The sequence below is a fragment of the Streptococcus sanguinis genome (genome assembly GCF_050225395.1).
Classification (GTDB): Bacteria; Bacillota; Bacilli; order Lactobacillales; family Streptococcaceae; genus Streptococcus.
On sequence record NZ_CP071431.1, the window covers coordinates 1,554,314 to 1,669,656 of the forward strand.

Annotated in this window: 104 protein-coding genes, 1 tRNA gene, 1 other RNA gene and 5 pseudogenes (2 of these 111 running past the window's edge); 14 read left to right on the plus strand and 97 right to left on the minus strand. The window is 44.2% G+C overall.

Going from position 1 to position 115,343, the window contains the following annotated elements:
* Nucleotides 1–144 carry the end of a cation diffusion facilitator family transporter gene (locus tag J1C81_RS07550; RefSeq protein ID WP_002915513.1) on the plus strand. The gene continues 1,044 nt to the left of window position 1, outside the view, so 144 of the gene's 1,188 nt are visible here — the last part of the coding sequence; its start codon lies beyond the left edge, outside the window; its stop codon occupies nt 142–144.
* Nucleotides 145–170: 26 nt separating this feature from the next.
* Here J1C81_RS07550 and J1C81_RS07555 read toward each other — a convergent pair whose 3' ends face one another.
* Genes J1C81_RS07555 through J1C81_RS07570 form a run of 4 tightly spaced genes read right to left on the minus strand, consistent with a single transcriptional unit; the run spans nt 171 to nt 2,721 of the window.
* A complete protein-coding gene (locus J1C81_RS07555) occupies nt 171–485 on the minus strand; it encodes a hypothetical protein (protein WP_002915514.1) in 315 nt (104 codons plus the stop codon).
* 17 nt (nt 486–502) lie between these two features.
* Nucleotides 503–916 (minus strand): hypothetical protein, encoded by a 414-nt coding sequence (locus tag J1C81_RS07560; RefSeq protein ID WP_002915515.1) that lies wholly within the window; start codon nt 914–916, stop codon nt 503–505.
* Nucleotides 898–2,304, minus strand: a complete 1,407-nt coding sequence (locus J1C81_RS07565; protein WP_002915516.1) for a hypothetical protein — start codon at nt 2,302–2,304, stop codon at nt 898–900. Before J1C81_RS07565 ends, J1C81_RS07560 begins: the two co-directional genes overlap by 19 nt.
* A complete protein-coding gene (locus J1C81_RS07570; protein WP_002915517.1) occupies nt 2,305–2,721 on the minus strand; it encodes a hypothetical protein in 417 nt (138 codons plus the stop codon).
* Between the two features lie 141 nt (nt 2,722–2,862).
* Between J1C81_RS07570 and J1C81_RS07575 the strand changes: the two are divergent.
* Nucleotides 2,863–3,006, plus strand: a pseudogene (locus J1C81_RS07575) (cation-efflux pump); the annotation flags it as partial.
* Nucleotides 3,007–3,085: 79 nt separating this feature from the next.
* Here J1C81_RS07575 and lepB read toward each other — a convergent pair.
* The 4 genes from lepB to J1C81_RS07595 form a co-directional block, all read right to left on the minus strand.
* Nucleotides 3,086–3,643 (minus strand): signal peptidase I, encoded by a 558-nt coding sequence (gene lepB / locus J1C81_RS07580; RefSeq protein ID WP_002915519.1) that lies wholly within the window; start codon nt 3,641–3,643, stop codon nt 3,086–3,088.
* 181 nt (nt 3,644–3,824) lie between these two features.
* Entirely contained in the window at nt 3,825–5,330 is a 1,506-nt protein-coding gene (gene pyk, locus J1C81_RS07585) for a pyruvate kinase (RefSeq protein ID WP_002897851.1), read from the minus strand.
* A gap of 56 nt (nt 5,331–5,386) precedes the next feature.
* On the minus strand, nt 5,387–6,397 hold the full coding sequence (pfkA, locus tag J1C81_RS07590) for a 6-phosphofructokinase (protein WP_002915520.1): 1,011 nt from the start codon (nt 6,395–6,397) through the stop codon (nt 5,387–5,389).
* A gap of 84 nt (nt 6,398–6,481) precedes the next feature.
* A complete protein-coding gene (locus J1C81_RS07595; RefSeq protein ID WP_032909742.1) occupies nt 6,482–9,592 on the minus strand; it encodes a DNA polymerase III subunit alpha in 3,111 nt (1,036 codons plus the stop codon).
* 180 nt (nt 9,593–9,772) lie between these two features.
* Between J1C81_RS07595 and J1C81_RS07600 the strand changes: the two genes are divergently transcribed.
* Together J1C81_RS07600 and J1C81_RS07605 are read left to right on the plus strand one after the other, a co-directional pair.
* Nucleotides 9,773–10,480 carry an ABC transporter ATP-binding protein gene (locus J1C81_RS07600; protein ID WP_002913696.1) on the plus strand — a complete coding sequence of 236 codons (708 nt, stop codon included), beginning with the start codon at nt 9,773–9,775 and terminating at the stop codon, nt 10,478–10,480.
* Nucleotides 10,481–10,494: 14 nt separating this feature from the next.
* Complete coding sequence (locus tag J1C81_RS07605) at nt 10,495–11,328, plus strand: hypothetical protein (protein WP_002915523.1); 834 nt, start codon at nt 10,495–10,497, stop codon at nt 11,326–11,328.
* Nucleotides 11,329–11,370: 42 nt separating this feature from the next.
* On the opposite strand, the gene J1C81_RS07610 is transcribed toward J1C81_RS07605, so the two are convergent.
* From J1C81_RS07610 to J1C81_RS07685, 16 genes and pseudogenes are all read right to left on the minus strand, one after another.
* The gene (locus tag J1C81_RS07610) at nt 11,371–12,066 is read right to left on the minus strand and encodes an LrgB family protein (RefSeq protein WP_002915524.1); all 696 of its coding nucleotides are present in this window, start codon (nt 12,064–12,066) and stop codon (nt 11,371–11,373) included.
* Nucleotides 12,059–12,439, minus strand: a complete 381-nt coding sequence (locus J1C81_RS07615; protein ID WP_002900667.1) for a CidA/LrgA family protein — start codon at nt 12,437–12,439, stop codon at nt 12,059–12,061. Before J1C81_RS07615 ends, J1C81_RS07610 begins: the two co-directional genes overlap by 8 nt.
* A 173-nt stretch (nt 12,440–12,612) precedes the next feature.
* Nucleotides 12,613–12,834 (minus strand): accessory Sec system protein Asp5, encoded by a 222-nt coding sequence (asp5, locus tag J1C81_RS07620; protein ID WP_002915525.1) that lies wholly within the window; start codon nt 12,832–12,834, stop codon nt 12,613–12,615.
* A 1-nt stretch (nt 12,835) separates the two neighbouring features.
* Nucleotides 12,836–13,018, minus strand: a complete 183-nt coding sequence (asp4, locus tag J1C81_RS07625; protein ID WP_002910118.1) for an accessory Sec system protein Asp4 — start codon at nt 13,016–13,018, stop codon at nt 12,836–12,838.
* Complete coding sequence (gene gtfB / locus J1C81_RS07630; RefSeq protein WP_002915526.1) at nt 13,011–14,363, minus strand: accessory Sec system glycosylation chaperone GtfB; 1,353 nt, start codon at nt 14,361–14,363, stop codon at nt 13,011–13,013. The genes asp4 and gtfB overlap by 8 nt, the downstream gene beginning before the upstream one ends.
* Complete coding sequence (gtfA, locus tag J1C81_RS07635) at nt 14,347–15,867, minus strand: accessory Sec system glycosyltransferase GtfA (protein ID WP_002915527.1); 1,521 nt, start codon at nt 15,865–15,867, stop codon at nt 14,347–14,349. Before gtfA ends, gtfB begins: the two co-directional genes overlap by 17 nt.
* A 12-nt stretch (nt 15,868–15,879) precedes the next feature.
* Entirely contained in the window at nt 15,880–18,261 is a 2,382-nt protein-coding gene (gene secA2, locus J1C81_RS07640; RefSeq protein ID WP_002915528.1) for an accessory Sec system translocase SecA2, read from the minus strand.
* The gene (asp3, locus tag J1C81_RS07645) at nt 18,254–18,733 is read right to left on the minus strand and encodes an accessory Sec system protein Asp3 (protein ID WP_002915529.1); all 480 of its coding nucleotides are present in this window, start codon (nt 18,731–18,733) and stop codon (nt 18,254–18,256) included. Before asp3 ends, secA2 begins: the two co-directional genes overlap by 8 nt.
* Nucleotides 18,730–20,259, minus strand: coding sequence for an accessory Sec system protein Asp2 (gene asp2, locus J1C81_RS07650; RefSeq protein ID WP_002915531.1), 1,530 nt, complete (start codon nt 20,257–20,259; stop codon nt 18,730–18,732). Before asp2 ends, asp3 begins: the two co-directional genes overlap by 4 nt.
* Nucleotides 20,249–21,829: an accessory Sec system protein Asp1 gene (gene asp1 / locus J1C81_RS07655; RefSeq protein ID WP_002915532.1), complete on the minus strand. Its 1,581-nt coding sequence runs from the start codon at nt 21,827–21,829 to the stop codon at nt 20,249–20,251. Before asp1 ends, asp2 begins: the two co-directional genes overlap by 11 nt.
* Nucleotides 21,830–21,837: 8 nt before the next feature.
* Nucleotides 21,838–23,061 carry an accessory Sec system protein translocase subunit SecY2 gene (secY2, locus tag J1C81_RS07660; protein ID WP_002915533.1) on the minus strand — a complete coding sequence of 408 codons (1,224 nt, stop codon included), beginning with the start codon at nt 23,059–23,061 and terminating at the stop codon, nt 21,838–21,840.
* A 32-nt stretch (nt 23,062–23,093) separates the two neighbouring features.
* Nucleotides 23,094–24,098: a sugar transferase gene (locus tag J1C81_RS07665; RefSeq protein WP_002915534.1), complete on the minus strand. Its 1,005-nt coding sequence runs from the start codon at nt 24,096–24,098 to the stop codon at nt 23,094–23,096.
* 16 nt (nt 24,099–24,114) lie between these two features.
* On the minus strand, nt 24,115–27,339 hold the full coding sequence (locus J1C81_RS07670) for an SP_1767 family glycosyltransferase (RefSeq protein WP_002915537.1): 3,225 nt from the start codon (nt 27,337–27,339) through the stop codon (nt 24,115–24,117).
* A 344-nt stretch (nt 27,340–27,683) separates the two neighbouring features.
* A pseudogene (locus J1C81_RS07675) lies at nt 27,684–29,660 on the minus strand (LPXTG cell wall anchor domain-containing protein); the annotation flags it as partial.
* A 2,604-nt stretch (nt 29,661–32,264) separates the two neighbouring features.
* A pseudogene (locus tag J1C81_RS07680) lies at nt 32,265–33,740 on the minus strand (hypothetical protein); the annotation flags it as partial.
* Nucleotides 33,741–33,896: 156 nt separating this feature from the next.
* A pseudogene (locus tag J1C81_RS07685) lies at nt 33,897–34,721 on the minus strand (sialoglycan-binding domain-containing protein); the annotation flags it as partial.
* Between J1C81_RS07685 and J1C81_RS07690 the strand changes: the two are divergent.
* A complete protein-coding gene (locus tag J1C81_RS07690) occupies nt 34,684–34,929 on the plus strand; it encodes a hypothetical protein (protein WP_002915544.1) in 246 nt (81 codons plus the stop codon). The pseudogene J1C81_RS07685 and the gene J1C81_RS07690 sit on opposite strands and share 38 nt — an antisense overlap.
* Before the next feature lie 41 nt (nt 34,930–34,970).
* On the opposite strand, the pseudogene J1C81_RS07695 reads toward J1C81_RS07690, so the two are convergent.
* From J1C81_RS07695 to dnaG, 7 genes and pseudogenes are all read right to left on the minus strand, one after another.
* Nucleotides 34,971–35,210: pseudogene (locus tag J1C81_RS07695) on the minus strand (accessory Sec-dependent serine-rich glycoprotein adhesin); the annotation flags it as partial.
* A gap of 208 nt (nt 35,211–35,418) precedes the next feature.
* Nucleotides 35,419–35,506: transfer RNA gene (locus J1C81_RS07700), tRNA-Ser, on the minus strand.
* Between the two features lie 38 nt (nt 35,507–35,544).
* The gene (locus J1C81_RS07705) at nt 35,545–36,396 is read right to left on the minus strand and encodes a DUF695 domain-containing protein (RefSeq protein ID WP_002915546.1); all 852 of its coding nucleotides are present in this window, start codon (nt 36,394–36,396) and stop codon (nt 35,545–35,547) included.
* A 166-nt stretch (nt 36,397–36,562) separates the two neighbouring features.
* Nucleotides 36,563–36,911, minus strand: a transfer-messenger RNA (tmRNA) gene (gene ssrA, locus J1C81_RS07710).
* Nucleotides 36,912–36,992: 81 nt separating this feature from the next.
* On the minus strand, nt 36,993–37,331 hold the full coding sequence (locus tag J1C81_RS07715; protein WP_002895943.1) for a metal-sulfur cluster assembly factor: 339 nt from the start codon (nt 37,329–37,331) through the stop codon (nt 36,993–36,995).
* Nucleotides 37,332–37,460: 129 nt separating this feature from the next.
* A complete protein-coding gene (gene rpoD, locus J1C81_RS07720; protein ID WP_002897871.1) occupies nt 37,461–38,573 on the minus strand; it encodes an RNA polymerase sigma factor RpoD in 1,113 nt (370 codons plus the stop codon).
* Between the two features lie 2 nt (nt 38,574–38,575).
* Complete coding sequence (gene dnaG, locus J1C81_RS07725; protein WP_328284754.1) at nt 38,576–40,360, minus strand: DNA primase; 1,785 nt, start codon at nt 40,358–40,360, stop codon at nt 38,576–38,578.
* A 154-nt stretch (nt 40,361–40,514) separates the two neighbouring features.
* Between dnaG and mscL the strand changes: the two genes are divergently transcribed.
* Nucleotides 40,515–40,898, plus strand: a complete 384-nt coding sequence (gene mscL, locus J1C81_RS07730) for a large conductance mechanosensitive channel protein MscL (protein ID WP_002910137.1) — start codon at nt 40,515–40,517, stop codon at nt 40,896–40,898.
* A gap of 121 nt (nt 40,899–41,019) precedes the next feature.
* On the opposite strand, the gene rpsU is transcribed toward mscL, so the two are convergent.
* From rpsU to J1C81_RS07760, 6 genes are all read right to left on the minus strand, one after another.
* The gene (gene rpsU, locus J1C81_RS07735) at nt 41,020–41,196 is read right to left on the minus strand and encodes a 30S ribosomal protein S21 (RefSeq protein WP_000048054.1); all 177 of its coding nucleotides are present in this window, start codon (nt 41,194–41,196) and stop codon (nt 41,020–41,022) included.
* A gap of 147 nt (nt 41,197–41,343) precedes the next feature.
* Nucleotides 41,344–42,027, minus strand: coding sequence for a DUF4956 domain-containing protein (locus tag J1C81_RS07740; protein WP_002915550.1), 684 nt, complete (start codon nt 42,025–42,027; stop codon nt 41,344–41,346).
* Nucleotides 42,028–42,038: 11 nt separating this feature from the next.
* A complete protein-coding gene (locus J1C81_RS07745) occupies nt 42,039–42,770 on the minus strand; it encodes a polyphosphate polymerase domain-containing protein (RefSeq protein ID WP_002915552.1) in 732 nt (243 codons plus the stop codon).
* 376 nt (nt 42,771–43,146) lie between these two features.
* A complete protein-coding gene (locus J1C81_RS07750; RefSeq protein WP_002915555.1) occupies nt 43,147–44,604 on the minus strand; it encodes a M56 family metallopeptidase in 1,458 nt (485 codons plus the stop codon).
* Nucleotides 44,605–44,619: 15 nt separating this feature from the next.
* Nucleotides 44,620–44,997 carry a BlaI/MecI/CopY family transcriptional regulator gene (locus tag J1C81_RS07755; protein ID WP_002895954.1) on the minus strand — a complete coding sequence of 126 codons (378 nt, stop codon included), beginning with the start codon at nt 44,995–44,997 and terminating at the stop codon, nt 44,620–44,622.
* A 113-nt stretch (nt 44,998–45,110) separates the two neighbouring features.
* Nucleotides 45,111–45,467, minus strand: a complete 357-nt coding sequence (locus tag J1C81_RS07760) for a DUF1304 domain-containing protein (RefSeq protein ID WP_002915556.1) — start codon at nt 45,465–45,467, stop codon at nt 45,111–45,113.
* 189 nt (nt 45,468–45,656) lie between these two features.
* On the opposite strand from J1C81_RS07760, the gene J1C81_RS07765 reads away from it, so the two are divergent.
* Complete coding sequence (locus J1C81_RS07765; RefSeq protein WP_002915557.1) at nt 45,657–46,973, plus strand: FAD-containing oxidoreductase; 1,317 nt, start codon at nt 45,657–45,659, stop codon at nt 46,971–46,973.
* A 111-nt stretch (nt 46,974–47,084) separates the two neighbouring features.
* Nucleotides 47,085–48,053 (plus strand): NAD(P)/FAD-dependent oxidoreductase, encoded by a 969-nt coding sequence (locus tag J1C81_RS07770; protein ID WP_002915558.1) that lies wholly within the window; start codon nt 47,085–47,087, stop codon nt 48,051–48,053.
* A gap of 32 nt (nt 48,054–48,085) precedes the next feature.
* Here J1C81_RS07770 and whiA read toward each other — a convergent pair whose 3' ends face one another.
* From whiA to cdaA, 11 genes are all read right to left on the minus strand, one after another.
* Entirely contained in the window at nt 48,086–48,997 is a 912-nt protein-coding gene (gene whiA, locus J1C81_RS07775; RefSeq protein ID WP_002915559.1) for a DNA-binding protein WhiA, read from the minus strand.
* Nucleotides 48,994–49,971, minus strand: a complete 978-nt coding sequence (locus tag J1C81_RS07780; RefSeq protein ID WP_002895961.1) for a YvcK family protein — start codon at nt 49,969–49,971, stop codon at nt 48,994–48,996. The genes whiA and J1C81_RS07780 overlap by 4 nt, the downstream gene beginning before the upstream one ends.
* Complete coding sequence (rapZ, locus tag J1C81_RS07785) at nt 49,968–50,858, minus strand: RNase adapter RapZ (protein WP_002915560.1); 891 nt, start codon at nt 50,856–50,858, stop codon at nt 49,968–49,970. Before rapZ ends, J1C81_RS07780 begins: the two co-directional genes overlap by 4 nt.
* 55 nt (nt 50,859–50,913) lie before the next feature.
* Nucleotides 50,914–51,294, minus strand: a complete 381-nt coding sequence (locus J1C81_RS07790; RefSeq protein WP_002895964.1) for a RidA family protein — start codon at nt 51,292–51,294, stop codon at nt 50,914–50,916.
* Between the two features lie 213 nt (nt 51,295–51,507).
* Nucleotides 51,508–51,669, minus strand: a complete 162-nt coding sequence (locus tag J1C81_RS07795) for a hypothetical protein (protein ID WP_002895966.1) — start codon at nt 51,667–51,669, stop codon at nt 51,508–51,510.
* Nucleotides 51,670–51,680: 11 nt separating this feature from the next.
* A complete protein-coding gene (gene obgE / locus J1C81_RS07800) occupies nt 51,681–52,991 on the minus strand; it encodes a GTPase ObgE (protein ID WP_002895968.1) in 1,311 nt (436 codons plus the stop codon).
* A gap of 50 nt (nt 52,992–53,041) precedes the next feature.
* A complete protein-coding gene (locus J1C81_RS07805; RefSeq protein ID WP_002895969.1) occupies nt 53,042–53,170 on the minus strand; it encodes a DUF4044 domain-containing protein in 129 nt (42 codons plus the stop codon).
* A 117-nt stretch (nt 53,171–53,287) separates the two neighbouring features.
* Nucleotides 53,288–54,973, minus strand: coding sequence for an Ig-like domain-containing protein (locus J1C81_RS07810; RefSeq protein ID WP_080556989.1), 1,686 nt, complete (start codon nt 54,971–54,973; stop codon nt 53,288–53,290).
* 128 nt (nt 54,974–55,101) lie between these two features.
* Entirely contained in the window at nt 55,102–56,454 is a 1,353-nt protein-coding gene (gene glmM / locus J1C81_RS07815; protein ID WP_002902729.1) for a phosphoglucosamine mutase, read from the minus strand.
* Nucleotides 56,455–56,548: 94 nt separating this feature from the next.
* Complete coding sequence (locus tag J1C81_RS07820; RefSeq protein ID WP_002915562.1) at nt 56,549–57,313, minus strand: CdaR family protein; 765 nt, start codon at nt 57,311–57,313, stop codon at nt 56,549–56,551.
* A complete protein-coding gene (cdaA, locus tag J1C81_RS07825) occupies nt 57,301–58,149 on the minus strand; it encodes a diadenylate cyclase CdaA (RefSeq protein ID WP_002915563.1) in 849 nt (282 codons plus the stop codon). The genes J1C81_RS07820 and cdaA overlap by 13 nt, the downstream gene beginning before the upstream one ends.
* A 232-nt stretch (nt 58,150–58,381) precedes the next feature.
* On the opposite strand from cdaA, the gene murT reads away from it, so the two are divergent.
* From murT to J1C81_RS07840, 3 genes are read left to right on the plus strand one after another with little or no spacing between them, the layout of a single operon-like run.
* Nucleotides 58,382–59,725: a lipid II isoglutaminyl synthase subunit MurT gene (gene murT, locus J1C81_RS07830; RefSeq protein WP_002915564.1), complete on the plus strand. Its 1,344-nt coding sequence runs from the start codon at nt 58,382–58,384 to the stop codon at nt 59,723–59,725.
* Nucleotides 59,725–60,510, plus strand: a complete 786-nt coding sequence (gene gatD, locus J1C81_RS07835; RefSeq protein WP_002915565.1) for a lipid II isoglutaminyl synthase subunit GatD — start codon at nt 59,725–59,727, stop codon at nt 60,508–60,510. The genes murT and gatD overlap by 1 nt, the downstream gene beginning before the upstream one ends.
* A gap of 18 nt (nt 60,511–60,528) precedes the next feature.
* The gene (locus J1C81_RS07840) at nt 60,529–60,786 is read left to right on the plus strand and encodes a LapA family protein (RefSeq protein ID WP_002915566.1); all 258 of its coding nucleotides are present in this window, start codon (nt 60,529–60,531) and stop codon (nt 60,784–60,786) included.
* Nucleotides 60,787–60,825: 39 nt separating this feature from the next.
* Here J1C81_RS07840 and J1C81_RS07845 read toward each other — a convergent pair whose 3' ends face one another.
* From J1C81_RS07845 to J1C81_RS08010, 34 genes are all read right to left on the minus strand, one after another.
* A complete protein-coding gene (locus J1C81_RS07845; protein ID WP_002915567.1) occupies nt 60,826–61,485 on the minus strand; it encodes a hypothetical protein in 660 nt (219 codons plus the stop codon).
* A 57-nt stretch (nt 61,486–61,542) separates the two neighbouring features.
* Nucleotides 61,543–62,439 carry a hypothetical protein gene (locus J1C81_RS07850; protein ID WP_002915568.1) on the minus strand — a complete coding sequence of 299 codons (897 nt, stop codon included), beginning with the start codon at nt 62,437–62,439 and terminating at the stop codon, nt 61,543–61,545.
* A gap of 215 nt (nt 62,440–62,654) precedes the next feature.
* The gene (locus J1C81_RS07855) at nt 62,655–63,359 is read right to left on the minus strand and encodes a hypothetical protein (protein WP_002913728.1); all 705 of its coding nucleotides are present in this window, start codon (nt 63,357–63,359) and stop codon (nt 62,655–62,657) included.
* Nucleotides 63,360–63,428: 69 nt separating this feature from the next.
* Nucleotides 63,429–64,334: a hypothetical protein gene (locus J1C81_RS07860; RefSeq protein WP_002913730.1), complete on the minus strand. Its 906-nt coding sequence runs from the start codon at nt 64,332–64,334 to the stop codon at nt 63,429–63,431.
* Between the two features lie 168 nt (nt 64,335–64,502).
* Complete coding sequence (locus J1C81_RS07865) at nt 64,503–65,174, minus strand: hypothetical protein (RefSeq protein WP_023916005.1); 672 nt, start codon at nt 65,172–65,174, stop codon at nt 64,503–64,505.
* Between the two features lie 90 nt (nt 65,175–65,264).
* A complete protein-coding gene (locus J1C81_RS07870) occupies nt 65,265–66,026 on the minus strand; it encodes a hypothetical protein (protein WP_002915569.1) in 762 nt (253 codons plus the stop codon).
* A gap of 369 nt (nt 66,027–66,395) precedes the next feature.
* Nucleotides 66,396–67,112 carry a hypothetical protein gene (locus J1C81_RS07875; protein ID WP_002900725.1) on the minus strand — a complete coding sequence of 239 codons (717 nt, stop codon included), beginning with the start codon at nt 67,110–67,112 and terminating at the stop codon, nt 66,396–66,398.
* 66 nt (nt 67,113–67,178) lie between these two features.
* On the minus strand, nt 67,179–67,922 hold the full coding sequence (locus J1C81_RS07880; RefSeq protein ID WP_032909744.1) for a hypothetical protein: 744 nt from the start codon (nt 67,920–67,922) through the stop codon (nt 67,179–67,181).
* Nucleotides 67,923–68,048: 126 nt separating this feature from the next.
* Nucleotides 68,049–68,606, minus strand: a complete 558-nt coding sequence (locus tag J1C81_RS07885; RefSeq protein WP_002915571.1) for a hypothetical protein — start codon at nt 68,604–68,606, stop codon at nt 68,049–68,051.
* Between the two features lie 136 nt (nt 68,607–68,742).
* A complete protein-coding gene (locus J1C81_RS07890) occupies nt 68,743–70,638 on the minus strand; it encodes an ABC-F family ATP-binding cassette domain-containing protein (RefSeq protein WP_002915572.1) in 1,896 nt (631 codons plus the stop codon).
* Between the two features lie 99 nt (nt 70,639–70,737).
* Nucleotides 70,738–71,103 (minus strand): hypothetical protein, encoded by a 366-nt coding sequence (locus tag J1C81_RS07895; RefSeq protein WP_002915573.1) that lies wholly within the window; start codon nt 71,101–71,103, stop codon nt 70,738–70,740.
* A gap of 4 nt (nt 71,104–71,107) precedes the next feature.
* Complete coding sequence (locus J1C81_RS07900) at nt 71,108–71,827, minus strand: matrixin family metalloprotease (RefSeq protein ID WP_032909745.1); 720 nt, start codon at nt 71,825–71,827, stop codon at nt 71,108–71,110.
* Between the two features lie 176 nt (nt 71,828–72,003).
* Nucleotides 72,004–72,864 carry a DNA/RNA non-specific endonuclease gene (locus tag J1C81_RS07905; RefSeq protein ID WP_002915575.1) on the minus strand — a complete coding sequence of 287 codons (861 nt, stop codon included), beginning with the start codon at nt 72,862–72,864 and terminating at the stop codon, nt 72,004–72,006.
* Nucleotides 72,865–72,922: 58 nt separating this feature from the next.
* Nucleotides 72,923–73,105 (minus strand): DNA-directed RNA polymerase subunit beta, encoded by a 183-nt coding sequence (locus J1C81_RS07910; protein WP_002895988.1) that lies wholly within the window; start codon nt 73,103–73,105, stop codon nt 72,923–72,925.
* On the minus strand, nt 73,098–74,378 hold the full coding sequence (murA, locus tag J1C81_RS07915; protein WP_002915576.1) for a UDP-N-acetylglucosamine 1-carboxyvinyltransferase: 1,281 nt from the start codon (nt 74,376–74,378) through the stop codon (nt 73,098–73,100). Before murA ends, J1C81_RS07910 begins: the two co-directional genes overlap by 8 nt.
* Nucleotides 74,379–74,445: 67 nt before the next feature.
* On the minus strand, nt 74,446–74,676 hold the full coding sequence (locus J1C81_RS07920; protein ID WP_002915578.1) for a DUF1146 family protein: 231 nt from the start codon (nt 74,674–74,676) through the stop codon (nt 74,446–74,448).
* Between the two features lie 177 nt (nt 74,677–74,853).
* Nucleotides 74,854–75,276, minus strand: a complete 423-nt coding sequence (locus J1C81_RS07925) for a F0F1 ATP synthase subunit epsilon (protein ID WP_002915580.1) — start codon at nt 75,274–75,276, stop codon at nt 74,854–74,856.
* A gap of 7 nt (nt 75,277–75,283) precedes the next feature.
* Complete coding sequence (gene atpD / locus J1C81_RS07930) at nt 75,284–76,690, minus strand: F0F1 ATP synthase subunit beta (RefSeq protein ID WP_002895993.1); 1,407 nt, start codon at nt 76,688–76,690, stop codon at nt 75,284–75,286.
* A 38-nt stretch (nt 76,691–76,728) separates the two neighbouring features.
* Nucleotides 76,729–77,610, minus strand: coding sequence for a F0F1 ATP synthase subunit gamma (locus tag J1C81_RS07935; protein WP_002895995.1), 882 nt, complete (start codon nt 77,608–77,610; stop codon nt 76,729–76,731).
* 15 nt (nt 77,611–77,625) lie between these two features.
* Nucleotides 77,626–79,131 (minus strand): F0F1 ATP synthase subunit alpha, encoded by a 1,506-nt coding sequence (atpA, locus tag J1C81_RS07940; protein ID WP_002895997.1) that lies wholly within the window; start codon nt 79,129–79,131, stop codon nt 77,626–77,628.
* Nucleotides 79,132–79,146: 15 nt separating this feature from the next.
* Nucleotides 79,147–79,683, minus strand: a complete 537-nt coding sequence (locus J1C81_RS07945; RefSeq protein ID WP_002915582.1) for a F0F1 ATP synthase subunit delta — start codon at nt 79,681–79,683, stop codon at nt 79,147–79,149.
* Nucleotides 79,683–80,177, minus strand: a complete 495-nt coding sequence (atpF, locus tag J1C81_RS07950) for a F0F1 ATP synthase subunit B (RefSeq protein WP_002915584.1) — start codon at nt 80,175–80,177, stop codon at nt 79,683–79,685. The genes J1C81_RS07945 and atpF overlap by 1 nt, the downstream gene beginning before the upstream one ends.
* An 18-nt stretch (nt 80,178–80,195) precedes the next feature.
* Nucleotides 80,196–80,912 (minus strand): F0F1 ATP synthase subunit A, encoded by a 717-nt coding sequence (gene atpB / locus J1C81_RS07955; RefSeq protein ID WP_002896002.1) that lies wholly within the window; start codon nt 80,910–80,912, stop codon nt 80,196–80,198.
* A gap of 35 nt (nt 80,913–80,947) precedes the next feature.
* Nucleotides 80,948–81,148 (minus strand): F0F1 ATP synthase subunit C, encoded by a 201-nt coding sequence (locus tag J1C81_RS07960; protein WP_002896005.1) that lies wholly within the window; start codon nt 81,146–81,148, stop codon nt 80,948–80,950.
* 264 nt (nt 81,149–81,412) lie between these two features.
* Entirely contained in the window at nt 81,413–82,354 is a 942-nt protein-coding gene (gene manA / locus J1C81_RS07965; RefSeq protein WP_032909747.1) for a mannose-6-phosphate isomerase, class I, read from the minus strand.
* A 125-nt stretch (nt 82,355–82,479) separates the two neighbouring features.
* Nucleotides 82,480–82,980 (minus strand): phosphatase PAP2 family protein, encoded by a 501-nt coding sequence (locus J1C81_RS07970; RefSeq protein ID WP_002915587.1) that lies wholly within the window; start codon nt 82,978–82,980, stop codon nt 82,480–82,482.
* Nucleotides 82,981–83,122: 142 nt separating this feature from the next.
* Nucleotides 83,123–85,519: a glycogen/starch/alpha-glucan phosphorylase gene (locus J1C81_RS07975; protein ID WP_002915589.1), complete on the minus strand. Its 2,397-nt coding sequence runs from the start codon at nt 85,517–85,519 to the stop codon at nt 83,123–83,125.
* A gap of 213 nt (nt 85,520–85,732) precedes the next feature.
* Nucleotides 85,733–87,163, minus strand: coding sequence for a glycogen synthase GlgA (gene glgA / locus J1C81_RS07980; protein WP_002915590.1), 1,431 nt, complete (start codon nt 87,161–87,163; stop codon nt 85,733–85,735).
* Nucleotides 87,160–88,299, minus strand: a complete 1,140-nt coding sequence (glgD, locus tag J1C81_RS07985) for a glucose-1-phosphate adenylyltransferase subunit GlgD (RefSeq protein WP_002915591.1) — start codon at nt 88,297–88,299, stop codon at nt 87,160–87,162. Before glgD ends, glgA begins: the two co-directional genes overlap by 4 nt.
* On the minus strand, nt 88,289–89,431 hold the full coding sequence (locus J1C81_RS07990; protein WP_002915592.1) for a glucose-1-phosphate adenylyltransferase: 1,143 nt from the start codon (nt 89,429–89,431) through the stop codon (nt 88,289–88,291). The genes glgD and J1C81_RS07990 overlap by 11 nt, the downstream gene beginning before the upstream one ends.
* 6 nt (nt 89,432–89,437) lie before the next feature.
* The gene (glgB, locus tag J1C81_RS07995; RefSeq protein WP_002915593.1) at nt 89,438–91,348 is read right to left on the minus strand and encodes a 1,4-alpha-glucan branching protein GlgB; all 1,911 of its coding nucleotides are present in this window, start codon (nt 91,346–91,348) and stop codon (nt 89,438–89,440) included.
* Nucleotides 91,349–91,733: 385 nt separating this feature from the next.
* Nucleotides 91,734–93,158, minus strand: a complete 1,425-nt coding sequence (locus tag J1C81_RS08000) for an NADP-dependent glyceraldehyde-3-phosphate dehydrogenase (RefSeq protein WP_002915594.1) — start codon at nt 93,156–93,158, stop codon at nt 91,734–91,736.
* A 235-nt stretch (nt 93,159–93,393) separates the two neighbouring features.
* Complete coding sequence (gene ptsP / locus J1C81_RS08005) at nt 93,394–95,127, minus strand: phosphoenolpyruvate--protein phosphotransferase (protein WP_002900755.1); 1,734 nt, start codon at nt 95,125–95,127, stop codon at nt 93,394–93,396.
* A 1-nt stretch (nt 95,128) separates the two neighbouring features.
* On the minus strand, nt 95,129–95,392 hold the full coding sequence (locus tag J1C81_RS08010; RefSeq protein ID WP_002896017.1) for a phosphocarrier protein HPr: 264 nt from the start codon (nt 95,390–95,392) through the stop codon (nt 95,129–95,131).
* 598 nt (nt 95,393–95,990) lie between these two features.
* Between J1C81_RS08010 and nrdH the strand changes: the two genes are divergently transcribed.
* From nrdH to nrdF, 3 genes are all read left to right on the plus strand, one after another.
* Nucleotides 95,991–96,209, plus strand: coding sequence for a glutaredoxin-like protein NrdH (gene nrdH, locus J1C81_RS08015; RefSeq protein ID WP_002897920.1), 219 nt, complete (start codon nt 95,991–95,993; stop codon nt 96,207–96,209).
* A 160-nt stretch (nt 96,210–96,369) separates the two neighbouring features.
* Nucleotides 96,370–98,529 (plus strand): class 1b ribonucleoside-diphosphate reductase subunit alpha, encoded by a 2,160-nt coding sequence (gene nrdE / locus J1C81_RS08020; RefSeq protein WP_002915596.1) that lies wholly within the window; start codon nt 96,370–96,372, stop codon nt 98,527–98,529.
* A gap of 156 nt (nt 98,530–98,685) precedes the next feature.
* Entirely contained in the window at nt 98,686–99,645 is a 960-nt protein-coding gene (gene nrdF, locus J1C81_RS08025; RefSeq protein WP_002915597.1) for a class 1b ribonucleoside-diphosphate reductase subunit beta, read from the plus strand.
* Between the two features lie 58 nt (nt 99,646–99,703).
* Here the strand turns inward: nrdF and J1C81_RS08030 are convergent, their stop codons facing one another.
* From J1C81_RS08030 to alaS, 15 genes are all read right to left on the minus strand, one after another.
* On the minus strand, nt 99,704–100,009 hold the full coding sequence (locus tag J1C81_RS08030) for a hypothetical protein (RefSeq protein ID WP_002900763.1): 306 nt from the start codon (nt 100,007–100,009) through the stop codon (nt 99,704–99,706).
* Nucleotides 100,010–100,086: 77 nt separating this feature from the next.
* On the minus strand, nt 100,087–100,701 hold the full coding sequence (locus J1C81_RS08035; RefSeq protein WP_002900765.1) for a DUF6287 domain-containing protein: 615 nt from the start codon (nt 100,699–100,701) through the stop codon (nt 100,087–100,089).
* A gap of 94 nt (nt 100,702–100,795) precedes the next feature.
* A complete protein-coding gene (locus tag J1C81_RS08040; RefSeq protein WP_002902691.1) occupies nt 100,796–103,219 on the minus strand; it encodes a GBS Bsp-like repeat-containing protein in 2,424 nt (807 codons plus the stop codon).
* 181 nt (nt 103,220–103,400) lie between these two features.
* Nucleotides 103,401–104,336, minus strand: coding sequence for a helix-turn-helix domain-containing protein (locus J1C81_RS08045; protein WP_002904132.1), 936 nt, complete (start codon nt 104,334–104,336; stop codon nt 103,401–103,403).
* A gap of 352 nt (nt 104,337–104,688) precedes the next feature.
* Nucleotides 104,689–105,606 (minus strand): diacylglycerol/lipid kinase family protein, encoded by a 918-nt coding sequence (locus J1C81_RS08050; protein WP_002915598.1) that lies wholly within the window; start codon nt 105,604–105,606, stop codon nt 104,689–104,691.
* A gap of 161 nt (nt 105,607–105,767) precedes the next feature.
* On the minus strand, nt 105,768–106,421 hold the full coding sequence (locus J1C81_RS08055; RefSeq protein ID WP_002915599.1) for a CPBP family intramembrane glutamic endopeptidase: 654 nt from the start codon (nt 106,419–106,421) through the stop codon (nt 105,768–105,770).
* Between the two features lie 21 nt (nt 106,422–106,442).
* Complete coding sequence (locus J1C81_RS08060) at nt 106,443–107,144, minus strand: CPBP family intramembrane glutamic endopeptidase (protein WP_002915600.1); 702 nt, start codon at nt 107,142–107,144, stop codon at nt 106,443–106,445.
* Nucleotides 107,141–107,683: a DUF3267 domain-containing protein gene (locus tag J1C81_RS08065; RefSeq protein WP_002915601.1), complete on the minus strand. Its 543-nt coding sequence runs from the start codon at nt 107,681–107,683 to the stop codon at nt 107,141–107,143. The genes J1C81_RS08060 and J1C81_RS08065 overlap by 4 nt, the downstream gene beginning before the upstream one ends.
* A gap of 28 nt (nt 107,684–107,711) precedes the next feature.
* Nucleotides 107,712–108,476, minus strand: a complete 765-nt coding sequence (locus J1C81_RS08070) for a DUF3169 family protein (protein ID WP_002915602.1) — start codon at nt 108,474–108,476, stop codon at nt 107,712–107,714.
* A gap of 97 nt (nt 108,477–108,573) precedes the next feature.
* Nucleotides 108,574–108,783, minus strand: coding sequence for a helix-turn-helix transcriptional regulator (locus J1C81_RS08075; protein WP_009659847.1), 210 nt, complete (start codon nt 108,781–108,783; stop codon nt 108,574–108,576).
* Between the two features lie 156 nt (nt 108,784–108,939).
* On the minus strand, nt 108,940–110,082 hold the full coding sequence (locus J1C81_RS08080) for an acetylornithine transaminase (RefSeq protein ID WP_002915604.1): 1,143 nt from the start codon (nt 110,080–110,082) through the stop codon (nt 108,940–108,942).
* Between the two features lie 2 nt (nt 110,083–110,084).
* Nucleotides 110,085–110,822 carry an acetylglutamate kinase gene (gene argB / locus J1C81_RS08085; protein ID WP_002915605.1) on the minus strand — a complete coding sequence of 246 codons (738 nt, stop codon included), beginning with the start codon at nt 110,820–110,822 and terminating at the stop codon, nt 110,085–110,087.
* Nucleotides 110,823–110,833: 11 nt separating this feature from the next.
* Nucleotides 110,834–112,027, minus strand: a complete 1,194-nt coding sequence (gene argJ, locus J1C81_RS08090) for a bifunctional glutamate N-acetyltransferase/amino-acid acetyltransferase ArgJ (RefSeq protein WP_002915606.1) — start codon at nt 112,025–112,027, stop codon at nt 110,834–110,836.
* Between the two features lie 17 nt (nt 112,028–112,044).
* Nucleotides 112,045–113,067 (minus strand): N-acetyl-gamma-glutamyl-phosphate reductase, encoded by a 1,023-nt coding sequence (argC, locus tag J1C81_RS08095; RefSeq protein ID WP_002915607.1) that lies wholly within the window; start codon nt 113,065–113,067, stop codon nt 112,045–112,047.
* A gap of 231 nt (nt 113,068–113,298) precedes the next feature.
* On the minus strand, nt 113,299–115,343 hold the 3' portion of the coding sequence (gene alaS / locus J1C81_RS08100; RefSeq protein WP_002915608.1) for an alanine--tRNA ligase. The gene runs 574 nt beyond the window's last position; the window shows 2,045 of its 2,619 coding nt (coding positions 575–2,619); the start codon falls outside the window, past its right edge — the gene reads right to left on this strand; the stop codon is at nt 113,299–113,301.

The window sequence follows — 115,343 nt, forward strand, 5'->3', positions numbered from 1 at the left end:
ATCAAAAACTTTGAACTGCTTTCTGTCAGCCAGAAAACCAAGCTCATCCGCTATGAAATGGACGGTGTTATCCATACCAGCCTTTGGCGCCGCCACGAAGTATGGCAAAATATCTTTCACCAAGAGACACGAAAAAACAACTAGACAGGCTGTCTGGTTGTTTTTTATGGTTATATCTCATCATATCTTTTACTTGTTTTTACAACTGCATCTCTAACTGCAGTAGACCACTGTCCTTTAATGGCTCCATCCAAAGTATCGTTAATACCTTTCAAAGCTGATTTGCCTTCCTTAGCAACTTCGCTAATCTTTTTCTCAGCATTGGACTTTATAATATCACGTTTCTTCAGAGCTTGAGGAGCATAGACATTTCTAATCAAATTTTTTTCAATTTGTTTTTTTATCTCATTAAGACGAACACTTAAATCATCTAAAGTTCCTTTTGTAAATACATCTGTAATTGTATCTATTGTTGTTCTTGCCATGCTGTATCACTTTCTTTCTATTTCTTCTTTTGATTATTTTCCTCTACAGCTATTCTCCGGCGTAAGTATGCCTCTTCCAACTGCTCATCTAGATATCTCCTCTCCTGCCGAAAATTTTCTTCTTCTTTTAAAACTTCTAACTCAAGAGTTCTTTGTGCTTGGACCAGTACTTCTTCCGACATTATTTGATAAGATTCCATTTCTCTATTGAGAATCCTATAAAATTCCTGATCAGCATCTATAGTTTTTAAATAATACAAAGTTTCTTTATATTTTTCATCAAGAAGCTCTTTGACTGCACGCCAAGCTGTTTGAAAATAATCATCTCTCTTCTTAAACTCTTTTAACTTTGTACGGTGAAAATCTTCTAATTCATCAAGTTCTTGCTTTTTATTTTCAACTTCACGTTGTGCTAATTCAAACTTCTCCATTGATTGAACTCCCCTGCCAAAGCTGTGTCTTCCTCAAGTTTTTTATTGATTCCGGATGTAATTTGCTCTTTTAATCGAGCCATTTCGTCCAATAACTGGCTAGCTTGTTGAACCTTTTTTTCCAATGAACTTTCAACATCTCCGACAATGCTATCATTTGTTACACCGCCATCTGCAAAAGCCTCCTCTATCTCATAAGGGCTAAGACTACTAACCATGAACGGCGACTTAGTAGTTTCAAAGAGAGCCTCAGCCTCCTCTACTCCTTTTTGCTTTTCAATCTTAATCTGATCAAGTGTTTGCTGTGCAGAACTTACTAAAGATTCTGCAGCAATCGTAGCTTGCTCACTGTCCAGAAAAATCTGCTCATTAGAACTCAAACCTCCACCGCTTTCGGTCAGCAGAGACTTCAATCCATAGTAGCGCATCATTCTGGCTTTCATTTCTAAGAGGAGAATATTCCTGTTCCCTCGTGCATTATTTGTTACAATATTTCCATTTTCATCAATAAGCTGACCTTTATCATTGAATTGCCAAGTTTTGTAACTATGATATTTGTTACCCAAACTATAGATTTTATCAGCCTTTTTTTTCCAAGACAGAGACTTATCCTGCAATATTCCAATTGCTTCATCAATAAACCTAGCATCCGTCACATTGACATAGATGGCTACCCCAGTTTTATTACCCAAAATATTTCCCAGAATCAAATCATTTGGATTACGAAAATTACGAAATTGCTCTGGATGAGCCTGCATATAGGCTATTTCTTCTTCTGAAAGAATATTATGAATATCTGGGCCGTTAAAGCCAACATTATTCCACCCCATTTTTAAAGCCGTATAAAGAGCCATAGACTCTCCCAAAGAATGACCATTCGTTGTTATAATAGCATTGGGGTTCTCTTGCCGAACCTTTTTTTCTACTCGCTGGGCAAACTCTACTGCAGTCTTTGATTGAACTGAAACAATATTTTCTGTAAATTCTTTTTGAACTGCATTTTTAAAGTCCCCCTCCATTATACGCTTGATTACTCCATAACCAGAAGGAACACCTACCATCATCGTATCAGTAAAACCCATACCTAGATTTTCAAGGTCGTTCAGAATATCTTTTTTTTCTCCAAAATTGGTTCCAACATAAGAAACCACTACCTGACTGTAATCTACGTTTCCTTGACTGTCAAGAGGGGCAACCGCCATAGCTTGCATACTATTATCCGTTGGTTCAGCAGAATTACCAATAGCATCAATGACTTGGAATTGACGATTTCCTACTTCAATCAAACTACCTTTATATAATTGTTCTTTCAAACTATTTTCTTTCGGATCAAGTTTATAAACTTTTTGCGCAATCTCATTATAATCTTTGTCTGTTAAATAATCCATTTACTTTTCCTCATAATATATCACTTCAATCCCATCAAGACTGGTCAATTCCGTAGAATTTTTCTTTTTTATTAGATGAAAATCACTCGGATCATAATCAACAGAATATCTTTCACTATCATCGTTAAATATGATTGGTTTTATGTAACTATCATCATTGACAATAACGCTTATTGAATCTGCTATCCCAAATCCTCCTCTGTGAAATTTATCAAACTTAATTTTTTTCACATCTTCATAATGATTTACTAGGTACAAAGCAATTTGCTCTTCTGCTTTACGAAGTTTCTTTTTTTCCTCTGTTGTCAATGTAACCACCTCCTTCTGTCCGTTTTTTTTCTGTTGACTACATGCACTGAGAGTTCCCAACCCTAAAAATCCAATAAATACTATCAAAAGTAATTTAAGTATTTTCATAAATATTCCCTTCCTTTATAGAGCATAAAATCTTCAACTATACTAATACAACTATAGTACATTATAGCAAAAAAATTATAAAACTAGCAAGCGTTTACATTTTTGTAATCCCTTTAATATAAATCAAAATAAAAGCTATTCATAAAAAAATTTGAACTGCTTTCTGTCAGCCAGAAAACCAAGCTCATCCGCTATGAAATGGACAGTGTTATCCATACAAGCCTCTGGCGCCGCCACGAAGTATGGCAAAATATCTTTCACCAAGAGACACGAAAAAACAACTAGACAAGCTGTCTAGTTGTTTTTTTGTAAACAGTAATTTTCTTTCTAAAAAGATTTTTTTAAAAAACAAAGCAACTGTGGATTACTTCGTTTCGATAAATCCGAATTTACTCAGCGGTGAGAGTCGGAACTCCACCACTCCCTTGATTTGACTGGCTTTGATGAGCCCAAATTCTCGGCTATCCTTGGTATTTTCACGTCGGTCATTAAGGATCAGATAAGAATCTTTAGTAATTTTATCAGACTTTGAGTCTTTTAAATCCATAATAGAGAAATCATGAGTATAGTAACCCGAACTTCCTGCTGAAGCCAGATATTTCTCGCGCATTTTCTCGATATATTCTTCCGACATGACCTGACCGTTCAGGTAAAGGAGGTCATCCATATAGGTTACCTGATCTTTTTCCTGGGCAATGACCCGGCCGACATAGTCTTTGCCGTCCACTTCATAGAGAACAAAGTCTCCACGCTTGATGTCTTGCTTTTTCGTCGCCAAGACCAAGTCATTCTTTGCCAAATAGGAATTACTGTCCTGCTCAGTCACCCGATAAGGCGTATAAATAAAAACTCTCAGCCCTATAATGATAGCTGCCAGTACTGAAAAAATAATGATATTTCTTAATAAATCTCTCTTTAACATTCGTCTCCCCCATCTCTTTTATACCATTATATCATTTTTAGACAAAATAGACAAAGGTACAATTTTATTTCAAAAATCAATTCTCAAACTTGTTCTTCTCTCAAGTAAGATAAGTGGTATCACATAGACAAGAAAAAAACCGGTGATTTTCCAATCAACGGTTCTTTTTTGTTGTCTTAGATTAACGTACTGTACGGATGCGCATTGTGTTGGTACGAACTGCTTCACCAAGCGGCACACCAGCAACAATAACGATATCATCGCCAGATTCAACCAATCCTTGCTCAACCGCAATCTTTTCAGCGATTTCAAACATATCATCTGTATTAGATGGAGTTTCAGTAGTCACTGGAATAACACCCCAGTTCAGCATAAGACCACGTTGAGTCAATTCGTCAAAAGTGATAGCTAAGATATCAGCGTTTGGACGGTATTTAGAAATCAAGCGAGCTGTGTGACCAGTCTTAGTAAGGGTAACTACCAACTTGATATCCATTGAGTTTGTAGCATCTTTAACCGCTGAAGCCATAACTTCAGTCTTAGAGTTACGCTCAAAGTTATCAGTTGTCAAGCGGCCATATTCGTTAAGAAGGGTTTGAGCATTCTTATCGATAGTCGCCATTGTTGTTACTGACTCAAGTGGGTATTTACCATTTGCAGACTCACCTGAAAGCATAGTTGCGTCAGTTCCGTCAATAACAGCGTTAAATACGTCTGATACTTCTGAACGAGTTGCACGTGGTTTTTCTGTCATGGTTTCAAGCATGTTAGTTGCTGTGATAACCACTTTACCAGCTGCATTTACCTTAGTAATGATCATCTTTTGGTAAACTGGAACCATTTCGAATGGTACTTCGATACCCATGTCACCACGGGCAATCATGATACCGTCAGCAGCTTCAATGATTTCATCCAAGTTATCGATACCTTGTTGGTTTTCGATTTTCGCGAACAATTGAACGTGTCCATTACCAGTTTCTTCACAGATTGCACGAACTTCGTTGACGTCTTTTGCAGTACGTACAAATGAAATCGCGATGAAGTTGATTCCTTGCTCAAGACCAAAGCGGATATCGTCATTGTCACGCTCAGCAAGTGCTGGGAAAGGAATCTTCGTGTTAGGGATGTTCACACCTTTTTGCTTAGCAATGATGCCGTCATTTTCAACTTCTACTTCAAATTCACGAGTAGCATCGTCTTTAGCGACAACACGAAGACCAAGTTTACCATCGTCAACCAATACTTGACGGCCAACTTCAACATCATCGTAGATGTCCAATCCGCCAGCAACGTTCAAAGCAATTACTTCACGAGTAGACTTGATGCCTTGCTTAGTAGCAACACGGATTTTTTCACCAGTTTTGTATGAATACTCTTTTGCATCGCCTTCGAACAATTCTGTACGAATTTCTGGTCCTTTTGTATCAAGAAGGAAACCAACTTTTTGGCCGGCAATTTCTTCTGCACGCTTAACAGTTGCCATGCGCTCTCCTTGCTCAGCATGGTCACCGTGTGAGAAGTTGAAACGGAATGTGTTTGCGCCAGCTTCAATCAGCTTAGCAATGTTTTGAGCTGATGCTTCAACATCCAGCTTTTCTCCCCAATATCCGTCATCACCGAATTTTTTACCGCCGCGGATTTCTACCGCAGGACCTAATGTTGCAACGATTTTTACACGTTTATTCATGATTGTATGAAACTCCTTCTTCTATTTGGCCTCTTGGCCTGAATAACAAATAATAATTAAATATTGATGCTGCGGTTCAAATCAGCCAAGTCCAGATCAGCCTTGTGCGGATTATTGACAACAATCTTGCCTTCAGCAGTCAAGCTAAAGAGTGCTCCTTCTTCAGCAGTTCCCAGAATTGGGCTTTCAACCATCTGCTCATTGCGGATTCCAACAGCAACTCCGCCGATACCTTCTTTAAGCAGTTTAACAGCATGCGCTCCCATACGAGATGCAAGAACACGGTCACGCGCAGTTGGTGAGCCTCCACGCTGGATATGTCCGAGCTCTGTCACACGCAAATCGCTCATATCTCCAGCTTCTTTCAGCTTTTCAGCAAATTCATCCGCTGACATGACACCCTCAGCCAAGACGATGATGTTGTGCTTCTTACCCTTGGCATAACCACTCTTAATGCTTTCAACAACTTCTTCGATCTTGAAACCTTCTTCAGGAACGATGATTTCGTCCGCACCAGATGCAATACCTGCCCAAAGAGCAATATCTCCAGCATTACGTCCCATTACTTCGATAACGAAAGTACGGCGGTGACTGGAAGAAGTATCACGAATCTTGTCAATCGCATCCATAGCTGTAGTAACAGCTGTATCAAAACCGATAGTGAAGTCTGTTCCGACGATATCATTGTCAATGGTTCCTGGAACACCGACAGCTGGGAAGCCGTGCTCTGTCAAGCGCATAGCACCGTGGTAAGATCCATCTCCACCGATAACAACGACACCTTCAATGCCATGTTTTTTAAGCTGCTCAATCCCTTTCAGCTGCCCTTCAACGTGGGCAAATTCAGGATAACGAGCAGAGTGAAGGAAGGTTCCACCGCGAGAAATAATGTCACCAACTGATGTCGCATCAAGTGGGTAAATCTCGCCAGCTACCATTCCAGCGTAACCATCATAAATCCCGTAAACTTCCATTCCTTCGGAAATTGCTTTACGAACAACTGCACGGATGGCAGCATTCATTCCAGGGGCATCACCACCACTAGTCAAAACAGCAATACGTTTCATTTCGCTTTTTGCTCCTTTTTCTTTTTAACATTCTTATAGATTATACCACAATCATCATGAAAATTCTCTTATTTTCCATATTTTTTAACGAAAAATCGTTTTCATAGTATAATTCTTCAATTCCTCTTGCAGCTGCTCCGATTTCTCCACTCGGAAATGCGGTGCAGACATGGTGCGCTTCTCATCTTCATAGCGCAGGACAACCGGAATATTACCGGGGTATTTCTGCAAAATCTGAGATATTTCCCGATCATGTTCATGTCCAGCAAGTTTTATCCAGAAGCGTTCTGTAGTGGCTTCTTCTATATCTGACAAGACCAACTGTAAGCGTCCATCCCGTTCCTGCACCTTGCCAGTCAAGTAGTAAATGCCCTTCTCCTTAATACGTTCGGCCAACTGACGATAGGTAACAGGAAAGAGGGTAACATCCAGTTTTTTCTTCGTATCTGAAACCTGCAAGAAGGCCATATTCTCACCCTTTTTAGTCCGGATAGTCTTGATAGTCTGGACTTGAGCTAAAATCCTAGCTCTGCTATTTTCCGTCAGCTCACTAATCCAGCTAAAGGGCTGGTCCGCTTCTTTGGCCAGTTTAACCAAGGGGTGATCGCTAAGCCCCACACCGATAATGCTCTGTTCCAGCTCAAACTTTTCGGCATCGCTAAAATCCTGAGCCTCTGTCCAAGAGTAGGTCGTATCCGCAAAGAGGCTGCCCAGCTCATCCGCAAATACAAATAGATTAGGCAGATTGGCTAGAATTTTTTGGCGATTTTTCTCAAAACTGTCAAAGAGCCCCAGCTGGATCAGAGGAGTCAGCAGCGGAATCTTATGGTAATTCTGAGGCAGGCGCAGAATAAAGTCTTCTACCCCAGTAAAGGCAGCATTTTGTCGCTCTTCGATAATCCAGTATGCCAAATCCCTAGGCAAGCCTTTGATATTTTTCAGGCCTAAAAAAATCTTCTTATCCTGAAACTTATCATGGTAGGGGATATTGTTAATACTGAGGGGCGCTGTTTCAAAGTCAAAACTCAGGGCATCGGTGATATAGTCGCTGCTAGAATAATTGAGCATGACATCAAAGAAAACATCTGGATAATGAGCCTTGAAGTAAGCCAACTGAAAGGCCAGAGCTGAGTAGGCGTAGGCATGGCTGCGGTTGAAGCCATAACCAGCAAACTTCTCCATAATAGCAAAGACTTCCTTGGCTTTGGATTCCGAGTGACCTAGCTTGAGAGCACCTGCAACAAAGTCCTCCTGCATGTGGTGCATTTCAGCAGCACTTTTCTTACCCATTGCCCGCCGCAAAATATCGGCTTTCCCCAGACTAAAGCCACCAAAACGCTGGGCTACCTGCATAACCTGCTCTTGGTAGAGCATGATACCGTAAGTCGGAGCTAGAATATCAGCCAAACTGTCATCAATCAGCTCCACCTGCTCCAGCCCATGCTTTCTCTTGACAAAATTGTCGATGTAATCACTGGCTCCAGGACGATTGAGAGAGGTTGTGGCCACTACTTCTTCAAAGCAAACTGGCTGAACCCGCTTGAGCAGGCTGATAGCACCCGGCTGCTCAAACTGGAAAATGCCCTTGGTCTGGCCAGCCGCAAAGAGTTTCAGAGTTTCTGCATCCTCCAAGTCAATCTCTGCAATCTCAATATCTACCTCATATTTTTTCAGGGTTGCTTCTTTCATCCGCTGGACAAAGGTCAGATTGCGCAAGCCCAGAAAGTCCATCTTAAGCAGACCGTTGCTCTCCACACCGTGGGCATCATATTGGGTGATATACATGTCCTCACCGTATTTGAGCGGTATCTGGTCTGTCAGGTCATTGTCACTCATCACAACGCCGGCTGCATGGATAGAAGTCTGACGGGGATGACCTTCAATTTTTTTAGCAATATCAAAGGCCTTTTGATATTCTAGCTTACTGTTGATAATCTGACGAAAGCCCATATTTTTCTCATAAGCAGAGGTCAGACTATCCCCGAAGCGGATTTTCTTGGTGATATTGGTTAGCTCATACTCTGGCAGACCGAAGCGCTTGAAAACATCGCGAATGGCCTGCTTGGCTCCAAAGGTCGAGTAGGTCACAATCTGAGCCGCATGCATGCTGCCATAGCGGTCCCGAACATAGCGGATAAACTCCGGCCGGTAAACATCAGGAATATCGATATCAATATCGGGCATGGTATAGCGCTCTAGATTTAGAAAGCGCTCAAAAAGCAGGTTATTCTTGACTGGATCGATCCCAGTAATCTCCAAAGCATAGGCCACTAGACTGCCGACAGCAGATCCTCGACCCATACCCATATAGTAGCCCTGACTGCGACCAAAGCGCAGCAAATCCCAGACAATGAGAAAATAATCATCAAAGCCCATCTGATGAATGACAGCCAGCTCCTGGTCCAGTCGTTCCTGATAAAGTTTACCTGTTAAACCGCGTTTTTTTAAGCCAGCTTCGGATCGCTCCCGCAACTCTTCCACGGCAGGACGTTCCCGATTAAAGCGGGGTAGTTTCAGCTCCCTATTGATATCATAGTGAACATGACGGACTAGCTTCTCAAGATTAGCCAAACTCTCTGGGAAAGTTCCCTTAAAAGCTCCTGCCAGAGCATCTGGTGTCAGCAAAAACTCATGATTGGGAAGGCTGCCAATCTCCCGCAGGCTGGCATTTTCTCGAATAGCCCGGAGCATCTGCAAGGTTTCCAAATCCCCCGTGTCAAAATATCGGACGGTATGCAGGGGCAGGGTTGGCCGACCGAACTCCTGCTTAGGTGTTGCTGGAAAGACACCAACATAAAAATCCAACCCCAAATCCAGATCTGCTACTCCGTTAAAAGCAGGAACAATCACAGCCAACCCCTTAAAGAGATGCTGGAAATCCTCCCAGTTTTTTTGTCCCATCATCTTGAGAGTCGAGACTTTCATCAGATTGCGATAGCCTTGACTGTCCAAGGCCAGCAGACGGAGATGAAGCTCCTTCTCTGCCTTGATCAGACTCAGATCCAAGCCTAAAAGCGGCTGCAGTCCCGCAGATTCGGCTTCCTCTAAGAAATGATAGGCTCCATAGAGATTGTCCACATCCATCATGCCCAGATGACTGTATCCTAAGTCCTTGGCTTTTTGCACATATTTCTTTATCGGGACCAAGCTATCCATAAAACTGTAAACAGTCTTGGTATCAAGTTGTATTAGCACATTATTCTCCTTGAACACGCTTTGCTTCTTCTTACAACTATTATACCGCAATTCACTGAATGAGGGAAATAGGAGTTTGACTGAACAGAAAGATTCCATTCCCTCTTTCCGGCTTTCTTTGCCATTTTCCTAAGGAAAAGGTATAATAATTGTAAATTGAAGAAAACAAAGGAGACATGTATGAATCAGTATCCTCTGGTCTATCTTGACCATGTCCATAAAAATTATGGCGACGCACCCGCCCTGTATGATGTGAGTTTAAACATCCAACCTGGCAGAATCATCGGACTTCTAGGTCCTAATGGCAGCGGCAAGACAACTATTATCAAGCTTATCAATGGTCTCTTGCAGCCCACCTCTGGCCATATCTATCTCAAAGGCGTCAAGCCTTCTCCTGATACCAAAAGAATCGTTTCCTATCTACCAGATACGACTTATCTAAGCGACAGCTCCAAAGTAATCGAAGCTGTAAAATATTTCCAAGATTTTTATGATAATTTTGACAGCACGAAAGCCATGCAGCTTCTAAAGGATCTTCATATCGATCCTCAAGCACGCATCGGAAGCCTTTCAAAAGGAAATAAAGAAAAAATGCAGCTCATTTTGGTCATGAGCCGCCATGCGGAACTCTATATCCTAGACGAGCCTATCGGTGGTGTGGATCCGGCTGCTCGTGACTATATCCTGCAGACCATTATCCAAAATCGCACGCCTCAGTCTTCTGTCATCATTTCCACCCACCTGATTGCGGATATCGAGCCAATCTTGGATGAAGTAATCCTGATTAACCAAGGTCAGATCTTTTTGCATGAAAATGCTAATCAGCTGCGTCAACAGTACAATCAATCCATTGATAATCTCTTCCGCAGCCAGTTTCGCTTTTATTAGGAGGTCTTCATTATATGTTCGGAAAACTCTTTAAATACGACTTTAAGTCTAATTACAAATGGTACTGTATCACCTTTGCCATTCTTCTCACTCTATCTATCTTGATGGGATTTATAACTGGCAGCAGCTTGAGACCTGAGGTCATGGAACGCTATAGTGACTACCCAATGGCTACTAGTGGTGTTATTGTCACTTTATACCTACTCTTCCTCTTGCTGTTTTCTGCATCCTGCGCTGTCCTTCTGTCCAATACCATCATTATCATCCGTCGATTTTATAAAAATGTTTTTGGGCGAGAAGGCTACCTGACTTGGACCTTGCCGGTTACGCCGCATCAGATTCTTCTGTCTAAGCTTCTTTCCGCATTTGTTTGGACCCTCTTGTGTATGCTGATCATGTTTATTAGCGGCCTTGTCATTTTTGGCATTGCCCTCGCTATTACAGGCTATTCATTTAATGAAATTTTTAAATATATTGGTGAAATCCCAAATCTGTGGCTTTGGATTGTCAAATACGGCTTCCTTAATCTCCTTCAAATCCTTTCTGGTATCCTCTTCTTTTATCTAGCAATCTCAGTCGGACAGCTATTTAAGAAGAATCGGATTATGATGGCTGTGCTTTTCGGATTTTTGATTTGGAGTGTTCTGGCGGTCCTGTCAATCTTCTTACCTAGTTTCTTAAATCCGTACGGCCTATTTTCTCCATACGATTATAGTCACTCCGATACGGATTTTGAAATGATGCTAGATGCCTTTCTTATTATCCGAATCGTCTTTGAACTGGTCAAAATTTTTGGTTTCTATTTTACAATCTATGCCATCGTAAAAAACAAACTAAATCTGCAATAAGCAAAACAAGGTTGAAACAAAACGTTTCAACCTTGTTTATTTTTACTTCAGAATAATGGCTGCCACGATGGGGCTGATCAGAACGTACATGAGGCCGGTCACGCCAATCGCAAGTCCTGCCATAGCTCCTGCGACCTGGCCGTATTTAAAGGCGGTTCCCGTTCCTACCGCATGGCCAGTTCCACCTAAAGCTAGACCGATAGCTACCGGGTCTGTAATTTTTAAGAGCTTAAGAAGCGTTGGTCCTAAGACACTGGTCAGAATGCCCGTCGCAACAACCACCACTAATGTCACTGTAGCAAGACCTTGCAGCTTGTCTGTGATACCGACAGCCATGGCCGTTGTGACAGATTTCGGAAAAAGAGAAACAGCCAGAAAGAAATCCATGCCGAAAAACTTAGCCAGCAGAGCAGTGAAGCTGGTATTGACTACAACTGCCGCAAAGGTCCCAATCAAAATACTGCGCGCATGGTGCTTCATCAAATGAAAAGTCTTGTAAAGCGGAATCCCCAAAGCAACCGTAGATGGCACAATTAGGTTGTTTAAATAGGAGCCGCCGACATAGTAATCCTTGTAGGAAATCCCTGATAGTTTCAAAAAAGCAATAACCAAAACTGCTGCAATCAACAAAGGTGTTGTCAAGGGATGAGGAAATCTCCGAAAAATCAATAGGCCGAACAGATAGGCCAAAATAGACAAGGCAAGGCCAAAGAGAGGGTTGCTCCATAAATCAGACATTGCTGGCGTCTCCTTCCTCATAATCTCCTTCAAAACGAGTCTTAATCAGCTGCACCACAACTGCAATCACGCAGACATTAAGCACAATTGCTCCTAAAACAATCAAAATAATCGGCAGCAGATAAGGCGCGATGACCTGAAATTTATCCATGATACCAACTGCTGGAGGCAGAAAAAGAATGGTCATATTTGCCAAGAGAAAATTGCCAACCATGCTGATATGACGCAGGCGCAGGAGCTTGAACTGCAGAGCCAAAAACAGCAAAACCAGACCTATGATACTGCCCGGAACTGGCAGGTGGAAAACACTTGAAATTCCTTCTCCAACGAGGGAAATCATAAAAATAATCATCAACTGAACGTATAATTTCATACCAAACCTCCATCACTAGTATATCCAGTTTACTCCTTTTCAGAAAAATATCAAGGTGCTTTCAGAAATTAAAACCTTTACATAAAAAATCAGCCTATAAAAATTCCCTCCATTGTCTGCAATAGAGGGTCTTTCTTTTTTAGCAGTCGTCTGAGTAACTTCCTAGACAGATGCTAGATGGATTGAATCATAAAGAAAATCATGAGCACAATCAGGGCAAGGCTTGCCAAAAGAACTAAGATTTTCTTTGCGAGGTGGGTTTCCCAGTAACCTGACTTGCCAATCGATGTATTGGTGTCTCTGTAAAATTGCTGGCTCTCTCTGGGAAGAAGACTAACCAGCAAAATCAAGACAAGGGCTGCTACAATGGTAAGTGTAATCAATATTGTTTGCATTTTATTTCCTCAAGACTCCAATCAATGTAAAAATCAAGCCAATCAAGATCATCAAGCCCAAGGCGATGACAAAAGCCTTGTTGAGATTTTCACCCAAGCTGGCCTTTTCTTTCTTGGGCTTGCCATGCTTGAGCTCATCTAACCGCCCCTCAATATCCTTATGAAATAAATCTTTTTTAGCCATGTTGACCTCCTAACAAGCTTTGGAGAGTCTCCTGATAAAGACTGACGGGTACATCGTTGGCATGCCGACCTTGAGCTTGCAAAGCTGACCGCATCTGCTCAACACCAGATAAGGCTTCTTCCAAAGTTGATGCCAGTTGAGCTGGCTGGCTGCTGTCGAAAATATGCTGTTGGGCAATGTAGTGCCTGTCATGCAGGGTCTGCTCAAAGCCTAGAATCAAGAGATTGTTCTCAAAAGCCTTGCGCACTGCCTGCAGAACCTGACCTCCGTGATTGATGTCCAGATAAATGTCCGATTCCAAGTAGAGCTGTTCGATCTGTTTGAGACTAGCATTTTGATAAAGGACGACATTCTTATAGGATAGCATAGACAAGAGTTTAGGCGACATTTCCGTAAGGGCAGCAATGCGAAAGACTAGCTGCGGCAAGGCCTGAACCAAAAACTCTAAGCCTTCAATCTGATCCGAATGGGTCAGGATTAAGGCATCTTTTCTCAAGAAGTTGTCCCGCTTGAAGTCATAATGATAGCCCAGATGCAGGAACTTCTGCTGCTGGTCAGCTGCAGCTAAACTCATGGCCTTTTCATAAGTCGCCAGATCTGGAATGACAATGGTCTGCGCCCGCAGCTGACTATTTTCCAGAATCAGTTGCATATTGCCTGGCAGCTCGTCATACAGAGGCTCCTGCCAAAAGAGAATATCCTGCCCAGCTCGACCTGTCAAGCTGTGGGAAACTAGGAAAGAATAAGCCAGCGAATTAAAGAGAATGTGATCCAAGTCAAAGTCTAGCCGCTCTAAAAAGAAATGGATAAAATCTACTCGGCTTTTGAACATCCGCAGCGGCTCCTGATCTAGAGTCAGGATGATGTCACCGGTGGCGTGATTTTCCACGATACGCTCCTGACCATCAGTACTGTAATAGGTTGTGTTGAAAGCCTCCTGGCCTGATTTGTAGGCTGTTTTGGCAAAGCAGCGGCCTTGCTTATTATAGCGCTCACTCATTCGCAGCTGGCCTTTTTTATCCAGCCAATCCACCTGTTTGACCAAGCGCCCCTTGGCTTGACTGGCATAGTGAATCCGTGCCCTTTCTTCTCCCATGTCACTGACACGCGCCGCTTGATGGTCGCCTGTGATTTCCCAGAAAGGTGGCACTGGCACTTGATTGAAAAAGAGCGGGTGGTCTGCTCCCTCTTCATCCCCTAAAAAATAAGTATAGGGGGAAATCATATCGTCCGGGAGAAAGCCATTGGCCTCAATGACAATGGTCGGACAGTCATAGCCAGCTGCAAGGAGGGAATCATGCAGATCCTGGGTTTCCTGATTGTAATAATCAAAGAGCTGAATCATCTCTGACCTCCTTTAAAAGCTGGGACCAAGCCGCTTCAACCCGGCTGGTCAAATAATTCTCGGCCACTTGATAAGAGTGTTGGCTCATCTCCTGCTGGCGTCCTTGGCTAAAGAGAGCTACTATTTTCTCCACAAAAGCGGCAATAATCTGATCCTCGACCTGATTGGAACTGACCGGCAGCAGATAACCATTTTTACCATCATCGATAAAAGTCTGATTGCCATAGCGGACATCAAAGCCAATGAGGGGCAGACCCGAGCCAACCGCTTCCATGAGCGTTAGACCAAAGCCTTCGCTGGTTGAAGCCGTCAGATAAAGCTCATAGCCTGCATAAATCTGACTTAAATCTGCATGCCCTTTGAGCAGAATGTAGTCCTGAGCTCCTGCTTCCTCAATCCTGCGACGTAGCTTCTCCTCTTCGCCCCCCTTACCGTAAATATCAAGAGTCAGTTCAGGCAGCTGGGCTTGTGCTTGGACAGTCGCTGCCACTAGCCAATCGATATGCTTTTCCGTAGCGAGACGCGAAGCCGTAATCATGGAGAAAGGCTTGCGAGGATCTTTGGGATAAGTCAGCTGGTCCAGACTTCCCACCGGTATGGTGACAATTTTGGGCTGCTTGTCTGAGTAATGCTGGAACTGCTGCTCTAGAATCGTTTTCTGAGCCTCTGTTGCCACGATGAAAAAATCCACCTTGTCAGCATTGGTAAACTGGTAGTCATAGAAATTATTCCAGAGAATGTAGTCGTCGCTGCTGGCATTTTCACTAAAATGCTCCGCATGGACCACTACTCCCAGCTTAGCCTTCTGACTCTCCTCAAAGACAACCTGACCAATCCCAGTCTCCCTATCCAAGATGACCACATCATCTGCCTGCAGCTGCAAACACTGGAGAAAATAACGAACCAACTCAGCCTTGGAATAGAAAATCCGATCCGGAAAGCGATAGAGCTCTTCCTGACCATCCTCTATCAGCATGTCATAGGCCACACTGCCGTCTTCGTTGTAGAAACGGCGCTGGTAGAGGGTTGCGGCGTCATTGTGGGGCGCGAAATATTCACTGGCATAGCGGACATAGGAGAAATAATCCTTGCGAATCAATCTCCCCCGCGAGACATACTCCACATGCTCCACAAAGTCCTGATCTTCCTGCCGCAGATAGCAAGTGATAAACTGATCATCCTGCGGATAGAAATAGCGGACAATCTTGCCCTCTCTCTCCGAGCGCTCCGGCTGACCTGCGACTTGAGCCAGCACCTGATCCAACGTCACCGTCGTGGGTGCAATCTTGATATCAGTAAAGTAATTATAAAGCCAGATAACTTCCTCATCCAGAAAACCAATATTTTCCGTCAGATGCTGGATATTATCCGCTAAAATCATATCCATAAAGATAAACTTAGCCGGCTGCTGAATCCTGCGCAGAAGCTGGGCCCGATAAGCTTGGGCGTATTCCACACCGCTGCTGGCCCAGCCGATGCCTAAGTTGATGTTATATACTGTCATATTCTCCTCGTCTTACGGGAAGTACATGATGACTTCTCCTTTAGGGTTGAGTGCCAATTCACTCATCAAAAGATTCTTGACAATCTGCTGCTTCATGCGCTCCTTCATATATTCAAAGCCATCGTAAGCCTCTTGATAATATTCTACCAGAGGATTTTTCATAGAGAAATGCTGACCGCTTAAGGCTGTCTTGAGCTGCTGCAGATAGTCCACCTGCTCGACCCAGTTCTCATCAATAGCCTTGAGAACGGAGACCCGCTGAAAATGGGTAAAGAGCTTGTCAGACTTGAGATAGGCTTTCTTTGCCTGCAATTCCTGCTCGGCAATATCCTGCAAGAGCTCTGCAATTTTCTCCGGCGAATAAATATCGAAATCATAAGGAATACGCTCAGCATGATAGCTGAAATGGTCTAAGATAAAGCGATAGAGGTCTGCCCGCGTCCCATAAGATTGCTCATAGGCCGCCTGATGAATAACCTGACTGAGGACACGGCTGATTTCTTCATCAATCTGCTCCTCAGCTTGAATCAGGCGATTGCGCTCAGCATAGGTAATCTCCCGCTGAATCTTCATACACTGGGCATATTCCAGCGTCATCCGACGGGACATCTTGGCGCTGCTTTCGCTAGCTCTCTGAGCCTTAGCCACTAACCGTCTAAAGCGGCGCTGTCCCAGCTGGACTGGATGCTGCTGAACTTCTTCGGTTGAGTAGTCCTTGTAGAACTTCTTGAGCCAGTCTGGTCCCCACTTCCTGAGCAGGTCATCCTCTAGCGAGATAAAGAACTTACTAATTCCCGGATCACCTTGGCGGCCTGAACGCCCACGAATCTGTAGGTCAATCCGCTGGTTCTCCATCCGCTCAGTACCAATCACCACGAGGCCGCCTAAATCTGCGACACCTGGTCCCAGCTTTATATCCGTACCGCGGCCGGCCATGGATGTAGCCACCGTCACCGCACCTTTCTGCCCAGACTCAGCGATGATTTGTGCCTCACGCGCCGCATTGTTGGCATTGAGCAGATTGTGGGCGATGCCTTCTCTCAGCAGTAGGGATGAGTAAATCTCTGACATCTCCACTGAGCCGGTGAAAATCAAGAGCGGATTGCCTTGAGCATGGTAGTGCTTGACCTCGTCCAGAGAAGCAAAGACTTTTTCTGGAAGGGTCTGGTAAAGCTGGTCTGGCAAATCCTGTCGAATAACTGGCTGGTTGGTCGGGATCTTGATGGCAGACATGGAGTAAGTCTCCATAAACTCGCTCTCCACCACCTTGCCGGTTCCAGTCATACCAGAGATTTTCCGGAAGAGCCGGAAGAGATTCTGATAGGTAATGGAAGCCATGGCCCGCGTTTCCTCCGTCAGCTTGACATGCTCCTTAGCCTCAATAGCCTGGTGCTGGCCTCCCTGAAGCCGAGTCATTTCCAGCAGACGGCCGGTTGAGCGATCCAGAAGCACAACTTCTGCCTCTTTGTCACCCTGACGAACAACATAGTCCTTGTCCTTCTTGTAGAGCTTGTGAGCCCGCAAGGCTAGATTGAGGTGGCGGACCAACTCTTGATTTTCCTTGGAGAAAAGATGCTCCAAGTCAAGAAAAGACTCAGCCGCCAGAATACCTTTCGATGTCAGCCAGACTTCATTCTTCTCGTCATCGTAGTGGTAGTCCTCGTCTTCTTTCAAAGTCGTAATGAAGGTATCCATGATACTATAGAAGTTCGACTGAACCCGAGGAGCACCAGAGATAACCAAAGGCACCTGAGCGCTGTCCAAGAGGATGGAGTCAATCTCGTCTATGATGACATAATTGAAAGGACTAAGATATTGGCTATCCTTATTCTCTGCGAGATTTTCAATCAGATAGTCAAAGCCCAAGGCACTATTGGTCGTATAGACAATATCCGCCTGGTAAATCAGCCGCTTCTGCTTGGGCGTCAGCTTTTCAGTCTCATCAGCTACCACCGCTGCCTCAATAGTCAACCCAAGAAAACGATAGACCTGCCCCATTTCCTGAGCGTCCCGCAGAGCCAGATAGGTATTGGTGGTCACCAGCATAGCTCCTTGACCAGACAGGGCATTGAGATAGAGCGGCATGGTAGCCGTCAGAGTCTTGCCCTCTCCCGTAGCCATCTCAGCGACATTGCCCTCATGGAGAACAATCGCCCCCATAACCTGAACATCGTAGGGAAACATGCCCAGCACCCGCTTGTCCGCTTCCCGCACCACAGCATAAGCCTCCGGCAGCAAGTCGTCTAAAGTTTCACCTGCGGCCAATCTCTCCTTAAATTCCTGTGTTTTCTTTCGCAGATCAGCGTCTGACAAGCCGGCCATTTCTGACTCAAAGCTCTTGACTTTGGCTAAGATTTTCTTTAAGCGCTGAATTTGAAAATGATTTTTAATCATCAGACTCCTCTATGATTTGGTCAATGTTTAGGCAATGAAACTCTAAGGACTCAACTCCTGCACTAAGCAGCTGAACCTTATAGCTATAGGCTTCGTTTGGGTAGGTAAATATCATACTCTCCGAGCGCTCCACTTGATTACTGATTTCTTTATCATAGCGGTCAAAGAAGATGGTTTTCAGAAAGACGCTGGATTCAGGATAGGTGGTCATATCTCTAGACAGGCAATAGCGAGCTCCCTTTTTGAGCAAGGGGAGAGCAGGCACCTGCCGGTCTCGCTGATAGTTCCATTTGGAAGACCATTCATGGATGGTCTGTCCGGAGGCCATCAGTTTATTTTCAAAAAATACATGTGAAGGGGAATGAATAATAAGGGTAGTGCCATAAAGATAGGTAAAGTCAGTCATTTTACCAGCTGCCGAAACCCCTCTCAGCTCTCCCCAGTAAATTCCCTTTCTTTTTTGAATCTTCATTTCTTTCTCCCAAATTCCTTTTCCAATATCATTCGATAATAATTCATGAACCAAGACACAGACACAGTTAAGTCATCATTATGCCGGCCAGGGACACCTCTGCTAATCAGCTTGGCCTCAGTCAGATGAAGAGCTGCCACCAGGTCCTCATAGGCCGTCGGATCATAGTCCTCTTCTTTCATATAGGCGATACCAAAGGTCGTCCGGCTGAAATCAGCCTTCTCAAACTTACGCCAGTAGCGGCGATTCAGCTCCTCTACATGCTCCTTATCTTTGCCACCCGTGTGACGGTGAAGGACATCTAGAGCCGTCGGAAAGACCTCAGGCAGGCGTAAACGGCCACGTTGGGCAATAGTGCCTAGATTTCCCAAGGGCTTGGACAAAACAATAGCCCGCGGACGAAACTCCGAACCGTAATAAACCGCACCGTAGGTCCCCATCGACATGCCCGATAGGATCAGATCCCGCTCGGTAAAGCCCAGAAAGTCCAAATGTTCTTGGATAATCTTATGAATACTGCTCTCCAGCTCCTGACTGCCCAGATAGAACATACCGCCATCCACGCGCGGATCTGAAAACAAGAGAAAAGGACAGCCTAAACTCCGCATCATTCCAAAGCCCTCGAAGCCTTCCGCCCGACGGTAACCAGAAAAATAAACAGCCAAAGGCGGCTTCAAATCTCCCGGATAAAAGAAGTAATTAATCTCCTGACGGTGGCTATCGCGAAAAATCTTCCCACCCAGAACATACTTGCCAAACTCAAAGCGGGTTAGACGCTGATGCAGAGCACCGACCTGAATCCGTCCCTCTCCTCTAGCCTCCAGACTAACTCCCAGATAGGAAGTAAAGTCATTGTCCAGAACCATGGATTCCCGCATATCCTCTTCTGCGAAAACAGTCTCGCGAGAAATGTCCGCAGTCGAGCCTTCCTGGATATTATAGAGACGCAACCGCAGCTCACAGCTGCCTGACTTTTCATATTCAAGCCAGAGTTCAACTGGATTGAACTTGTTGGCAATAATATTGTATTTCCAAGACAGGATTGGCTGAAAGTCCTGACCAAAGTCACCTTCCAGCTCCAGATTTTCATAGCCATTGTAGCAAATCTTGCCCCGAAATCCAGGGCTAACGACCATATCAAGCGGGGTCATCTTATCCCCATACTGGCCGGAAAAGAGAGCCTTGGACAGCTTGCGGACTAGATCAGCTCGATCGCTCATATCCGTTGGCTGAGCGCAGTGACGCTTGAGGAAATATTCAATATCCGCTTCCTGGGTTTCCTGTTGCTGATCATAGAAAACCGTATGGGGGACAATCTTGTCTTCAATCATAAACAAATCTGGGATTCGACGCAAATCGTCCACCAGAATCGCATCAAACTTGCCAATCTTATCCATCTCCATGACCTTTTTGATAGCTAGATTGGAGTTAGGAAAGAAATAATACCAAGCCATATTGTCTGGAATGGCAAGCTCCTTGCTCCAGTCGCTTGAGCCAATCTGTAAGATTTTCAGCTTATTTTGCATTCTCAGCCTCCTTGAGCCACTGCTCCCACCGGCCAATCAGCTCCAGACCAGTATTATGATGGATTTTTTCAATAGAATAAATCAGGGCCTGGTTCCAATTTTTCAAACCTTCCAAGTAATATTCTGCAGCAGTCGGAACATCAGAGATAGAGTCTAAGATATAGCCATTTTGCAGATGGGTCACATAGTCCGAGCCCACCAGATTAATCTGCGGAATCCCAGCAGAAATACCAGCAATCTGCGTATAGAGATTGGGCTGCTCACTCAGGTCAATAATTAACCGTGTATCATCCAGCTCCTGAATCAAGCTGAGCTCGTCCGTGATATTCTTAATGGTGAAACGGAGGTCCTGCTCCTGATTTTCCAGCAGGGCATTCTCAGCCTGCTCACTGCGGCGGTAGTTCTTGACAAATTCATACTGATTCAGATATTCATCAATAACCTCCTGCACCTTGGTCTCCACCTTTTGGATTCCTTCCTGCCAAGCATTGTAAACACCGATAGTCAGCTCTGTATCCGGATGCTTGGCCACATAGTGGAGAACCTTGAAGATGGCATAGTCATTAAGCCCTTCTTCCAGATTAATCTGATAAAAAATCTTGGATTCACGACGACGCTGGCTCTTGCCCAGCTGCAGACGAGTATCAAAAGGCGACAGGTAATGCACCTTCTGAGCCTGCCCAGGAAGGTAGCGCTGAATAGCCTTCTTGAAATCCATACGATCAGTCAAGACTAGATCTGCCTGCTGCAAATCCGCCTCCAGATCCTGCCAATCTACCGTATGATTGCGCTCGTGGAAAAAGCTGAGAATGATTTGAACATTCTTGGGCAACAAGCGCAAAATAGCTTGAGTGTATAAGGGATGTGTTGCCAGGACGAAACGGCTGTCCTCTCCTGCATTGCGCTCGATATAGTGGCCTAATTTCTCCAAGATCAAGTCTGGCATCCGCTCATACTCCAGCTTATCAAAGTCCAGTAAGTAAGCAGGATTGACCTCTACCCGACTGTCGTCAGGCTTCAGATGTTCACGAATTCGCCAGTCACCATCTGGCTGCAGGTAGTCCTGATAAAGGGGCTGCCCCTCTTCATAATAGGTGATACTGGAGACAAAGCCCCGATCATCAAAGATATAAAACTTCTCCAGCTGGTCATCCTTGAAAAACTTGATGAAGCTGATAAAGCCTTCTACTCCAAACTCGACATGGGCATAGAGCTGGCCCTGCCTGCGAACCATGATTAGAAAGGGCGTATAAACAAACTCGCAGTCTGGCTCCCAGTCCAGATCCTTGATTTGCAGGACCTGCATTTCTTTAGACTGGATTCCCTGAATCTCATCAAATACCGAGTAATAGTCCGTCTCAAAAATATCCTGCCGATGCAAGAGATAGCGGGCATGCGGCATATAGGCTGGCAAAAGCAGCTGAACGGGCAGATTTTCACTTTGAAAAATCCGAATCTGATGAATGGTATCATCAAACTCCAATCGCTGCATAGAGCGATACCAAGGGATAATATCCCGGTGCCAAACCCGATTCCCACTGCCACTCCATGAAGGAATAAAGTAATACATAATTTCTCCTACAACAATGAACGATAACGGTCATTAAGCGTCAAGGCCTCCACCTCGTCCTTAATAGAAAAGACCATTCCGATAAAAATCATAAAAATCCCCGGAATCATACTGAGCCGCAGATAGCGAATGTCCAGAAGCACCACCATCATAGGCAGGCCAGAAATCAGGATAAGATAGAAAGCCCCCACTAGTGCAAAATAGGTCACCAAACCATTGATATACCGGCGGGTTGCTCCTCCCGGATAAACATTTTCAATATACTCTCCACTCTTTTGCATCCGCTCAGCAATCTGGTCGCCACTGATATTGATAAAGGCAAAGGCCAGCGCCAGGATGAAAATAGTCAGCAGATAGAGGATAAACCAAGCTGGACTTCCCATAGACAGTGCTTCTATCCACTGCTCAATCAGCTGGTTGTCTTGCTGGAGAAAGTGGATAATCAAAAGGAAATACTGGGGAATGCTGACCAAGGTCATAGCGTACATAATCGGCATCCCACCAGCAGGATTCAGACGAATATCCAGATAAGAGTATTTCTTGAAACGGTTATGGATATTGATCTTATTGACTGGTATTCGGTACTTGGACCGCTCAACTGTAACAGCCAGATAGAGAAAGACTAGGCTAAAAACCAGCATCAAGGCCAGCCAAAGTGAAGAAATCTTCAGCTCCTGAATGGAGTTCCAAATATCCTGCGGAATGTAGGCAATCATGCTGGCCATGACAATCATGATGGAGCCGCCAAGTCCCATAGCAGCATTCAAATCCGTCAGCCAGATGAGAAAGTAGGTCCCAGCCATCAAGACCAAGGTATCTAAGACGATAATCGTAGTCATATCCACCCCACCTGCTTCTTGCAGTGGCAGGTTTAGGACCAGGGCCACAGACTGTATCAAGGCAATGACCAAGGTCAGCAGCATCCGCCGCCTTTCCTGTACTTCCAGAGGGAGCTTACTCAAGCCTAGGCGCTTGGATACAGCAAACATCTGCCAGATTAACATAGATGACATCCAAGGAGACAGGCCGACAGAAAAGAGCGACATACTGCGCAGATTTCCCCCCATCAGGGCTGTCGCATAGTTCAAGGTCGCAGAGGTCCCGTCCATGGCAGCTGCCTTACTCATATCGATGAAGGGCAGGGTCAGCTTGGTTCCCAAGACATAGATAAATAAGAAAAATAAGGTCCACAGAAACTTCTTGATAATGACCGGTTTAAAAAATGACTTCACACTGACTCCTCATGACAATGGCTGGAAAAACTCTAAGATAAAACTTCCATGACCGCATCTACTAAGACTTTTTTGCTAAAATAACCTTCCTTGAGCAGGAAAGAGAACTTTCTAACCCGCTCGACCATAGCCTGATACTCCTCGGCAGTCAAGCCTTCTACAATCCGACTGGCTTCTTCCAGACTGTCTACGACAAAGCCCAGACCGCGCTCGCGAATCAGCTCCGCATTGGACAGGTAAGAAGGGACGATGACCGGAATCCCAGCTGCCAGATAAGTGGCAGACTTATGAGAGATATTGAGACCATAGTATTCTGGCTCGTCTGCTGGATTTTCCTCAACACCCCAGACCAGACCCAGACCACCCTTGGACAGTTCCAAGAGCAACTCTGGTCGGCTGACCCAGCCGCGATAGCTGACATTGGCCTCTGGATTTGACTCTTCTTCAGGCGAAAAAATCTCCAGCGGCGTAGCATAAGACCAGTTGCTCAGATGCGGAAAACGTTCCACACTTCCTGCGAAATACAGCTTAGGCTCAAACTGAGCCTGGTGCAGGGGCAAATCATAGGGATGATCCCACATGCGCTGGACTAAAATCTTGTCCACGGTCAGCCCCTCTGCCACTAGCTTATCCCGCATCTGCTCAGAAGGTACGATAACCACATCGGACTGATTATACATGTCGATATATTCCTGCATCAGATAGTAGTTAGAGGGGAACATCAGCGGTGGCACATCATGGATAAAGGTCACTAGCTTAGCCTGCAAAATCTTGAGCTTAGTGATAAAGGCCCTGTCAAACTCTCGGCCATTCCAAGTCGGCGACTGGTAAATCACGACATCGCCATAGCCTACACTCGCCATGATGCCATCCAGACGGGTACTCAGCTCTGACTGGCTGTCGCTGTATATATCATAAAAGTAAAAGCTCAGCTCATTAAAGCCTAGTTGTTTAGCCAGCTGGGTTACATCATTTTGGGCAATCAAGGCCGTACTCTGGCCAGACATGCCGTATAGGTTGGTAATATTAACTTTCATATTCTTTTTCTAATCTTCATTCCTGAGCCAGATTGGCAAGAATCTGACTGTCGTAAGCCTGGTCATCTCTAAACTCAATATCCTGATCAAAGTTGTGCTCAGCCGTATGCTTGTGCGACAGCTTGACCTTGTGGCTAGCTCCCATCTGGAACCATTCATACTCTGAGTCAATATGCCCAATATCCAGCGCCCGATAACCTTCCTGTACTAGATCATAGACCAAGACCTTGGCAGTTGGACCCAGCATAGTCAAAATCAGACGATTGTCCGCATGTTCTCGAACAGCCTGCTTAATCGCCTCCAGCTTGCTGTAGGCATTGCGAGAAGGACAGATAATCCGCTTGATGGACCTAGCCCCGTCAAAGAGGTCGTTGCCCACACCAGAGCGGGAAGTCAAGCCCTCTACAATCAAGAGATCCTTGTCCTCCCATAGCTGCTTGAGCTTTGCAAAATAGCCTGCAGACGGCGTCTTATCTTCCAAGTCGATGTAAGGACGGGAAATAAAAGTCGATCCGTACCAAGGTGCTCGGCAGATATTTTTATATTTTTCAAGAAAATGTGGCAAATGATTTAAACTCCAAAAATTTTGGGCATCAATGGAATAGCGCTCTAGTCCTGTAAAGACATCAGGCAGACAAATCATCAAACGCTCATCGCTCTCCATAGACATAATCTCTCTCAAGCGCGCTGACAGTTCTGGATCAAAATCCTGATAGACGATACTGCGGCCCGCAATCAAATCCATCTCACCATCTCCAAAGCGAAGGACTGAAGCACCTTTCTCCAAGAGATAATCCAGTGATTGGTCGATAGAGAGTACAGAAATCTGCCGCTCTTCAGGCTCGGCTAAGCCCAGCTTCTCAATAGCCTGCACCATGACTTCAGGGTTATCAGCTGGAAAGACTTCCTGCCCCTGCTGGCCATGGACTGTACTATCAAAGGCAAAGACTGGCTTGCCAGCAGACTTAAAGCGAGCAATAATATCTCCGACCTCATCACCGGCATTGATATCCAGCAGCAGCTGAGACTTGGCTTCCAGCGACTCCAAGAGAGCCGGAATGCCCGCTATATCTGAACTGACGCTGACATTAGGATACTGGAGCAGACGCGTGATTGGCTCTGCTACCACTACCGGTGCAGCGATGTAGAAATGACAGGCAGGCAGGGCTTGAATCAGATAGTTGATATGCATCAGTTCACAAGAGTAGGTGTAGACTAGGCAGGACAGGCTTGAGCCATCTTCCCCTTCCACCATCTTTTGAGTCAGGGCTCCGACTGGCTCCTGCATATCCGACCAATCCAGTCCCTGATAGAACCACCAGACCTCACGATAGATAGACTGGGTATACTCTTTCCAAGGCTTGCGCTCGGTCAGATAGTGAATCACCGGCGGATAGAGACCTTTTTCAGGCTCATGGTCCGAAAAGGTCGTGTGCAGCGTAATGCAGTTATAAGCAAAAGGCAGCTCAAGCCAGCGGTTTTCAAAGAGCATATTGAGAATGCTTTGGTCATCCTGAGTAACTTTATCATGTAAGTTATCAGTCATCTCAATCAATTGACCCGCAATATCGTTTTCTCTCCAGTAGTTCACATTAATTAGTAAAACGCCTGAATTAAAAATCTGCTCGCCAAAGTATACTTCTCCACCCAGATCTCTTACCGCTCCAAGCGGATAGGAACCTAAATCAACTGCAAAAATTTCTGATAAATCACGTGTTACTACGATATCGCAGTCCAAATAAAGAGCTTGATCTTCCTGTACAAAAGTAGCCGTAAAATATCTCAAAAAAACTGAATAATGGATATTTGTCTTATATTGACTAATATGACTGCCATCCACCCGAGCATTGACAATCTGGCAGTCCAGCTTGGCCAGCTTTTTCCGTATGCTGACAAACCACTCTGTTGGAAAGTCACTGTTGATGACATAAAACTTGATAAAGCGATTGTGGCAAACGATGGACTTAATGGTGGTTAAGACCTGCTCACTATAGGCAGCATTAGCCGCCAGCACCACAGCCCGAAAGGCTTGCGGCTTCTCTTTTTTCATCAGACTGCACAGCTTTCTCACCATCTCCTGAGGGTGCTCATGGGGATAGACTAGTTCTTCGTTTTCATTTTTCTTAGTATTGTCAAAAGCCAGAACTGGCTTGCCAAGTGCCTTGAAACGACGACTCAGTTCATAGTGCTCATTCCCATGGTGAATATCCAAATAGACCTGGCACTTATCAATGAGCTCATCCAGCACTGCATGGATAACCTGCGGATAGAGATGGATATTTTCATAGCGATCCAAAGAACGCAGATAATCTCCCATATCTGTGTAACAGGCTATATAAAAATGAACGCTAGGCAGGGACTGGGCTAAAAACTCAATCTGCTCTAGCTCTTGCACATCTGTCAGGAGCATACAGTTGAGAGCGGCCTTCTCCCAACGGTCCTGCATCTCAAACTCTCCCCGATGATGGGCTAAAACATCCTCCAGACTCAAAGCCTGAAAGTCCCACCAAAGCTGACGGTACCGATAACTAATTTCCGAGTTCCAAGGCTTGCGGAAGGTGGTATAGTGGATAATCAGAGGTTCCTGGTCCAGCTCAAAATGACCATTCCAGCCGCTGTAAAAGGCCACCAAATCATGGCCGACCTGCAGATTGTAAATCTTATCCAAGGCAAGCCAGTCCTGAGCTAACACATGATTTAAAACCGTCTGATCGCCGTTAAAATCCTCCATCTGACCAGACTGGACCAAGCCCATGATGCGATCCGTTTCCTTGATAAAGGTCTCCTGCAGCTGCCTTTCTTTCCATGCTCGATTATCAATTAGCAGAACTCCAGAGTTAAACCCGTAACCACCAGCATCTCCAACCGCTGCAACAAGCTTGCCTTCTAGAAAAATATCAAATAAAGGCTGCAAATCTCTATTGACCACAAGATCGCTGTCCAAATAAAGGACGCGCTCCTCTGCTACAAACTGCGGAATGAAATAGCGTGCATAGGCTGCTGAGCTGATATGGTCCTGAGTCAGCCACTCTGGACTGATAGTCACTTGGTCCAAGCTGATATTGACTAATTCACTGTCCAGCTGCTCGGCCAGCTCATTAAAATCACGGAACCATTCGTCACTCAATCCCTGATTGAAAACATAGATTTTTACATTTTTATTGTAATATAAAATCGACTTAATTGTAGTCGAAACTTGCTCCTGATAGGCCTGATCCCCAACCAAAACAATCGTTTTCATTTCTTCCCTTACTCTTTCATTTCATAAACTCTAAAACATCATTTCTATACTTGATATTATATAAAATATTGTCCAAAAAATCTATATTCTCAAGGATTTTCCTGCACAATAAAGAACACTTTTTTCTACTAAATTGTCAAAAAAACAGGAAGTTGTCAAAACTTCCTGTTTCTATTGCCTCTCGGTTTCTTTTTACTAGTTTCTAGTCTAGGATTTTAGGAAGCAAGCACCAGAAATCATGACATGATTTCCTTAATGGCTTGCGCTATTCATCACTTCCTCAACTTACTAACTGAGTGAAATTTCGACGGACTAAAAGATAAACTGATCGGCTCTATTTACTGCTACTCCTCAGAGTCGCTTTTCTTTTTACGTCTCTTGAAGGCCAAGCCCAATGCTCCTAAGCCTAAAGCCAGGATGGAAGCCTTGCTCTCCGTCTCCCCTGTCTGAGGCAGACGACCTCTGGAAATCAGATCCAACTCAGACTGTCTTGCTGAAGCGGACAGACTTTCAGATGTGCTCTGACTAGCTGACAGGCTCTTAGACAGGCTTTCCGATACAGACTGACTGACACGGGCAAGCTCGCTGAGGCTGACTACCGCTGACAGTGACTCACTTGTAGAAAGGCTTAGTGAGTAGAATTCCTTCTCATGAACCAGATCCAGCTGACTATGCAAGACTGATGTGCTAGTGCTCAGTGAAGTCGACTCGCTGATTGACTGAGAATCACTAATCGAAGCACTTTCTGAACCAGACAGACTAGCCGAAGTACTTGCGGATTCTGAAGCACTTACTGAAGCAGATCTACTTGCCAACGCTAAGACAGAAGCCTGAACTGAAGTCGATTCGCTGATTGATGCGGATTCACTTGCGGATATAGAGCTGCTAGCTGAAGCTGTATCACTTGCACTTACTGATGCACTCGTTGACGCTGATTCACTTGCAGATACTGACGCACTAGTCGAAGCGGACGTACTTGCAGATACAGATGTACTCATTGACGCTGATTCGCTGGCACTTACGGACACGCTGGTGGACGCGGACTCGCTCGCAGATACGGATGCACTCGTCGAAGCGGATGTGCTTGCGCTTACTGATGCGCTCGTGGATGCTGATTCACTCGCTTTCGCAGATGAGCTAGTTGAGGCAGACGCACTTGCGGAGACAGACGCACTCGTCGACGCGGACTCGCTCGCAGATACGGATGCACTCGTTGAAGCCGACGTACTTGCAGATACGGATGCACTGGTCGACGCTGACGTGCTTGCGGAGACAGACGCACTGGTGGACGCAGACGTACTTGCACTTACGGATGCACTCGTTGACGCTGATTCACTTGCGGAGACAGACGCGCTGGTTGAGGCTGACGTGCTTGCACTTACGGACGCACTCGTGGAAGCGGACTCACTTGCAGATACAGACGCGGACTCACTTGCGGATACTGACGCACTCGTCGACGCTGAGGTACTTGCACTTACTGACGCACTCGTTGAAGCCGATTCGCTTGCGGATACAGACGCGCTCGTGGAGGCTGATTCACTTGCAGATACAGACGCACTTGTCGATGCTGAAGCACTTGCGCTTACGGATGCACTCGTCGACGCTGATTCACTCGCTTTCGCAGATGAGCTAGTTGAAGCCGACTCACTTGCACTCACTGATGCGCTGGTGGACGCGGACGTACTTGCAGATACGGATGCGCTAGTTGAAGCGGACGTACTTGCTGATACTGACGCGCTTGTCGATGCGGACGTGCTTGCAGACACAGATGCACTGGTTAAAGCAGACGTACTTGCGCTCACTGATGCACTCGTGGAGGCTGACATGCTTGCGGACACTGATGCGCTAGTAGACGCGGACGTGCTGGCAGATACAGACGCACTCGTGGAGGCAGACGTACTTGCGGATACTGATGCGCTGGTCGAAGCGGACGTGCTTGCGGATACTGACGCACTCGTGGAGGCTGAAGTACTTGCGCTCACTGATGCACTCGTGGATGCTGACATGCTTGCGGACACTGATGCGCTCGTTGAAGCAGACGTACTTGCTGACACTGACGCGCTCGTTGAGGCAGACGTACTTGCTGACACTGACGCGCTCGTTGAAGCAGACGTACTTGCACTTACCGATGCGCTGGTCGAAGCGGACGTGCTGGCACTCACTGATGTACTTGTTGAGGCTGATTCACTTGCACTCACTGACGCGCTGGTGGACGCTGACATGCTTGCTGAAACTGAGGCACTCGTCGACGCTGACGTACTTGCACTTACCGATGCACTTGTGGACGCGGACGTACTTGCACTTACCGATGCACTTGTGGACGCCGATGTACTTGCTGAAACTGATGCACTCGTCGACGCGGACGTGCTTGCTGAAACTGATGCACTCGTTGAAGCTGACGTGCTGGCAGACACAGATGCACTCGTCGACGCTGAAGTACTTGCTGATACTGACGCACTCGTTGAAGCTGATGTGCTTGCAGATACGGATGCACTTGTTGAGGCTGAGGTACTTGCGCTGACTGACGCGCTAGTTGAGGCTGATGTGCTTGCAGATACGGATGCACTTGTTGAGGCTGAGGTACTTGCACTTACTGACGCGCTCGTTGACGCAGACGTGCTGGCACTTACCGACGCACTTGTGGACGCGGACGTACTTGCTGATACTGACGCACTCGTTGACGCTGATGTGCTTGCAGATACGGATGCACTTGTCGATGCGGACGTGCTTGCAGATACTGACGCACTCGTTGACGCTGATGTGCTGGCAGACACTGACGCGCTTGTCGACGCTGACGTACTTGCTGATACGGACGCGCTTGTCGACGCTGACGTGCTGGCAGACACTGACGCACTCGTTGAGGCGGACGTACTTGCTGATACAGACGCACTCGTTGATGCTGATGTGCTGGCACTTACTGACGCGCTCGTTGAGGCGGACGTACTTGCGCTTACGGACGCACTGGTTGAAGCCGACGTACTTGCTGAAACTGACGCGCTCGTTGAGGCGGACGTACTTGCTGAAACTGACGCGCTCGTGGAAGCCGAAGTACTTGCACTTACAGACGCACTAGTCGATGCGGAGGTGCTTGCTGATACGGACGCGCTTGTCGACGCTGACGTGCTGGCAGACACTGACGCACTCGTTGAGGCGGACGTACTTGCTGATACAGACGCACTCGTCGACGCGGATGTACTTGCTGATACTGATGCGCTCGTTGAGGCAGACGTGCTTGCAGATACTGACGCACTTGTCGATGCGGACGTGCTTGCAGATACTGACGCACTCGTTGACGCTGATGTGCTGGCAGACACTGACGCGCTTGTCGACGCTGACGTACTTGCTGATACGGACGCGCTTGTCGACGCTGACGTGCTGGCAGACACTGACGCACTCGTTGAGGCGGACGTGCTTGCTGATACGGACGCGCTTGTCGACGCGGATGTACTTGCTGATACTGATGCGCTCGTTGAGGCAGACGTGCTTGCAGATACTGACGCACTTGTCGATGCGGACGTGCTTGCAGATACTGACGCACTCGTTGACGCTGATGTGCTGGCAGACACTGACGCGCTTGTCGACGCTGACGTACTTGCTGATACGGACGCGCTTGTCGACGCTGACGTGCTGGCAGACACTGACGCACTCGTTGAGGCGGACGTACTTGCTGATACAGACGCACTCGTTGACGCTGATGTGCTGGCAGACACTGACGCGCTTGTCGACGCTGACGTACTTGCTGATACGGACGCGCTTGTCGACGCTGACGTGCTGGCAGACACTGACGCACTCGTTGAGGCGGACGTGCTTGCTGATACGGACGCGCTTGTCGACGCGGATGTACTTGCTGATACTGATGCGCTCGTTGAGGCAGACGTGCTTGCAGATACTGACGCACTTGTCGATGCGGACGTGCTTGCAGATACTGACGCACTCGTTGACGCTGATGTGCTGGCAGACACTGACGCGCTTGTCGACGCTGACGTACTTGCTGATACGGACGCGCTTGTCGACGCTGACGTGCTGGCAGACACTGACGCACTCGTTGAGGCGGACGTACTTGCTGATACAGACGCACTCGTTGACGCTGATGTGCTGGCAGACACTGACGCGCTTGTCGACGCTGACGTACTTGCTGATACGGACGCGCTTGTCGACGCTGACGTGCTGGCAGACACTGACGCACTCGTTGAGGCGGACGTACTTGCTGATACAGACGCACTCGTTGATGCTGATGTGCTGGCACTTACTGACGCGCTCGTTGAGGCGGACGTACTTGCGCTTACGGACGCACTGGTTGAAGCCGACGTACTTGCTGAAACTGACGCGCTCGTTGAGGCGGACGTACTTGCTGAAACTGACGCGCTCGTGGAAGCCGAAGTACTTGCACTTACAGACGCGCTCGTTGAGGCGGACGTACTTGCGCTTACGGACGCACTGGTTGAAGCCGACGTACTTGCTGAAACTGACGCGCTCGTTGAGGCGGACGTACTTGCTGAAACTGACGCGCTCGTTGAGGCGGACGTACTTGCTGAAACTGACGCGCTCGTGGAAGCCGAAGTACTTGCACTTACAGACGCACTAGTCGATGCGGAGGTGCTTGCTGATACGGACGCGCTTGTCGACGCTGACGTGCTGGCAGACACTGACGCACTCGTTGAGGCGGACGTACTTGCTGATACAGACGCACTCGTCGACGCGGATGTACTTGCTGATACTGATGCGCTCGTTGAGGCAGACGTGCTTGCAGATACTGACGCACTTGTCGATGCGGACGTGCTTGCAGATACTGACGCACTCGTTGACGCTGATGTGCTGGCAGACACTGACGCGCTTGTCGACGCTGACGTACTTGCTGATACGGACGCGCTTGTCGACGCTGACGTGCTGGCAGACACTGACGCACTCGTTGAGGCGGACGTACTTGCTGATACAGACGCACTCGTTGATGCTGATGTGCTGGCACTTACTGACGCGCTCGTTGAGGCGGACGTACTTGCGCTTACGGACGCACTGGTTGAAGCCGACGTACTTGCTGAAACTGACGCGCTCGTTGAGGCGGACGTACTTGCTGAAACTGACGCGCTCGTGGAAGCCGAAGTACTTGCACTTACAGACGCACTAGTCGATGCGGAGGTGCTTGCTGATACGGACGCGCTTGTCGACGCTGACGTGCTGGCAGACACTGACGCACTCGTTGAGGCGGACGTACTTGCTGATACAGACGCACTCGTCGACGCGGATGTACTTGCTGATACTGATGCGCTCGTTGAGGCAGACGTGCTTGCAGATACTGACGCACTTGTCGATGCGGACGTGCTTGCAGATACTGACGCACTCGTTGACGCTGATGTGCTGGCAGACACTGACGCGCTTGTCGACGCTGACGTACTTGCTGATACGGACGCGCTTGTCGACGCTGACGTGCTGGCAGACACTGACGCACTCGTTGAGGCGGACGTACTTGCTGATACAGACGCACTCGTTGATGCTGATGTGCTGGCACTTACTGACGCGCTCGTTGAGGCGGACGTACTTGCGCTTACGGACGCACTGGTTGAAGCCGACGTACTTGCTGAAACTGACGCGCTCGTTGAGGCGGACGTACTTGCTGAAACTGACGCGCTCGTGGAAGCCGAAGTACTTGCACTTACAGACGCACTAGTCGATGCGGAGGTGCTTGCTGAAACTGACGCACTGGTCGACGCTGATGTACTTGCACTTACTGACGCACTCGTTGAAGCGGACGTGCTGGCAGAAACTGACGCGCTTGTGGACGCCGATGTGCTTGCAGATACTGACGCGCTGGTCGATGCAGACGTACTTGCAGATACAGAGGCACTTGTAGACGCACTCGTTGAAGCGGACGTACTTGCGCTTACGGACGCGCTCGTTGAAGCCGAGGTACTTGCACTTACAGACGCGCTAGTCGATGCGGACGTGCTTGCACTTACTGATGCACTCGTGGAGGCTGACGTACTTGCAGACACAGAGGCACTCGTCGACGCGGACGTACTTGCACTCACTGACGCACTCATGGACGCGGACGTACTTGCACTCACTGACGCACTCGTCGATGCGGACGTACTTGCACTTACCGACGCGCTCGTGGAGGCGGACGTACTTGCACTCACGGATGAACTTGTCGACGCTGACGTGCTTGCTGATACGGATGCACTCGTCGAAGCGGACGTACTTGCACTTACCGATGCACTCGTCGAAGCGGACGTGCTGGCACTTACTGACGCACTTGTCGAAGCGGACGTACTTGCACTTACTGACGCACTCGTGGAGGCGGACGTACTTGCACTTACCGATGCGCTAGTGGACGCAGAGGTCTTAATTGACACAGAAGTACTTATAGATGCGGAACTACTTGCTGAAGTTGAGGCACTAGCAGAGGCTGACTTACTTTCCGCAATAGATGCGATTGTTGAGGTAGAGGCGCTGACGGATGCGGAGGTGCTTGCAGATTTAGAGGTACTACCTGCTCGGGTATCTACTAAATCTTTTCCTTGAATTGTAGCTTTCCTATTATCTCTGAACGTTATAGTAGTCGTACCATTATTAGAAACAGAAATGGCAGTATCTAAATTTTTACCCGCCACATCTATCGGTCTTAAGTTTGGATTACTCTGCTTAATTGCTTCTCTGACCTGATTTTTTTCAGTTTCAGATAGTTGGCTTGGATTATTGACTAACACTGTATTCTCAGGAAGATTTGGTCTGTATCGAATAACAATCATAAACTGACCATTAAGAATTCTGTCCTTGTTTTTAACAGCAGCTGAAAACTCCTCGTTAGAAACGTTTTGGTTTCCTGCTGCATCAGTAACCATAACATAACGAGTATAGTCACCAATTACTGTATCTACTGGCACATTACCGTGAACTTGAATCTTTAGCTGATTACCTTCTTGAGTGACAGTTTTTTGAATCCATTCAGTTCCCTTACCAGAATCAGTACCATTATACCAACGAACATACGTCTTATCGATATCGAAAGCATTCGAATTATCTGTCGCTGTCGCAACAAACTCAAAACTTTCGCCACGATAGACAGTTATTTCCCTTGGGAAATCAACAACAGGTCTCTCTGTATCAACAGCATTTGCTACATCACGACGCGTTCTTCTACGCCCAGTCTGACTAGAGGATTCTGTCGACTGCTGGCTGCTTTCGGATCTAGCACTCTCTGATGTAGAGGTAGTAGACGTTTGACTGGCTGAGACTGACTCTGATGCACTAACGGAGGCACTAGTGCTTGCACTCACTGAATCAGATGTACTTGAAGACACTGAAAGAGACTCAGATACACTTAAGGAATCTGAGACTGATTGAGATGTGCTGGCACTGATAGAAGCAGAGCTAGACTGTGACATTGACTCTGAAGCCGAGATGCTGGCAGAGATAGATGCACTGACAGAAGCACTGGCACTGGCTGAGGATGTATCTGATACAGACTCTGACTCAGTATGCGAGCTTGCCGTTACGGTTGCTGCCTCAGCAGCACTGCTTTCTTCTCCTAAAACTGTTTCACCACGTGTCGCTAAAACGTCTGTCGTGTCAATGACCTTTTCCAGAGCCTGACCTTCTTCTGCATGGACAGTTGTGCTTGTCACAACAGCTCCGCCCAGCACGGCCCCCGTGGCGACAATGCCCCTCAAAAAGTCTATGCCGCTCTTCTTATCGGTAACTTGTTCTTCCGTTACCTTGAGCTCGATCGATGAAAGGCCTCCCCCTCTCATTGATCTAAAAAGGCCGAACTGTGATGTCGCAGCACGCAGCCAATGCTTACCCGATTTAATCAGCTTAAAACGAGTCACACGCTCTACTTCGTGGTACTTACCTTTTTGACGTTTAAAAAACATAATTCTCCCTTTAATTTATATCCTTTTTAAAAATCCATTAATCCCATTTTACCACACTATTATATAAAATGAACAATAATTTACTTATTTTTTTTGCTGAAATTGTTTTCAAGCATTTCCAAAAATATTCATATTCAAAAAGAATCACCATTCTCCCATAACCTTTTGCAATAAAAAAACGCCAAACAGCGTTTCTTGCATCTTATGACGGAAGACATGGGATTCGAACCCACGCACGCTTTTACACGCCTACTGCGTTTCCAACACAGCCTCTTAAGCCTCTTGAGTAATCTTCCACAAAAGAGAAAGCCCAGCTTTCTCAAAACTTTAATCATTATACCACATTACAGCCCCAACCGCCATAGTTTCCGTTAAATTTTTTCACAAATTCGACCAAAGTCCAAACATTCTGGTTCAAATCAAAAATTTCCGTCGTATCCATACGAATCACATGCAGCTGATATGGTTTGTCCGCGTCTTCTATCTTTTCAGCGGATATTAGGCTGTAGCCTAACTCTTCGACTTCCTTTAGGAAACCATCTCTGTCTTCCTCAGACGCAAAATATGCCCAATGGTCAATCTCGCGCTCATGACTATGGTCATCGCCGTCCTGCTCCAGCTGGTACCAGACCCGCTGGTTGAGAATAGTCTGATACTCGTATTCATTAGGATAGAGAAAGTCAAAATACTGATCCCACTCCTCATCTGCCAAGGTCGCTGAGTCATAGCGGCGGTCTGGAAAGTCGCGCATCACGTTTGCAATCGGCTCCAGATGGCTTTTCTTGTCTTGCAGATAGTAGTAAAACTCAATATTTCCATCTGTCGTAATCACACCGACATGAATGCCGCCGACCTGGCCCAAAGTCTCAGAAAGCCGGTCCTCAATCACATTCAGCTCTTTAAACTCATCACTTGATGGAAAACCTGTCTCTCCATCGTACTGGAGGAGCGTTACCTTGAGCCTCATAGCATAGGCATAGAGAGGATAGGGTGCCTCATCAGCCAAGGCAAGATTCAGACGGATACTAGCCAACTTGTCATCAATATAGGTTGAGAAAGATCCCCACTCACTCGGAAAAGGATCTTCAGAAGGCACATCAAGCACTGCTTCTTCAACCTTTTCTACTTTCTCTTCCTCTTGCTCTCGCTCTCGCTGCTTACCAAACAGATTCTTAAAAAAACTCATATCAAACTTCCCTTAATACTTATGAAATCAACCCAATAGAAATACAAATATTTCCTTTGTCATCACTAACATCATTGTATTACTTTTTCAGATAGAAATCAAGATTTCCTGGACATTGTAAAAGCAAAAAACGCTGATTTCTCAACGCTTTAGAAAGATTTTAAAATAATGGAGCCGGTGGGAGTCGAACCCACGTCCAAACACCTGCTAACACATTTGTCTACAACCATAGGCTATGTATTGGTTTAACTTCACTTTGACACATAGCTCAAGCCCAAGTCAAGCGAGTCTATCAATCTCTTGCAAAATCCCTAGACCAGATTTTGCCGTAGCTTGCTCATAATAAGACCTGTCATCAGACACAAGCAATCCGAATCGGGTCACGCTGGCTGGTTTTTAGGCAGCTACAGCGTAAGAATTGTTATTTTTTGCAGTTATATTTAACTGGCGTTTTACATCCGCTAGATGAGTCGCAAAATGTGCCTCATAATGCCTGTCGAATCCGTAACGACCCCAAGACAATAGGAACATTATAACAGAATCTGCTAAAAAAAGCAAAAGCCTGCACGCAGCAGGCCAGCACTTACTATCAGTTCTTAGCGAATCCCCAAAGCAATCCGAGCATAACGGCTCATCTTTTCCACCGTCCAAGCTGGGTACCAAACCAACTTAACATCAGTCTTGGTAACCTCTGGAACATCTGACATGGCATCATAGATCTGGTCAGTCAGAAGATCCGCCAGAGGGCACCCCATGGTTGTCAGGGTCATATCGATTTCCGTTTCTCCATTGGTCTCGTCAAAACGGATTTCATAGATTAGACCTAGATTGACAATATCAATTCCCAATTCTGGGTCAATGACTTGCTCCAAGCTCTCTAAAATACGCGTTTTAATCTTTTCAACTTCTTCAGGGCTGTATTTTTTTTCTGACATGCAATATCCTCCTTATAGATAGAGCAAAAATTTCAAGTTAGCTTGAGGGGGCTTTTGTTTTTCAGCTAGAATTGCCGACTTAACGCTTCCTAATGAAAAATTTCTGCCCCTTCTTGCGCTCTTCAGTTCTTAATCTTCAATAAAGTCTCTGAGTGGTTTGCTGCGGCTTGGATGGCGGAGTTTACGCAGGGCCTTGGCTTCAATCTGGCGAATCCGCTCGCGGGTGACATTGAAGACCTTGCCGACATCTTCCAGTGTCCGCATTTTTCCATCGTCCAGACCAAAGCGCAGACGCAAGACGTTTTCCTCGCGGTCTGTCAGCGTATCCAAGACCTCATCCAGCTGCTCACGAAGAACGACACGAGTTGTATAGTCAACTGGATTTTCAATCACTTCGTCTTCGATAAAGTCCCCAAGATGGCTGTCATCTTCCTCACCGATAGGTGTTTCCAAAGAAACTGGCTCTTGAGCAATCTTGAGAATCTCACGAACTTTATCCGGTGTCATATCCATGCGCTCAGCGATTTGCTCAGGCGTAGGATCTTGACCCAATTCCTGCAAGAGATTGCGTTGCTCACGGACCAGCTTGTTAATGGTTTCCACCATGTGGACCGGAATCCGAATAGTCCGAGCTTGGTCAGCAATCGCACGGGTAATGGCCTGACGAATCCACCAAGTCGCATAAGTTGAAAACTTAAATCCTTTGGTGTAGTCAAACTTATCAACAGCCTTCATCAGCCCCATGTTTCCTTCTTGAATCAAGTCAAGGAACTGCATACCACGGCCGACATAGCGCTTGGCAATGGAAACAACCAGACGAAGATTGGCCTCAGCCAGACGCTGCTTGGCTTCCAAGTCTCCCTGCTCTACCAAGATAGCCAGCTCCTGCTCTTCTTCATTGCTGAGAAGGGGCACAACCCCGATTTCTTTCAGATACATGCGGACTGGGTCATTGACCTTGGCTGAATTGCTGCCCAAGAGCTCTTCATCCGTCAGCTCTGCTTCTTCCTCTTCGTTATTTAAGACGCGCGCGCTGGGATTTCCTTCTTTATCTGTAATTGAGATACCAGCATCCTGGATACGCTGCAGCAAATCCTCAATCCCATCAGCGTCCAAAGTGAAAGGAATAACCAGTTGGTCATTGATTTCATCATCTGTCGCAACCCCTGTCTGCTTGTGGTTGCGGATGAATTCTGCAATTTGAACGTCTAATGTTGTTACTTCTTTTTGTTTTGTAGCCATTCCTACTCCATTCTTCTTTTTTGCTCAATCAAGCGCTCCAGCTCGGACAGGGCTGTATCCGTATCTCCGCTGTGAGAGGCTTCTCGAATCTTCTTACTAATAAATTGATTATGCTTGCGCAAAATCTCCCGCTCTCTGGTTTCTTCCACTTCTTTCAATTCATCTTCTAAAACCTCATCGGGCAAGTCTTCTTCTAAAACGCGGTACCAAGCCTGCTGGACATGATCCGGCAGCTGGGACAAATCCTGCGGTGTCACCTCGCCATTTGCCAGCAAAATCTCATATAAGGCCTGCAATTCTTCCGAGTCAAAGGCAAAGTCTTCTCTCAGCCGGTATTGGTTCAAAATCAAAGGATGATGCATCATGCGGTGGAAAATATGATTTTCCGCCTTCATGAGACGACTCAGCCGATTTGAGGGCGAAAACTGCATGACGACTGGTTGAGACTGCTGAATCGGCGCCTCCTGACTGCGACTAGAGCGCTCAGCCAGTCGGCTGTTATTTACCGTCTGCTCCACCTGCTGATAGTCAAAGTCCGGAAGCAGCTCCGCCAGCATGTAGATGTAGGAGTTCTGCGCTGTGATGGACTTGGTCTTCGCAATAATCGGCGCCATCTTCTCTACAAACTCAATCTGAGCCTGTAGATTTTCAATATTATCTGGTTTCAGATGATGCAGCAGAAACTCCACATTACTTATTCGCGTTTTACTCAGCAAATGCTGCAAATCTTCCTCAGAATTTTTAGCTAGAAATTCATCGGGGTCCAAATTATCTGGAATCCGAACAATTTCCACCGTCATATCTTTCAGCTCATCCAAAGCCTTTGCAGTCGCTGCCTGCCCTGCCCTATCTCCATCGTAAGACAGGATAATCTTCTTGCAATACTTGCTCAGGTGCTGGACATGCTCAGGTGTCAGAGCTGTTCCCATAGAAGCTACAGCATTTTCAATCCCGGCCCGATAAGCCGCAATCACATCCATGAAGCCTTCCATCAGATAGACCTCATGGTTCTTCTTGATAACCGGCTTGGCCTTATCCAGATGATAGAGCTCGTAGCTTTTATTGAAAATAGCGGTGCTGCGACTGTTTTTATACTTGGCCTGATGACCATCTGAAGCCGCCTCTTGCCAAATCCGACCGGAAAAGGCCACAACCTGCCCACTATCATTGGTCAAGGGAAACATAATCCGGTTTTGAAAGGCATCATAGACCAAATTATTCTCCGCCAGATTGAAGAGGCCCGAGTTCATGATGGTATTCTCATCAAACTTGCCAACCATACTCTTATGAAGATAATTCCCCTCATTAGGAGCCAGCCCGATTTGAAAATGCTTAAGAACATCATCTGTCAGCCCCCGCTGGTAGAGATAAGCCCGAGCTTCCTCTCCCATCTTGGTCGTCATCAAGACCGCATGATAAAACTTGGCTGCCTCGGTATGGATATCGTAGAGCGCCTGATGCGGATGGCTTTGTCTCGGTCGGTCATTGCCCGCTGTCTCCACAGCCAAAGGAATCCCTGCCCGTTCTGCTACAATCTGCACAGCATCCATAAAGGAAACGCCTCGATAATCCTCAATGAATTTGAAGACATCGCCCGACTTGCCGCAGCCAAAACAGTGATAAAACTGCTTATCCTCTACAACGTTAAAAGAGGGCGTCTTTTCGCCATGAAAGGGACAGAGTCCCAGAAAATTCCGCCCAGCCTTAGTCAAGGCCACTGTTTCTCCTATGACATCGACGATATTGACGCTGTTTTTAATTTCAGAAATGATTTCTTTATCAATCAAGAGACAACACCTCCAATTTATCATAGAATATCATTCTATATTTTATACTAAAATGAAGCAAATGTAAAATATTTGACAAGCAAATATCTTGTAGTTGTCATATAAATAAGCTATAATATAATATCATTAATAAATTCTTGAAAGGAAAGAAAGAATGTTAAAGGATCTTAAAGAATTCTTGTTGCGCGGGAACGTGATTGATTTGGCAGTCGGTGTGATCATCGCCAACGCCTTTGGAGCAATCGTCACTTCTTTGATTACTGACGTAATCACTCCTCTCTTCCTCAATCCAATTTTGAAAGCTGCAAACTTGGAGCAAATTTCTCAATTGAAATGGAACGGGATTGCTTATGGTAACTTCTTGAGCGCCGTGATTAACTTCTTGGTAATCGGTACTGTTCTCTTCTTCATCGTTAAGTCTGCTGAAAAAGCACAGAGCCTTGCTAAGAAGAAGGAGGAAGCTGCCGAAGAAGCTGCTGGACCAACTGAATTGGAAGTCCTGCAAGAAATCAAAGCTTTGTTGGCTGAGAAAAAATAAAGAGAATTCACTGATGAAAATCAGTGATTTTTTCTTGCCCTACTGCTTGTACTGGAAACACATGCGATTTTCTCCAAAGAGCCAAAACAAAAAACAGACCGAAGTCTGCTTTTTTGTTCAATTAGAATTTTTTACGTTTACGAGCTGCTTCTGATTTGCGTTTGCGTTTTACAGAAGGTTTTTCATAGAATTCACGTTTGCGTGTTTCTTGAAGAGTACCAGCTTTAGTAACCGCACGTTTGAAACGACGAAGTGCATCATCAAGTGATTCATTCTTGCGTACTACTGTTTTTGACATTTTTTTCACTCCCTTCAAGTCCAAAATCTATATAATCATACCACATATAGAAAAGAGTGTCAAGTATTTTCTGTAAGTATGATGTATCCCCTTTTTATTATACAAATAAGAAAACCAACTGCTAAGCTGCAGCTGGTCTTCCTTTGCTTAGAGAGTTTTACGCTTCTTAGCGGCTTTGGAAAGGGAAATGTCCTGAACCTTATCGTAGAACAGGAACTGCTGAATGAGCTCTCTGTCGCTCATGTCAGAATTCAAGTCAACGACATAGTCTAGCTTGATAGACTTCTTTTCAGCCGACTTGAGAGAGGTCAGTTCAGCTGATTTACAAGCCGTTTCAAAGATAGCATCAAAGAGTACTTCGTAGTCAAAGTCAGCTGGAACTTGAACCTGAACATAACGTCTGGTCTGACTGACTGAAGTAAAGCTCATCTTTTCAAAGAGCATCCAGATGCCTGAAATAGCTAGTGTAAAGACAATTCCCAATGCTACAAATCCCATCCCTGTTGTAATCCCAATAGCCGTCGCCATAAAGATGGCTAGGAGCTCCTTGGAGCCACCAGCGGCCGACCGGAAACGAATCAAGCTGAAAGTCCCTGCTACGGCGACACTGGTCCCCAGATTGCCATTAACCAAGAAGATAATAATGGAAATAATGGCCGGTAAAAGTGAGAGGGTAATGACAAACTCCTTAGTATAGATTGTCTGGCGCTTATAGACCTTGGCCAAGATAATTCCCAAAACCACACTGGTAGCTAGTGAAAAAATCAGTGCCAAAGGATTAATCTTGACCTCCGTGGAGGAGTAGATACTGTTAAATAACTGATTGAGCATAGACTACCTCCTTAGGCCTTGACTGTTTGAGTCAGCCTTTCTTTAGTTTTCAGGTAGGCTTTGCCGTATTTTGAGAAGGACTGGTCTTCTAGTCCATATTTATTGAGAATATCAGCCAGCCACTGAGGATATTGACCAGGAACCTTGATTTCCATAATCACCTTGTCATCTTCCAGCAAGGGAAGTCCATAGCGACCTGAAGCCAAATCTACATCATAATCTCGGTAACGAATGTTGGAATCAACGGTCACACGTACCTTTTTATCTTCCAAGCCTCTCATAGAGTAACGGTCATAACTAATCACCATTTTTGGCTTCAAGTCTAGATAGCGCTCCTGTAACTGTTCTACTTCTGCCTTGACCCGGTCATCAGAAATAGTATGGTCTGCCACACCATTCACAATATAGTTGGTCACAGAGAGAGGATTAGAAACCAAACGGTATTTGAAGCCTACTTCATCGCGTTTCTTCTTGATTTCCAAGAAAACTTGACTATCATCATTCGGCTGCTCAGCATAAGTGCGCATCCGCATCTTTTCGCGACCGCCTTTTCTGGCAATGGAATCCTGAATCATCTGGAACTCATCATTATCAAAATACACATTGGAAATGGTTGATGTCGCATAATCATCTGCGGTGAGGTAAGGTCTCATATCAGCTTCAAGACGAGCTAACATTGCCCGGTCAAGAATATACTTCGTTTCGATCCGTTGGAAGTTTGTTTGGATTTGCTTTTGTTTCATTTGAATCCTCCTTTGATTCTACAAATGTAGTTTTTGCTTTTAAAAGAAATAGAGCTTCCGCTCTGCACCTACAAGCGTCTGGATAAGCTTTGCTTTCTTCTCCTTTCCAAGCAGTATTTTTTAAAAACATTCTACAAATGTAGTTTATAACTATATTCTACAATTGTCGTTTTTAAATGTCAAGAAAAAAGATAAATAATCTTTCAGTTTTTTTAGCATTAGGAAACGAAGTGCAAACTGTAAGTAAAATCGTCCTAAAATAAAGATAAACTGATGACTAACTGCTCTTGGAGGATTGCCAAATCCCCCTTTGAGAAGATAATAAAATTCTACCAGTCTAAGCTTTTAAGAAACTTAAACTGGCAGAATCCTTTTTTTAATCGTCATCATGGTCATCATCATCATCTGGATCATCAGTGTCTGTCGTATGAGAGGAACTGTTCTGAGCAGGTGTCTGGACTGTCGCTGTACTAGCTCCGGTAGAGCCCGCTGCTCCCGTATTCCCTGCGCCTGCAGTAGAGCTGTTGTCAGCTGGAGTTGATGCAGCAGACGAGGATGGACTGACTTCTTTTTCAACCGTTACTGTCTTTTCGACAATGGTATGCTGCTTGGATTTGACCAGTTTTCCATCCTTAGCATTGACAATGGTTTCATGGGCCGTTTGCCCGTGAGAGAAGAGAATCTTATAAGTGTCTTTCTCACGCGAAATTTGTAAATCTTTAATATCTTTTTCAGAAAGAGACAGCTCTTTTAAGACGGATGCTAGTGCCTGACGCTGACTGAGTCCCTGGGGCTGTTTTTGACCCGCTACAGGTTGGCTTTGTTGAGCAGCTGGGCTTTCTAGAGCAAAGACCGAGCTAGTCAAGAGCAAAAGGAGAGGGACTGCTACTACAAAGGCAGCAGACAGAAACCTCTTAGGCAGGCGGTTATCCATAATGCCGATAATCCGCCGCTTGAGATTAAACTTGTCAGAGTAAAAGCAGGTCGTCAGAGCAATTGGGGTCTTCTTACTACGGTCTATCATGGTCAAAATCGTTTCACCGTAAAAAGTCCGATACTCTGTATCTCTACAGCTCAGAACATCGTAGTCACAGTACATTTCTCCTGCTTCCTGGGTTTCACGGCAGGCAAAGCGGACAACCGGATTAAACCAGTGCAGACTCTTGGCAAAAATCCCTAAGAGATTGATTAAAACATCTCGGTGTTTGTAGTGGGTCAGCTCATGCTTGAAAATAAGCTGTAGCTCTTCTTCTGTGTAGTCCAACTCTGGCAGCACGATTAAAATATCTCTGAAACCTAGCAACATAGGACTTTGGGACATAGGATAGTGGAGCAGACGAATCTGGCCCTTAACTCCCATCTCCTGCTGAACAGCCTGTAGCTGAGCCATCGCTTCTTCGTCCTGAAACTCCGTGCCCCAGCGCTTTAGCATCTTTCTGAAGCGAATATAGGAATAAGCATATCTTCCTATACTAAAGACAAAGCCAATCAGCCAGATGGCAAAGAGAATTTCAAACCAAGGTAGGCCTAGAAAAGCCTCCCACAGATTTGTCTGGGCAGCTTTTTCAACTGCTGGAGAAGCGCCCTGAGCTCCACCTGTCTGGGTGGCAGTCACTGCTGTCTGAACTACCGATCCTGTATTCAGCCGAATCAGGCCTGAGCCAAATTGGGGACGGAACGGGAACAGAAAACTCAGCAATATCAGAAACCAAACAAAATACTTCACTCTGACCGAAATCTTAGTCTTAAAGGCCGTAAAAAGCAGACTAAGCAAAAGCACCAAAATGGATGTCGACAAACTGGTCAGCAGAAAAGAAAGAAGGAACTGTTTCATGCTTATCCCTCCATCCTACTTTCCTTGGTTGAGCAGACTGCGCAGCTCATCCAATTCATTTTCCGAAAAGGAGTTAGAAGAAAAAAGTGTTTTGACAAAACCGCCCATAGAACGGCCGCTGTGACGCTTCAAGAAATCCGAAGCCTCAACTTCCAGATACTCATCTTCTGAGATCAAGGCTGTATACTGCCTTTCACGCCCCTTGCGGACACTTTCTAAAAAGCCCTTTTCAGTCAAGCGAGCCAAAACTGTCAGCAAAGTCTGGGGCTTCCAGTGATTGTCTGGTCCCAGCTTCTCCATGATACGGGCAGAGGTCGTCGGGGTAGGCAGCTGCCAAATTACTTTCAAAATAGTAAATTCCCCATCTGGCAAACGTTTAATAGATCTTTTCATCGTTCCCACGCGCTTTCTAAATAATGCTATTTCTATCTTTATTCTACACTTGTCTAACAAAAAAGTCAATCATTATATAAAAAAAGAGCGGGAAATCACTTCCTCACTCTATTTTAGAAAAATAAACTAAGTAGGGTCAGCATAGCCAGCCCTCCCTGCTTGAACAAGATTTTAGGGTCACTGGTCACTGCACCGTATGCTGCCACCAAGATGATATAAACCATAAAAATTCCCAGCCAAACCGGACTAGGCTGTACAAAGGCCGCAATCAGCACTAAAACAGCTATCAATCCGTTGTAAACTCCTTGGTTTTTGAAAAGTGTATTGACCGACTGCTGCTCCAACTCCTCTTGTGACATACCGAAAACCCGAGCTGTTGCTGCAGAAGTCGTCGCAATGGTCTCCAAGTACAGGATGTAGAAAAATTCCAAGGCAACCAAACTTGCCAAAATCATTGTAATAATAGGCATTTTACTCTCCTAAAATAAATAACGAAAATCAGTATAACACAAACTGACTGGAACTGCGAAAATCTTGCTCAAAAAATGGACAGTTTGTATAAAAAGTGTGACTAAAAATACTGAAGAAAAAAAGCGTAGCAGAAATAAGCATTTTAGGACTAGATGTGATACAATCTTTTTGAAAAATGGAGGTAGTTTATGTTAACCTATGATTTAATTGTCATCGGCTTTGGTAAGGCCGGTAAAACATTGGCAGCCAAAATGGCGGCCCAAGGAAAAAAAGTTGCTTTGATTGAGCGAAGCAAGGCTATGTACGGGGGAACCTGTATCAATATCGCCTGCATCCCAACCAAGACCCTGCTTGTCGCAGCTGAAAAGGGCCTGGCTTTCGACCAAGTCATGGCTGAAAAGAATGCTGTAACCAGTCGTCTCAACGGGAAGAACTACGCAGCAATCAGTGGCGCTGGTGTCGACATCATTGATGCGGAAGCTCATTTCCTTTCCAATAAAGTCATCGAAATCACAGTTGGCGATGAGAAAGAGGAACTGACTGCTGAGACTATTGTCATCAATACTGGCGCTGTTTCCAATGTCCTGCCAATTCCAGGACTGACTGAGACCGAACATGTCTATGACTCAACTGGCATCCAAAATCTGAAGGAACTTCCTAAACGCTTAGGAGTTCTGGGCGGCGGTAACATCGGCCTAGAATTTGCCGGACTCTACAATAAAATGGGCAGTCAGGTGACTGTACTGGATGCTGCTCCTGTCTTTCTCCCTCGAGTAGAGCCTTCTATCGCTGCTCTAGCTAAGCAATACATGGAAGAAGACGGAATCCAACTCTTACAAAATGTACGCACTACACAGGTCAAAAATGATGGTGATGAAGTTGTCGTTGTGACAGAGGATGGAGAATTCCACTTTGATGCCCTGCTCTATGCTACTGGCCGCAAGCCTAATGTTGAGCCACTGCAGTTGGAAAATACAGATATCGAGCTGACAGAGCGCGGAGCTATCAAGGTCAACAAACACTTGGAAACATCTGTACCTGGTGTATTTGCAGCGGGCGATGTCAATGGCGGTCTGCAGTTCACATATATTTCACTGGATGACTTCCGTATCCTTTATAGCTATCTGGCTGGCGACGGCAGCTACACACTGGAAGACCGTAAAAATGTCCCTACCAGCATGTTCATCACACCACCATTGGCTCAAATCGGATTGACTGAAAAGGAAGCCAAAGAGCAAGGATTGCCGATTGCAGTGAAGGAGATTCCAGTAGCAGCAATGCCTCGCGGACATGTCAATGCTGACTTACGTGGTGCCTTCAAGGCTGTTGTCAATACTGAAACCAAGGAAATCGTCGGAGCGACTATCTTCTCAGCAGGAGCTCAGGAAATTATCAACATCCTGACTGTGGCCATGGATAATAAGATTCCTTACACCTACTTGAGCAAGCAAATCTTCACTCACCCAACCTTGGCTGAAAACCTCAATGATTTATTTGCAATCTAATTTTAAGCCCCAGCAGGGGCTTTTAAGATGTCTTCAAAACATTTGCTTACATTTCAACCCCTTTTTGTGGTACAATAATGCTAGTTTATTTTAAAAAGATTGAGGAAGATTATGTCTGAACTGTATGATATTACGATTGTCGGCGGCGGTCCAGTTGGCCTATTCGCAGCTTTTTACGCTCATTTGCGCCAAGCCAAGGTTAAAATCATTGATTCCCTGCCTCAGCTTGGTGGTCAGCCGGCCATTCTCTATCCAGAGAAGAAGATTCTGGATGTACCGGGCTTTACCAATCTAAGTGGCGAAGAACTGACTCAGCGTCTGATTGAGCAGCTGGAAACTTTCCAGACTGAGATTTGCCTCAATGAAACGGTTCTGGATATCGTTAAATCTGATGATGGCTTCACCATCACAACTTCTCAAGCCCAGCATCAGACTAAAACCATCATCATCGCCATGGGAGGTGGTGCTTTCAAACCGAGAGCTTTGGAGCTAGACGATGCTGAAAGCTACAATAACCTCCACTATCATGTGTCAAACATCAGCCAGTACGCAGGCAAAAAGGTGATTGTTCTGGGCGGTGGCGACTCGGCTGTTGACTGGGCGCTAGCTTTTGAAAAGATTGCAGACACCAGTCTGGTTCATCGTCGGGACAACTTCCGAGCTTTGGAGCATAGTGTGGAAGAACTCAAGGCTTCTAGTGTTGAGATTAAGACACCATTTGTTCCCAGTCGATTGGTCGGAGAAAATGGCAAGATTACCCACTTGGAAATCAGCCAAGTCAAGGGAGAGGAAAGTCAGCTTCTGCATCTGGATCATCTCTTTGTCAACTACGGTTTTAAATCCTCTGTCGGCAATCTCAAAGATTGGGGCTTGGAGCTCAATCGTCACAAGATTTTGGTCAACAGCAAGCAAGAAACTTCCGTGCCAGGTATCTATGCCGCCGGAGATTGCTGCAGCTACGAGGGTAAGATTGATTTGATTGCGACTGGGCTAGGCGAGGCACCTACTGCTGTCAACAATGCCATTAACCATATCTATCCTGAGCAAAAAGTCCAACCCAAACATTCTACAAGCCTATAAAAAACAGCTGCCGAGCTCAAGCTCAGCAGCTTTTATAATTCATCTGCGATTTTATTGATTTTTCTCAAGCGATGATTGACACCGCTCTTAGTTAGTGGCCGGCTCAGACTATCAGCTAGCTGCTGGATGGAGTAGTCCGGATGTTGGATACGAAGCTGGGCTACCTCCTGCAGGTCTACAGGTAAACTCTCAATGCCAATATTATCACTGATTTTGGCTATATTGTTGATAGTTTTCATACTGGCTGTGACCGTACGGGCGATGTTCGCTGTCTCCGCATTATTTGCGCGGTTGAGGTCATTGCGCGCTTCCCGCATGAGCTTAAGAGACTCAAACTCAGCCATGGCTTCCATAGCACCGATGACAATGAGAAAATCCATGATATCCTCAGCCCGCTGCAGATAAGTGACAGCCCCCTTCTTACGCTCAATGGTCTTGGCATCCAGCAGAAAGCGGCGCATCAAGGCAGCCAAATCCTCAGCATGATCCTGATAAACGGACAGGATTTCCAGCTGGTACTTACCTGAGTCTGGCTCCCGCATGCTACCATTTGAGAGAAAGGCTCCCCGTAGGTAGGCTCGGCTAGCTTCGTCATCAGACAAAATGGCCTGGTCAATCCCGGCCTCGATACCAAAAAAGGAGTCAGCCAAGTGCAGGTCCGAAAGGATTTCTTCTACTTTCTGATCCAGAAATACTGTGTATACACGGTTCTTGCGCAGATTGGTCTTCTGATGGTGGCGGATTTCTGACTTGACCTGATAAAGGTCCGACAGCAACTCATAGAGATGGCGAGCAATCTTGGCATTTTCTGTTGTGACAGATAGAGTCAAACCACTGCTGGCCAAGCCCAGACTGCCAGACATCTTGATCATGGCTGACAGCTCATTTTTATCTCTGTTGGCCAGGCTCAGCAGTTCTTCTTTTACTTTTACTGTAAAGCTCATTTGCGTACCTGTATAATCTGCATCAATTCATCAACAACCAGCTCGCCATCATGGAAAGCTCCGCCATTTTCCAAACGCAGGAAATTCGAAGAAATGACTCGCGGAACCTGCTCTTGCAACCCTTGAAAATCATGCTCTACCTGTACCAGATATTCGTCAAACTGGTTGCTGTCCATGTACTCATGAGGAACAGGTTCGATATTAACCAAGACTGTATCTACAAACTTCCTGCCTAAATGACGGTGCAGGACTTGGACGTGGTCGCTGTCCGAAAAATGCTCTGTTTCGCCGCGTTGGGTCATGATATTGCAGACATAGGCCACTTCTGCCTTGGTGTCTAGAAGAGCTTGGCCAATTTCCTCGATAACAAGATTAGGCAAGATAGAGGTAAATAGTGAACCAGGCCCCAGAACCACCATATCGCTCTCCAATATGCTCTCGACCACCTTTTTACTGGCAGCAGGCTTCTTGTCATCATAGGTATTGGTCACATAGACCCGCTCAATCATTCCACTCTTGCTGGTCAGATTGCTTTCACCGACAACTTCCGTCCCATCTGCAAACACAGCATGCAGAGTTAGGGGGGTGTCGCTAGAAGGGTAAATTTTTCCTGTCGTATGGAAAAACTTGGTTAGAAGCTGCATGGCATTATAAGTTGAGCCCTGCATTTCGGAAATACCGGCAATAATCAGATTGCCCAAGGGATGCCCCGCTAGAACGCCGTCTCCTTCCGCAAAGCGATACTGGAAGACCTTCTCATAAAACTTTGGCATGTCAGACATAGCTACCAAGACATTTCGCAAGTCACCTGGCGGAGTTAGCTGTTGGATGTTTTTTCGCAGCTCACCAGAACTGCCTCCATCATCTGCTACTGTGACAATGGCTGTAATCTCTACATCCTTTTTACGCAGGCTGTCTAAAATAACTGAAATTCCTGTTCCACCGCCAATGACTGTAATTCGTGGCTTTCTCATGAGCGGTTCACCGTTTCTTTCCGACGGTTTTTGTCGCGGTGGCTGGCATTGACCGGCCAATTTTTAGCCAAATCATCTGCTAAGCGCTGAGCAAAGGCTACACTGCGGTGCTGACCACCCGTACAGCCCACAGCGATAGTCAGGATAGACTTTCCTTCCTTCTGATATCCCGGCAAAATAGGCTCAATCAAGCCTAGCAAGTTCTTGTAAAATTCTTCTGACTCGGCATGGTTCATGACATAATCAAAGACATCCTTGTCCAAGCCAGTTTGATTGCGCAGTTCAGGTTTATAGTAGGGATTGGGCAGAAAGCGCACATCAAAGACCAAGTCTGCATCCAAAGGCAGACCGTATTTGAAACCAAAACTCATGACCTCAATGCGGAAACTATGCATGTCAGCCTGATTTGAAAATTGTTCAGAGATGGTCTTTCTGAGTTCCCTTGGCGTCAAATCTGTTGTGTCCACGACATTTTGGCTTAGATTCTTCAGAGGTGCTAAGAGTTCGCGCTCCAATTTAATCCCATCTAAAATCCGTCCATCAGCTGCCAACGGATGGCTGCGACGTGTTTCCTTGTAACGAGCCACTAACTCCTTATCAGCTGCATCTAGGAAAAGAATCTTGAAATCTATATTCTCATTTTGCTCTAATTCATCCAAAACGTTCTGAATTTGCAAAAAGAAGGAACGGCTCCGCATATCGACAACCAGAGCTAATTTATCATTGTCAGTAGTCCCTTCGACTAGCTGCAAGAACTTCGGCACCAGAGTTGGCGGCATATTATCAATGGTAAAATAACCTAAGTCTTCAAAGGACTGGATGGCTACGGTTTTCCCCGCCCCACTCATTCCAGTCACAATGACAAGCTTAATTTTCTTCTCAGACATAATAATCCTTTCATCAGATAGAATCCGTCAAAGAGTGGTTTTCCCCTGCTCTTTTTTAGAGAATCTCGGCAATAACCTCAATCTCAATTTTCACATCCTTAGGCAGGCGAGCCACTTCGACTGCTGAACGAGCTGGAAATGCTTCAGTAAAGGCTGTTTTGTAAACTTCATTAAAGGCCACAAAATCATTGATATCACTCAAGAAGCAAGTAGCCTTGACCACATGGTCAAAATCTGTTCCAGCGGCTTCCAAAATGGCTGAAACATTTTTCAGTACCTGCTGGGTTTGCTCTTCAATAGTTGTCCCAATGATTTCTCCAGTTTCAGGAGACAGGGGAATCTGCCCGCTCGCAAACAAAAGATTGCCCACAATTTTTCCTTGAACATAAGGTCCAATCGCTGCTGGTGCTTTATCTGTATGAATCGTTTTTGCCATAATTATCACTTCTCCTACTTATTTTTTTCATTATACCATAAAATAGCAAGCAATGGCCACGACAGATTGATAAGCCTTGACTTTTTCCATTTTTTCATTGATGAGGTCCTTAGAAGCTAAAAGGAAATCGACTTACCTATCAGAACCCATTTTTTAAGATTTAAAAACACTGAGAAATTTTTCCCAGCGTTTATAGTTTCAAAATCAGAAGTTTTATTCCTCTTCTGCTTTCGCTAATGCTTCTCTTTCCAGACGCAGCTTGCGTTTGGGGTTGAGTTTATTAAAGAGCTCTTCTAGCTTTTCTGCATTCCAGACATCAGCTGCAGAGACAAAATTTCCATTTTCATCGCGGAAGGATATTGGTTTATCACCCATTGCAAGCCTCCTCAGTCAACGAATTCAAACTCAAACTTGCCGATGCGAACCAGATCCCCATCCTTGGCTCCGCGAGCGCGAAGGGCTTCATCAACTCCCATACCACGAAGCTGACGGGCAAATTTCATGACTGCCTCATCACGGTCAAAGTTGGTCATATTAAAGAGCTTCTCAAGCTTGTCACCTGACAGCACCCAAGTCGCATCATCATCACGAGAAATTTCAAAGGCTGGCGCTTCTTCGTCAAAGCCGTAGTAAGCTTCTTCTTCCATTTCAGACTCATCATAAAGCAAGAACTCTGGTGTCTTATCCAGTAACTCTGCAGTCGCATCTAAGAGGGTCGCAAGGCCCTGCTTGGTCAGACTGGAAATCGGGAAGATTTGCGGTAGTTCCGCAAACTCATCATAATTAGCCGATAATTTCTCTTTGAATATCTTGAGATTTTCAGCACTATCTGGCATATCCATCTTGTTAGCAACAATAATCTGCGGGCGCTCCATAAGACGAAGATTATAGGATTCCAACTCTTTATTGATAGCTAGATAGTCCTCATAAGGATCACGCCCCTCACTAGCTGACATATCGATGACATGCAGGATGACCCGTGTCCGCTCAATATGACGGAGAAACTGAGTTCCCAGTCCGACCCCTTGGCTGGCTCCCTCAATCAAACCTGGTAGATCTGCTACTGCAAAGGACTCTCCAGAGTGAGTACGAACCATTCCTAGATTGGGCACGATTGTCGTAAAATGATAGGCACCAATCTTAGGCTTGGCTGCTGTAATAACACTAAGCAAAGTGGATTTCCCGACAGATGGGAATCCGACCAGACCAACGTCTGCTAGGACCTTGAGCTCCAGCAGAAGCTCTCGCTCTTGACCTGGTTCTCCGTTCTCAGAAATCTCCGGAGCAGGATTTTTAGGCGTTGCAAAGCGGATATTTCCGCGACCGCCTCGGCCACCACGCGCTACGATAAATTCTTGGCCATTTTCTACCAAGTCCGTCAGCACCTTGCCAGTCTCCGCATCACGAACCGTCGTCCCCTGCGGCACTCGAACAATCAAGTCCTCAGCCCCTCGGCCATGCATGCCCTTGGTCATTCCCTTTTCACCAGACTGAGCCTTAAAGTGCCGATTGTAGCGAAAGTCCATCAGGGTACGAAGCCCCTCGTCTACGACAAAAACAACATTGCCGCCACGACCGCCATCACCGCCCCAAGGACCGCCGTTAGGAACATATTTTTCACGGCGAAAAGCCACCATGCCATCGCCACCATTGCCAGCCTTGACTTGAATCTTGGCTGTATCTAAAAACATACTCATTTTTTCTATTCTCTTTTTCTAGTCTAAAAAAACGCCCTGAAGCGTTTGGATTAAAAGATTGCGCTGAGAGCAGAAGCAAAGATAGCTCCAACTGTCACGATGAGCATGATAATCACGACCAGCATCGTCAATTTTTCAAATCCTGTTTTTTTGCGTTGTCCGTTATCTCCAAAAGCCACGATAACACCTCTATCCTTTAAAAATTACTAGGTCTATTCTAACATGATTACTCCGTTTTTTCAAATGGAAAAGTATGCAAAAAGGCTTTAAGAGAAAACTCTTAAAACCTTTGAATTTTATCTAGTCTTTTTTTGAAGAAAGACATAGCTTCCAAAGCCAACTAAGATTGCCAAACCTGCAACTGACAGCCAAAGTGTTGTTTCTTGACCAGTCTTAGGCAGAACTTTTTTGTTGCCTCCTGCAGCACCCAGATCATTGGTACCATTGTTTGAATTGTTATTTCCATTTCCTGGATTGTCTGTTCCACCCTTTGGATTATCGGAACTGTTACCAGGGGTATTGTTACCATTACCTGGGGTATTATTCGGATTATTGTTTGGATTGTTGTTAGGGTTGTTATTTGGATTGTTTGGATTGTTGTTATTTCCAGGGTTAGGTGGCTGAACTGCCTTGCCTGGATCATTACCTCTATAGGTATTTGTAAAGACAGGATCCAAATCATATTTAACAGAGCCCAAAAACTCACCATTCACATCTTTAACAGTAACTGTCAGCTGAGCTTCCTTGTCATCATAGATGTAGTTAGCATCATTGCCCGGAATTTCCTTAATGCTGTAGCGGTAGTCACCAGCTGCATTATAGTTCAAGGCTTTGAAATTGATAGAACCATCAGCTTCATTGGTAGCTGTTTGAAGTAAAACACCGTTTTCGTCAAAGAGACCAAAGGTAAATTGACCCTTCTCTAACACTTTATTGACAAGTTTTTTCTGTGCCTGAATCTTCACATCTTTTGCTAGCACAGCGCTTCCTTTACCAAAGCCCTCTTCCAAGCGTACTGACTTAGTAATAGTGCGTTCTGGGAAGCCTTTTGCTGTCCAAGACAAGGTGTTGTTAACCACATCCCCCACTTTAGTACCTTCTGGTACACGAGTAGAGTACTCGATGTACATTGGCCAGTTGTAGTTATCGCCAAAGTTAATGGTAAAACCGTTAGCATCGCCATTAGCGTTTTGAGTTAGAACTGCCTTGTTAGTAAAGTTATCAACTACTGGCAGAGTCAGGATATGAGCTTCATTGCGAATACCACCTGCAACAGGAGCATAACGAACTGCACGTAGAGTACCCGGTACCAGTGTCAGACCATCACCAAAGTTGTCTGAAATTACCATGTTGCGAAGCATGTCCTGTCTTGCATTCAGGATAATGCGCCATTTAACAATACTCGGATCAGTGCTGTCCTGGTAGCCATATTTCATTTCATACTCACCAGCAGTTCCTTCTTCTTTCTGGTATTGGAAAGAAAAGTCTGTCTGGCCAAATTTGAAGGAAACAGGACCTGTTTCTTTGACTTTTTCGTTATTGATGCGAACGTTAAAGCCCAAAGATAGCTCTTTCTTTTGGGTATAGTTTGTAAAGTAGTTACTGAAAGTCACTGTAACTGACTGAGTCGCCGGGTCAGTTTGAGCTGTACCGACTAACTCTCCCGTATGATTAACAACATCATAGACATCGAAGTTTAAGGCAGTAATCAGACTTAATTCTTCCGGAAGTTTAAAAGTCAGGGTATCCCCTTCAGCTATATTTTGAGCCGCTGGAAATGTGAAGTTGGTTGTTACAGACAAGGTTTCATTAGTCTTAACAGTTGAGTCACTTGTTAATGGCTCACCATCCTTAGTAATGCTGGTTTGCTGACTGTATTCAGTTACTTCAGAAGCCTGAGTTCGAGCAGCAAAACCTAAACCTGTAACAATAGCTGTTAATAAGATAAGAATTTTAAAAATAATTGTATTTTTATTTTTCATCATTTTCTCCTTTCGTAGCTTATTATACCAAGAGTATTGCAATTTATCAACATTTTTATTCGTAGTGTTTAAAAATTCATAACAATGTAAAAAAACCAAGACGTTGTGTCTCAGTTTCTTTACGTTTATTAGTCTATCCCAATTTCATCTCGAACAACATTAGCAATGGTATCTACATAATAATTTACTTCTTCGTCAGTCGGTGCTTCAGCCATGACCCTCAGCAGAGGTTCTGTTCCGCTCGGACGAACCAAAATCCGGCCATTGCCAGCCATTTCGGCTTCCATTCTCTCAATCACCGTCTTGATAGCTGGGACTTCCATCGCCTTGTCCTTCATACTGTTTTCCACACGGATATTGACTAGTTTCTGCGGATAGATGGTTACTTCGGCAGCCAATTCAGATAGCTTCTTACCTGTTTCCTGCATAACCTTGGTCAATTGCACAGCTGAAAGCTGACCGTCACCTGTCGTATTGTAGTCCATGATGATAACATGTCCAGACTGCTCACCACCAAGATTATAACCATTCTTCCGCATTTCCTCTACTACATAGCGGTCACCAACTGCTGTCACAGCCTTTTGGATGCCTTCCCGATCCAAAGCCTTATGGAAGCCTAGGTTGGACATGACAGTCGTAACAATGGTATTCTGCGCCAGCTCACCTTTCTCAGACAGGTACTTACCGATGATGTACATAATCTTGTCACCATCTACCAGTTCACCATTTTCATCCACAGCAATGAGGCGATCGCTATCTCCATCAAAGGCCAGACCAATTGCTGCACCAGACTCACGGACAACTTCCTGCAGAGCTTCTGGATGCGTAGACCCGACATTCAGATTGATATTGAGGCCGTCTGGATTTTCTCCGATAATGGTCAACTGTGCGCCTAGATCCGCAAAAATCTGACGGGCGCTGGTAGAAGCCGCACCGTTGGCCGTATCTAAGGCTACATGCATTCCTTCTAGTTCCAAACCAGTTGAAACTAAGTATTGTTGGTACTTGCGCAGTCCTTCTGGATAATCCACCAAGTCACCCAAACCTTCGGCGCTCGGACGTGGCAGGGTATCTTCTGCTGCGTCCAGCAAAGCTTCGATTTCCAACTCACGCTCATCATCCAGCTTATAGCCGTCACCACCAAAGAATTTGATACCATTATCCAAAGCTGGATTGTGGCTGGCAGAAATCATGACTCCGGCGCTGGCTTTCTCTGACTTGACCAGATAAGCTACACCAGGCGTTGCAATGACACCCAATTTATAGACGTGAATCCCAACGGACAAAAGTCCTGCAACCAAGGCGCTTTCCAGCATTTCTCCTGAAATTCGAGTATCCCGGCCAACAAAGACCCGAGGAACTTCACTTTCGTGCTGGCTCAGAACATAACCACCAAAGCGGCCAAGTTTAAAGGCCAATTCCGGCGTTAATTCCACATTTGCTTCTCCGCGAACACCATCGGTTCCAAAGTATTTACCCATTATAAATAGTTTCCTTTCATAAGACCTGGATGTAAAGATTTAGGCTGCAAGCAAGGCAGACCACTTTAATCCCGGTTTATTTTCAAAATTTTATTTAGTTTTTATTTGATGAGCTCGTATTTGAGCTGCTGTTAGAGGAAGACGAGCCAGAGCTGTCTGCTGTTTTAGTGTTGACACGCATAGTCGTTTCAAATGGTGTCACCACGCTTGGCATGACATTCCCCTGTCCATCAACAGCCTGCAGCGGCGCTGTCCCGCTATAGTTGCCGGTGATAATGACATTGGTCGGGAGAATAGCTACGACATACTCAATCTTAGACAGGGTCTCCTCGTCACTGGTTACAGTAGCTTCCTTGTTTTCCAAGGTCACACCACTGATCGTCACATTCTCAGCCACCTGGCTGTCTGTGATGAGGTAGCGGACCTCAACCTTCTTGCTGGCCTTTTTACCAATCTTAACAGAAATCTTCTGCGGAGTGACTGTAGCAGTCAGACCGCTCGGCAGGTTTTCCACTTTCAGAGGAATCTCTACTGTGCCTTCTGTAGCCTTGGAAAGATCAGCTACGACTCGAAACTTACGAGTACTTTCCTGCATTTCACTGGCTAGATTGACCCGGTTGGAGCCTGTTAGGGCAACGGAAACTTCAGAAGTAAAGCCACTGATAAAGTAATTCTCGCTGTCATATTTGATGTCAATTGGCACATTGGAAACCGTATTGGTATAAGTTTCAGATGTGACCTGTCGAACTCCAGTATTGTTTTGATAACTGCTAGAGGTTGCATAGACAAAAAGCACTAGGGCAAAGAAAAACGAAGAGATGATATAAAGAATTTTTTTACGTTTTTTCATTTCTTCCATCCTCCCATGAAGCGTTTTTTCAAACCTGCTGGCTTGTCCTGCTCTGATAAGAAGACCTTTCTCAGCTCTGTCTCAAACTCATCCAAAGTTAAATCATGCTTGAAAATTCCATTTTGCGTGGTGGAAATCCCACCTGTTTCTTCTGAAACGACAAAAGTAAAAGCATCTGATACTTCAGATAGGCCAATAGCTGCGCGGTGCCGGGTTCCAAACTCCTTGGAGATGCCGCTGCTTTCTGTCAGAGGCAAGTAGGCACAGGAAGCTGCAATCTTATTGTTTTTTATGATGACAGCTCCATCGTGCAATGGCGTATTGGGGATAAAAATGTTGATTAGCAGCTCTCCGGACACATCTGCATCCAAAGGAATCCCTGTTGCAATGTACTCCTGCAAGGTGCGGGTTCCCTGAATGGCCACCAAAGCCCCGATTTTCCGCGGACTCATATAGGCAACAGACTTGACAAAGGCCTGAACCATTTTTTCTTCGTTACTGATGGGCGTCGCAGAAAAAATATCCGTTGCTCGGCCCAACTTTTCTAATCCTGCCCGAATCTCAGGCGAGAAAATCACCACGGCCGCAATGACCCCGTAAGTGATGACCTGATTAATCAGCCAAGAAATGGTAGTCAAGCCGATGATATTGGCAAAAAACTGTGCCAAGATAAAGAAGAGCACACCGCGAACCAAAATCATAATCTTGGTACCGGCAATGGCCTTAATCAGATAATATAGAATCCATGCGACGATAGCGACGTCAATAATATTAATTACAATCCTCCAAGGGTCAGAAAACAAACTGGCCCAATATTGGAGATTGGTTAGTTGTTGAAAATTCATACTTAGACTTCCTACTCCTATACAAGCAAAATCAAACCTCTATAGCAACAAATCGAACTTATTAAATCTAGTCACAGCCTGATTTTATCTTGTAATTAGAGTTCACTCAATTAACTTCTCTCTTTTTATTTTACAGTGGGTCTTAATGCTTAAAGACTTACCAACCCATTATATCACGTTTGTCAATATTTTTCTGTAACCTTCTTTACTTTTTTATGATAAAATATTTCTTATGAAGATAAATACAGCATTGGGCCTCTTGGCAGGCAAGTCCTCCCACTTTGTTCTCAGCAAAATGGGGCGTGGATCGACTCTGCCAGGGAAAGTTGCCCTGACATTTGATAAAAACATTTTACAGAACCTAGCAAAGAACTATGAGGTCGTGGTTATTACCGGAACCAATGGTAAAACTCTGACTACAGCTCTGACAGTAGGCATTCTCAAGGAAGCCTTTGGAGAAGTGGTGACCAATCCCAGCGGTGCCAATATGATTACGGGGATTACCACAACCTTCCTAACCGCTAAGAAAGGCAAATCTGGCAAAAATATCGCTGTGCTGGAAATAGATGAAGCCAGCCTATCTCGGATTTGTGATTATATCAAACCTAGCCTCTTCGTCTTTACCAATATTTTCCGTGACCAGATGGATCGCTATGGTGAGATCTACACGACCTACCAGATGATTCTGGATGCTACAGCTAAAGTTCCTGAAGCGACTGTACTGATGAATGGTGACAGCCCCCTCTTTAACTCGGTCAGCCTGAAGAATCCTGTTCGCTACTATGGATTTAATACCAAGAAAGGCCAGGCTCAGCTGGCTCACTATAATACAGAAGGCATCCTCTGTCCCAAGTGCGAGCATATCCTCAAGTACGAGCTCAACACTTATGCTAATCTGGGGGCTTATATCTGTGAGGACTGCGGCTTCAAGCGTCCTAAGCTTGACTACAGCCTGACCGCTCTCAAAACACTTGAGCATAACCGCTCGGCCTTTACCATTGATGGTCAAGACTATCAAATAAATATCGGCGGTCTCTACAATATCTATAACGCTCTAGCAGCGGTATCAGTAGCTCAGTTCTTTGGTGTCGAGCCAGCTACTATCAAGGCTGGCTTTGACAAGAGCCGGGCTGTCTTTGGCCGTCAGGAAACCTTCAAAATTGGCGATAAGGAATGTACCTTAGTCTTGATTAAAAATCCGGTCGGAGCCACCCAAGCACTGGATATGATTGGGCTTGCGCCTTTTGACTTTAGCCTATCCGTTCTGCTCAATGCCAACTATGCAGACGGCATTGATACCAGCTGGATCTGGGATGCTGATTTTGAGAAAATTCTAGAGATGGAGATTCCTCATGTCATTGCAGGCGGTGTGCGCCACTCTGAGATTGCTCGTCGACTGCGGGTAACGGGCTATCCAGCAGATCAGATTACTGAAGTCAAAGATTTGGAAGCAGTCTTTAAGACCATTGAGCAGCAAGAAACCAAGCATGCCTATATCTTAGCAACTTATACCGCTATGCTGGAATTTCGCGAATTACTGGCAGAACGACAAGTGGTCAGAAAGGAGATGAACTAATGGTATACAGTTCCCTCACTTCTCCTGAAAATCAGGACTATTGCTATGATATAAAGATTGCTCATCTCTATGGCAATCTCATGAATACCTACGGCGACAACGGCAATGTCCTCATGCTCAAGTATGTGGCTGAAAAGCTAGGTGCTAGGGTTGAAGTCGATATCGTCTCTCTAGAAGATGACTTTGACAAGGACAGCTACGACATCGTCTTCTTTGGCGGAGGTCAAGACTATGAGCAAACGATCGTGGCTCGTGACCTGCAAGCTAAAAAAGAAGCTTTGGAAAGCTTTATCAATGAAAACGGCGTAGTGCTAGCTATCTGCGGTGGGTTCCAACTCTTAGGCCAATACTATATCGAAGCTTCTGGTCGACGAATCGAAGGCCTGGGCATCATGGGTCACTATACCCTCAACCAGACCAAAAACCGCTATATCGGTGACATCAAGATTCATAACGAAGAATTCAATGAGACCTACTACGGCTTTGAAAATCACCAAGGACGGACTTTCCTCTCGGACGATGAAAAACCTCTGGGCAAAGTCGTCTATGGAAATGGCAACAACCAAGAGGATGGTTGCGAGGGTGTTCATTATAAAAATGTCTTTGGCTCCTACTTCCATGGCCCTATCTTGTCCCGCAATGCGAACTTGGCCTACCGTCTGGTGACCACCGCTCTGAAAAACAAATATGGCTCAGATATTCAACTAGCCGCTTATGAAGATATCCTTGCCCAAGAAATCCCAGAAGAATATGGAGATATCAAGAGCAAGGCTGAGTTTGAATAAATAAACAGGAGAATCACTATGAAAGAAAAATTGCATTATATCCTACTTTTAATTACCATTCTATTGGTTGCCAGTATTTCCTTGGCCAATATGCAGAGCGTTAATGTTAGCTTTATCTTGTTCAGCTTCAGACTTCCTCTAATCATATTGATTTTGGTCTCAGTGCTCCTAGGCTCTGTCACGACCTTTCTCATCAGCATGGTGAAAAATTTCTCACTGAAAAAAGAGCTTAAGAAAACCAAAGAAGCACTTAAAAATTCCCATACAGAAAACTAGGTTGGAAATTATTCCAGCCTAGTCTTTTTGTATTTCCTATTATGAAATTTTATTGTATCTATTCTTTCTATATCTTTCGACAGCCATAAACCATCGAACCATATTGTTTTGCCATAATACTAAAACTCCTACAGCTGTCATAATACCCATAAAGCTTAAAGTAATAATCTCACTGCCGATAGGTGTACCTATCATATTAAAAACTAGAATAGATATAACTAAAATTGGACTAATCAGCCCCATTAAAGCCATAGATACTGTGAAAACACAAGCAACTATCTTCTTACCAAGCGTAACCTTCTTATCGCCAAAATTACCCCAAATAAGATTAGTATCAACTGCCCGTCTAAAATTTTCTTTACTGGTTGGCTGTGCCAACTTAACATTCTTATAAAGGGCTCGCTCTACTATCACCAGCAAAAGAGTACCTTCCAGAAACCAAACAATTAGAAAATAAACCAAAGTACCATAGCCATAGACACCACCAAACAATCGTGTCTCAGGAAAAAGCTGCATCACACCACTAAAAGCAATCAGAAATGATGTAATTAAAATGATTTGTTTCCGATTGCCACGCGATGCCTCTGTATTCAATAGTTTACTTTTAGGAGCTGCTAAGGGGTCTCTTGGCTTTTCTACATTTACATAAATAGCCTGACCATCACTTTCCCCTATATAAATAACTTTCCTAAAAAACATCCTTTTTCTTTCCTCTCTATATACCAACAATTAAAACAAGTCAGGTTGATATAGTTCTCAGCACTTTCTTTTCTTCCTCTTTTTAAACTGATAATAAATAAAACTCCCCGTAGCATCCAAGACAATCGTATAGCCAAAAATTCTTATAAACCATATTAGCCAAATCGGACTATTTTCAGCATCTATATGCAATAATTGCAAACAAGCAATAATGCCAAGAAATAGAATAACCTCTGTAATCAAACGGGGCTTAGTCTTTTTGAAATCTAAGGTTTTAAAAAAACTCTGATTATATAATTCTTCTGGTACTTCTTCCCAGTAAGTCTTATCTTTCGCTCTCAACTTGAGTAAATATCCGACTTCGACAATTAGTCTCGAGAAAGCTGATATAAACACTATATTACCAAAAACACCTAATATTTGCTTAGAATAACCGGATATCCAACCAACCAACACTCCCCCTAGCAAGGTAGCTCCTAGAATTATCCAGATAGAAGGTTTGCTATAGACACTCGAAGCAGCAACATAGTTGGCATTAATCCGTTGTTCGGAAAAGCCTGTTTCTAATTGTTTCTTTAGCCATCTTACATTATAAAGGATTAAACCCCAAAATAGAATCAGAGAACTAAGCCCAAAAATAATGGTATATATAAAAGAATTTCTCAATAAATTATTAGTGAGTACAACAATAACATAATCGGTCAAAACTAATGACAGAAGTAATCCATTAATCATTGCAAAAAGCATGGCTGTACCAAAAAATTGATGTCTATAAATCAATTTTTGATTGAAAGAAATAACTTGACATATCAGCATAAAAAGAAGGTATACGCAAAAAAATAGGAATATAAGATTAGAAAAGGGATTCAATTTGAGTTGATCTTTTATAAAATAATACACATGCGACAAGGCAATACTTAAGGCAAATATACCGGACCAGGCCAAACCAAGCATCCCAACAGAAGCTCGTGTCGCACCTAGTGATTGAAAGTAGTTCTTGTTTAATTCTTCTGGTCCTAAAACTATATTTTTTCACTCATTTTCTACCTCAAAAAATTTGGCCTTTGTATCTTTAAAAGCATTTTTTTAATTCTGCTAGACATACAGACATTACATGGTTTGATCTCAACTGGTTTATGACAACCGAACCAATTGGTAAAATAGGGTTATTATTTTCCATTTTCATTCTCCAATTCATAATTTAATTTATCTAAAATTTTATTATTTATAACAGTTTTGACTATGCCATTCCATATAATATTTGGAACCAAAGAAAGTAGTATAGCAAGTACAACTAATTTTATTATAAACTCTATAATTGTACTTGGCATAAAATAAAACCAATAAACAAAAGGAATAACTGCAAAGACAATAAACAACACTACTAAAATGTTTGCAAGATAAGATGTTTTTATCTGTTTCAAAACATCATTATGTTTTAAAGTTATATCGTGTATAACTTCAAAATATTCTTTCTGGACAGTACTACTAGGAGCTTCAATCAAAGGATAAGTATTTCTAATTGAAATCATCCATAATTCAAAAAGTATAAAAAACCAGATTCCTAAGATCATAGGTAACAGAAAAGAAAAAAGACCGAACTCTTTTTGAGGAACAATGTAATTATCAGAATAACCAGCGATAAAAGCCATAATCGGGACAATCAAAAATGGCGAAGACATCCAAGTTAATCTGCCAATTTTCTTAGCTATGTTTTGGTGATTCCCTATTTTTTCCTTATCGAGCCTTCTCCAAACAATATCTCCTGATAAAAAATAGTACTCTGCAGCTAAGCCTGTTCCTTTTAAATTAGTTCCCATCCCATTATCAACAGCAAATAATAATCTTATCTTTTTCACAATGGACATCTCCATATTAGCTTTTTAGACTTAATATTTCGATCTAGTTCTTTATTGACATCACTTCCTAAAAGCAATAATTTTTTACTCATTTTCTTCTCCATTCTCTTGTGTTGTTTCTTCTTTTAGCTTGCCACTTTTGACCAGCTTTTTATAATATCGTTTGCTGTACCATTCTCGGTCTGAAATCTTTAAGTAGGATTTATACTCTTCTGGGTACTTGTGGATATAATAGGCTTGAAAAATATGCACATTCATCATAAAAGCTATAAAATAACCGCTAATGACAAACCAAACCACCAAAAATAATCCAAACATATAAAAATACCAAAGGACCGGAAGTTGATTCATTAGATGATAGACCAGTGATACCGGAAAGAGCACTACCATCGTTCCGACTGTAATCATCATCACTTTCTTAAGAATTGACTTTTCTTCTTCATCGTTCAGTCTCCTTTTCAGATTCTGGATACTATTCGTAATAATCCAGAAAAAGAGAACGATTCCTAAGACGAACTGAAACCAGAATCCCACCAATGTATAAGCATCGTAAGCTACCGCACTAGCAAAATAAAACCCCGATATAAAAGCACAAATTGACATTGAAAAATAAAAAGGAAAGTAAGTCCAAAGCTGACTGTTCAAGCGTTTCTTGGGCCAAAAAACAGGGATAGATCCAAAAAGGAAAGTTAGATAGAAAACTATACTGATTGGTCGCATTATTTGCCCAATTGTGTGAAACAAAGAAACCGATTGATGAGAAAGATAGTGTACTTCTCCACTTTGACCTACACTACTTGGCAAAGCAATTAATAGAAAGTAAACCATAATTCCAAAAAAGATAAATATGCAAAACACGACCGTAAACAGCCGATTGATCATCCCCATATGAATAGGATTTGGCATACCGGCGGTTAAGGCAAACTTTCCGTTCGTTACGATTTTCTTACTTCGTTCAAAGTCTGCACCGAAAATACTGATTTTTTTCATTTTTAATCTCCAAATTTCATCTGGCAGAAAGGCTCATATCCTTGAGAATCTTCCATTTGAGGATAGGCAACAAATTGTGTCACAAAACAGCAACTGTCGCAGCAGCTACTCCTCGCTTTGTTAAAGATATAACACTTACCTTCTGCGATCGACTGTTTTATCTAACACTTAGTTACAAGTTTCGCTCTCCGGTTCTTTCTTGAACAAGATTTTCCCTTGACTGTACAGCTTCATAATCTTTACAAAACGAACAGGGTTGTTTTGGTTATAAAACAAAAAGGGTATATAGAACATAAATCCAGCTATCCAAAAATCGTAATTGGTCTCAATAGGCTGACCAAACTTTTGAGTATAGCCGTAAAAAACACATACTAAATATATAACAGCAGCAATTATTATGTAGCGAGCAATTCGATAGATTGTTGAAGATGATTTAGCTGGGTCAAAATTCTCGTCACCCACCATCAAATTATGGGAAGCCGCATAATAAAACACCTTCTCTGTTGTCGGCTGAGCCTTGCGAACATTTTTATAAAGCCCTCGCTCAAGAATAGCGACCATTAACAGAAACTCAGCCAACCAAAATAGCAGGATATAGGTCAAACTGGTCCAATTATAGACACCAATGGACAAGGCTGAAAAGAATCCGAAGACCGCAGGTCCACCTGCCATCAAGAGAATCACCAATTCAGGAATATAGGCATTAGTCTTACGCGCTCCTTCCGTATTGAGCAGGAAACTTTTGGGAGCTGCTAAAGCCTCTCTAGTCTGCTGGTCATAATAGACCGCCTGACCATCACACTCGCCAATAAATACTCGACGACGTCTAAGAAAAAACATTCTAACCTCTTTCCAATTAGTTATTGAAGTTCTGTTACCAAACTTTATAATCTCTACTGCTTCACTCACTTTTATTTAATTTCAAATCAGCTAAGCTCCAGCTTTATAATCATGTAGCTCTTTTGTCAAAATAGCTCCATCCGGTCCGACGCTCACTTCTAGATAGACACCTGGATCGTCATCAGATCTACATATCACACTAATTTTCCCCTCCTCAAACTGTTGTGATAATTTCAAGATTCTAACAAAGTAATTTTGATTGAACGCAACAAAAGCAATTCCCAACAAAAGACCTGCAAATATAATCTTAAAAATTTCACCTCCAATCGGTTGCCCCAACAAGTCTTTAAAGCGGGAAATAAAATCATATACATAGTAGAAACCTACTGCAGGAATAGTAAATAAGAGTGCATTAAAATATAAAAAAGCACCTTTACTAAAACCTTTTTCCGTCTTTTCCTCCTCGTCTTGATTTTCGTCATCCGGATAAATCATAGTCGTCAGACAAACCGTTTGGGTAGTCACTTGCGCTCTATTGATATTTCGATACAAGGCTCGTTCTACAAGGAGAGTGACAAAAGCAAACTCTGCTATCCAGATAAGAATAACACTCCAAAAAGCAGTCATGCTATAAATTCCTTGTAAAAATAGACTAAAGAAGGAAGTAAGACCACCCCCGCTAAACATAAAGAAAACAACTAATAGAGGAATATGCCGATTCATCCTGCTCGATTTCTCTGTATCTAATAGTTTACTCTTTGGAGCTTCTAAAACTTCATGGGTCTTACGATCATAATAAATGGCTTTGTCATAATATTGATTCAAATAAAAACGACGTCTTCTAAAAAACATTCTAGCCTCTTTCTATTTTCTTTATTCTATTTCCTTTTTGACGCGATGATTTCTGTACCGTTCAACTGCCTTCAACCATCGAATCATATTATTTTGCCATAGCAATAGAACTGCGACAGCTGGCACAATCCCCATCACGCTTAAATTGAATATCTCACTGCCGATGGGTGTTCCCATCATCTTCAAAACGAGCATGGTGAAGATAGAAATCGGGCCCACCAAGCCCATGATAGCCATAAAAACTGTGAAAATCCAAGCGAATCACGAAGAACTATAGATTGTTTCTTCATTGACTCCATCCAATTTAATTACACTATTGATCAATCGGTCTATAATGATTGGCCAGTTAACGGCCACTTTTTTGTACAATCACAACTCTTCATATTCTGGATGCTTTCGGATATAGATGGCTGCGTAAACGGCATCCACGATAACCGCAGGAAACGTTAATGTGATTAACATCCCCAAGAAAAGACCGAAGATTCTCTCAACATAGCCTGTCATCACGGCTATGAACAGCAGTATAATTCCAATAACTCCCAAAATGTTGAAAAGCCATTCTTTTTTCTTACTATTCACCTTATAGGTCTCCCATTGGTTAATCTTCCAAATTTTCCCTTGATTTTGAGGGAGGTAATACCAGGCGTAAATCAAGGTCATCCCAAGGAATAAGAGCAAGATGGGAATGAGATAAAACAAGGTGAAACTGGAATCATTGACCGTTCGTGCACTAATAGAATCCTCGCCCGAGGTAAACATCAATAGGCCAATAAAGGTGAAGCTGACGACTATTGTCCAAGCTACCAAGCCGATTAAGATGTAGGTCAGAGATTTAAAGCGATTCACCAAAGAGTTAAAAAGGCCAAAGATAATACTAAATCCATTAATCAGAATACAAGAAAGAAATAAAACCTTGATAATACCAATCCTATCTTCGTAGCTACCCGCAAAATATAAAAATGCCGTAATCGGTAGCATGATCCAAGGAAAAAATTTAATATAGCCTAAACTAACCTCATTTGTAATCAAAGGGCCGTGGTAGCGTTCTTCGATCACTACTTTCTTTTTCTTTGAAGCTTTTGACATGAACTCCCTCTCCTTATCTGGTCAGATTGATTTTATACAAGAAAACTATTTTCCACTCTCTACCTTCTACTTCAAAACTTGGTTTTCATCTTTCTGTAGTTCGGTGATGATAGGTTCTTGATCTGTTCCCATACTCACTTCTAGATAGACATCTGGATCGTGGTCAGCTCTACATACTACACTCAGTTTTCCACCATAGAATAAATCCAATATATCAAAACTCTTAGTAAGATTATTTTGATTATATAATATAAAAGAAACACCTAATAAAAGTCCAGTTGCAATAATTTTAAATATTTCTCCTCCAATAGGATTACCTAACAAGTCTTGATAATTAAAAATGAAATCATAGGCATAGAAGAATCCAACCAAGGGGACTAGAAAAATCAATCCTTTTATCAAGCGTGTACCATTTCTATTCTCTTTCTTGCTCAAATCCTTCTCCACCTTTTGTTCTTCGTCCAATGTCTCCATAATAACCAAACTAATTGTTTGAGAGGTCACTTGTGCTCTGTTGACATTTCGATACAAGGCACGTTCTACGAGGATAGTAATAAAGGCAAACTCAGCTATCCAAATAAGAATAACACTCCAAAAAGTTGTCATGGTATATGTTCCATGCAAGAATAATCTAAAAAAAGAAATTATTCCTCCTCCACTAGACAAAAATAGGACAACTAAGAGAGGTATATGTCGGTTCATCTCGCTTGACTTCTCTGTATCTAATAGTTTACTCTTTGGCGCCTCTAAAAGTTCGTGAGTCTTACAATCAAAATAAATTGCTTTATCACCATATTGATTAAAAAACATATCTCTCCTCATTTCTAATTCTTATTCTAGTTCTGTCAGCAAACCTCTGTTCCCAAAACTGAATTAGCTAACTTTTTCATTCAATATCTGTACTGTAAAAAAAATTCTTATTTTTTATTCCCAAACTTATTTTGTACTTGCAATATAAGCCAATTTCTCAATTCTCTCATGAATCGTTTCTACATTCAAATTTTCTCGAAGGTATTCACAGAGCACTCCATTTTCATAAAACATTTGCTCTGAAAGCTGACCTTTTGGTTCATCGGGGCACTGAATCATAACAATACTGAAAACACCACCAGGACCAGAATTCTCAATCACATTCCCCTCAAAATGATAGGTGAAAGCCTGAAATTGAGAACCATTGTAGTTACCCGAAATTACATAGGCAACCTTTACCATATTTCCACAACCAAAGGGATAATGACTAAAATGAGCATATTTTTCTACATACGGATTCTGGGAAAGTTTTAGTGTGAGATCATTACTTGTTTTTTGCTTGGAATAATCTCTGTAATAGTCATTACCTTGTGCTTTGTCAAATTGATAGCCGTGCTCGGAAGCGAAGGCTTGATATACTTTATTCTTTTTGGCGGAATGACTAATTGCCCAATAAACTATCCAACCTACGAAAGCAAAAATTACTAGCATTATGACAATAAAAATTATTACAAAATCCACCATTTTCTCCTATTTTTCTTAAATAAAACGATTCAGTCATCAAAATCTTTGGTAATACGATAACTGAACCACATTGAATATCAATTTAATTTTTCCTGTAAGCTCTAAGAAGCTCATTTCTCACAGAAACTGCATACTCCTACACCTTCTCCGCCAGTTCTTCCCATTCTAGCATGGCTTCTTCTTGGGCGGCGGTCAGCTGGTCGATTTGCTGCTGGCTCTCCATGAGTTCGGCGGCGTCATTAGTGGCCTCCATGGCTTCCTGAAGCTGACTGATCTGACTGTCCAAGTCCTCGATTTGCGCTTCCAATTGCTCTAGGCGGCGGGCCAGCCGGCGCTGTTCTTTCTGGTTTTCCTTTTGAAGCTGATAGTCATTGGCAGGTGCTGGCTTGTCAGGACTGGACTGCTCCGTCTCCTCACGCAAGGCTTCCTGCTCTGCCTTTTTCTCCAGATAGTAGTCATAATCACCAAGATAAAGGGTCGAGCCTGTCTCAGAGAGCTCGATGATCTGGGTGGCCACGCGATTGATAAAGTAACGGTCGTGGCTGACAAAGAGCAGGGTGCCGTCAAAGTCAATCAGAGCATTTTCCAGCACTTCCTTGCTGTCAATGTCCAGATGGTTGGTCGGCTCGTCTAGGATGAGAAAGTTGTTGTTTTCCATAGACAGCTTGGCTAGGAGCAGGCGTGCTCGCTCTCCACCTGATAGCATGCCGACAGACTTCTTGACATCGTCTCCCGAGAAGAGAAAAGCGCCTAAGCGATTGCGAATCTCGACCTCTGGCGTCAGCTTGAAGTCATTCCATAGCTCATCAAGAACCGTATTGCTGGCAGTCAGTTTACTCTGGGTCTGGTCATAGTAGCCCACTTCCACATTAGCCCCCAGCTGCTCCTTGCCTCTGATGAAGGGCACTTGCCCGATTAGTGATTTAATCAAGGTCGTCTTTCCAATCCCATTTGGCCCGACAATAGCTACCGCATTAAACTTGCGAATATCGAGGTTAATTGGCTCCGATAGGACTTCCTCGCCATAGCCAATAGCCGCATCTTCCAGGGTCAGAACAACATTGCCCGAAACTTTATCAGATTTGAAGGTCATATTAGCCGAGCGGCTGCCGGTCTCCGGCTTGTCCAAACGCTCCATCTTTTCCAGCTGCTTACGACGGGACTGAGCCCGCTTGGTTGTGGAAGCCCGAACCAGATTGCGATTGACAAAGTCCTCCAGCGCAGCGATTTCTTTCTGTTGCTTTTCATAGTTCTTGGCTTCAGTGGCCAGCTTTTGCTCCTTTTGGACCACGAAGGTAGAGTAATTGCCCACATAGCGATCCAAGGAATGCTTGGTCAAGTCCAGCGTGATGGTCGCAACCTTGTCTAGGAAATAGCGGTCGTGGCTGACGATGATCAGGGCACCGCTGTAGTTGATTAAGTAAGTCTCCAGCCAGGCAATGGTCTCGATATCCAAGTGGTTGGTCGGCTCGTCCAGTACCAGCAGTTCTGGCTTTTCCAAAAGCATCTTAGCCAGAGCCAGCCGGGTATTCTGCCCTCCTGAAAGCTCAGAAATCTTCATCTGCCACATGGACTGGTCAAACTTGAAGCCATTCAAAATCGCTCGAATATCGGCCTCGTAGGTAAAACCACCTTTCTGGCGAAAGTCCTCTGACAGCTGGTCGTACTGGGTCATGAGAGCAGTCAGCTCTTCCCCTGACAATTCTCCCATTTGTAGCTCCATCTGCCGCAAGCGCTTCTCTTGTTGACGCAGACTATCAAAGACCAGCAGCATCTCGTCGTAGATAGTATTCTCCGACTCAAAGCGGCTGTCCTGAGCCAGATAGGACAGGGAAAGCTCTCGTTTTTTATTGATCTGACCAGACGTAGGCTCTTCCTCGCCCACCAAAATCTTGAGCAGGGTTGACTTCCCAGCTCCATTTTTACCGACTAGGGCAATTCGATCACCCTCATCCACCTGCAGGTTAATATTGTCAAAAAGAAGCTCCCCTGCAAAAGAGCGCTCAATCTTGCTTGCTTGTAAAATAATCATAAGACCATTATAGCAAATTTCCAGAAGCACAGCTATCAGAATTCAAGAGAAAGCGAACTCAGCTCCCCAAAAGAAAAAAGACAGTCATAGCTGACTGCCTTACATAAAACTATTGAGAATAGATTGATTCTGCAAAATCAGATAAATTCCCAGCAGAATCAGAACTACAAAGACAACAAATTTAATCATTCCCTTGATCAAACGAATAGCCAGAAGGATAATCATGGATCCGACTAGCCACATAAAGGCGGAATTGTGAAAAAATCCCTGAACTGCCTCAATATTCCGGCCGAAGAAGACCTGAATGGGTGCCGGAACATGATTTTCCCAAGCCGCTGTCACTCCTAGCTGGTTGGCAATCTCATTGCCGCTTTTCCATAGCCAGACAAAGATTCCTGAGTTAAAAACAAAGAGAAAAACTTGCTCTGGAAAGTGTCGAATCAAGTAAAAAATAGATTTTAACATAGGCTTACGATTGATACAAGTCTTTTACAGCCTGGATATCTGTCTGCTGGATACTGTAAAATGAGCCTGCTGACTGCATCACTGATTCCTCCTCATTATGGTCTAATCCGATAGCATGGCCCAATTCGTGCGCCGCTGTATTGACAATCCGCTCATGAGAATAAGCATAGCGACTGTCTAGCAGGTAGTAACTATTAAGGCGAACTGTGACATGGGTAAACCGCTTGGTTAAGAGATTGGTCTGCGACTCAGCTTCACCAGCTGCACTGACATTGCCATCGTTCATCTCCGTCGCAACAATGTCTGCCTTGTCTTTGTCATTGATGATTTGAAAGGTGAAGGCACCTGTTTGATTCCAAGAATCAATGGCCTCCTTATAGGCTGAACGGAAGGTTTCATTATTTGTATCGATATAAATCGTGGCGCTTGGCTGATCCCAACGAGCCCCTGTTGTTGCATGCTCATCTGTCAGCTGATCCGTCTGTGTCTCCTCACTGCTGTGAAGCCCTGTGGAAATTCCTTGGTGATTTAAAAATTGATCCACTCTGCCAACAGCTGTCTGAACAGCCTGCGTCAGTCCCTCTGTACCCGGTTTTGTCGAAGTGGTAAAATAGAAAATTCCGACAATAACCATAAAGCTCAGGACAAAGGACCAGGCAAGTCCCCAAACCACGCGCCCAATCAGACGCATGAGGAACCGGATGCTTTTAAAAATAAGTCTCATCGCAACCTCCTTTACTAGATTGTAAGAGAACGTTGATTTTACCACCGCTTTCTTAAAGAAGACTGAAAAATTCGCCTTCTTTCATCTATTAGTATAAAAGAAAATGACTACAAATCTGCAACCATTTCTTTTCATACTATTGAATACTCTTTGCAAATCCATTTTTGAGTATAAAATTAAGAACCCGTCTCCTGACTGACCTTGCCACTATTATAGTCCAAACGAATCCCTTTTTGCACATTCGGGATAAAGACATTAAATTCCAAACTACCATCGCTGGACTTGGCCTCTAAATGTGACCCAACTGGTACTAAATCAGTCTCCGTGGCATAAATCAAGGTTACCCGGTAGCGCACCCGCTTGTTCTTATCCAAAGCCTTACGGATCTTTGTCTCGTAGTAATTCTGCCCTGTCGAATCCGTTTCATTGGCTTGGTTGGACCAGGCCGTCTGCACAGCGATATTGGCAGGATTGCTAGTAGAAGCATCAAAGCCCTTCAAACCACCAATCAGCGAATAGGCCAAGAGATGTCCTCGGTCCACAGCATGATTGTACTCACCAGGGAGGTCTTTGAGTTGATGCCAGCCTGCTGGTACCCATGAAGTGTTGGCATTTCCAGTTTCTTCCCGTTTTTTGTACTGGCGGGTAGACTTGGATAAAAAGGCATTCGCCACTGTCGGAAGGGTTTGCCCTTGTACAAGCTTGGCCTTATTGTCAGCATAGGGCTTACTAGAAATCCCCGCATCCAAGTCCGTCTTATTCCCATTCACGATAAAGGCGCCAGCTCCATTCCATTCAATGCTGCCTTTGAGCTGAGCTCGGACAGCATCCGTCAGAACGCTCTCAGCCAGTTCCTGACTTGGAGTGCCCTGATCTTGGACTTGCCCAACCCTGATTTCTGAATTTGGACTCTGAAGTGGCTGCTGACCATCCTGTCCCCAGAAATAGCCAGCCAGAGCTAAAATCAAAGCCAGAGTCAGCCCAGCCCAGCCTTGCAGGCTCTTAGAATTCCTTTTCTGACTAGTCTTTCTTTTCATCTTCTTTCTTTCAACTTAGCAAACTGGAATCATTTCAGCCAGTCTTTTCGACTAGGAGCTAGTTTCCAGTAAACTTCCCGATTAATTCTTGCCAGGTTTCTGGTGAAAAAACTGAGCCCTTACCGTTTCCGATAATGTTATAGCCAATCATCAGAGACACGAAAAAGAGAATCACGGCTACCAACAGAACCAGTAAAACAAGGCCAATCTGCCGACCTAAATATTTAAGATTTTCACTCATCGTCTTCTTCCTTTACACGCTTCACTTTGGCTCCCAAGGCTGCCAATTTCTCATGGAATTTATAGTAGCCTCGGTCTAAGTGTACGAGCTTGCTGACCTTAGTCTCGCCTTCAGCAATCAAGCCCATCAGAATCAAAGTCGCACTGGCCCGAAGGTCAGTTGACATGACTTCAGCTCCCTGAAGACTGCCACCGCCCCAGATACGAGCTGTGTCACGCATGATATCAGAGTGCAGCCCCATCCGACGCATTTCCTCCAGATGCTGGAAGCGGTTCTCAAAGACAGTCTCAATCATCGTAGACTCGCCCTTGGCCATGGCCATCAGCGCCGTAAACTGAGCCTGCATGTCCGTTGGGAAGCCTGGATAAGGAAGGGTCTTGACCGCAACTGGTCTAAGCTTTGAAAAATCGGAACGAATCCGAATCCCTTCATCTTCCTCTGTCACTTCCACTCCCATTTCCTGCATTTTGGAAAGCAGGGGACGATTGTGCTCCCAAATGGCATCCTCAATCAGCAAGTCACCGCTGGTCATAGCTGCAGCAACCATAAAAGTTCCTGCTTCGATACGGTCTTGAACCACATTATGCTTGGCCCCTCGCAGCTGGTTCACTCCGACAATAGTCAGAGTCTCAGTACCTGCCCCTCTGACCTTGGCTCCCATTTCATTCAAAAAAAGGGCTAGGTCAACGATTTCAGGCTCCCGAGCAGCATTTTCAATCACTGTGGTGCCTTGAGCCAGCGTTGCAGCCATCATGATGTTTTGCGTTGCTCCCACACTAGGAAAGTCCATGTAAATGTGGGCTCCCTTGAGCCGCTCTGCCTTTGCTTCGATATAACCCGCTGTCTGAGTAATCTGAGCGCCCATGGCTTCTAAGCCCTTCAGGTGCAAGTCAATAGGCCGACTGCCAATCGTACAGCCGCCTGGCATGGAAACCTTAGCGTGACCATTACGAGCTAGGACTGGCCCCAAAACAACGATAGATGCCCGCATTTTGCTGACGTATTTGTAAGGCGCCTCCTCAGACAAGGGGTGGGTGGCATCTACAACAACTGTATTTTCTTCCTGATTAAAATCCACCTGAGTGTTTAAACCGCGGACCACATTGTTCATGGTAAAGACATCAGACAAGACCGGAACATTTTTCAGCACAGACTGACCCTCACTAGCCAATACTGTCGCTGCTAAGAGAGGCAGCACCGCATTTTTTGCTCCTTCAATCTTGACCTTTCCGACCAAGCGATTATCTCCACCTTGAATAATAATTTTTTCCATACCGATTCCTTACTCTAAATTTTTAAAATCATCCATACTATCATACCATAAAATCAAAAATATGACCTTATAAAGTACCGTTAAAAATCGCTCGGCTCATATCATAAATACCAATGAAGAAAAGGCTGACTAAATAGCCCAAGGCAATACTAAACAAGAGAATCAAAAAGCGAATCTTCACAGCATTATCGGCATTAACCTTGAAAAATCTCTCCCACTCAACAACTGTTGACAGCAGATGAAAGGCAAAGAAAATAAAGAGCAAATGACTGCATAATTTAAAAATAACTTCTATCATAACTTTTATTATACCACAAGACTTCAGTCAGGGACGAACTAAATAGTCCTGTCCTTTTTCTTTGAAAAAGAAAACTGAGACAGATCTGCCTCAGTTTTGCGTATTCATTTTGTATTCATGAAAGCAAGTCTCGTCAGATGAAGGATGACTTCCATCAATCCAGACAAGAATAGCTTCTTATATTCTTGTTCCAACATTGATCCGGTTGATTGCCCGCTGCAGGGCAATCTTAGCCCGGCGTTCTTGATCAATCAAGTGCTTATCATGTGCTTCTTCGATTTCTTGCTCAGCTCGGAGCTTAGCTCTCTCAGCCCGGCTAATGTCGATATCACGCGCTCGCTCAGCCGAATCCGCCACAATGGTAATGACATTGTCTGCAATTTCAATGATTCCGCCGTTGACCGCAATCCAGTCGATATGCTTGTCATCATCAACCCGGCGCACCTTAACCTGATCCACTTCTAAAACAGCGATGGTATTGATATGGCGGGGCAAAATCCCCAACTCACCATCAATGGTCTTTACGGAAACAAATGCAGCATGGTGATCATAAATAAGACCATCCGGTGTCACGATTTGTACTGTCATTTGAGCCATCATTCACCTCTTAGAATCCCATTTTCTCAGCCTTGGCCAATACATCCTCGATGGAGCCTACACCACGGAAGGCATCTTCCGGCAGCTTATCATGCTTACCTTCAAGGATTTCCTTGAAGCCACGAACCGTTTCAGCTACTGGTACATAAGAACCTGGCTGGCCGGTAAACTGCTCTGCCACATTGAAGTTCTGTGATAGGAAGAACTGGATCCGCCGCGCACGCGCAACCAGAGTCTTCTCATCATCTGACAACTCATCCATACCAAGGATAGCAATGATATCCTGCAATTCATGATAACGTTGCAGAACCCGCTTAACCTCTGCTGCCACTGCATAGTGCTCCTCTCCTACAATCTCAGGAGAAAGGGCACGCGAGCTGGAAGCCAAGGGATCCACGGCTGGATAAATCCCCAGCTGAACCAATTTCCGTTCTAGGTTGGTCGTAGAGTCCAAGTGAGCAAAAGCTGTCGCTGGCGCTGGGTCAGTATAGTCATCCGCTGGCACATAAATAGCCTGGATGGAAGTAACGGAACCTTTCTTGGTTGAGGTAATCCGTTCTTGTAACTGTCCCATTTCTGTCGCAAGTGTTGGTTGGTAACCAACGGCTGACGGCATGCGGCCCAAAAGGGCAGACACTTCCGAACCAGCCTGCGTAAAGCGGAAGATGTTGTCAATAAAGAGCAGCACGTCCTGACCTTCCACATCACGGAAATATTCCGCAATAGTCAGTCCGGTAAGAGCAACCCGCATCCGAGCTCCTGGCGGCTCATTCATCTGACCAAAGACCATGGCGGTCTTTTCGATAACACCAGACTCTTTCATTTCCCAGTAAAGGTCATTTCCTTCACGCGTCCGCTCTCCAACACCTGTGAAGACTGAAATCCCACCGTGCTCTTGGGCAATGTTGTGAATCAATTCCTGAATTAGGACTGTCTTCCCTACTCCGGCACCACCAAAGAGTCCAACCTTCCCACCTTTCAGATAAGGTGCTAGAAGGTCGATAACCTTGATCCCTGTTTCCAGGATTTCTGATGAAGTTGATAGTTCATCAAAGGTCGGTGCCTTTTTATGAATCGGCTGGCGCTCTGCATCTTCTGCAAAAGGCGCATCCAAGTCAATAGTATCCCCAAGGACATTGAACACCCGCCCCAGAGTTTCCTTGCCAACTGGCACAGAAATCGGACGACCAGTATCCAAGACCTCCAAACCACGCGTCAAACCATCGGTCGACTCCATGGCAATGGTCCGCACCACACCGTCACCAAGCTCAAGAGCTACTTCAAGGACGATTTTTGATTTTTTCTCATCATTTTTATAGACTACAAGTGCATTATTTATCTCAGGTAGTTTGTCTCCAGCAGCAAACGCAACGTCTACGACCGGCCCGATAACCTGAGCAATTTTGCCTGAGCTCATGTTTTTTCCCTCGTTTAATTTCTAATTCATTTGTGGCCTTATTCTAGGGCACTTGCACCCGCCACGATTTCAGTAATTTCCTGCGTAATGGCAGCCTGCCGAGCACGGTTGTACTGAATAGTCAAATCACTGATGACCTTTTTAGCATTGTCTGTCGCTGTCTGCATAGCAGTCATACCGGCAGCATTTTCAGCCGTCTTGGCATCAATAATGGCACCGTAAATCATGCTCTCTGCAAACTGGGGCAGCAGTTGATCCAAGATAGAATCCCGACTGGACTCCAGTTCCAGATTCAGCGTATAATCTTCATCAGCTTCATTGGGATCCAAGTCAATGATTGGCAGCATCTGCTCCACCCGCATCTGACTAGTCAGACTGTTGACATGGTGATTATAGCAGACATAGAGCTCATCGAAGAGCTCATTCTGATACATCTCAATGGTCTTGCTAATGATTTTACGGACCTCATCAAAGCTAGGCTGATCTGCTAGACCACGCAGTTCATAAACTGGCTGAATCCCCCGAGCTCGGAAGAAATCAGCACCGACGCTTCCGATACAGATGACTTCAAAGTCCTCTCCAGTCGGATGGTACTCAGCTTTCAGCTCCATCAAAGCCTTGAGAATGGTTGCGTTATAACCGCCTACCAGACCGCGGTCAGAAGTAATGACGATATAGGCTGATTTCTTAACTGGCCGACTGATTAACATCGAGTGATGACGGGCATTTTCTGCCTCGTGGCCATGCAGCATATCCGTAACTAACTTACGCACTTTCTGGGCATAGACCTGAAAGTTCTTAGCTGCTTCCTCAGACTTTCCCAGCTTAGCAGCAGAAACCATCTGCATGGCATTGGTGATTTGACTGGTGTTTTTCGTGGATGCAATTTTATTTTTAATATCATTTAATGAAACTGCCATCTGACACCTCTATTCTTATTTGAAGCTAGACTGGTCAATAAACTCAGTAATGGCAGCATCCAAGACTTCCTCACTTGGAAGGTCTTTCGTTGTCCGAATGGTTTCATAAATGCTTTCTTGATGCGCATCAAAGTAGGCAAATAATTCTGACTCAAAGCGCAAAATATCATCTACTGGCACACTGTCTAAGAAACCATGGGTCAAAGCATAGAGAATCACGACCTGCTTTTCAACCGGCAGCGGTTCATGAATCGGCTGCTTCAAGACTTCTACAGTCCTGCGGCCACGATTGAGTTTGGCCTGCGTTGCTGCATCCAAATCACTACCAAACTTAGTAAAGGCCTCAAGCTCCCGATAAGAAGCCAGGTCGATACGCAGGGTTCCAGCTACTTTCTTCATAGCCTTGATTTGGGCAGAGCCCCCAACCCGTGATACAGAAGAACCTGCATCAATGGCTGGACGTACCCCAGCATTGAACAGGCTGTCGCTGAGGAAAATTTGTCCGTCAGTGATTGAAATCACGTTGGTTGCGATATAAGCCGAAATGTCTCCAGCCTGCGTTTCAATAAATGGCAGAGCTGTAATCGAACCACCGCCCAGCTCATCAGAAACCTTGGCTGAACGCTCCAAGAGACGGCTATGCAGATAGAAAACATCTCCAGGAAAGGCCTCACGGCCTGGCGGACGACGGAGCAAGAGGGACAGTTCACGATAGGCCACCGCCTGCTTAGACAAGTCATCATAGACAATCAAAACATGCTTGCCATTATACATGAACTCTTCTGCCATGGCTACACCAGCATAAGGCGCTAGGAAAAGCAAGGGGGACGGCTGTGAAGCAGAGGCTGTCACGACAATCGTATAGTCCAAAGCACCATACTGACGCAGCGTTTCTACCTGCGTACGAACGGTAGATTCTTTCTGACCAATCGCCACATAGATACAAATCATATCCTGACCTTTCTGGTTCAGGATGGCATCAATGGCAATGGTCGTCTTCCCAGTCTGACGGTCCCCGATAATCAGCTCCCGCTGGCCGCGGCCAATCGGAACCAAGGCATCAATAGCCTTGAGACCTGTCTGCAAAGGCTCAGATACTGACTTACGCTGCATGACACCCGGAGCCGGTGTTTCAACCGGACGTGTCTTGTCCGTGACAATGTCACCAAGTCCATCAACAGGACGACCCAGCGGATCAACAACCCGCCCAATCAAGGCCTCTCCCACAGGAACTTCCATGATTTTACCAGTCCGGCGAATGGTATCTCCCTCACGAATGTCTGTAAAGTCTCCCAAGATGATAATCCCAACATCGGTTGACTCTAGATTTTGCGCCATACCATAAGAGCCATTTTCAAAGATTAAGAGCTCTCCGCTCATAGCCTTATCCAGTCCATGAGCACGCGCGATTCCATCACCAATATAAGTGACGACCCCTGTTTCTGTGACGTCAAAATTTGGCTGGAAATTTTCAATTTGTTGCTTAATTAAAGCGCTGATTTCTTGTGCGTTAATCGCCAAAATTCACACCACTTTCTATTTCAATTTTTCTTTTACGACTTGCAATTGACGTTTTATGCTTGCATCAATTGTTTTGTTATTGGCAGAGATGACAAAGCCGCCAATCAAGCTGCTGTCCAATTCTTCCTTGAGCGAGCGGACTTTTAGGCCCATCTTCTGCTCAATAATCGGTCGAATCTTTTCCTTCTGACTGGCTGTCAAAGGCTGAACAGAGCGCAGCGTCACCTCAAACTCATTGCTGATCTTTTCAAGCTGGTGCTGACTCTCCAGCAAAATCTCATAAAAGAGGTCCTCACGATGATTGAGAATGACGATTTCAATCAGATTATCAAGCAGCTGAGAGCCTGAGTTTTGAAAGAGTCGCAGACTCTTTTCTTTCTCGTGGTCACTGATGCCGATATGTGACAAAAAGTCAGCAAGGCCGGTCTCCGCGAAAACAGCCTTAATCTGACTAAGTTTTTCAAAAACATCTTCTTGCTGAGCTTTTTCAAAGACCGTCTGAACAAAAGGCAAAGCATATTTCTCAATGATTGCATATTGCTTCTTATCCATCAGGCATCTCCTAACTGTTTGATATAGCGGTCAATGAGCTCGCTCTGAGCTTCCTTGTCCAGCTCCTGACTCAAAATCTTACTAGCCAGAGTCACTGTCAAATCGGCTACTTCTCCTTTGATGCTGCTCATAGCCTCTGCCTTGTTTTGGGCAATTTCCTGATTGGCTTTAGCCTTCAAGCGCCCTGCTTCTTCTGCTGCATTAGCTAGGATTCCAGCCTTGTTCTTCTCAGCTGTCTCTTTAGCAGTCTCAACGATAGAAACTGCTTCGACCCGACTGCCTGCCAGAGCTTCCTCACGCTTTTGCGCCAAGTCTTCAGCTTTCTGACGGGCAGCTTCTGCACCATCAATATCGTCTGAAATCTTTTGAGCACGCTGATCTAAAATCCCGATAATATTGCCCCAAGCAAACTTCTTAATGAGAAATACTAAAAGAAGAAAGGAGCCGGCAATCAAGATAAAGTTGCCAATAATTTCACCTACGGTTATATTCATTTTCTCTATCCTTTCTTTTTATTCTACCTCACCATTAATCTTTTTACCAAGATACATAGATGTTAGCATGGTAAAAACATAGGCTTGGATACAGGAAATAAAGATGGAAAAACCAGTCCAAACCATGTTCATAATAAAGGCAATCGGATACCAATACGCTGCTTGATGTGCCCAAGTCAAGAGCAAACCAGCCAATACTTCACCTGCAAAAATATTCCCATAAATCCGCAAGGCTAGCGAAGCAAAATTGGTAAATTCTTCCAAGATATTCATGGGTGTCATGATACCTGGAGTCACAAAACCTTTTAGATATCCTTTTATACCTTGACGACGGATTCCTTCTACATGACAGAATACCGTCACTAAAAGAGAGAAGCCCAAGTCAAAAGCGAGATTGGCTGTCGGCGATGTCCAAAGATTAAAACCATTGGTTGTCTGGACCTTAGCCATTAATCCCAAGTTATTCGCCACAGCTACGAAAAGAAAGAGGGAGAATAGAAAAAGCGAGTAATTCTTCATATAATGCTCGCCAACGTTTCCCTTGGTAAAATCTATGACAAAGTCATAGATATATTCCAAAGCATTCTGCTTTCTTGACGGCTTAATCGTCATCTTTCGACTTGCCCAATAAACAAGTCCAAAAGTTACAAACACCGTCAGCAGAGTCATGGCCAGCAGGGTCAAATCAAAGGTCACAGGACCTATATTGATAGTTGGATTGATACTTTCTTCCAACAGATGACACCCCCTTTTCTAAAGAGAATCCTTTCTTATTTGATAACAAAGGACATAGCCAGCGTTACAAAGAAAGTACCTTCAACAAAGGCTACTCCCAAGATTAGGAGGCTTCTCAATTGACCGATAATTTCTGGCTGACGAGCTGCTGCCTTAAATAGATTACTCATAATCATACCTTCAGCAATTGATACGCCCAAGCAGGCCAAACAAAGTCCTAAATATGTTAAATTCATGATGACTTCTCCTTTATATTTTAAAATTTACTTCCTTAGTTTACTCCTAAAATATCGAATAGTCAATCTTTTGCCACCATTGTAAGCGTTTTTTGTTTCATTCTTTTGATTTATAAATTTTCCTGTCAAAACAATTGAATTATTATTGATATACAAACTATTCTGCTATATAAATAAGAAGAAACTGTCTAAAATTTTACTTATTTCCTATATTTTTAAAAGAAAAAAGAGCAAAATGGTTATTTGCTCTTGATTTTTCTATAGTTATGGATGGCTGACAATCAGCTGCAAATCTCCAGCTAAGGTCCATTCTGTGACATCGCTAGGCAGGATGAAATGCTCCCCTTTTTCAAGAGGATAAACTGCCCCACCAACTTCTAGCTCACCGACACCTTCCAAGACACTGACCAAGCTATAGTCTGCTGTCTTTTTAAAATTGACTGAACCGGTAATATCCCACTTGTAAACAGCAAAGAAGTCATTGGCCACCAAAAGAGTAGAAGTCAAACTATCTGCCTGAATGGTAACAGGACGGCTATTGGCTGGCTCACCGATAGTTAAAACATCAATCGACTGCTCCAAATGCAGCTCACGAAGATTACCAGCATCGTCCTTACGATCAAAGTCATAGACACGGTAGGTCGTGTCACTGGACTGCTGAGTTTCCAAAATCAGAATACCTGAGCCAATGGCATGCATGGTGCCACTTGGTACATAGAAGAAGTCACCAGCCTTGACTGGGATTTTGGTCAGAAGATGGTCCCAGTCCTTGCTCTCAATCTGCTGGCGCAGCTCTTCCTTGCTCTTGGCATTGTGACCATAAATAATCTCTGCTCCTTCGTCCGCAGCAATGACATACCAGCATTCAGTCTTACCAAGCTCCCCTTCGTGCTCTAGTCCATAAGCATCATCAGGATGGACCTGAACACTGAGCCAGTCATTTGCATCTAAAATCTTCGTCAAAAGCGGAAAGACTGGCTCTGGGCGATTGCCAAAAAGCTCTCGATGCTCGGCATAGAGCGCATCTAACTTCTGACCGGCAAATCGACCATTCTTGACGGTTGATACCCCATTAGGATGAGCCGAGATAGCCCAGTACTCCCCTACATGGTCGCTGGGAATCTCATAGCCAAAGACATCGCGCAGCTTGGTCCCACCCCAAATCTTCTCCTGCATCACAGACTGTAGAAATAATGGTTCTGACATAGTAGACTCCTTAAATATTTTTAACATCCAGCAAGGAATAACCCTTGGTGTCGAAACGGTTTTTGCTGCCTCTATTATAATATAGCTGGAGGTCCTTTGTCTACTCTCTGCCGAAAACAGGTCCTTTATAATAAAAAAAGTAAAGCTCCCCAGCAAATGCCGCAAAGATAGCCTACCAGCACATCCTTTGGATAGTGTACGCCGCCAATCACGCGCACTACGGCCAGCCCTGCTGAAAGCAAGAGGCAGATAAGTCCCGGCAGCCAGAAAAAGTAGAGTAGACACATGGAAATCACTGTCGCCGAAAAAACATGGCGACTGGGCATGGACTTGCCTGATGTATCCTTGGTCAGCAAGGGCTGAATAGCCCATTTTTCGTAAGGGCGTGGCTGATTCAGTCGTTTACGAATAGCTGACAACAGGCCAAATCCAATGGCTGGTAAGAAGAAAAAAGTAAGCAACCCTTTCCAACCTTCCGTCAGAAAGGCACTGATTAGAACGAGACCATAAACAATAGGTATGAAGAGGGTCATTCCCCGATTAAAGTAAACCAGACCTTTCAGCCACTGAGGGCGGCTACAAAAGGGAGCTGTTAATTGTTGATAAAAAATCGTGTAGTCTTTCATGCTTGCTTACCCTGCTTTTCTAAAAGTTGGACTCTCATACTTTATCTACTATAGCATATTTCTAGACAAGATGGTAGATAGATAGCAAAAGAGACTGAGACCCAGATCCCAATCTCTTATTGTTTATGTTTTCTCAGGAGTATTATTTCTCCAAGTTCCAGATTTCCTTGGCATATTGCTCAATGGTATCATCTGAGGTAAACTTATCGGAAGTAGCAATGTTAATCAAACTCATGCGTGCCCATTTTTCTTTGTCACGATAGAGAGCATCAATCTTCTCTTGAGCTTCTACATAGGCATGAAAGTCTTCCAAAAGGAAGTATTCGTCATTGTGGGTAATGAGGGCTTCGTAGATTTCAGATCCTTCTTCACGGACGTTTGGAATGGTGCCGTTGACAAAGGTATCGACCACTCGGCGAATGTCTGGATTGCTTTCATAGACACCGCGTGAGTAGTAATCGTGGCGGGCATAGTGCTCGTAAACTTGGTCCTTGTCCATCCCAAAGATGACAATGTTGTCGTCACCGACTTCGTCCTTGATTTCGATATTGGCTCCGTCCAGTGTAGCTAGGGTAATGGCACCTGTCATCATGAACTTCATGTTGGAAGTACCAGATGCTTCCTTGGAAGCCAGAGAAATCTGCTCTGATACATCCGCTGCTGGAATGATGAGCTCAGCTAGGCTGACCCGGTAGTTTTCCAAGAAGACAACCTTGAGTTTGCCTTGCAGGCTTTCATCCTTGTTGACCAGATTGGCTACTTCATTAATCAGCTTGATAACCGACTTAGCAAAGTGGTAGCCAGGAGCAGCCTTGGCACCGAAGATAAAGACGCGCGGTACCATATCCTTGTCAGGATTGTCCTTGAGGTCCCAGTAGAGCTTGATGATATGAAGCAGGTTGAGTAGCTGACGCTTGTAGGCGTGGAGGCGTTTCACCTGCACATCAAAGATAGCTTCTGTAGAGACTTCTACTCCTGTTGATTCCTTGATGAAGTCAGCCAGACGAGCCTTAGCTTCTTGCTTCACTCGGTAGAAATCGCCCAGCACTTGCTGATCATCCTTGAATTCCAAAAGCTTGCGCAGCTCATGGATATCACTTCGCCAGCCCTTACCAATCAGCTTATCAATCTCAGCCGATAAAGGCTCATCCGCAATTTGCAGCCAGCGGCGCTGGATAATCCCATTGGTCTTGTTGTTAAACTTCTCTGGGTAAATGCTATAGAAATCACGCAAAGTGTCTTCTTTGAGCAGTTCGGTGTGGAGTTTGGCAACACCATTGATTGAGTGACCACCGATGATAGCCAAGTGGGCCATGTGGATTTGATTGTCCTTGACGATCCGAGTGTTTTCGATGACTTGCGGATCAAGACCACGCCCAGCCATTTCAGCTACATAGCGGTTGTCGATTTCTAGGATAATCTGATAAACCCGCGGCAGGACATTCTTAAAGAGCTCTGCATCCCATTTTTCCAAGGCTTCTGACAAAATGGTATGGTTGGTGTAGCTCATGGTTTTAACCGTAGCATTCCAAGCATCTGCCCATTCCAGGTCGTACTCATCCACCAAGAGACGCATAAACTCAGCCGGTGCGACAGCTGGGTGGGTATCGTTGATATGGACAGAAACCTTCTCATGAATATCCTTGAGCGGACGACCTTGCTTGAGGTAGGATTTGATAATGGTCTGCAGACCTGCACTGGTCATGAAGTATTCCTGAATCAAGCGCAGCTCTTTTCCTTCGTAGCTAGAGTCGTCTGGATAGAGAATGGCAGTGATGTCTTGCACCCGGCGACGAGCTTCAATGGTCGGATAGTCCAGTTCATACTCCTCTGGAATTTCAACATCCCAAAGCCGGAGATTGTTGACAGTGTCATTGCCAAAGCCAATCTGCGGCACATCGTAAGGAACGGCCCGCAAAGTTTTGGAATTCTCATAAAGGGGCACAATCCGGCCCTTTTCATTGGCATGGAGGGAAACATTTCCGAAGATTTTAACATCAACAATATCATGGTCCTTACGGGTCTCCCAGACATTGCCTAGACTGCCAAACCAAGCATCAGGAATTTCTACCTGATAGCCATCTACAATGCGTTGCTTAAAGAGGCCATAGCGATAGCGAATCCCATTTCCAAATCCTGGATAGCCAGTGGTTGCCAGCGAGTCCATAAAGGCAGCTGCCAAGCGGCCCAGACCGCCATTGCCCAAGGCCATATCATACTCAGCATTCTTGACATCTTCAAAGTCAACGCCCAAATCGGCAAAGCCTTCCTTAACCGTATCGAGGATACCTAAGTTGAGCAGATTGGTTTCCAGCATGCGCCCTGGAAGAAACTCAATAGAAAAGTAATATGCTGTCTTTTGCTGCTGCTCAATCAACTGATTGCGGCGCTCCAGCCACAGAGGTGTGATATACTTGCGGACATTGCTGGCCAGAGCTTGAAAAAGCTCCACTGAAGTCGCATCAGCAACCTTAATCAGCGTCCGTTCGTGCAGCATGTCCTTAAAATCTCGAATAAAACGTTCTTTTGTTAGTTCCATAGTGGATGGTTATCTCCCTTTCTTAATAGCGGGAAGCAGATTTAAACGTAGAAATACTTTTTTCAATCAAGATGGGAATCGCTCACTTCAGCCACAAGCTAAAAACAGGGCTCCAATACAGTATGATAATATATAAAAATGTAATTCTCACGGAAATCCTCCCTTGTCCCATGGGCAAGAGAGGATTTGTTTACACTGATTCCGAAGTAAATGTTATAGGAGTGATTGATATAAATCACTGTATGCCTTGCTGGCTGTATCCCAAGAGAAGTCTCTCTCCATCGCCTGCTCTTGCAGAGATTTCCAAGCTTCCTTATCATCGGTATAGAGCTTGAGCGCTTCCTTGAAGGTCCAGGTCAGCCAGTAGCCAGAAAAGTTATTGAAGCTAAAGCCAGTTCCCTGTCCTGTATAGACATTGTAAGGCTCTACGGTATCACGTAGACCGCCCACTTCATGCACCAAAGGCAAGGTTCCGTAGCGCATCGCCATCATTTGTGACAAGCCACAAGGTTCGAAGCGGCTTGGCATGAGGAAAATATCGCTGGCAGCATAAATCTCCTGAGCCAAGGTCACATCAAAGAGGATGTTGGCTGAAAGCTTATCAGGATAGGCATGGCCAAACCAAGCGAAAGCCTGCTCAAAAGCTGGATCGCCTGTTCCCAAGAGGATAATCTGCACATCTTCCTGCAGGAGATTGTGTAGCTCTTCCACTACCAAATCAAAGCCTTTCTGACGGGTCAGACGGGAAACAATCCCAACAACCGGCACATCATCACGCACAGGCAGACCAACTCGCTCTTGCAAAGCTCGCTTGTTTTCTAGTTTACCAGATAAGTCAGATTTGTCAAAGTGATGAGCTAGTAGCGGATCCGTTTCTGGGTTATAGATATCTGTATCTATACCGTTGACAATTCCGACCAACTTACCGGACTCCATCCGCAGGATTTGATCCAAATTACAACCAAATTCTGGTGTACGTATTTCGCCTGCATAGCTTGGTGATACAGTTGTCACTCGGTCCGCATAGAGAATGCCCGCCTTCATCCAGTTGAGACAGTCATTCCAACGCAGGGTTCCGTCCGCATAGCGCTCATAGCCCACTCCAAACAGTTCCCAAAGCATGCTGTCAGGGAATTGACCTTGGAACTCCAGATTATGGATGGTCAAGACGGTTTTGATATTCTGATATGCTTGAATCCAATGGTATTTTTCCTTAACCAAGAAAGGAATCATAGCTGTATGATAATCGTGAACATGCAGAACATCTGGAATGAAATCAATCCGCTCCATCAACTCTACTGCTGCTAACTGGAAGTAAGCAAAGCGCTCACCGTCATCAAAGTCCCCGTAAACATGGCCGCGGAAGAAATAATGCTGATTGTCAATAAAATAGAAGGACACACCGTTCAAGACCAGTCGCTTGACCCCAACGTATTGGCGACGCCAGCCAACACTGACTTCAAAGTAGAAAAGATCTTCCACCTGGTCGCCAAATTTGGCATGGGTCATGTCATAGTAAGGCAGAATGACACCAACTTCATGGCCAGCCTTGACCAGTGATTTGGGGAGAGCGCCGATAACGTCTCCCAAACCACCTGTCTTAGAAAATGGGGCTCCTTCTGCTGCTGCAAATAAAATCTTCATCGAATTATGTCCTCTGTAACTTTTTGGCCCTTCTTGACTACGATTGGGGCTTCTACTGTTCCGCGAATCACCACTCCTTCGCCAATTTCAACACCCTTGTCCACAATCGCGTACTCGACAGTTGCTTTTTCCCCAACCTTCACTCGAGGGAAGAGAACACTGTGTTTGACACTGCTTCCAGTCTTAATCTTGGTATTCCGTGAAATCACAGAATTGATGACCTCACCTTCCACAATGCTTCCTGACGCAAACTGAGAGCGAGATACTTTTGAAGACTCAGCATAGTAAGTTGGCTCTTCATTCTTAACCTTGGTGTAAATCTTTTGGTTCGGACTGAAGAGAGAGTAAAATTTCTTACTTTCAAGCATATCGATATTAGATCTGTAGTAGGTCTCTACAGAATAGATATTAGCCAGATAGCCTGTATATTCGTAGGCAAATGCCCCTTCCTGAGTTGCTAAATCACGCAGGACATAACGCAGTTTTTGGGGATGCTCTTTCTTAGCTTCTTCTTCCAGCTTTTCAATCAGCCATGGAGTATCCACCACAAAGATGTCTGTAGACATATTAAAGAGCTCAGCATCTTCTCGACCATCAAAGAGTTTATGACCTCTAACATGGTCTGTCTCATCAATATCTAGGACAGCATTTACATCCGAAATATTTTCCTTATGCAATTTCTTATAGACAACTGTAATCGGCTGTTCTGTTGTATTGTGCAAATGGAAAACTTGATTGAGGTCAATATTGACCAAGATATCGCAGTTAAGTGCGACCGTTTGGTTGGAACCAGAGCGTTTCAGATAGGTCAAAAGCTGATCATAGTATTCCTCACCGACTGTAGAGCTTTCTACACGAGTATTGTAAATCCCTAGGTAATAGTGGCTAAGCAAAGTAGACAGACCCCACTCACGGCCAGAACGAATATGGTCAAATACAGAGCTGATATTGTCCTGCTGGAAGATACCAAAGACACTGCGGATACCAGCATTGGCAAGACTTGAAAGCGGGAAGTCAATCAAGCGGTATTTCCCACCGAATGGCAAGCTAGCTACTGGACGATGATTTGTCAGAGTTGACATATCATGGAAGCCGACTGTGTTTCCTAAAATTGCTGAGTATTTATCAATCTTCATCTTTTGGTACCCCCACTTTCTCGTTGTATCCGACAACATATACTTCCTCTGTACCATCAATCTCTACACCATCAGAGATGATAGCACCTTCGCCGATAATGGCCCGCTTAATCTTAGCGTCTTTGCCAATAACAGCTCCACTCATGATGACAGAGTCTTCAATGACTGCGCCCTGTTTGACTTGAGCACCAGTAGAAAGAATAGAGTGTTTTACTGTGCCGTCAACGAAACAGCCATCAACGACCAGCGAATCTTCCACATGGGAATTTTCACTGATGAAGTTCGGCGGAGAAATCAAGTTGCGAGAATAAATCTTCCAGCGACGATTGCGGCTGTCTAGAGCATTTTCTGGGCTGATGTATTCCATGTTGGCTTCCCAGAGAGACTCTACTGTACCAACGTCTTTCCAATAGCCTGCAAAGTCATAAGCATAAACGCTTTCGCCAGATTCAAGATAGTTAGGGATAACATTCTTACCAAAGTCAGACATATCTACATTGCTCTTTTCAGCAGCTACCAGCATATTGCGCAGACGCTGCCAGTCAAAGATATAAATCCCCATAGAAGCCTTGGTGGACTTAGGATTTTCTGGTTTTTCTTCAAATTCAACAATCCGATTATTAGCATCTGTATTCATGATACCAAAACGGCTGGCTTCTTTGAGAGGCACATCCAGAACGGCAACTGTCAAGCTGGCATTGTTGTCCTTGTGAGATTGAAGCATATCATCATAGTCCATCTTATAGATATGGTCCCCAGACAAAATCAGGACATACTCAGGATTGATGCTGTCGATATAGTCGATATTTTGATAAATCGCATGGCTGGTACCTTCAAACCAACGATTTCCTTCGCTCGCAGAATAAGGCTGAAGAATGGACACGCCTGAGTTTATACCATCGAGACCCCAGCTAGAACCATTTCCGATATGACTGTTCAGAGCTAGTGGTTGGTATTGAGTAATGACACCGACATTGTGAATACCGGAGTTGGCACAGTTAGACAAGGCGAAGTCAATAATACGATAGCGACCGCCAAACTGTACCGCAGGTTTTGCGATACTCTGTGTGAGCTTTCCAAGACGAGTTCCTTGCCCGCCGGCAAGAATCAAAGCTAGCATTTCATTCTTCATAGACTACTACTCCTTTGTGGAATCTTTTTTAACATTTTTGCGAGCAATCCGACGCTTGATCTTCCAGATGCTGGCCCCAAGAGCCGGCAAGGTAAAGGTCAAGGTCTGTGGATAATCTTTCCAAAGTCCTTCTTGAGACTGAACTGTTTCGTTATGTTCCTTCCAAACACCTCCCCATTCTTCTAATTCAGTGTTCCATACCTCTTCATAAATGGCTTCCACTGGAACACCAATGGTAAAGTTCTTCCGCTCTACCGGCGCCATATTAAATACACAAACTAACATATCTCCTTTTTCCGTCTTACGGATAAAAGAGAGGACACTTTGATCAGTATTATCCGCATCAATGATTTCAATGCCATCGTAGCTCAGATCAATTTCCCAAAGCGGACGATTGTCTTTATAGAAAGCATTGAGCGTAGCAGTAAAGCCCTGCATCTTCTTGTTCATCTGATCGTCCAGATTAGACCACTCTAACTGCTCTTCTGACTTCCACTCTAGGAACTGACCAAATTCTGAGCCCATAAAGAGCAGTTTTTTGCCTGGATGACAGATCTGATAGGTCAGCAAGTTGCGGAGCCCTGCGAATTGATTGTAACGGTCACCCCACATCTTGTGCATAAGACTCTTCTTGCCGTGAACCACTTCATCATGCGAGAATGGCAGGAGGAAATTTTCAGAGAAAGCGTACATAAAGCTAAAGGTCACTAGATTAAAATCGTACTTACGATAAATCGGATCTTCCTCGTAGAAGCGAAGGATATCATTCATCCAGCCCATATTCCACTTGTAGTCAAATCCAAGACCACCTAGCTCTCTCATACCAGTAATCTTGGTCTCTGAGGAGCTTTCCTCTGCAATCATCATGACATCAGGATGAGCTAATTTGATAACCGTATTGAGGCGTTGCAGGAAGTAATAACCTTCATAATTGCGATTGCCGCCATCTTTATTTGGCTGCCATGGACCGCTGTCATAGTCCAGATAGAGCATATTGCTGACAGCATCAACCCGAATCCCGTCTAGATGATAGAAATCAATCCAGAATTTAATGCTGGAAATCAAGAAAGACTGAACCTGATTCTTGCCCAAATCAAAGTTGAGAGCACCCCAGCCATAGTTATGAGCCCGATCGTGGTCCTGATACTCGAAAGTCGGTGTCCCATCATAGTAGGCCAGAGCATCATCATTAATAGTGAAGTGACCTGGTACCCAGTCCACAATGACACCGATATTGTTTAAGTGACATTCTTCGACAAAATCCTGAAATTCCTCAGGTGTGCCATAGGTATGCTCAAAGGCGAAGTAGCCCATAAGCTGATAGCCCCAGCTAAGTCCCAGCGGATGAGCCATAAGCGGCATGAATTCCACATGTGTGTAGTTCATTTCCACCAGATAAGGAATCAAGTCTTCTTTTAACTGGGCAAAGCTATAAGGACTGCCGTCTTCATTACGTTTCCAAGAGCCAGCATGCACTTCATAGATATTGACCGGCCGAGAGAAGAAGCCCCAACGCTTCCGGCGTGCCAGCCAAAGACCATCTTTCCACTTCTTCTCAGAAATAGTGCGGATGACTGCTCCAGTACCCGGACGCTCTTCCAGATAGATAGCTAGCGGATCAATTTTCAAAATTTCCTGACCGCTGCTGCGTTTGATATTGTACTTGTAAATATCTCCTTCCTTAGGTAGCTCTGTGAAGACTTCCCAAACGCCCGCTTCATTTCGGACCATAGGAATCTGCTCTTCATACCAATTGGTGAAATCTCCAATCAAATGGACACTCTGAGCATTAGGCGCCCAAACGCGGAAAGAATAGCCAGACTTGCCGTCCACTTCATCCTGATGCGCCCCTAGATAATGCTGTAAATGAAAGTTTTCACCTGTTGTAAAGGTTCTTAATGCTTCGTTCTTATCCATGCAATCACCTTTCTATTTGTAAGCGTTTTCTATAATACTATTCTACATTATTTTTATCTCTTTTTCAAGTAAATTTCAAATATCCTTACGGAAAATCACTAAAACCGAACATTAGCTGAAATTAGTAATAAATGAGAGAGAAAACACTGCATTTTGTGCCTCTAAGTATGTTTTTATTCCTTTTTCGCTAAATATAGGAACTGTCCAAAACAAGAAAAAGATGAAAATTTTCATAAAGATATAGACCAATATGTAAATTTACATTTTAAAATAATAAGCAATTAAACATATAAATGCTTGATTCTTTTCAAATGGTTCGATAATCTTGTTAAATTTACAAGTTCATCAAGGTAAGAAAAAAGGCCGCACAAAGCCGCCTTTCTCATTATTTCACATCAAACACGATGGATTTCACTTGTGTCATCGCTTCGATACTGTAACGAATCCCTTGCACTCCTGCTCCAGATCCCTTAACTCCAAGGAATGGGAAGTTATCTGGACCACGTTGGGTCTTATTATTGATGTGTACAGTACCCACTTCCAGTTTCTCAGCAATTTCAAATGCTTTCGGGAAATCATTTGTAAAGACTGAAGACTGAAGACCAAACTCTGACTGGTTACAGATCTGAATAGCCTCTTCAACGGAAGTCACACGAATAATCGGAAGAACAGGACCAAATGGCTCTTCCCAAGCTACTTTCATATCCAGTGTCACATGGTCAAACAAGGCAGGCCAGATGAGATTTGCTTCACGTTTGATTTCTGTCAAGACTGACGCTCCCTTTTCTTGAGCATCTTCAATCAAGCCCCAGATGAAATCTGCTGATGCGTTATCAATGACTGGTGTGATATCCGCATTATCAAAGGGATCACCAACCGTCAGTTTCTCTACCTCTGCCTTAATCAGCGCCGCTAATTTATCTGCTACGCTCTCCATGACAATGACACGTTTAATAGCCGTACAGCGCTGACCGGAGTAACTGTATGCCCCGCCAACAATCTGCTTAGCTGCATGCTCCAAGTCAGCATCTTCCAGCACAACTGCAGCATCCTTACCACCCAATTCTAACATAATTGGACGCATACCAGCCAACTTACCGATGCGCTCACCGATTGGAGTGGAGCCAGTAAAGTTAATGTAGTTTACTTCCTTATGCTCAATGATGTAGTCCCCGATTTCTGAACCGCGGCCTGTGATGGTATTGAAAACACCAGCAGGCAGACCAGCCTCAGCAAAAGCCTGAGCCAAGAGCAGACCAGAGATTGAACCTTGAGTAGGTGGCTTAAACATCACGACATTTCCGCCGATAAGGGCAGGAGCAATTTTGGAACCAGACAGGTTGACTGGGTAGTTAAATGGCGCAATAGCCAGTACAACTCCTACAGGCTCACGACGAACCACAGCCAATTTTTTCTTGCTGGCAGCTTCAAAGCCGCCACCTTCCATAACCTGACCGTGAATACGAATGCCTTCTTCAGCCGCATAGCGAATCAAGTCTGCTGTCCGGACTACCTCTCCGACTGCCGCTTTGATACCCTTGGCAACTTCTTTTGCAAGGATTTCACCGATCTTCTCCTGATCGCGCTCCAAAATATCCGCAACCTTATGCAAATAAGCTGCACGTTCAACTGCTGAAAGAGATCGCCAAGCTGGCAAAGCCGCACGAGCGCTCGCCATAGCATAGTCGACCTCTGCCTGAGTCATGGCAGGTACAGTTCCTAAAATCTCATTGTTGATAGGAGATGAGATGGTAATTTCATTTTCAGAAACTTTCCACTCTCCATTTATATAGTTTTTATATTGTGTCACTTGTCCCCTCCAAAATGTTATTAAATATTATTTTACCAAATTTTCTGAAAATTTCAACCAAAAGTTATAAATTTAAAGAATTTTTTCACAATTAAGATAGATTATCTAATTTTGTTCATATTAGATCTGCTTATTTTCTGTTTTCTTTGATTTCAACCTTCTGCACAAGCTTCACTATGCCTTTGAAGAAAACTAAAAAAGACCAGGAAATTTTTCCTGATCTTAATTTTTCAGATTAATCAAAGTCCAGATATTCTTTTTCAAGCTCAAGAACTTCTTCCATCGTTGCACATTCAGTAAGTGCACGCTGAGCCAGTTCTTGCATCTTCTTCGTATCCAGCTTCTTCATGAGGCTACGAGTCCGAAGTACAGAAGTTGCACTCATAGAGAATTCATCCAAGCCCATACCTACGAGCAATGGCACCGCAGTTTGATCGCCGGCCATTTCTCCACACATACCTGCCCACTTGCCTTCAGCATGAGCTGCTTTGATAACATTGTTAATCAAGCGAAGGATAGATGGGTTGTAAGGTTGATAGAGGTAAGAGACTTGCTCATTCATCCGGTCAGCTGCCATAGTGTACTGGATCAAGTCGTTGGTACCGATAGAGAAGAAGTCTACTTCCTTGGCAAATTGATCCGCCAACATAGCTGCTGCTGGGATTTCAATCATAATCCCCACTTGGATATTGTCTGCTACTGCAACGCCTTCAGCTTGCAGCTTAGCTTTCTCTTCGTCATAAACCGCTTTAGCTTTGCGGAATTCTGTTAGAAGGGCTACCATTGGGAACATGATGCGCAATTGTCCATGTACAGAAGCACGCAAGAGAGCGCGGATTTGTGTACGGAACATAGCATCGCCAGTTTCAGAGATAGAGATACGCAAAGCACGGAAACCAAGGAATGGGTTCATTTCATGCGGCATATCGAAGTAAGGAAGTTCCTTATCTCCACCGATGTCCATCGTGCGAACAACAACTGGTTTTCCATTCATGCCTTCAAGTACAGCCTTGTATGCTTCATACTGCTCATCTTCTGTCGGGAAGTCTTGAGAATCCATGTAAAGGAACTCAGTCCGGTAAAGACCAACTGCTTCTGCACCGTTAGCATTGACACCTTCAACATCTTTTGGCGTACCGATATTGGCTGCCAATTCGAAGTGCTTGCCGTCTGCAGTCACAGTCTGAGCATCCTTAAGCAATTCCCATTCAGCTTTTTGCTTAGCATAAGCCTCACCAGCAGCTTTAAATGCTGCGATTTGCTCTTCAGTTGGGTTGATAATCACTTCACCAGTGATACCGTTAGCTGCAATCACATCGCCGTCTTTTACAAGCTCTGTAATATTATTAGTTCCCAATACTGCTGCGATTTCAAGCGTACGTGCCATGATAGCAGAGTGGCTTGTCCGGCCGCCGATATTAGTTACAAAAGCTTTAACAAATTTCTTATCCAGCTGTGCTGTATCAGAAGGAGTCAAGTCATGAGCAATGACAACTGATTCTTCATTGATAGACGCTGGATTTGGCAATTTCTTGCCCAAAAGGTTAGCAAGAACCCGTTTTGTCACGTCGCGGATATCAGCCGCACGTTCCTGCATATATGGATTGTCGTCCATGTTTTCAAAGAGAGTGATAAACATGTCCGTTACTTCTTTCAGACCAGCTTCTGCATTGGTCTTTTTCGCACGGATTGTTTCTTTGATTTGCCCAACCATTTCAGGGTCAGCAAGCACCATTAAGTGAGCGTCAAATACCTGAGCGGCTTCCTCACCAAGGCTATCTACTGCTTTCTCACGGATAACAGAAAGCTCGTTCTGTGAAGCTTCAAGAGCTGCATCCAAACGAGCCTCTTCTGCATTCGTATCTTCGACTGAAACAGTCTCAAATGATAAATCCGGTTGAACTAATAGATATGCCTTAGCAACGGCAACACCGTCAGATGCTGCAATTCCTTTAAGCATTTCTGTCATATTAAGCCAATCCTTCTTTTTCCATTGTTTCAGAGATTGCAGCGATAGCATCGTCTGCATCTGCACCTTCAGCTGAGATCTTAACATCAGCTCCTTGGCCAACACCGAGACTCATAACACCCATGATAGATTTCAAGTTTACTGATTTACCTTTGTATTCAAGCGTGATGTCTGAAGCGAATTTGCTAGCAGTTTGAACCAACAAAGTTGCTGGACGTGCGTGAATACCTGTTTCTGCTACAATGTGGAAATCTTTAGAAGCCATAGTTAGACTCTCCTTTTAAATAATTCTTTTTGAGTTATTGTGATAACCCTTACAAGTTGATATTATATCACCTTTTGAAATCTTTTTCAAGAATTTTATAGCCCGCTTACAAAATATTTCTTGGGAAATGAAAACTCTTCTTATTATATTGAAGAGAGAATTTTCGAGCTAAATCCCACATTCCCCAAGCTTTATTCAAAAATGGCTTCCACTAAGTTTTTAATCATAAATTTCTTATTTTATAGAAACTAATTGTTATAAAAATAAGAATATAAACTCCCCCTCCACTCCTCCTAGTGATTCCCTAAATTCTGTAACACAAGATATTGGATTTTGGTTTTTGGGAGGAAAATCTTCCAGTCATTTATCTAACATTTTAAGACTTGTTTAAGCATTGCTGCAACAGCATTTTGCTCCCTTTCTGCAATTTTTCACTTCTTTTCATCGTTTATATAAACACTATATATTGTATTTTAATCTATCCTATAACAAAATATCACACAATATTTAGTTCAAAACTATTGACATTCTATTTTCTTTTAGATATACTAGTTTCGTATTATTTAAAAGAAAAAACGAAAGTTTAGAGGAATTTTTAATGGTAACTATTTACTCAAAAAACAACTGCGTTCAGTGCAAAATGACCAAGCGCTTCTTAGATACTAATCATGTAGAATACCGCGAAATCAATTTGGACGAACAGCCAGAATTTATTGACCATGTCAAAGATCTTGGTTTCAATGCTGCTCCTGTGATTCAGACAGCAACTGAGGCATTTTCTGGTTTCCAACCTGGTAAATTGAAAAAATTGTCTTAATGTAGTTTATTTTGAGGGCGGCGCGCCTTGATTGGGAGATAAACTAAAAGACAGATTATCAGGGCAAACTGCAGCTCCTATGCTCATAGGGGCCGTTTCTTTTGTAAGGCGGATATTTTTCCGCTAGCTAATTATCTTATTTGTATAGAAAAGGAAAAACATGGGACTCAAACATTTAGAGGATGTGACATACTTCCGACTCAACAACGAAATCAACCGTCCAGTTAATGGTCAGATTATGCTTCATAAAGACCAAGAAGCCTTAAAAGCTTTTTTTAAAGAAAACGTTGAGCCAAACACCAAGCAATTTTCTTCTATCACAGAAAAAATTAAATATTTAATAGAAGAAAACTATTTGGAGAAGGAATTTATTGAACTTTATTCTCCTGAATACATCGAGGAGCTGACTGCTTTTATCCATGCTCAAGATTTCAAGTTTAAATCTTTCATGGCTGCTTATAAGTTCTACAACCAGTATGCCCTGAAGACAAATGATGGCGAATACTACCTAGAAAGCATGGAAGATCGGGTACTCTTCAACGCCCTATACTTTGCCAACGGAGATGAAGCCATTGCCAAGGATATTGCTAATGAGATTATCCACCAGCGCTACCAACCGGCGACACCAAGCTTCCTCAACGCTGGTCGTGCTCGTCGTGGTGAATTGGTTTCCTGCTTCCTCATCCAAGTAACAGATGACATGAACTCAATCGGTCGCTCCATCAACTCTGCCCTGCAATTGTCTCGTATCGGAGGTGGGGTCGGTATTTCCCTCAGCAATCTGCGGGAAGCTGGAGCACCTATCAAGGGTTATGAAGGAGCTGCATCTGGGGTTGTACCTGTTATGAAACTCTTTGAGGACAGTTTCTCTTACTCTAACCAGCTGGGCCAACGTCAGGGAGCTGGGGTTGTTTACCTCAATGTCTTCCACCCAGATATCATCGCTTTCCTTTCAACTAAGAAAGAAAATGCTGACGAAAAAGTTCGGGTTAAAACCCTCTCACTCGGTGTTGTCATTCCAGATAAATTCTACGAATTAGCGCGTAAAAATGAAGAAATGTACCTCTTCAGCCCATATTCTGTTGAACGCGAGTATGGAGTGCCATTTGCCTACCTTGACATCACTGAAAAATACGATGAGTTGGTCGCTAATCCAAATATCACTAAGACCAAGATCAAGGCCCGTGATTTGGAAACAGAAATTTCCAAACTCCAACAAGAATCCGGCTATCCTTATGTCGTAAACATTGATACGGCCAACCGTTCAAATCCAATCGACGGTAAAATCGTCATGAGTAATCTTTGCTCTGAAATCCTGCAAGTACAAGAGCCTAGCCTTTTGAATGATGCGCAAGAGTATCTTCACCTAGGAACAGATGTATCATGTAACTTAGGCTCTACTAACGTTGTCAACATGATGACTTCGCCTGACTTCGGAAAATCCATCCGAACTATGACACGCGCTTTGACCTTTGTCACAGACAGCTCGCACATCACAGCTGTGCCATCTATTGACAATGGTAACAGTCTGGCGCACACCTTTGGTCTGGGAGCTATGGGACTGCACAGCTACTTAGCTCAGCAGTTGATCGATTATGGATCTGCGGAAGCTGTAGAGTTCACTAGCATCTACTTCATGCTCATGAACTACTGGACCTTGGTTGAGTCTAACAATATCGCTCGCGAACGTGGCGTGACCTTCCACAACTTTGAAAAATCTGACTATGCCAACGGCACTTACTTTGACAAGTACCTGACGGGTGAATTTGTACCTAAGTCTGATCGTGTCAAAGAACTCTTCGCTGGCATCTTTATCCCATCTGCAGAAGATTGGGCAGAGTTGCGCGACAAGATCAAAGCTGATGGTCTCTACCATCAAAACCGCTTGGCCGTTGCACCAAATGGCTCTATCAGCTACATCAATGACGTTTCTGCTTCAATTCATCCAATTACTCAACGGATCGAAGAACGTCAAGAAAAGAAAATCGGTAAGATCTACTATCCTGCTGCTGGTCTGTCAACGGAGACTATTCCTTACTACACCAGCGCTTATGACATGGACATGCGCAAGGTTATCGATGTCTATGCAGCCGCAACTGAGCACGTGGACCAAGGTCTTTCCCTGACTCTCTTTATGCGCAGCGATATCCCTAAAGGTCTCTACGAATGGAAAAAAGAAAGCAAGCAGACAACCCGCGACCTTTCTATCCTTCGTAACTACGCTTTCAACAAGGGAATCAAGTCCATCTACTACGTCCGCACCTTCACTGATGATGGCGGCGAAGTAGGTGCCAACCAATGTGAAAGCTGTGTCATCTAACAAGAGATTTTAGAAAAAGAAAAGGAAATTCGACCATGTCACAATTTTACCTTCCTCATCATTGTCAGGAAGGTAAAATCGTGAAGCATTGGGACAGTATCCAAGAAGGGATAGCTGATACCACATCAGGTCGTACCATCTACTAAAGGAGAAAGAATGCAAACTTACTACAAAGCCATTAACTGGAACGCTATCGAAGATGTCATCGATAAGTCCACCTGGGAAAAACTGACTGAGCAATTCTGGCTGGATACGCGGATTCCCCTATCCAATGATCTGGATGACTGGAGAAAGCTATCCCACAAGGAAAAAGACCTGGTCGGCAAAGTCTTCGGCGGCCTGACCCTGCTGGATACCCTCCAGTCTGAGTCTGGTGTGGATGCCCTGCGCAAGGATGTCCGCACTGCCCACGAAGAAGCTGTCTTCAACAACATCCAATTTATGGAGTCCGTTCACGCCAAGTCTTACTCTTCTATCTTTTCTACGCTCAACACCAAGTCAGAAATCGATGAAATCTTTGCTTGGACCAACACCAATCCATACCTGCAAAAGAAAGCAGAGATTATCAACGAAATTTACCTGAACGGTACAGCACTGGAAAAGAAAATAGCCAGCGTTTTCTTGGAAACCTTCCTCTTCTACTCTGGTTTCTTTACTCCGCTCTACTATCTGGGTAATAACAAACTGGCCAACGTTGCTGAGATTATCAAGCTCATCATCCGTGATGAATCTGTCCACGGAACCTATATCGGCTATAAGTTCCAGCTGGCCTTTAACGAGCTTCCAGAAGACGAGCAGAACAAACTCAAAGAGTGGATGTACGACCTGCTCTACACCCTCTATGAAAATGAAGAAGGCTACACTGAAAGCCTATATGACACAGTCGGCTGGACCGAAGAGGTCAAGACCTTCCTGCGCTACAATGCCAACAAGGCTCTGATGAATCTGGGACAAGATCCTCTCTTCCCAGACTCAGCGGACGATGTCAATCCTATCGTCATGAACGGCATCTCAACTGGTACTTCCAACCATGACTTCTTCTCCCAAGTGGGTAACGGCTACCTGCTAGGCGAAGTTGAAGCCATGCAGGATGACGACTATAATTACGGTTTATAGGACAAAGAACCCCTCTTTCCAAAATACGGAAAGAGGGGGTCTTTGACTGACTATTAATCTATTGACTATCATAGATATATTCTTCCAGATGTTCTGCGACTGTAATCTCAACTCCAACATCAGATGTTAGATAAATCACGGTACAGTCATGAGCTGGGACAATAGGAAATAAAAAGGGCTTCATATTTTGATAAATTCTATACATCCGCCTTTGACTCGTTGGATTTTCAAGATAAAGCTTGCTGTCACCACCAGAAAAGTCAGCTGGCAGAAGGGCATAATAAGCTACCAAAGCTCCATTTTCATCCAATACTCTAGTCTTATTTAAATCCTCAGCTATTTTTTTCATCATTAAAGTAGCCATCTTTTCCTCCCTTCATGTTTTTTATCCAAATAAAGGTGGAGCTAGGAACATCATCCCTAACTCCACTTATGCAGTCACTAATTAGATACGCGATAATACGGATGCTGGGAAGCAGTGATAGCATCTTGTCCAACTCGAATCTGTGCTTTAGGATTCTCGTTTCCAGTATCAGGCAAAACAGCTCCTTCTGGAATTACTAAAAAGGTTGCGCTACTGCTACCAGCAGTATAAGCAAGAGTAGATACATAACTACCATCGCTTACTTGACCTTTTAGTAAAGTATAATCGCTGGATTCTTTTCCATTCAGAGTATGAGAAACGACCCCTTGATTATTCAATACTATCGCATCCCCCAAATCATTTTGCCAAGTACCGGCTACAGTCGAAAAATCTCCTGCTGCCAAAGCATTGACATCGATACCCGCTGCTGGAGTGGCTGGGTCTTTCGTGTCAGACTTTGTTTCATTTTTAGGCTGAGCTTCAGAAGATACTGACGCTGCATCAGTTTCATCTGGGCTAGCTGATGGAACAGCTTTCGCTTCAGACTTAGAATCTGATTTAGAAGTTTGAACTGTTTGGCTAGAGCTATTACTTTGAGATGTTTGCTTGTCCTGCTGTTTACTGCAAGCACCAAGCAAGATAATGGAAGAAGTGAGTGCAGTCGCAAGAAACATTAATTTTGCATTTTTCATAAAAGAGGCCTCCTCATGAATTAATACCTTTTTGTAATCTTATTGTAACATTTTGAATTAATAAAATCAATAATCATATTGAAATATTATAAAATTAATTTATTGCTACATAACGACGGCTACCACTATACCCAACATAGCTAATCCACTGATGACCATCTGCAATAAAAGTTTGATCATAAAAGACTGTGCTCCCTTTGTCAAAGTTTGCTAGTTCTGGACTTGATATTTTAGCTTCAGACCGAATAGAAGCATAGCCTTGAAAAACGTAATTCCCTTTTGATGGAATAGATATAGTTGGTAATGCGACTTCCGTAGTAGCTGAGCCGGCACCTACAAGTTTTCCATCATCCTGAACGTAGTACAGGTGGACGTTGTATTTCCCTGTGGAATTTTTATGATCACTTACTTTAATAGTCTGTTTGTAAGTCCCATCTGGTTGCTTGCTAGCAGTGTACCAAACCACGTCATCCTGGTCATTGGCAGCAGACCATGTAGGTACCTTTACTTCTTTTACACCACCAGGATTAGAAACATTAGACACAATAATATCAAAGGTACCTGTCTTTGAAGTATTATTCCGAATAGTAATAGTTCCTGTCGGCCGGATTAATTCCTTATCCAAGGAGACTTCTGTCGTCGTTCCTGTTACACAAATCATTTGGCCATTATTTTGAACATAGTATAAATGCACATTATATTTTCCAGTGGAATATTTATGATCGCTAGCCTTTATTGTCAATTTGTAAGTGCCATCCGATTGTCTTTTAGGAGTATACCAAATAATATCATCTTGATCATTCGCACTAGACCATGTAGGTACTTTTACTTCTTTTACACCACCAGGATTGGAAATGTTAGATATAACAACATCAAAGGTTCCTGTTTTTGAATTATTATTTTGAATAGTAATTTTCCCTTCAGGCTTCTTAATAGAAACGGTAGTCTTCGTTCCCCCAGCTCCAACCATTTCCCCATTATTTTGAACATAATATAGATGGATATTATACTCTCCCGTAGAACCTTTATGTTTATTTGCATTGACAGTTATTTTATATGTTCCATTAGGCTGTTTAGCAGCAGTGTACCAAACAATATCATCTTGTCCATTTTCACTTGACCAAGTTGGTAATTTCACTTCTTTCACACCATACGGGCTAGAGACATCAGATACAATGACATCAAAAGTCCCTGTCTGAGCATTATTGTTTTGGATAGTCAAGGTTCCCTTTAAAGGAGCCTTTGTCTTTGTTACTCCAATGGCAATATATCTACGATTTCCAGCAAAGGAGAGATAGCTAATCCATTGATGGCCATCTGCTTCCAATTTACGATCATATGTAACAGTTTGTCCTGCATCATAATAAGCTAATTCAGGACTAGACATCTTAGGCTCAGCTTTAATGGAGGCTCTTTGAGTGAAATGATACACTCCACTGGCAGGGATTCCTTGATTATCAGAAGGCTGGGAAATCGGTGTGGATGTACCTCCAATGATATCTTTAAAATGTATAAAGCCTGAGATTGAACTTGCAGCAACTACTCTGCGATTATAACTTTTACTCCAAGCATAGTTATATTCTTCAATTTCTACATTATTTCCCAATACATTGGACACCCATGCTACATGTCCGTAACTTCCATCATCAATCCAAGCGACTGAGCCAAGAGCTGGATGATTATCTACCCTGTATCCTTCTCTTCTTGCCCGATATCCCCATTCACCGCCATTTCCGTACGCACGAGGAATGTTAAAACCATTAACTGAACTTAATCTATAAGCAGTAAATGAAGTACAATTTTTAACAATAAGTCCCCAATCGTCCGCAGCATAATCAGGGAGATTTTTAAACCTTACTGGATAATCATCGCCTCGAGCGATTGAACCATTCCCTGTAGCCAGTAAAGTCGTATGTCCAGTCCCGTTTGCAACTTTACCAACAGTTGTTTTGAGAGTTGTTTTTTCTTCTTTAGTTGCACGGCGGCGGCTGACATCATTAACAATTGAGGTGGCTGGCTTATCTACATTCGAAGCGGCATAGCCACGTGTTACTAAATGTTTAGGATTAGTAGGATCATCTATAACTGGATTTATTTCAACAGTTTTCTGTTTTTCATTAACTGTTGAAGTTTGATCAGAAACAGGCTCAGTGTTGATTGGAATATCATTTGCATTTGTCGCTTTATTTTCAGTTTCTAGTGGTTCAGGAACTTCAGAAGTTACTCCATTTTCAATACTAACTAAATTGTTATTTACAGCATTTTTTGTTTCCGATTCAATATCAGAACTTACTGTTGCATTTGACTTTTCTGAAACACTCTGATTTGTGTCCACAGCTATGTCAGAAGGTGCTGTAGAAACTACTGAATCAGTACCAGTTGGCGAAATTACTTGATCAGCAGCAACTGTTTGAGTCCCTGCAAATAATAATGTTCCTAGAAGCACTGAAACTGCTCCTAGAGAATATTTACGAATAGAAAAACGTTGAACCTGCTTATTAAAAAATTGATTTTTCATTTTATTTGCTCCCTTTATTAATCTTTGTGCACGACAACATTTAATTTCCTAAAGCCAAAACCAAATCATGGCGAGATAATAAGAAATCCTAAACATGTGATTCTCTCCTTTCCTATTTAACTTTTTCCATGTTTCAATTATAGACTCAATTACAAATAAAAAACAGGACATAGATGTCCTGCTAGCCTTGATGATAGAGCCGAAGTTCTTTATTCCACTCCTCAGCCATTTTTTTAGATAGAAAAGTATGACCTAACAATCTTGCCAGTGTCAGTCCCTCTTCATAGTATTGTTGAGCTTTTTTCTCGTCCTTGTGTACGAAAAGCTCATATTCTCCCTCTAACATTCTTATCAGCGGTTTCTTTTGATAGTCCTCTGTCAATTCCATGATTACATTAAGTTTGTTGAGCGTATCTTTTGTATAAATGAACTCTTTTCGCTCGCACTCAATACCTGGGATTGTCAGTAGAGCATCTCGCATGAGAAAGAGATATTCATTTGGAATATAGTCAACTGACTGCAGTAATCGCTGAGCGATTCTTGCATATAATTCCTTATCAAACTTAGCTGACCGAATCTCCTCTTCATCTCCCACATAGATCTGATAGAGCTGGATGTAGAGTAAATCATTCACGTCATAATGCTTTTTACTCTGCAAATCGTCCAAATGCTGGGCAAAGAGAGTCATTCCATACTTATGGAATTTCTCAGAAGTATAAGTATAAATCTTTGATTGCAAGATATCCATTACATTCTGCTCAGCTTCTGGCAAATCATCATAATAAACTTCAAAAATTTCATCTATGATATGCTCCAATTCGAACAAAGCTTCGGTATTGCCATAAGTGGTCGTCCGAATCAGCTTATACTTCAAGCGCTGATAGTCAGTAGGTAGAGCTACATCTTCTTTTTTACTTCCTGTCAAAGTTGTCAAATCGACCTCTAGACAGAAAGCCAGATATTCTAAAGTAGAAAGAGTAGGCTGGGAAATGCCTGACTCCAAACGGGTTAACTGCCGTATAGAAAGCTTTGACTCATCACCACACAATTGCTCCTTAGTCCAGCCCCTATTTAATCGAAGCTGTTTCAAATGCTGTCCAAATTCTTTTCCTTGCATCGTCAATCCCCTCCCAAATAAATCAGGAAACTTTTGGTTATGTTATCATGTTATTCTAGATTTATTATAGCATAATTGGAAAGATTTTACTAATAAAATTCCAAAAAGATTACTTCCTTTTCTCAGTGATGAAATCTACCTAACTGTTGCAACAGTTAGGTAGAGCGGAGCTATTGAGACCTTAGGCTCAATAGCTAGTCATGGAACTCTGCAGGAGGTCGCTGACATCCGCCATCACTTGAGAAAAGCATGTAAATCTAAAAATTAGTATATTACAAGTATTAAAGGACCCCAAACTTAAAAGTTTAGAGTCCTTCTACCATATTCTTTTTTGAGTCTAAACACAAAAAAACTAGTAATACACATTCAAGTGAGAAGGCAAGACACGAATCGTTACTGGCAGTTGGTCACCCTCATCTCCGTCAACGTTGACGCTGAGCTCTGCCTTGTCATCAGCCAACTCAACTGTGATTTCCCTAAAGGTCAGATACTCGATATTATCACTTTCTTCTCCATTGCCCGAAATCAAATCCGGCACAGAAACCAAGGTGTCCAAGAGATTTTTATCCTTAAGATACAAAAGATGGAGCAAGCCGTCATTGACAGTAGCTTCAGGGAGAATGCTCTCGAAACCTCCGATAGAGTTGGTAGAGCCAATCAAGAGTGTACTGCTCTTTATCGTACGCTCTTCTCCATCAATATTTAAGTGAAATTCGTAAAAACTAGTATCCATCAACTGCTTGAAACCAGAGATAAAGTAGGCAAACTTGCCCCACTTGGTCTTGTCTTCTGAATCTACATTGTTAATCGACTCAGGAATAGTTCCAATGGCAACCACATTCATAAAGTACTGGTCATTAATCTTACCGATATCAAGTGGCTTGACTTTATTGATATCCAGATTCTGGATGGCTTCTTCAGCGTCTAGGGGAATGCCAAGAGCACGCGCCAAGTCATTGACCGTACCAAGTGGAAAGAAACCAAAGGTCGGACGATAGTCTAGTTCAGCCAGACCGCTGATTCCTTCATTGACTGTTCCATCGCCACCCATGACAAAGACGCTATCATAACGGTCTTCTGCTGCTTGCTTAGCAAAAGCCGCTGCGTCTCCGCCTTTTTCAGTATGCTTGACCACTACCTCATCGAAACATTCTGCCAGCTTTTCTCTTGCCAAGTCTTCATAGGACTTGGCTTTTTCGCCTCCCGAGCTAGGGTTGACAATTAATAGGACTTTAGACATAAAGAAACCTCTTTTCATTTGATAGCTCATTATACCATCTGGAAAACACTTTCACAAGAATTTGAATCTGCTGGCTTTCGAAAGACCAGAACAGCAGTTTAGTATTTAAACTCCATTCCACAGAAAAACACTTCTGCCGTTAGACTTTTCTGCCTAACTTTAGAAGTGCTGTCTTATATTTAGTTTTTCTATTAAAAGAAGACAATAAGAACAAAGGCAATGAGGTTATTGGCCAGATGTAGGCCCATTGAGTAGCGCAGATCCTTCTTAGCCAAATAGCCTAGGCCAAAGATTGCCCCCAAGATGAAGTAGACCAGAAACTGGACTAGATTGCCCGGCATGTGCAGAAGAGAGAAAAAGCTGGCAGATACAGTTAAATAGAGCAGGATTTTCGCCAAGCTATTTTGGTCAGGAAAGAGAAACTTAGCCAAAAATCCTCGTGTCAGCAACTCCTCGAGAACAGGAGCAAAGATTACCATGTATAGGAAGGCAAAGGCTGGCTGCTGCTGAATCAATTGTACAGCAGTGTTCTGATTGGCAGAAGATTCAATAGGAACTAGCTGCTGAAAGATGAGAAAAGCAAGCAAGAGAACACTGGGAAGCCAGATAGAACTGGTCAGCTTGGTGCTTTTGATTTCCAGTTTCAAATCTTGCTGGTACCATTTCCACATAGCAAAGAAATAGAGACTAGCAAGTATGACAAAGATTGGCAAAATCAATAGTTGAGAAAATCCTCCTGCCAGATAACGAACAGTATAGGCAACTATAGTAAAAAAGATAAAGAGATAAGACAAAAAAGCTAGTAAATATAATCCAAAATTAGTAAGAAAAGTTTTTAATTTCATAGTGACTCCTTATAGTTTGCTTTACTGAAACATAGCTAGCAGCAGTATTATAGCCATAGGAAGATTGTTCAGGATATGAACCAACATGGAATCTTTTATATTCCCCCGACGAGCATAGGATAAATATAAAACCAGTCCAAGTGCAAAATAAATTGGAAACTCTGTCAATTGAGTGATATGAGGCAGAGTGAAGACCACAGAAGTCACAATAGCAGGCAAAACTTTTTGATTATTTTTGAAAAAGAAGGCAGTTCCAAAACCGCGGAAAATTAATTCTTCCATGATAGGAGCAATAAAAGCAATCGTTGCAACAAAGAGCAAGGCAAAGAAGATATGCTGCGAAGACATCATTCCCCCTAGCCCTTGTATGGCGCTGTCATTACTGGTCTGGGAATTGCCGCTCAGGATGAGATTGAGATAAACACCGACAATAGCAGCCACTCTGGCAAGGAAAAAGAATAGAAAAGCAAAACCGATGTCCTTGCCAGACAGTTTGAATTTCTTCTTTTCTTCAGGCACATGCTTCTGATATCGCCGCCACAAGCTACGAAAAATTAAGAAAACTAAAATCAGATACAAGGCTACCAATAAGATTTCTGCATAAATCGGTAAATTCTTCCCGAGCCTTAAGAATAGCATCGGAGCAACATTTATAAGGAGGCTAAGAGCAATTAAGCCTATCCATTTTACAAGTCCTAAAGCAGTTGATTTGAAGTTGTTCATTTTGTATTCTCCTTTTGATAAATATTGATACCGACTTCCGTATCCTCAACAGCAATATCTCCCTTCTGCCGGAGAATAGTGGCAGCCAGGAAAAAATCTCCTGCACAGCCGGCTGCATGGAAGCTAGCAAGGACGATATAAGAAGCCGCAGTTAAAATATGCAAGCCATAGATTAAGGTCAGGGCTAAGCTAATCAGAAAGAAAGGTGCCAGGATAATGACGAACATCCTTTTCCGACTGTAACGACTGCCTGGGCTGGTCGCATAGGCCATGCCACTCTTAAAACCAAACTTGACCTTGGTATTTTCATCTCCCAAGACCTTGAAGAAAAAGCCGTGGATCAGCTCATGGATGACCATTAGAACAAGGAGGTAGAGTAAGTCAAAGAAATGAAAAACTTCGCTGCCCTTGCCATACATCAGAATAGCAATCCAAGTAAAGAGGGCTAGAAAAGGGAAGATCAGCAACACAGCCGTTATATTCAGAGCCAGATTGACCTTTTTATTATGGATAAAATCAAGTTCTTTCAGTAGTTTCATAATTTCCGCCTTTCATCGGGAAATAAGCTTATTTGAAATATTTTCTTACCATTGGATAATACATAAGATTGATATAGATATGGATCACCACTAGGACGACAAAACCGGAAACGACATTGAGGGGGGTGAAAGTTCCCACTATCCCTAAAACAATATAGAGGATTGGCAGAAGTCTCTGATTTACATTGAAGAGAATAAGATAGCACTGTTCATAATTGGCTTGCAGCTCTGACTCATCATAAGAGAGCACAAATTCTTTTATTTCCTCAGTAGTCGGAAAGGCTGATAGCTTATAGTGCCGCACCTTCTGAACTGTCTTTAAAAAGACAACTTGCAAAATAATATAAAGAAAGGCAATCGCATAATCTATAAAACTCCACTGAAGAGGGCTCTTATGATTAGTAATATTTCCAATAAAAACAACTCCAACTAAAATCGTAAAAAGAACGATAGCACTGCTGATATTAAAGATAATAGTCGCATATTCCAGATTTTTAAAGGTTAGCCGGTACCATTCATAATTCTTATCCTCATCTGCTTCTTTTTCATAGGCTTCATTGTATTTACGAGTCCGATAAATCAAGAAAAAGACCAAGGGATAGAGGATGATAAGGCTGGCCCTACCTAGCTGGCGCAGCAGTTGAACAGAAAAAATAGTCGACCAACTGATGTTTTTTAGCAGACCAGTTTCAGAAAACAAAATAGACAGACCGCCTATTAAAGCTCCAGCTAGAAATATAAGGACATTATATAAAACTCTTTTCTGTGTAGATATACGTTTTTGCTCTTTCACGACTTCTTCTCCTTTATTTTTTTACAATAGATGATACAAGAATGCTGAGGCTGAAGGACTGTTTTAGCTCCTGTTGAAATGAATCTTAATTGGTTCTTCATTCTGCTTCCTCCACCAGCCGAAAGACATTCTCAACGTTTTCATTGAAAATATGGGCAATCTTAAGGGCAATCACAATCGATGGGGTATATTCGCCTCTCTCTATAAGGCTGATTGTCTGCCTGGAAACACCGGCCAGCTTAGCCAGTTCTGTCTGATTGAGACCGTCACGCGCCCTCAACTCCTTGAGTCGATTTCTAAGCTGCATCATAAACTCCTTATTTATTATTCTCCCTTGGATAAAATCATTGTAACAGATTCTTTTCTTTTTGACAAGTATCTTTGTCAAAAAAATAATAATCATTGTCAAATTTTCTATTATCATAGACAAAAAAGAATCCAGCTCAAACTGAATCCTTTTCCTTTATTCATCTACTTCTGAAAATACTTCTTTTAAAATAGCAATACCCTGCTGGATTTCCTCCCTGCTGATAGTCAAAGGCGGCAGGAGACGGATAACATTTTCTCCGGCTGTCAGGATAATCAAGCCCTTCTGACGAGCGGCTTCAACAATCTTTGACAGACTGGCACTTGTTTCAATCCCAATCATCATGCCCAGACCGCGAACAGCAGAAATCTTTGGATGGTCCTTAAAAGCAAGCTGCAGCTGCTCCAGTAAGATGGCACTCTTAGACCTGACTTCTTCCATAAATCCCGTCTCTTTCATGATATTCAAGGTCTCCAAGGCAGTTGCCATGGATAATTTATTGCCACCAAAGGTAGAACCATGACTGCCAGGTCCAAAAGCGGGAGCCAAGCTGGATTTTCCTAATAGAGCTCCTGCGGGCAGGCCATTGGCCAGGCCCTTAGCTAGAGTCACAATATCCGGTATAATCCCATAATGCTCAAAGGAATAAAGCTGACCCGTGCGCCCCATACCTGTCTGTACCTCATCAACAATCAGCAAAATCCCCTCTTGTTGGCAAAAATCAGCCAAGTTTTTAACAAAGGCAACTTCTGCTGGTCGAACTCCTGATTCTCCTTGGACCAATTCCAGCATGACAGCGGCCGTATCCTGATTGACCAAGTCTTCTACGCCGGCCAAATCATTGTAAACCGCATAGCTGAAATGGGGCACCCCATCACCAAATCCTTTCTTGATCTTATCCTGTCCTGTTGCGGCCATAGCGCCAAAGGTCCGACCGTGAAAGGATTGCTGAAAAGTGATAATACCTTGCTTGCCAGTAGCTTTGCGGGCTAGCTTAATAGCTGCTTCATTGGCTTCTGCTCCGCTATTGCAGAAAAAAGCCAAATAATCATAAGAACCTGCCAGTTCCTGAGCCACCTGCTCTTGCAGAGAGCTAAGATAGAGATTGGGACTGTGCCAGATGCGCCCTGCTTGCTGGATCAAAGCCTGCTGGACCTGCGAGTGAAAGCCAAGATTGGTTACGCCAATCCCCGATGAAAAGTCCAAATAAGCCTTTCCCTCACTGTCAATCAGATAGGAGCCCTCTGCTTTAACAAACTCAATAGGCGCCCGCTTGTAGTTTTCAAATAAATAAGTCATCGTTATCCCTCTGCTATCAAGGTGCCCGTCAAAAGATTGTCACCAATCAGAACCTGCCCGACACCGGAAAGCACAGTCTGGACAGCACTCTCAATCTTAGGAATCATGCCGCCCTTGATGACACCTGTCTGAATCTTCTTGGACACCTGACTGGTCAGAATCTGGGGCAGAACTTTTTTGTCCTCTAGAACCCCTTCTATATCTGTCATCAGGATCAGCTTCTCTGCCTGCAAGCAACTGGCAACTGCCGCAGCTAGATAGTCTGCATTGATATTCAAGAGCTCACCAGCTGCATTTTCCCCTAGCGAAGCCAGCACCGGGACCATGTCCGCAGCCAGCAGCTGCTCTAGATAGGCAGTTTGAATCGCCTTCACCTGACCGACATAGCCATAGAGCTCTTTATCAATAAAATCTGCCGAAACTGTCTTTCCCAAATGTGAAACCAGCTGAAGGCTTTCAATATCTGAGTCGTTCAGTTCTTGTGTCAGCGTCCGGCCGACTTGACCTAGCAAAGCCTGCTCAATGATGGGTAAGTCAGACTTAGCTGTCACCCGCAATCCCTTAACCTTGTGAGTAGGCAGCTGACGCTCTTTCATGAGTTGGTTAATGACCAGACCGCCCCCATGAACGACCACGATTTTCTTACCAGCTGCTATCCACTCTTGCATCTGCTTGATAAACTTATCAGACAGTTTTTGCGCAGCAACACCGCCAATTTTTATAACAATCACATCTTTCATTGCATTTCTCCTTAGGTTCTATAGAGGGCATTGATTTTCACATAATCATAGGATAAATCGCAGCCCCAGGCCTGAGCTTCAGTGTCCCCATCGTGCAGGTCAATGGTCAAGGTCAGCAGCTCTCCAGCCATGGCATCACTAGTCTCCTCGGGATTAAATGCCACAGGGCTAGAGGCCTGCATAACTGGAATCCCCGCAATCCAAATATCAATATTATCTACTGAGACATCTGCTCCCGCATAGCCGATAGCTGCTAAGATTCGGCCCCAATTGGGATCTTGGCCAAAAATGGCGGTTTTAACCAAGCTAGAGCCAACGACACTTTTAGCAATCATACGGCCGCTACGTTCATCCTTGGCATGCCGAACATTGACTTCAATCAGCTTGGTTGCCCCCTCGCCATCCTTAGCAATTTTCTTAGCCAAGTCAGCCATAAGATAGCGGAGCATCTTGGAAAACTTTTCAAATTCTTCCGTATCTGGTAGAATTTCTTCGTTTTGTCGGCATCCATTTGCCATGACTAGCACCATGTCATTGGTCGATGTATCTCCATCCACCGTGATTTGGTTGAAAGTCGTCTCCACATGCTGACTGAGAGCCGCTTGCAGGGTTGCGCTAGAAATATTAGCGTCACAGGTGATAAAGGCCAGCATAGTCGCCATATTCGGATGAATCATGCCCGAGCCCTTGGCCACCCCCGCCATAGTCACCAGGTCTGAGCCAAACTCTTCTGTGACTACACAGGTCTTGGTACAAGTATCCGTCGTTAAGATAGCCTCAGCAAAATCTTCTGCCTTGCCACTCACTAGAATCTGTGACAGACCATTTTTAAGAGCATTCATTGGAAGCTGCTCGCCGATGACTCCTGTAGAAGCCAGACCTACCAAGTCGGGCTCAATCTTCAGCTTTTGAGCAGTCAATAGTTGCATCTCATAGGCAGCAGCCAGTCCTTGCTGTCCTGTACAGGAATTAGCAACACCAGAATTAACCACTATTGCCTGCAATTTCTGGCTCTTTTGAATTGATGCTTTGGTCACTAGAAGTGGAGCAGCAATGACCTTATTAGTTGTATAGACTCCTGCCACACTGGCCGGTACTTCTGATACAATCCAGCCAAAATCCAACTTCTTTTTCTTAAAGCCAGCGTGTAAACCGTCAGCCGAAAAGCCTAGCGGACTGGCAATCGTTCCATCAATAATCTTCATATCTAACCCTTTCTCATCTAGACATAGGACGGTTGACTGAGTAGTCCATCTGTTTCGGGAAAGCCCAGCATCAGATTCATATTTTGAACCGCCTGACCAGCAGCCCCCTTAATCAGGTTATCTAGCACAGCCACGACAGTTAAAATATTTGTCACAGGATTATAGTTAAAACCAATATCGGTATAATTAGTACCGACAACCTGGTGCAGATTCGGCAGAGCTGCTTGAATGCGGACAAAAGGCTTGTCCTGATAGCATTCCTGGTAAATAGCTGCCAGCTCTTCTCGAGTCAAAGGTTCTTTCAACTTGCTGTAAACTGTCGCCACGATGCCACGATTGAGCGGAATAAGGGAAGTTGAAAACTGAATCTGCTGCAACCCCTCATCAAAAAGCTGCAACTGCTGCACAATCTCTGGAATATGCTGATGCTGATTCAGCTTGTAAGTCACATAGTTGTCGTGCACATGGACAAAATGGCTGGATGCAGCTGGATTTTTTCCCGCCCCTGTCAAACCGCTCTTGGCATCAACAATAATGGAGTCCAGCTCAATCGCCTGAGCCTGCAGCAAAGGAATCAAAGCCAACTCTGTAGCTGTCGCATAGCAGCCGGGATTGGCAATAAATCGCTTCCCTCTGACATCTGTAAACTCAGATAGCCCATAAATAAACTCTTTTTGAACATAGTCTTCAGCCGGCTCTTTCTGATACCATTTTTTATAAATATTCCCTGGCAAACGATGATCACCAGATAGGTCAATGACTGGAAATCCTGCTTCTACAAAGTCTTTTGACAAATCTTTAGCCACTCCGCTTGACGTTGCAAAGAAAACAAGATCTGCTCGTCGCATTATTTCCTGACTGTCGAAAGCTTCTATTCTCAGGTCGCAAATCCCCTTCAAATGAGGATAAAGCTCTGACACAGGAGCCTCCATATCTTGACTGGCATGAAGGGAAACGACTTCTGCCTGCGGATGCTGCAGTAAAATACGGAGGAGTTCCATACCTGAGTAACCAGTAATTCCTACAATTGAAATTCGCATATTTTTAAAACACCTCCGTATAAATATGCGTTTTATTTTACTCGTATATCTTCCCTTTGTCAAGTATTTTCCGTATTTTTATGCAATATTTCCGAAAATATCATTATTTATTCTAAAAAAATTCATACTTTCTTGCCGAAAAGCGGCCTATTTGCTTCTCATATAGAGAAGTAAGAGAGCTAAAAAGATCTGCCCAAAGAGCAGACCTTTTCATCTATCTGTTATCTAATATTACAACTTCTCAGCAACTGCTGCTAGCAGGTCTGGAATAGCTGATTGCTTGCTGCCGCCGGCCATAGCCATGTCTGGCTTACCGCCGCCTCGACCATCTACAATCGGTGCCAATTCCTTAATTAGATTACCAGCATGTACGTCCTTAGTCTTGCTGGCTGCAAGAACATTGACCTTGTCTCCAATTGCTGCTACCAGTACGAGAACATCTGAATAGTCCTTCTGCTTCCAAGTGTCCGCGAAGGTACGCAGGGCACCCGCATCAGACACAGAGACCTGACTAGCGATAAAGCTATGTCCATTTGTCTCTTGAACATCCTTGAAGACTTCACCAGAGGCCGCTGCTGCTGCCTTTTCCTTGAGTTCTGCATTCTCTTTTTGCAGTTGACGCAGCTGCTCTTGCAACGCTTCTACCTTGTGAGGCACTTCCTTGATTTGCGGTGCCTTGAGGGTCGCTGCGATAGCCTTGAGCGCTTCTTCTTCCTCACGGTAGGCTTCAAAAGCTTCCTTGCTGGTGACTGCCAAGATACGGCGAGTTCCAGATCCGATACCCTCTTCTTTGACAATCTTGAAAATGCCGATTTCAGAAGTATTGCCTACGTGGGTTCCTCCGCAAAGCTCGACAGAGTAGTCGCCAATGGTTACGACACGAACTTTTTTACCATATTTTTCTCCAAAGAGCGCCATGGCCCCCATTTCCTTAGCCGTGTCAATATCTGTCTCTACTGTCTCTATAGCAAGGGCTTCCCAGATTTTCTCATTGACTTCTTGCTCGATAGCGCGCAGCTCTTCTGCAGTCACCGCTTGGAAGTGTGTAAAGTCAAAGCGCAGGAATTCTACTTCGTTCAGAGAGCCTGCCTGGGTTGCATGGTTACCAAGAACATTATGCAGGGCAGCATGTAAGAGGTGAGTCGCCGTATGGTTCTTCATCACACGATGGCGACGACTGTGGTCAATTTCCAGTTTATAGCTTTGACCCAGAGCCAGAGGAGCAAAAACTTCTACAGTATGCAGTGGCTGACCATTTGGTGCCTTTTGCACATCCGTAACTTGCGCTACCAGCTTGCCTGCTCCATCAAAGATTTGACCGTGGTCGGCTACCTGACCACCCATTTCTGCGTAGAATGGCGTTTCTGCAAAGATAAGGGCAGCTGTTCCTGTCTCAACAGACTCCACTGCTGCATCATCTGCCACAATAGCAAGGAGTTCAGCTGTCAGCTCTTCTTTTTCGTAGTTAAAGGCACTCTCTACGGTGATGGCCTGCAGGGTTTCATTTTGCATGCCCATTGAGCCACCCTTGACGACAGAAGCACGCGCCCGATTCTGCTGCTCTTTCATAGCCGCTTCAAAGCCAGAACGGTCCACAGTCATGCCTGCTTCTTCAGCGATTTCTTCGGTTAACTCCAGCGGGAAACCGTAAGTATCGTAGAGTTTAAAGGCATCTTGACCAGCAATAACAGTTTGTCCCTTAGCTTTCAAATCTGCCACGATTGTTTCTGCAAAATGTTGACCAGAGTGCAGAGTACGAGCAAATGATTCTTCCTCACTCTTGATAATCTTTTCGATAAATTCTTGCTTTTCAAGAACTTCTGGATAGTAGCTTTCCATAATCTTGCCCACAGTTGGTACAAGTTTGTAAAGGAATGGCTCATTGATCCCCAGCTTTTGACCATGCATTGAAGCACGACGGAGCAGACGACGAAGAACATAGCCTCGACCTTCATTTCCAGGAAGAGCCCCATCACCAATGGCAAAGGAAAGCGAACGAATATGGTCTGCGATAACCTTGAAACTCATATTGTCGCCATCTTGGTCATAGACCTTGCCAGACAGCTTCTCTACTTCACGAATAATTGGCATGAAGAGGTCGGTCTCAAAGTTGGTCTTAGCCCCTTGGATAACTGCGACCAAACGCTCCAACCCTGCGCCCGTATCAATGTTCTTATGTGGCAATTCCTTGTACTCGCTACGCGGTACAGCAGGGTCTGCGTTGAATTGTGACAAGACGATATTCCAGATTTCGATATAGCGATCGTTTTCAATAT

Bases quoted from the DNA above. Each gene is read 5' to 3' on its own strand.
- J1C81_RS07555 (WP_002915514.1), bottom strand. From the start codon at position 485: ATGGCAAGAACAACAATAGATACAATTACAGATGTATTTACAAAAGGA.
- J1C81_RS07560 (WP_002915515.1), bottom strand. From the start codon at position 916: ATGGAGAAGTTTGAATTAGCACAACGTGAAGTTGAAAATAAAAAGCAA.
- J1C81_RS07565 (WP_002915516.1), bottom strand. From the start codon at position 2,304: ATGGATTATTTAACAGACAAAGATTATAATGAGATTGCGCAAAAAGTT.
- J1C81_RS07570 (WP_002915517.1), bottom strand. From the start codon at position 2,721: ATGAAAATACTTAAATTACTTTTGATAGTATTTATTGGATTTTTAGGG.
- lepB (WP_002915519.1), bottom strand. From the start codon at position 3,643: ATGTTAAAGAGAGATTTATTAAGAAATATCATTATTTTTTCAGTACTG.
- pyk (WP_002897851.1), bottom strand. From the start codon at position 5,330: ATGAATAAACGTGTAAAAATCGTTGCAACATTAGGTCCTGCGGTAGAA.
- pfkA (WP_002915520.1), bottom strand. From the start codon at position 6,397: ATGAAACGTATTGCTGTTTTGACTAGTGGTGGTGATGCCCCTGGAATG.
- J1C81_RS07600 (WP_002913696.1), top strand. From the start codon at position 9,773: ATGAATCAGTATCCTCTGGTCTATCTTGACCATGTCCATAAAAATTAT.
- J1C81_RS07605 (WP_002915523.1), top strand. From the start codon at position 10,495: ATGTTCGGAAAACTCTTTAAATACGACTTTAAGTCTAATTACAAATGG.
- J1C81_RS07610 (WP_002915524.1), bottom strand. From the start codon at position 12,066: ATGTCTGATTTATGGAGCAACCCTCTCTTTGGCCTTGCCTTGTCTATT.
- J1C81_RS07615 (WP_002900667.1), bottom strand. From the start codon at position 12,439: ATGAAATTATACGTTCAGTTGATGATTATTTTTATGATTTCCCTCGTT.
- asp5 (WP_002915525.1), bottom strand. From the start codon at position 12,834: ATGCAAACAATATTGATTACACTTACCATTGTAGCAGCCCTTGTCTTG.
- asp4 (WP_002910118.1), bottom strand. From the start codon at position 13,018: ATGGCTAAAAAAGATTTATTTCATAAGGATATTGAGGGGCGGTTAGAT.
- gtfB (WP_002915526.1), bottom strand. From the start codon at position 14,363: ATGATTCAGCTCTTTGATTATTACAATCAGGAAACCCAGGATCTGCAT.
- gtfA (WP_002915527.1), bottom strand. From the start codon at position 15,867: ATGACAGTATATAACATCAACTTAGGCATCGGCTGGGCCAGCAGCGGT.
- secA2 (WP_002915528.1), bottom strand. From the start codon at position 18,261: ATGATTAAAAATCATTTTCAAATTCAGCGCTTAAAGAAAATCTTAGCC.
- asp3 (WP_002915529.1), bottom strand. From the start codon at position 18,733: ATGAAGATTCAAAAAAGAAAGGGAATTTACTGGGGAGAGCTGAGAGGG.
- asp2 (WP_002915531.1), bottom strand. From the start codon at position 20,259: ATGCAAAATAAGCTGAAAATCTTACAGATTGGCTCAAGCGACTGGAGC.
- asp1 (WP_002915532.1), bottom strand. From the start codon at position 21,829: ATGTATTACTTTATTCCTTCATGGAGTGGCAGTGGGAATCGGGTTTGG.
- J1C81_RS07665 (WP_002915534.1), bottom strand. From the start codon at position 24,098: ATGAAAGTTAATATTACCAACCTATACGGCATGTCTGGCCAGAGTACG.
- J1C81_RS07670 (WP_002915537.1), bottom strand. From the start codon at position 27,339: ATGAAAACGATTGTTTTGGTTGGGGATCAGGCCTATCAGGAGCAAGTT.
- J1C81_RS07705 (WP_002915546.1), bottom strand. From the start codon at position 36,396: ATGAGTTTTTTTAAGAATCTGTTTGGTAAGCAGCGAGAGCGAGAGCAA.
- J1C81_RS07715 (WP_002895943.1), bottom strand. From the start codon at position 37,331: ATGTCAGAAAAAAAATACAGCCCTGAAGAAGTTGAAAAGATTAAAACG.
- rpoD (WP_002897871.1), bottom strand. From the start codon at position 38,573: ATGGCTACAAAACAAAAAGAAGTAACAACATTAGACGTTCAAATTGCA.
- mscL (WP_002910137.1), top strand. From the start codon at position 40,515: ATGTTAAAGGATCTTAAAGAATTCTTGTTGCGCGGGAACGTGATTGAT.
- rpsU (WP_000048054.1), bottom strand. From the start codon at position 41,196: ATGTCAAAAACAGTAGTACGCAAGAATGAATCACTTGATGATGCACTT.
- J1C81_RS07740 (WP_002915550.1), bottom strand. From the start codon at position 42,027: ATGCTCAATCAGTTATTTAACAGTATCTACTCCTCCACGGAGGTCAAG.
- J1C81_RS07745 (WP_002915552.1), bottom strand. From the start codon at position 42,770: ATGAAACAAAAGCAAATCCAAACAAACTTCCAACGGATCGAAACGAAG.
- J1C81_RS07750 (WP_002915555.1), bottom strand. From the start codon at position 44,604: ATGAAACAGTTCCTTCTTTCTTTTCTGCTGACCAGTTTGTCGACATCC.
- J1C81_RS07755 (WP_002895954.1), bottom strand. From the start codon at position 44,997: ATGAAAAGATCTATTAAACGTTTGCCAGATGGGGAATTTACTATTTTG.
- J1C81_RS07760 (WP_002915556.1), bottom strand. From the start codon at position 45,467: ATGCCTATTATTACAATGATTTTGGCAAGTTTGGTTGCCTTGGAATTT.
- J1C81_RS07765 (WP_002915557.1), top strand. From the start codon at position 45,657: ATGTTAACCTATGATTTAATTGTCATCGGCTTTGGTAAGGCCGGTAAA.
- J1C81_RS07770 (WP_002915558.1), top strand. From the start codon at position 47,085: ATGTCTGAACTGTATGATATTACGATTGTCGGCGGCGGTCCAGTTGGC.
- whiA (WP_002915559.1), bottom strand. From the start codon at position 48,997: ATGAGCTTTACAGTAAAAGTAAAAGAAGAACTGCTGAGCCTGGCCAAC.
- J1C81_RS07780 (WP_002895961.1), bottom strand. From the start codon at position 49,971: ATGAGAAAGCCACGAATTACAGTCATTGGCGGTGGAACAGGAATTTCA.
- rapZ (WP_002915560.1), bottom strand. From the start codon at position 50,858: ATGTCTGAGAAGAAAATTAAGCTTGTCATTGTGACTGGAATGAGTGGG.
- J1C81_RS07790 (WP_002895964.1), bottom strand. From the start codon at position 51,294: ATGGCAAAAACGATTCATACAGATAAAGCACCAGCAGCGATTGGACCT.
- J1C81_RS07795 (WP_002895966.1), bottom strand. From the start codon at position 51,669: ATGGGTGATAAACCAATATCCTTCCGCGATGAAAATGGAAATTTTGTC.
- obgE (WP_002895968.1), bottom strand. From the start codon at position 52,991: ATGAGTATGTTTTTAGATACAGCCAAGATTCAAGTCAAGGCTGGCAAT.
- J1C81_RS07810 (WP_080556989.1), bottom strand. From the start codon at position 54,973: ATGAAAAATAAAAATACAATTATTTTTAAAATTCTTATCTTATTAACA.
- glmM (WP_002902729.1), bottom strand. From the start codon at position 56,454: ATGGGTAAATACTTTGGAACCGATGGTGTTCGCGGAGAAGCAAATGTG.
- J1C81_RS07820 (WP_002915562.1), bottom strand. From the start codon at position 57,313: ATGGAAGAAATGAAAAAACGTAAAAAAATTCTTTATATCATCTCTTCG.
- cdaA (WP_002915563.1), bottom strand. From the start codon at position 58,149: ATGAATTTTCAACAACTAACCAATCTCCAATATTGGGCCAGTTTGTTT.
- murT (WP_002915564.1), top strand. From the start codon at position 58,382: ATGAAGATAAATACAGCATTGGGCCTCTTGGCAGGCAAGTCCTCCCAC.
- gatD (WP_002915565.1), top strand. From the start codon at position 59,725: ATGGTATACAGTTCCCTCACTTCTCCTGAAAATCAGGACTATTGCTAT.
- J1C81_RS07840 (WP_002915566.1), top strand. From the start codon at position 60,529: ATGAAAGAAAAATTGCATTATATCCTACTTTTAATTACCATTCTATTG.
- J1C81_RS07845 (WP_002915567.1), bottom strand. From the start codon at position 61,485: ATGTTTTTTAGGAAAGTTATTTATATAGGGGAAAGTGATGGTCAGGCT.
- J1C81_RS07850 (WP_002915568.1), bottom strand. From the start codon at position 62,439: ATGCTTGGTTTGGCCTGGTCCGGTATATTTGCCTTAAGTATTGCCTTG.
- J1C81_RS07855 (WP_002913728.1), bottom strand. From the start codon at position 63,359: ATGGAGATGTCCATTGTGAAAAAGATAAGATTATTATTTGCTGTTGAT.
- J1C81_RS07860 (WP_002913730.1), bottom strand. From the start codon at position 64,334: ATGAAAAAAATCAGTATTTTCGGTGCAGACTTTGAACGAAGTAAGAAA.
- J1C81_RS07865 (WP_023916005.1), bottom strand. From the start codon at position 65,174: ATGTTTTTTCTTAGACGTCGTCGAGTATTTATTGGCGAGTGTGATGGT.
- J1C81_RS07870 (WP_002915569.1), bottom strand. From the start codon at position 66,026: ATGTTTTTTAGAAGACGTCGTTTTTATTTGAATCAATATTATGACAAA.
- J1C81_RS07875 (WP_002900725.1), bottom strand. From the start codon at position 67,112: ATGTCAAAAGCTTCAAAGAAAAAGAAAGTAGTGATCGAAGAACGCTAC.
- J1C81_RS07880 (WP_032909744.1), bottom strand. From the start codon at position 67,922: ATGTTTTTTAATCAATATGGTGATAAAGCAATTTATTTTGATTGTAAG.
- J1C81_RS07885 (WP_002915571.1), bottom strand. From the start codon at position 68,606: ATGGTGGATTTTGTAATAATTTTTATTGTCATAATGCTAGTAATTTTT.
- J1C81_RS07890 (WP_002915572.1), bottom strand. From the start codon at position 70,638: ATGATTATTTTACAAGCAAGCAAGATTGAGCGCTCTTTTGCAGGGGAG.
- J1C81_RS07895 (WP_002915573.1), bottom strand. From the start codon at position 71,103: ATGTTAAAATCTATTTTTTACTTGATTCGACACTTTCCAGAGCAAGTT.
- J1C81_RS07900 (WP_032909745.1), bottom strand. From the start codon at position 71,827: ATGAGACTTATTTTTAAAAGCATCCGGTTCCTCATGCGTCTGATTGGG.
- J1C81_RS07905 (WP_002915575.1), bottom strand. From the start codon at position 72,864: ATGAAAAGAAAGACTAGTCAGAAAAGGAATTCTAAGAGCCTGCAAGGC.
- J1C81_RS07910 (WP_002895988.1), bottom strand. From the start codon at position 73,105: ATGAGTGAAAATCTTAAATATTTAGGTCGGCAGATTGGCCTTGTTTTA.
- murA (WP_002915576.1), bottom strand. From the start codon at position 74,378: ATGGAAAAAATTATTATTCAAGGTGGAGATAATCGCTTGGTCGGAAAG.
- J1C81_RS07920 (WP_002915578.1), bottom strand. From the start codon at position 74,676: ATGATAGAAGTTATTTTTAAATTATGCAGTCATTTGCTCTTTATTTTC.
- J1C81_RS07925 (WP_002915580.1), bottom strand. From the start codon at position 75,276: ATGATGGCTCAAATGACAGTACAAATCGTGACACCGGATGGTCTTATT.
- atpD (WP_002895993.1), bottom strand. From the start codon at position 76,690: ATGAGCTCAGGCAAAATTGCTCAGGTTATCGGGCCGGTCGTAGACGTT.
- J1C81_RS07935 (WP_002895995.1), bottom strand. From the start codon at position 77,610: ATGGCAGTTTCATTAAATGATATTAAAAATAAAATTGCATCCACGAAA.
- J1C81_RS07945 (WP_002915582.1), bottom strand. From the start codon at position 79,683: ATGGATAAGAAGCAATATGCAATCATTGAGAAATATGCTTTGCCTTTT.
- atpF (WP_002915584.1), bottom strand. From the start codon at position 80,177: ATGAATATAACCGTAGGTGAAATTATTGGCAACTTTATCTTGATTGCC.
- J1C81_RS07960 (WP_002896005.1), bottom strand. From the start codon at position 81,148: ATGAATTTAACATATTTAGGACTTTGTTTGGCCTGCTTGGGCGTATCA.
- manA (WP_032909747.1), bottom strand. From the start codon at position 82,354: ATGTCAGAACCATTATTTCTACAGTCTGTGATGCAGGAGAAGATTTGG.
- J1C81_RS07970 (WP_002915587.1), bottom strand. From the start codon at position 82,980: ATGAAAGACTACACGATTTTTTATCAACAATTAACAGCTCCCTTTTGT.
- J1C81_RS07975 (WP_002915589.1), bottom strand. From the start codon at position 85,519: ATGGAACTAACAAAAGAACGTTTTATTCGAGATTTTAAGGACATGCTG.
- glgA (WP_002915590.1), bottom strand. From the start codon at position 87,163: ATGAAGATTTTATTTGCAGCAGCAGAAGGAGCCCCATTTTCTAAGACA.
- glgD (WP_002915591.1), bottom strand. From the start codon at position 88,299: ATGAAGATTGATAAATACTCAGCAATTTTAGGAAACACAGTCGGCTTC.
- J1C81_RS07990 (WP_002915592.1), bottom strand. From the start codon at position 89,431: ATGAAGAATGAAATGCTAGCTTTGATTCTTGCCGGCGGGCAAGGAACT.
- glgB (WP_002915593.1), bottom strand. From the start codon at position 91,348: ATGGATAAGAACGAAGCATTAAGAACCTTTACAACAGGTGAAAACTTT.
- ptsP (WP_002900755.1), bottom strand. From the start codon at position 95,127: ATGACAGAAATGCTTAAAGGAATTGCAGCATCTGACGGTGTTGCCGTT.
- J1C81_RS08010 (WP_002896017.1), bottom strand. From the start codon at position 95,392: ATGGCTTCTAAAGATTTCCACATTGTAGCAGAAACAGGTATTCACGCA.
- nrdH (WP_002897920.1), top strand. From the start codon at position 95,991: ATGGTAACTATTTACTCAAAAAACAACTGCGTTCAGTGCAAAATGACC.
- nrdE (WP_002915596.1), top strand. From the start codon at position 96,370: ATGGGACTCAAACATTTAGAGGATGTGACATACTTCCGACTCAACAAC.
- nrdF (WP_002915597.1), top strand. From the start codon at position 98,686: ATGCAAACTTACTACAAAGCCATTAACTGGAACGCTATCGAAGATGTC.
- J1C81_RS08030 (WP_002900763.1), bottom strand. From the start codon at position 100,009: ATGGCTACTTTAATGATGAAAAAAATAGCTGAGGATTTAAATAAGACT.
- J1C81_RS08035 (WP_002900765.1), bottom strand. From the start codon at position 100,701: ATGAAAAATGCAAAATTAATGTTTCTTGCGACTGCACTCACTTCTTCC.
- J1C81_RS08040 (WP_002902691.1), bottom strand. From the start codon at position 103,219: ATGAAAAATCAATTTTTTAATAAGCAGGTTCAACGTTTTTCTATTCGT.
- J1C81_RS08045 (WP_002904132.1), bottom strand. From the start codon at position 104,336: ATGCAAGGAAAAGAATTTGGACAGCATTTGAAACAGCTTCGATTAAAT.
- J1C81_RS08050 (WP_002915598.1), bottom strand. From the start codon at position 105,606: ATGAGCTATCAAATGAAAAGAGGTTTCTTTATGTCTAAAGTCCTATTA.
- J1C81_RS08055 (WP_002915599.1), bottom strand. From the start codon at position 106,421: ATGAAATTAAAAACTTTTCTTACTAATTTTGGATTATATTTACTAGCT.
- J1C81_RS08060 (WP_002915600.1), bottom strand. From the start codon at position 107,144: ATGAACAACTTCAAATCAACTGCTTTAGGACTTGTAAAATGGATAGGC.
- J1C81_RS08065 (WP_002915601.1), bottom strand. From the start codon at position 107,683: ATGAAACTACTGAAAGAACTTGATTTTATCCATAATAAAAAGGTCAAT.
- J1C81_RS08075 (WP_009659847.1), bottom strand. From the start codon at position 108,783: ATGCAGCTTAGAAATCGACTCAAGGAGTTGAGGGCGCGTGACGGTCTC.
- J1C81_RS08080 (WP_002915604.1), bottom strand. From the start codon at position 110,082: ATGACTTATTTATTTGAAAACTACAAGCGGGCGCCTATTGAGTTTGTT.
- argB (WP_002915605.1), bottom strand. From the start codon at position 110,822: ATGAAAGATGTGATTGTTATAAAAATTGGCGGTGTTGCTGCGCAAAAA.
- argJ (WP_002915606.1), bottom strand. From the start codon at position 112,027: ATGAAGATTATTGATGGAACGATTGCCAGTCCGCTAGGCTTTTCGGCT.
- argC (WP_002915607.1), bottom strand. From the start codon at position 113,067: ATGCGAATTTCAATTGTAGGAATTACTGGTTACTCAGGTATGGAACTC.